We start from the raw sequence: 114647 nt of genomic DNA, 5'->3' as shown, positions 1-114647 counted from the left end.
GGGCAGGCGGCTCAGCGAGCGACGCTCACGCCGACGCTGCAGCACGCAGACGTTCCAGCGACCGTTCCAACCGCGACGCAAGAGTCTTCTCCGACGCCGCAGTCATCAGCGGATGCAGGATCGAATACCGCTCCGCCCGCGACAACCCGTCGAACGCAGCACGCAATGCGGGATCGGCCTCCAGCGCACGCACCAGCGCCGCGGGCGGCTCCGCCGACGCAGAACCCGCATACGCACGATCCCACCGCCCATCCGCCTGCGCCCGCTCGACCTCCGCCCGGCCACGCGCACGCATGCGCCCCTCGTCCTCCAGCCGCGCGATATGCCCGACATTGCGCGCCGACCACATCGACCGCGCCCGCCGCGGCGTGAACCGCTGCAGAAACGTGCGCTCATCCCGACCGCGCTTCGGCCCATCGATCCAGCCGCTGCACAACGCCTCGTCGAGCGCCTGATCGTAGCTCAACGTCGTCGGCGACGTCGTCCCCTTCTTCGCCAGCACCAACCAGACGCCCTCATCCTCGGTCTCATGCTCATCGAGCCACCGCCGCCAGGCCGCGGCATCCTCGAAGATCGCCTCGGCGCGTGCCGCCGACTCGGCCTCCGTCACTCGCCGGCCGCATCGATCGAGAACAGCCACGCGATCCCGAATCGATCGGTCAGCATGCCGAACGTCCCGCCCCACATCGCCGCATCCAGAGGCATCGTGACGGTGCCTCCATCGGCGAGCGCATCCCAACAGCGACGCAGAGCGGCATCGTCTTCAGCGGCACCGTTCAGGGCGAGCGAGACGCCCGCGGGCGCCGCGTAGTCCATCGACGACGGAGTGTCGGAAGCCATCAGCACGAGTCCATCGTCCGTGCGCAGATACGAATGCATGATCAGACCGTCGTCGGCCGGGTCGTGGGGCATCTGGGGGAAGTCACCGAATGTCAGCACATCGAGAGTGCCGCCGAGCACATCGCGGTAGAAGTTCATCGCCTCACGCGCGTTGCCCCGGAACGAGATGTATGCGTTGAGTGATCTCATCCCGCGAGTCTCGCGCGCCCCTCCGACATCGGCAAGAGCCTCACCGCCCGCGATGATCCTCCGGATGCAACCGCGGGCCACGCCGCGGCTCGTGCGCACCGCTCATGCGGATCAGCCGAATCACGCGCTGACGATGCCCGGCCCACGGCTCCAGCAGCCGCAGCATCCCGCCATCGTCCGTCCGCGCACCCGTCAGCGCGAAACCCACCTCGTGCGCGAGATGGTAATCGCCCACGCTCACGGCATCGGCATCGCCCAGCGCACGCGCCCGTGTCTCGGCCGCCGTCCACGCACCGATCCCGCGAATGCTCGTCAGCGCGGCATCCCGACCCGGTCCATCCGTCGCCGCGGCCACCGCCTTCACCAGAGACGAACCGCGTCGCGCCGCCTCCACGACCGCACGCGACTGCGGCGGCTCGACACCCGCGCGATGCCACGCCCACGACGGGATGCCGCGCCACCCGTCGACCGTCGGCGGAGCGAACATCGGCACCGGCGTGGGACCCGGCGCACGCTCGCCGCACCAGGTCAGCAACCGCCGCCACGCACCGAACGCCTGCAGGCCCGTCACCTTCTGCTCGAGGATCGCGCCGGCCAGCGCATCGAACACGCGATCGGTGCGACTCAGCCGCAGACCGGGATGGCGCCGATGCGCCTCCGCCACGAGCGGGTGCTTCGAGGCATCGAACCCCTCGAGCGCATCATCCGCCCCGCACAGCGCCGGAACCTGCGCGAGCGCCCACTCGCGCCCCGCGCCCCAGGCCCCGGCACGGATCACGCCGGGCGACACCTCGCGCAACGCGAGCGTCGCGACGCCGTCGGGCGTGCGGCTCGCACGCCAGATCACACCCGAGACGACCGCCAACGACGGATCGTGCGCGCCGCGCTGCTGGATGCCGACGGTGCGCAGCAGGTCGAGGGGATGCCGCGGCCGATACTCCGTCTCGAGAGGCCGACCCGGCGCGGGCCGAGGATCGCGACGCGTCGTGACCCCGGAAAGCATGCCACCACCCTAAGCGGTGACCACCGACATCCGCGCTCCCGCGCCGCTGCTCAGAAGCGGTCGGGCGAGGGCGTGCCGTGACCGTAGCGGATCACGACGTCGGCGTGCCGATCGAACCGGTAGCCGACACCACGCACGGTGCGCACGATGTCTTCGTAGCGACCGAGCTTGGAACGCAGACGACGCACGTGCACATCGATCGTGCGCTCGCCCGGGGCGTCCTTGTCGGACGAACCCTGCCACAGCGACGACACGAGCTCGCCGCGCTCGATGGTGCGGCCCTCGCGCAGCACGAGGTACTGCAGCAGCTCGAACTCCTTGAAGGTGAGCGCGGCCGACTCGCCGTCGATCACGACGCGCTTGCGCGAGATGTCGACCGTCACGCGACCCGCGTTCACGGTCTCTTCGGGGTCGGGCTCGCTCTTGGTGCGGGCGACGGCGCTCGGCTCCTGCAGCGCACGACGCACGACGTCGACGTCGCGACCGCCGGCCCCCAGCGGAGCGAGGGCGACCGTCGCGTAGGTCTCGGCGCCGGGCGCCACATCGGCGAGCGTGCGACGCAGCGCGTCGACGATCGCGCCGAGCGACACGCCGGACGCAGCGGCCTTGGCCTCGTCGAAGCCGACGTAGAGGGCGAAGCCGCGCGGCGTGGTGCCGGCGGGCACGTTGCGCTGCGGCGCAGCGGGAACGGCCGGTGCCTCGACGGGGCGGTCGGTGACCAGCCGCAGCGTCGGACGGGCGGTGGTGCTGGTGGAGGTGGTGGGACGGTCGAGAAGGGCGGTGTTCGACATGGGATGAGTCCTTGACTGCGAGGACCCGGTGGTCGGCGAATCGACCGGAACCGGGTACGGGTGTGTTGCGATCGCGGCCCGAGAGCGGGCCGGGTGCGAGGCATCCTTGCGCGGTGTGCGACGAGGTGCTCGGGGGCTTACAGCGCGACGACCTTCGAGGTGGAGAAGGCAGCGTGCGCGAGCCCGGCGGGGGTCACCGACTCAGCGGCACATTCGACAACACATGGCAGCGTGGCACGGCATCATCATGCCGTTGGTCCCGTTCGCCTCCCAGGCGGACAGAGATCGCACGTTGCTTGTCATGTGCCCGATTATGACTGATTGCTTCCCCATGCGTCAAATCGCACGGATGCCGTCGCAGAACCATGACGGAATGTGACAGATTGCTCAATCCGACGCTCCGCGACCGGATTCCAGACAGCGTGAGACGCGGTCCCGCAGCATTCCGCCCGGCGGGACCGCGCCTCAGATCGCGTGACTACTCGCTCTCCTCCACCTCCGACAGCTGCGCGATCTCGGTCGCCCGTGCCACGAGGTCCTTCTCGTCGAGAGCCCCGGGCGCCGCCGCGGCATCGGCACCGCGCGGCGCCTGGGCACTGACGCCTTCCGGCGCGAGCACGTGCTCGTCGGGCTTCTGCTCCGCGGCGAGACCACGCACGGCGGCGGCCCTCAGGTGAGGTCCTTCGATGTGCGGGATGCTGAGGTGCTCCACCGGCCCGGGGACGCGGTGCTCCACCGGCCCGGGACCGGGGTGTCGCTGCACCGGGCCCGCAGGGGTGTGCGGAAGGTGCACGTGCTCGAACGGGTTGACCCGCCAGATCGGCAGCCGGCGATCGTACTTCTTGCGCAGGGTGGCCACCGTGATGTGCGGCCAGCTGGGCGGCGCGAACTGCAGGTCGACCTGCTGGGTGTACTGCAGCTGCCAGAAGTCAGGGTGTCCCTTGAACCCCTTGACCTTCTCGATCCAGAACGTCGCGGTCACGGCGGTCGAATCGGCGTTGGGTCCGTTGGCCGTCCCGACGAGGAACGCGGTGTTGGCCGTCCCTCCGCCGACGACCGGCACCGGCTTGGTCGAGATCGTGATCTCGGTCGTCGACAGGATCGTCTGCCCGGCGATCGCATCGCGCAGCACCGAGTTCGGGTCGTCGACCATCGCCTGGGTGATCCCGACCAGCTGCGGCGCCGGCGACCGGAACGCCGTCGGCACGGCGAGATTCGACTCGGGGAAGGGGATCGGACTTCCGCCGATCGTCGGCGTGATGTTCGTCGGCGGGATCGTGGGCGGCCCGTTGAAGTGCCGCGAGGTGCCCTGCGCGAGGATCGTCGTGCCATGCGGGATCGATGCCATGCGCACGACGGTCGGCCCGACATCCGGGTCGCTCGTCGCCGGCACGACCGCCCAGATGCCCGGCTCCACGTGCAGACCGGCCGCCAGGTTGTGGTCCGAGATCTGCTGCATGTAGGTGATGCCGAACATGTTGATGTCGACCTGCAGCAGCCCCCGGTTGGGGATCGCACCGCTGATCTCGGTGAACTCCAGGGTCTCGTCGGTGAGGTTCAGCTCGAGGAAGCGGTCCTGCCCGGGCGTGTGGTTCGGCCGCCAGATGGTGTTGAACCCGGTGCCGGTCCAGGTGCCCGGCAGCAGCGCGAGCGGCCCGAGCGGATTTCGGATGGTGGGAAACGGAAAGTCGATGATCTTGCCCAGCGGCAGCGGCTGGAAGACCACATCGGTGGAAATAGGCATGAGGGGTGCCCCTTCTGAGCGGCTCGAGCACCGCTCGAGCGTGACAGCAGCGGAAGCACGCCCGCGAGCGGGCGCGTTCGAGTGAGCCCCGAGGTGACGTCCCTCCCCAGGGGACTCCGGCGGCACGATGCCGTGGACGACACGGCCAGTTCGGTGCCGTAGCGGCGGGCGCTCGGCCCGCATCAGCGATAACGACACTGTGGTACCACCGGATCGCGTCATGTGCAAGACGTATTTTTTCCGGTGTGACCTGCCTCAAAAATGGCCACGATGGTGATGTATCAGGATGTCGCGACACCGCCTCTTCCTCGTTGAAGTGCGCACTGACGGGGGCACGCACCGGGGATGAGAGGTCGTTCCGATGGACGACGGGGCTCACGCATACAGACGAGGCGATGGCGCACGCGTGCCGCAGCTCACGGTGCTCTGCCGTCGTCCGGACGGGAACGATCCGGGCCGCGCCATCGACATGATCGGCGGCGTCGATGAGTTCTCGCGCCCGTGGCATCTTCCGCTGGAGGATGCCGTCGCCTACGCCGACCGCTCGGCGGCCCGCTTCGTGCTGCCCGCACCGGCGGGACGCCGCGGTGCCGACCCCGTTCCGCTGGAGGTCGCCACCTCGGCGAACGGCACGCGATACCTGCGTGCCGATGCCGGCCACGGCGCGCGCCTGGGCGATGTGCCGCGCTGCACGCACACCGTGCTGCTGCCGCCGATCCTGGACGGCGGGGGCATCCTCGGCCGTGCCTGCGCCGAGGCGATCGCCGAGCTGCGGGAACGCGATCCGGGCGCCCTGCCGTCACGACTCCAGCCCGGCGAAGCGGGAGCCCCGCTGCGGGTCGCCGCCGCACGCGCCCGCGACATCGTGGGCATCGCCGCCGTGCAGGCGCTCGCCGACACGCGTTCGCCCGACGACGAACCTCCCTCGGCCGTCGTCTGGCAGGACGGAGCCGATGAGCTGCTCGTGCTGCTCGACTCGATCCAGGTGACGACCGGCGACGGCACCGTCACGGTCACGGTGGACGTGGCGTGCGACGAAGTGCCCGCCACGCGCACCGGCGGACGCAGCCGCATCACGGTCGACCTCGTCGTCGGCACGGCGTCGCGCCCCACCGGCATGCTGGCCGCCGCGCCCGCTCCGCAGGGCGACGCGCTCATCGTGCAGCGCTGGGGCGATCAGCTCATCGCCCTCGCGTGGCGCGCACTGCTGGACGCCGCCTCCGGTCTGGGCGCGGCATCCGGCAGCGATTCCGACGGGCGACCGCTCATCCCGGTCGCCCTCACCGCCGCGGCGACCGGGCTCACCGTCGCGCCGCAGGCCCGCTTCGACGCCGACCGGTCCCGGGTGACCGCCGCCGGCCCGCTCGCGCGAACCGGAGGCTGACATGAACCGGCAGACCACTCGGACGGAGACCCGTCATGAGCGATGCGAACGACCTCCTCGGTGACCTCGGCGATCTCGCCACCGCCCTCGGCGTCTTCGAGGGCGACTGGTTCTCCGCGCCCGACCGCTACCTGAAGACGATCCTCACCGACGGCGATCAGCGCACGGGGCTGCTCGCCTTCCTCGGCGATGTGATCGGCGACGAGCGCGTCCACACGGAGGGCACCCGCACGACCCTGCGGATCTTCGAGAAGCCGCCCGTCTCGGTCGCCCTGACCCTCGACGAGCAGGACGACGGCGGTGTCGACCTGGGCGTGGCCGCATCGGTGGACACCGACCCGGCCTCGGCCACCGGCGCGCACGTCGACGTGCACGTGCCCGTCATCGCGATCGGCGGCAGTACGCCCGGGATGCTGCCCGGAACCGCCCGCGGACCGATCTCCGCGACCGTGCAGCTGGACCTGCCGGCCGGCACCTCGACGGCGGGCGTGAGCCTGACCGGTGCCGCGCTCGCCGTGATGATCCCGACCGACGGTGCCGGCGCCCCCGACGTCTCGCTCACGCTCCGCGGGCTGCGGATGCCGGGCGCCGCGCAGGCCGCCGACCTCGTGCTGGACCCCGCCGACGCGTCGGGCATCGAGCACGCGCTTCTGCAGCTCGTGCTCTCGCTCGTTCAGGCGCAGGCCGCCGGGCTCGCCGCCGCCGACCCCGCCCGAGCACTGGCCGGCATGCTCGGCCTCATCCCGGGTGACGGCGTGCCCGACTTCCCGATCGCCGACCTGCTCGCGCACGGCCCGAGCGCGCTCGCGTCGTGGTGGGCGCAGGCGCTGCAGGGCACGGCCGGCACCGCGTGGTTCGGCCATCTCGCGACGCTGTTCGGCGCCGGCGCGCCGACGACCGTCGACGGCGCCGTGGGCGTCGACCTCGCTCTGACCACGGACCTCGCGCTGCGCGTCGCCGTACGCGTCGTGCCGGGAACGGGCGGGATGCCGCGGGTCACCCCCGAGCTGTCGCTGCGGTCGACCCCCGCGACCGCCCTCACGTTCGCGCTCGACGTCGCTCCGGTCTCGCTCGACCTCTCGTCGGGCACGGCCGTCGCGCTCCCGCAGCTGCGGGTCGCGGCATCCGTCGACACCACCGGTCTCGTCGACACGGATGTGCCGCTGCCCGGCGGCGGCACCGTGCACCTCAAGCTCGACGGACTGCGCACGGGCTTCGCCCTCGACGCCGACCGCCGACCGACGCTCGTGCTGTCGGCGCTGGGCGCGCAGGTCGGCTCGTCGACCTACGACGTGCTCGACCTCGCCGACGCCGACGCGCTCGCGTCGGTCGGCGCACACGCCGTCGAGGCGGTCGCGGGCTCGCTGCTGGGCGCGCTCGGCGCCGCCGGCGACCTCGTCGCGGCGCTGCTCGGACCCGTCGACGGCAGCGTCGACAACCCGCTCGCCGCCCGGCTGCTCACCGACCCGATCGGCGCGCTGCGCGACGGGCTGCAGGCACTGCTGGCGGCGGGCTCTGCCCGCGTCATCCCGTTCCTCACCTCGCTGCGCGACGCGATCGCCGCACCCGCCGTGCAGGCGACGGGTGTCACCGGCACCGGCACGGGCGCCGATCCGTACCTCGTGCCGCTCACCGACGGCGTGGACCTCGCCGTCACCGTCGACGGCACCCGCGTGCAGGCCGCGCTGGCCGCCCGGCGCACGCACGACCTGCCGGCCGCGACCGGCATGCGGCTCGCGCTCGACGCGCGGGCGGCGCTGCTGACCGCCGACCTGGACCCGCAGCATCCCGCCGCCTCGTTCTTCACCGCGCTCGCCGTGGCACTGCAGGCCGAGCCCACCGGCGCCGGCCCGCTGCACCTGACCGCGGGCGACGTGACGCTGCAGGCCGCGAGCGTCGGGGCGCGTGTGCTCTGGACGCCCGCCGGCGGCGCGCACGTCGACCCCTGGGTGCGCGAGCCCGCGCTCACTCTCGACGGAACGACCATCGACCTCGCCGCGCTCGCCGGCGCCGGAGTCCTGCCCGGCGCCGGCGACCTGCTGGCACCCGCCGTCGACGCCGCGCACGCGGTGTGGTCCGCCGCGCTCGCTCCCGCACTGCAGCAGCTTCTGGCTGCTGCCCTCGATCGTGCGACCGCGGCGCTGCCATCCGACGCCGTGACGGCGGTGCGCGCACTGCTCGGCTGGGACGGCGCAGCCACCGTGCGCACGCTGTCGCTGTCGGCGCTCGTCGACGACGCCCAGGCCGAGCTGCGCCGGTGGGCGAGCGTGACGATCGGCGTCGACCCCGTGCAGCGGACGGTGACGGATGCTGCGGCACTGACCGCGGCCGTCACGACCCTCGCCGACGCCCTGGGCATACCGCTGCCCGAGGCCGCGGGACTGCGCGACGCTCCGTTCGCGTGGGCGCTGCCGGGCGTGCAGCTGCTGGCGGCCGTCGCGGGCTCCGACGTCGCGCGGCTCGCGAGCCGCGTGACCGGGACGTTCGCGGGCTGGAGCCCGGGCGACCCGCTGCCCGGCCCCGCGGACGTGCTCGCCGGCGTCGCGGCCGACGCGGGCGTCGACCCGCTGCTGGCCGATGTGCTCGCCGGACGCAGCCCCGGCGTCGACATGATCGAGGGGCTGGTCGCGCGGTGGACCGACACCGACGGCGTGCTCACGGTGGCGGCCGCGGCGGTGCCCGCCGGCGTCGCCGTGCAGCGCGTCGCGCATCTCGTGCACGGCGCACCGCTGCACGGCGCCGACGTGCAGGCCGCGTTGACGGCGGCGCTGGGCGCCCTGCCCGCGAAGATCGTGCTGGTCGGCGTCACGGCACCCGGGGAGCCCGAGCTGCTGCCGTCCGCGGGCGACGCAGCGATCGCGACCGACATCGACCTGACCGCGGCGGGCGTGCCCGCGGCATCCTTCGACCTTCCCTCCGCCGCGGTGAACGGCGTCACCGTCATACGGCTGGGCGGCAAGGCCGCCTGCACCGAGGCGACGATGACCGGCACGCAGGGGCAGGTCGCGCGCCTGCAGCGCGTGCTCGCCGCCCTCGCGCCGGCGCCCGGCGTGCTCGTCGTCGCCGGGGGAGCGGCGGGCCGCATCGCCGCCGCCGCGGCCGCGGGCACCGCCGTCGACCGGGTCGTGACCGTCGGCGCGCCGTGGAGCCCGGTCTCGCTCGCCGACGTCGACTCCGGTCCGACCGCCGAGGGCGTGCGGATGCTGCGGGCGCTGGCGGGACTCATCGACACCGGCACGACACTGTCGGACGACGCGGCGCACGGCCGTGCGCTCGTCGACGCGCTGCTCGCGCGCGACGGGCGCGGCGACCCGCTCACCGAGCTGTCGGCCGACGGGCTCGGCGTGCCGGCCGGGGCCGTCACCGCCCTGGTCGGGCAGTTCACCGAGGCCGAGGTGCGCACCGCGATCACGGCGCTCGTGCGCGAGACGCTCACCGCCCGCACCGCGGCGCGGGCGGCATCCGCCGTCGCGGACGAGGCCGTGTCGGCGCTCGGACTGCGCGTGCCCCTGGAGTGGGGGAGCGCGCCCGGCGGGCTGCGGGCACGGCTGGAGACCGACCTCGACCTCGCAGCCCTCCCCGCCGTACTCACCGGCGACGCCGCGCCGCCGCGGCAGATCACGCTGCGCCTGCGGCTGTGGGGCGACGGCCGCTGGCTCGTCGGCGGCCCCGACCCCGCGCGCGCCGCGGGCCCGCGGCCGTTCGCGCTGCGTGCGCTGACCCTCGAGGCCACGGTGCCGCTGCCCGGATCGCAGACCGCGCCGCGCGGCCGGCTCGTGCTCACGGAGGCCGCGATCTACGGCGTCACCCGCACGCAGTGGGTCATCGACCTGTCGCAGACGGGCGCCCTGCTGCCCGAGGTGCGTGCGCTGCTGAGCGAGGTCGCGGCGGATCTGGCGGCACAGACGGATGCCGCCGCCGGCGCCGTGCGCGACCTGCTGAGTGCGCTCGGCCTCATCGACACCGGCGGCTTCGACGCCACGAGCCTCACGAACCTGCTCACCGACCCGCGTGCGGTGCTCACGACGGTGCTTGCGGATGCGACGCGTGCGACGAGCCTGGCCGCGGCCCTGCGCGCGGCCGCCGGCGACACCCGCCCCGACGCCGGCACCACCGTGCAGCTCGGACCGGTCACCGCCGACCTCGCCACACGGACGCTGCAGGTCTCGGCGGCCGGCGCCGGCCTGACGCTGTCGGGCACGCTCGGCGCCGACGGCGGCGACCTCGCGCTGACCGCCCGGATCGCCGCGGGCTGGGGCGTGACGGCGGGCCTGCACGTCGACCCCGGCGACCACGCGCTGTCGATCACGGCCGGGCTCGCGCCCGACGCCTACGGCGACCCGCTGCCGCTGTGGCCCGCGCCCGCCGACCTGCCCGCGCGGCTCGTCGCGCTCGCCGTCGACCTCGCGCGCGACACCGCCCTGCGCGTCGGCGCCGACGCGCTGCGCACGGCTCTGGCGGCCGCACCGACCGCCGCCGGTGTCGTCGACGCCGTGCTCGACGCCGCGCGGCTGCTCGCGCCGCCGGCCGCCGACGGCTCGCGCGCGCTCGTCTGGCCACGGCAGCTCATCGCCGACCCGCGGGGCTGGCTGGCGGCCGCGACCGGCGGCGTCGCGGCCGCCGTGCCCGCGCTGCTCGACGCCGTCGCCGCGGCGGCCGGGCTCGACGCCGTGCCGGGCACGCTCACCCTCGCGCCGGGGGTGCGGCTGGCGGCATCCGCCGCCTCCGGCACGCTGCACACGTCGCTGGCGGTCGATGCGAGCGCGTTCGGGGGCACCGTGCCCGCCGTGACCGTGGCGGTGCAGGCGGGCGTCGATCTTCCCGCGTCGGGAGCGCCCTCGCTGCATGCCGATCTCGCGATGGGGGTGGATGCCGGGGCCCTGGCCGTCACCGTCGGCACCGACGTCGGCGGGGCGGGCGTGGGCGCGGCGGTCGAGCTGCGCCCGGCGCACGCGGCCGTGATCCCGCTGTATCCGCACGGGTCGCTCTCCTCGGTCGGTGCGACCGCCGCCGCCGCGACCGTCGCGGCGCTGCCGCTGCTGCTGAACGCGCTGGCCGCGCACGACCCGGCGGGCTCGCCGGCGGGCGCGCTGGAGATCGCCGCGCGCGCCGTCTCGCGGGTCGGCACGGCGCTGGGCCTCGCCACCGGCACGCCCGCGGTCTTCTCGGCCGACGCGCTGTCGGCGTTCGCCGCCGCCCCCGCCGGCGCGCTGCAGGCCGCGGCATCCCATCTCGTCGGAACCGGCCTGCAGACCCTCGTGGAGGCCGTCGCCGGCCTCACCGACGGCCTCGCGGCGTTCCACGTGACGCAGGCGGCGGGGGCTCTGACGTTGACGATCGGCGCGGTGCCGCGCACCGCCGCGCTGACCTGGAACCCGGCCGGCGGTGTCGTCTCGGTCGCCGTCGGCATCGGCGACCTGCCCGGCATCGGCGCCGTGCACGCGTCGACGGCGGTCGGCACGACCGGGCTGCAGCAGCTCGACGTCACGGTGGGCCCGATCGAACTCGACCTCGGCGGCATCCCGGTGCGGCCGTTCGCACGCGCCGCGTGGCGGCCGGCGGGCGTGATCGTCGACGTCGGCCTGTCGACCGCGGGCGATACCCGGGTCCTCGCGCACGCGGCGATCCCCGGCGGCATCACCGTGACCGCCGAGTCGGGCGCGATCGACGCGGCGACCGCGCTGGATGCCGCGGGCCTGGCCCGCACCGCCGTGCAGCTGGTGTTCGAGCCCGCCGTCGACGTCGTGCTGCACCTGCCCGACGTGCAGACGCTGCTGTCCCGCACCGTGCCGGGCTCGGCCACGACCGTCGGCCAGCTGCTGGCGACGGCGGGACTGGTGACCGGCACCGGCCCGTATGCGCTCACCCCCGTGCTCGTCGACGCGCTCGCCGACCCCGCGAGCCTGCTCGGCCACCTGGCCGATCTCGTGAAGGCCGCGGCATCCGCCCTTCCCTCCGTCTCGGTCGCCGGACTCACCGTGTCGCTGGCGACCAGCCCCGCGCTCGGCATCACGATCGCGCCCGCCGGCGACGGGTTCACGCTGACGGGCGACGCCGACCTGCGCGTGCGCCTCGTCGCCGACGCCGACTGGATCGGCGGCACGCCGGCCGGCATCACGATCACGCTCGCCGACCTGTCGCACGGCGTGCAGTTCACCCCCGGCCTCGTCGTCGGCGGCGTCGGCGTGCACATCGACCGGCAGTCCGGCCCGCTGCTCGACGCCGGGCTGCGCATCACCGGGGTCACCCTGCTCGGCTACGCGGCGGTCACGCCCGCGGGCGTCGGCGGGGGCGCGAAGGTCTCGCTCGACGGCATCGGCCTCGATCTGGGCGGCGCCGGGGCGAACAGCGGCGGCAACCCGGTGGCGTCGGGCGTCATGCCCGCCGGCGGCGACGGCGAGAACGCCCCGAAGCCCGCGTTCAGCCCGGGGCTCGAACTCGTGAAGAAGCCGGCCTCGCCGCTGTCGGTGAAGGTCGTGGTGGGCACCGTGGCCGGCCCCTGGTGGCTGACCGTGCAGCGCGCGTTCGGCCCCATCTACCTCGAGCAGGTCGGCCTGGACGTGCGCAGCGGGCAGACCGGCATCGCATCGGTGAGCGTCATGGTCTCGGGCACCGTCTCGCTGTTCGGGTTCGCGGCATCCGTCGACGGCCTCTCCCTCACCTACACGACCGGCGGCAGCATCTTCGACCCGTCGCAGTGGAGCGCCGACGTGGACGGGTTCGCGATCAGCGCGAACACCGGCGGCCTGCAGCTGGCCGGCGGCCTGCGCAAGTTCGAGACGGACCACGGTGGCGGCACCGAGATCGAGTACCTCGGCATGCTCCTGGCGCGGTTCGGGCCGTACGGGCTGTCGGTCTACGGCGGATTCAGCCGCCCGCCCGGCGCCGACTACCTGTCGATGTTCCTCATCGGCGGCGTGAACGGCCCCATCGGCGGCGTGCCGGCGTTCTTCGTCACGGGCATCGGCGGCGGCTTCGGCGTGAACCGCGGGCTGGTCATCCCCTCGGACATGTCGAAATTCGCGTCGTTCCCGCTCATCCAGGCGCTCGACTCGGGGGCACTCGCCGACGACCCGTTCGGCCAGATCGCGGCGATGCGCGGGTACTTCCCGATCCAGCGCGGCACGTTCTGGTTCGCCGCCGGCCTCTCGTTCACGAGCTTCGTCCTCGTGCAGGGGATCGTCGTCGTGGCGATCGAGTTCGGCAACGGCTTCGAGCTGTCGATCCTGGGGCTCGCGCGCATGCAGCTGCCGAACGCGTCGCTCACGCTCGTGTCGATCGAGCTCGCCCTGGTCGCGCGCGTGTCGTCGAGCGAGGGCGTGATCCTCGTGCAGGCGCAGCTGACCGACAACTCGTGGCTCATCGACAAGTCGGTGCGGCTGACCGGCGGCTTCGCATTCGCCACCTGGTTCGCGGGGCCGAACAAGGGCCAGTTCGTGCTGACGGTGGGCGGATACCATCCCGACTTCCACCACGACGGCTACCCGGTCGTGCCGCGGCTCGGACTGGACTGGAAGATCGGCTCGATCATCGAGGTCGTCGGGCAGTCGTACTTCGCGCTGACCAGCGAGGCGCTCATGGCGGGCCTGAGGGTCGAGATCACCGCGCAGCTGGGACCGGCATGGGCCGACATCGTCTTCGGCGCCGATGCGCTCATCTACTTCGACCCGTTCTGGCTCGACGCCACGGTCTACGCCTCGATCGACGCCGGCATCACGATCGACGTGTGGATCGGCGAGATCACGATCTCGGTGCACATCGGCGCGCGCCTCCAGGTGACCGGACCCGAGTTCCACGCCGTCGCGACCCTCGAGATCGGACCGGCCAGCGTCACGTTCGAGATCGGCGACGAGGGCGCGCACCCCGCGCTGCTCTGGCCGCAGTTCGTCGCGAAGTACCTCGAAGAGGCCGCCCCCGGCGTCGGACGGGCGCTGACGGCGATGACCGGGGCCGGCACGATCCCGCCCGCCGGCGGCTCGGACGGCGCCGCCTCCGCCCCCGACGGGCAGCCCGACCGCCCGTTCCGCGTGGTCGTGGAGTTCGACGCCGTCATCACCTCGACGGTGCCGCTGTCGGCCGCCGACACCGCGGTCGACGGAGCGGCGCAGGTCCCGACCGCGAGCCGGCAGCTGGGCGTCCCCGCGATGCAGGTCCCGCAGGTCGCACCGAAGCTGACCTTCGGCATCTACGCCCGCACGGGCGACGGCAGTCCGAGCGGCCCCGACCTGGCCGGCGGCGACGGGGTGACCGGCCGATTCGACACCGGCGACTTCCCGGTCGGAGTGTGGTTCCTCGAGCACGACGCGACGGTGCCCAGCGGTGACCTGCTGCATGCCGCGAACCGGCTGCTGCTGAGCGTGCGCGGTTCGCTGCCCGACGTGACGCCGCCCGAGGTGAAGTACCACCAGGTGGAGGTGAACGCGCACCGGCGCGTGCTGCCGCTGCTGCCGTCCGTGAACCCCGGACAGCTCAGTGCCGTGCGGGCGGGCGCCGCGGCCACCGCGAACGCGGTGGCCCAGCTGCGCGCCGCACACCCGGGCGTGTCCGACACGCTGCTGGCCGCGAGCGTGCTGCACACCCGCGGCGGGCTGAACCCGCTCGCCGTCGACGACTGGATGGCGCGGCTCGCCGCCCCCGTGCGGCTGGGCTCGCTCGGCGAAGACCTCGGGGTGCTCGCGGATGCCGCCGCCGTCGTCCCGGCGGCGCCCGCGGCGCCGGCCGCCCCGGTCTTCCGGCCGCCGCGCGTGCGGGCGCTGCTGGCCGCGACGGCGGCGTCGCCGGCGGTCACCGGTGTCGCGGCATCCCCCACCGGAACCAGCGTCTCGGCCGCGACGATCGAGCGGGTGCTCGGCGCCGGCACGCGCCTCGCGAGCCGGCGCGCCGCGCTGCCGATCGGGTTCGCGCGCGTGGGCATGATCCCGCCGCGCGTGCATCCGCGCACGGTGGCCGATGTCGCCGCCACCCTCGACGGCATCGTCCCCGCACGTCTCGTCCGCCCGGCCGCGGTCGCGGCCACGCGGACGACCGTCGTCGCGGCGCCGCGCGCGGCATCCCCCTCCGGCGGCGGCGTGAGCGCGGGTGGACGGCTCTCGACCGCCGACGCCGCCGAGCGGGTGAGCGAGGCCACCGCACAGCTCGCCGGCGACGGACTGCTGCTCGACGAGGGCGCGGTGGCCGTGCTCGACCTGCCCGACGGGCGCACCGACACCCGGGCGAAGCGGCCGGTGCTGCGCGCGAGCGGACTCGGCGCCCGCGTCGTCGTGCTCGGCGGCGGGGGAGTGCTCTCCGACACCTGGCTGCGGTCGCGGACCGGGATGCCGCTGCCCGTCGACACCCGGGCGCTCGTGGTCGTCGCGCAGGGCGCGCCGGCGGCCGCCGAGGGTTTCCAGGTCGCGGGCGGCTGGCGCGACTCCGACCGGCTGCCCACCGCCGGCGGCGCGGCGCTCGTCGCGCCGGGCTGCGTGGTCGGCGTCACCGGGCGCCTCGCGACCCGCGCCGCCGACACCGCACTGGCCTGGTCGACGCCGTCGGTGCTGACCGGCGACACGCTGCCCACGACGACCCGGTTCTCGCCGGCGGGCGAGGGGCGCGAGCTGCTGGCCGTCGCGGTAGGCCTGACCGGAACCGGGCTCGACGGCGTCGCCGTGACGTTCGAGGGCGCCGACCCCGTCGGCGAGCCGGCCGTGACCACCGACGTCTCGGGCGCATCGGTGGCGATCGTCGCCCTGGCGCGCTCCGACCCCGCCGCGCCGTTGCTCGTGCACGCGGCCGCCGAGCGCGACCGCGACGTCACCGGCGTCACCGCAGTCACCGGACCGGCGGGACGCGCGAACGACGCGGCGGCCTGGCTCGCCGCGGCCGTCGCCGCAGAGGGCTTCGACGGCCTCGCCCAACCGGTCTCGGCCGCCGGCATCGGCCAGACCCGCATCCGCTGGAGCGCATCATGACGGAACCTCAGGTCGGCTACTTCCGGCTCTACCCGCACTTCAACCTCACGATGACGGCCGGCGAGTACGTCCTGGACGCCTCGATCGACATGACCGTGCCGACCGCGACGATGGAACCGCTGCACGCCGCCGTCGACGTCATCGCCCCGCGGTACCGGCTGCCGCCCGACCAGGTGCTCTCGACGTTCCCGCCGGCCGGTTCCCGCGGCTCGTACGGGGCGCGCCTGCCGCAGATCGTGATCCGGCGGCGCACCCTGCCGTGGGAGCGCAACCCCGGCCGTCGCGCGGGCGATCCCGATCCGGTGCCGTGGCTCGCGCTGGTGCTGATCAGCGCCGGCGAGGGCACCATCGTCACGAACAAGCCCGTCGCCGAGTGCATCACCCCCGGCGTGACGATCTCCGACCCGACCGTGACCGACGCGGCGATGGGCGACTACCTCGAGGTGCCGCGCTCGGTCGTGAAGAAGCTCTTCCCCACGGTCGACGAACTGGCCCTGCTCGCCCACGTCCGGCAGGTCAACCTCGACGACACCGAGCTGGCGATGGGCGACGACGACGGCTGGATGTCGGTGGTCGTCGGCAACCGTCTGCCGCTGGCGCAGACCGAGGCGGGCGGCGCCGGCGTCAGCTACACCGTCGCGCTGGTCAACCTCGAGGGGCAGCTGGGGATCCTCCCGAAGCCGAGCGATCACGACCCCGACGACGAGCTGAAGCTGTACGCGCCGCTGTTCGACATCGGCGCCTACGCGAGCGTGCTCACCGCGCAGCCGCTCAGTGCTGACGCGGCGGCGGCCGGCGCGGCGGCGGCCGCGGCATCCACGTCCCGCTCCGCCTCGTATGCGTCGGCGCTGGCGGGCACCGCCTGGGCGGCGGGGACGGCGAAGGATGCCGCCGCCACCGTGCGCGTGAAGGCCGACGAGCCCGTGCCCGACGCGCATCGCCAGCTGCTCGGGATCATCGACATCCCGTACGCGCTGCTGGAGCCCACCTACCGGTTCCCGGTGCTGACCAGCTGGTCGTTCACCTCGGAGGGCGACACGACGTTCGAGACGCTGGCCAACGAGGTCTCCTCGCGCCTGCTCGGGTACGTCGCGCACGGGCCGGAGCTGCCCGACGGCGGCGTCGACCCGTCGCCGCCGGCGCCGACGAACGCGGTCACCGAGCCGCCGTCGCGGCCGCTGCCGCTGGTGACCGCGACCGGGCACGTCGTCACGGCGTACCGCACGCGCATCGGCGAGGCGCTCGAGGCGTACTTCCGCGGTGCGCTCATGCCGACGCCGTCGGTGCGCGACGGCGACGACGTCGATCCCGCGCACCCGCCGCTCGCGCACGCGGCCGACCAGCTGCGCCGGGTCACCCCCGACGGCCTGCAGGACCTCACCTACGCCGCGGCGTTCGAGATCGGGCGCCTGCTGGCGCTCTCGCGTCCCGGCGTCGTCGCCCAGCTGAACCGCTGGCGGCGCGAGCGCTTCGCCGACGCGGCGCACGCGGCCGTCACCGGCGCGATCGGCGGCCGGTTAACCGGCACGCTGAAGGGGGTGTTCGACCTGCCCGACCCGCTGGCAGCGGTGGCGCTGCATCCGCCGACCGCGCCCGAGCCCGTGAGCGGGCGGCAGATGGTCCGGGGGCTGCTCAGCGTGATCGCCGACGCCGCCGGTGCGGTGGCCTCGCCCCGCCCGCCCGCTCCGGCCGGACACGCCGTCGACGACGTCCAGGTGCTCGCGCACGCGCGCGGCACCCGGCTGGCGGCCGGCCTCGCCCTGCCCGCGGGCGTCGATCTCGCCGCCGACCTGCAGACCGTGGCCGCGACGCTGCGGGCGGCACCGGTGACGACGGCCGCGGCATCCGGCGATCTGACTCTCGCCCGCGCCGCGCTCGAAGAGGCCGCCGCAGCGCTGGTGGATGCCGCATCCGCCCTCGACGCCGGCGACATCGCCGCGGCCGACATCATCCGGAGGCTGTCATGATCACGGGACTGAAGGCCGCCGCACAGCTGCAGGCGACGATCGCGGCGGTCGCCGCTCTGGTGGACCGCATGCCGGTGCAGGAGCCCACCGCCGACGCCCCCGACCCGCACCCCTTCCACACGCCGCGCGAGCTGCGCATGTGGCTTGCGCACCTGCGGCTGCTCGAGTCGGTGCCGTTCAGCCACCTCGTGGCCGATGCCGAGCTGTTGCCGCCCGAGAGCATCCGGTTCTTCCACCTCGACCGCGCCTGGACCGACGCCCTGGTCGAGGGCGCGCTGTCGGTCGGCACCGTCACCACCGGCGACCGCGCCACCCTCGCGGCGCTGTACCCCGTCGTGCGCGAGGAGATCGACGAGTCCGAGCGGCTCGTGCGACTGCCGGGCTGGACGGCCGGACAGGAGGCGCCCTCGGGACCGGCAGGCCCCGTGACCGGATTCGTGCTGCGATCGCGCATGGTCTCGGGCTGGCCCGCGATGAGCGTGCGCGGGTATGCGAGGGACAACCTCGCGCTCTCGCCGAAGCAGGACGACGACCTCGACGTCGACGCCGGCGGCGACGCCGCCATGGGCAAGCTGCAGATCCTCCGCATGGAACGCCTGGCCCCGGCCGTGCTGCTCGTGCTGTTCGACGGCGTGCCGGCGGTCGTGCATCTCGAAGAGCCGCGCGCCGGTGTGCAGTTCGGGTTCCATCAGGTCGGCGACACCAACCGCATGGAGGTGCACACGCGCAGCATCGAGGACGGCACGCGCGCCGTGAGCGCGACCGACACCGTGCCGGTGCCGTACCGTTCCGGGGTGCCCGGGGTCGTGCACGTGCACGAGCTCGCGCAGCGGCTCGTCGAGAAGCCGCACCGCGTGACCGAGCAGAACCCCACGGGACGGATGGATGCCGCGGTCTTCGCCGTCGAGCTGCTGCAGTTCCCCTTCCGCTCGGTGTACGGCGACCAGACGCTCACCCCCTCCGGGGGCGGCATCGACATCGGCGACCTGTTCCTGCCCACCGTCACGTTCGACTTCCTCGCCGATCGGTTCGAGCACGGGCCGGCCGCGTACACGTTCCCCCGGGAGGTGAACCCGTGATCTACAACGCGAAGGCGACCGGGGCGGCGATCGCCTCGGAGGCGTTCTCCGTCGTCAACCGGTTCGGAGCCGACATTGCCGCGCAGGTGGCGGACTGGTCCGACACGCTGCTGCGCGAGCCGCGCGTGTGCGTGCCGATCGACGTGCAGGCGCTCGCCGTGGCCGACGACGACCCCGCCGACGCCGGCGTGCCGCTGACCGGCCCGCTCTCGCCCGGATGCGACGCCGGGGCCGACGCCGCGATCGCCGACCGGCAGGCGTCGCTGACCGGCCCCGAGGCGTTCGCCGATCCGACGCCGCGGGATCCCGGCGCCCACCTGCACTGGGCGCTGCCCGATGCGCTGCTGACCGGGCACGTCACCGAGGGGTCCGCCGACCTCGGGCTGCCGGCACTGCCCGACCGATGGCTGGTCGTCCGCCTGCTCGTGCCTGCCGACGGCACCCTCGCGCACACCCGCGGCTGGATCGTGGATGCGCTCACCGGCGCCGCGTGGGACCTCGGGCAGACCGGCGGCGACGCCCCGGCGCGCACCCGCGCGGTCGACGCCTCCGAGCTCGACGGCACCGCCGGCGGCACCCTCACCTGGACCGCCGGCTACGACGCCGCACGCGGACGCTTCACATTCCACGACCCGCAGGACGACATCGCCGCCGACCCGACGCTCGGCGGGGCGCTGCCCGGGGGCATCGCCGGCGGGCGCGCCACCTACCTCGTCGTCGGCTGGTGGACGACACCGGCGCTCGATCCGCTCGACCGCGTGCACGGCACCAACGCGCTCTCCCGGCGGCTCGAAGAGCTGGGGTGGGCGCTCGAGCGCGGCAGCGCGGCGACCGCCGCGGGGACCGCGGAGGCGGCATCCACCCCTCCCTCTCCGGTGCGCCAGACCGCCGAGCGCTTCGCGGGCACCGTGCGCGACCGCGTCGACACCGTGAGCCTCGCGGCCGGTGTGCTGGGCGGGCGCGGACTGACCGAGGCGACCTACATCGAACCGGTGCGGCCGGTGCGGCCGCCGGCCAGCACGCTGCTGCACGGCTGCGTCACCGGCGTGCCGGTGCGGGTCGAGGGCATGGCCGGGCGCATCCGCGGCGGCGACCTGCGGCCCGACCCGTCGGCCGTGGGCGTGGCCCTCGGCGACGACCTGTACGACGCGATCGCCGCCCTGACCGCCCGGGTTCTCGCCGCGGACGGCACCGACGCCCAGCGTGAGGCCACCGAAGACCTCGTCGCCGCGTTCGTGCAGAGCGCGCTGCCCGATCTGCAGACGGCCGACGGGGCCGCCGAGATCGACGAGGGCGTGCACGCCGGCGGGTTCACCCGGGTGGCCTCGACGCGTCCGGGGATCGTCGACCGCCTCGTCGACGGCGGGGTGGCGGTGCCCGGTCCCGGGCGGCGCATCGGCAGCACCGGTCCCGACCGGGTGAAGACGACGCTGCCCGACCGCGCCGTGCTCGCGTTCGCGACGGGCGCGTCGCCGCTGCTGTTCGCGAAGGGGACGGCGATGGATGCCGCGGCCGCCGCGTCCGCGCGGGCGAGCACGCCGACGGCGGCCGGGTCAGCCGGGTCGGCCGGGTCGGCCGGGTCGGCCGGGTCGGCCGGGTCGGTCGGCAAGTACGCGGCCTTCGCCCACTTCGACCGCGCCCGGCTGTTCGCGGGAGCCGCGTCGTCGGTCGCCTCGGCCGCCGGCCGGGCCGCCGCGTCGGGCGGCACGAGCCGGCCCCGCCCGGCGGCGACGGCGAACGCGCAGGTGCGCGAGGTGACCCGACCCGACCCCGGCTACGCGTTCCCGAGCGATCCGTATGTGCTCGTGCGCGGCGGCGGACGGTCGTCGCGGTTCGGCGGCGACGGGCTGTGGCGGCCCGACGGCAGGCTCGACGTGCGGCATCCGTCGCAGCTCTGTCCCGACCTGCCGGGCGTGCTGCCCGGCGCCGCGGTCGTGGCGACGCTGCCCTCGGGCGCGATCCCGCCCGAGGCGACCGCATTGGCCCGCGAGGCTCTGCTCTTCTCCCCGCACGCCGCATCGTGGCTGGCGGACCGGGCGGCGGCGCGATCGAAGCAGGCCGGGTCGGGGCTCTCGCGCGCCGTGATCGCAGGCCGGATCACCGGCGAGCTTCTGCTGCGCTACGGGGCGAACGGCGCGTACCTGACCACCGAGGCCGTGCTGGCCGAGCAGGCCCCCGCGCCTGCGCCGTCGTCACTCGTCTCGCACGCGGTGCCGGCACCGCCGTTCTCGCGGGCCCGGCTGTTCGACGCGGCGACCGTCGAGGCCGCCGACGCGCTGCGGCTGCGCTCGCTGCTGCCGCTGCCACCGAGCCCGGTGGGGGTGACGGCCTGGGCCCAGCCGTGGAGCCCGGTGTGGCTGGAGTATCGCGTCGAGGTGTGCAGCGGACCGGTGGCCGACGGCACCGGGGCGCCGGGGGCGGTCACCACGCCCGGCGCCGTATCGGCGTGGGCGCTGGGGCTGGTCGATCTCGAACCCGCCGCGGAGCCCCCCGCCGACGTCGTGCGCACGGTCACCTCGCGCGTGCCGTTGACCACCGGCGTCGCCCGGGCGTTCGGCGGGGCCATCGACACCTATCTGAAGGCCGAGGCCGAGCGCGACGTGACGGCCGCCGACGATCCGCTGCAGGGGCGGCTGTCGACACTCGCCGGGTTCGCCGACACCGCCGACCTGGCCGGGGCGTCGCTCGACGGCATCCATCGTCGTCTCCTGGGACTGGCCGAGCGGACGCTCGTCGACGCGGACTCCGGCGGCACGCGCGTGCCCGAGACGCCCGTCGACGACCCGCTGCTGCTGACGGCGGGGCGGCTGCGCGTGGTCGGGCTGCGACTGCTCGACACGTTCGGGCGCGTGCTCGCCCTCGACCCGGCGCAGGCCCTGGTGCCGTCGCGGCTGGCGCTGGGCGAGGGCGAGCTGCTGCGCCGCCCGCGGTTCACGGCGCCCACGCGCGTCGCGCTGCGCTTCGTGGATGCCGCCGCGCAGGCGCCGGCGGGCGCCGTCGACGCGCGGGTCGACGAGCAGGAGCCCGCGAAGCAGGTGAGCCCGGTGTGCGGGTTCCTGCTGCCGGATCACGTCGACGAGTCGATCGAGGTGTTCGGACCCGACGCGACCCCGCTGGGCGAGCTGCTCGTCACGGGGGCGGTGGGCACGACCGGCGGCGGCGTCGTGTGGGAGCCGGCGCCCGGCCGTCCGGTGCCGCCCGATGCGGCGCCGAGCGTCGGGCTGCTCGACGACGAGGCGCAGCTAGGCGCGTTCGCGACCGGGATCGTGCGCGCCGACGCGTCCGCTCGGGACGGCGAGCGCGGCGCCGGGGGAGTGGGCGACCAGGAACACGGCGAGGGACCGACCGAGTCGGCCCTGAACGCGCTGCTGCGCTGCATCGACCAGACGCTGTGGATGGTCGACCCGACCGCCGCGGCGGGCTCGGCGCAGCTCGCGTCGATCGTCGGGCTGCCGATCGCGGTGGTGCGCGCCGTGCTGCAGGTCGACGTGTCGGACGACCTGGGCGATCTGACGATGGATGCCGCCACCGCCGCCGCCCGCATGGCCGCGTACGACGCACTGACGCAGGCGGGCGTGCGGGTGCGGCTGGGCGAGCTCACCCGCTCGGACGACGGGCTGCTGGCCTGGTTCGCCGACGACGACTACACGCGCGTGCACCTGGTCGACCGGACGATCGCCGAGGAGGCGCTGCCGTCGGGGCCCGGCCGCGGCGTGCTGTCGGGGTGGGGCGTCGACGTCACGGCGCTCCCGCCCGAGCCCGTGCGGCATCCCTACATCTCCGAAGACGCCGAGATCGTGGTGCGGCCGGGGGTGCCGCGCATGCTGACGCTGCTGATGACACCGGGTGCGGCCGTCTTCCACACGAGCGGCATCGTGCCGCGCGGGCGGGTGCAGCTGCAGCGCGCCTGGTTCACGCCCGCGGTCGACCGGCTCGTGCCGAGCGTGCGGGTGGGGCCGGTGCTCGTCGACCCGGGCGACGTGCGGCTGCCGCTGGTGGCGGCGCTCGGCGAGCACCAGAGCCTCACCGTGCGCGAGGGGCCGACCGCGTGGCGCAACGACGCGATCCTCGCGGCGACGCAGTCGGCGCTGCTGCCCGACCGGGCGACGGTGCTGCGGGAGGGGTGGATCCGGGTGACGCCCGGGGAGGACGACGACCGGCGCTGACGGGTGGCAGACTGTCCCCTCGTGAAGATACGCATCGTCGGCACGTCAGGGTCGGGCAAGTCGCGCCTGGCCGCGCGCGTCTCGACGGTGCTCGGCGTGCCGCGGTTGGAACTGGACGCCGTGTTCTGGGATGCCGAGTGGACCTTCCGCGACCTCGACGAGGCGCACCGGATCATCACGGAGTTCGTCGCGGCGCACCCGGAGGGCTGGGTGATGGACGGCAACTGGACCTCGCGCCTGGGCGATCTGCTCGACGGACCCGCCGGCCCCGACGTCACCGCCTGGATCGACCACTCGCGGCTGCGGACGCTCGGGCGGGTGGTGCGGCGCACCCTGCGGCGGGCGATTCTGCGCGAGGAACTGTGGCACGGCAACCGCGAGCGGCCGGGCACATGGCTCAAGCGCGATCCCGACGAGAACATCGTGCTGTGGTCGTGGACGCAGCATCCCGTCGCCCGCGCGCAGTACGTGCAGCGCATCGCCGACGGAGAGCCGATCGTGCGGCTGCGCGGGCAGCGCGACGTGGATGCCTGGATCCGCGCGCTGCGCGACGCCACCGCCCCGCAGCGGGGTTAGCCTTGCGGCGTGAGTGATTTCCGCTTCGCGAACGAGCCCGATGCGTCGCGCTACACGCTGCACCGCGGCGACGACCTGGTGAGCGTGCTCGACTACCGCGACGACGGACGCACGGTCGCCCTCACCCGCGCGTACACGGTGCCGCCGTTCCGCGGCAACGGCTACGCCGGCGAACTCGTCGACCGCGCGGTCGCCGACCTCGAGCAGCAGGGCGGGCGCGAGGTGCTCCCGGTGTGCTGGTACGTCGCCGACTGGTTCGCCGCGCACCCCGAGCACGGCGGCATCCTGCGTCAGCGCTCGGCGTCGTGAGCGTCTTCTGACGCGAAGGCGAGGATCCTCGTCGCGGCCTGCTCCGGATCGCGGATCATCGTCTCGTGGCCGTGACCGGGCACCTCTTCGCACCGGGCGCCGGGGATCGCCGCCGTCACCGTGCGCACCCAGGCCCGCGGGCACACCAGGTCGTCGGAGCCGCGCAGCACGAGCGTCGGGACGCCGATGCGCGGATAGACGTCTTCGGGGCGGTGCACGAGCATCGCGCGCATCTTGCGCCGCAGGTGCGGGCCGGCGCGCAGGTACTCGCGGCCGCCGCGCAGCACCACCAGCGGGCTTTCCACGGCGAGGTCCTGCGCGAGGTGCAGCAGCTGGCGGAGCGCGGTGCGGGCCGCGGAGTCGACGGTCGGGGCGACCAGCACGAGCCGCTCGACGAGCTCGGGATGTCGCACGGTGGTCTCGACGGCGACCTGAGTGCCCATCGAGTGTCCGATGAGCACGACGGGCGGCAGCGCCTGCGCCCGCAGGAACGCCGCGACGAGGTCGGCCGTGCGCTCCATCGTGAGCGTGCGTGCGGGCTCCGGCGCCTCGCCGTACCCGGGCTGATCGACCGCGATGACACGTCCGTGCGGGGCGAGCAGTTCAACCAGCCCGCGGAACACGCTGCGCCCCATGCCGATCCCGTGCACGAGCACGAACACGGGGGCGCCCGCGCCCTGCTGCTCGGCGACGAGCGAGGCTCCCGCGTACGTGAAGCGCGTCGGAGGCGGGCCGGATGACGCGGCCTGCGGTCCCCCGTCGAGTTCGTCCGCCATGCTCCGAGGATAGTTCGCGGCCGCACGAACCACCGGCGCCCGTCCGGCCGATGTCGCAGGCTCCGCCTACCGTGGAAGCATGCGGATCCTGCACACCTCCGACTGGCACATCGGGCGCACCTTCCACGGCAGCTCGACGCTCGCCGCGCTGCGCGGCGTGCTCGAGGCGCTGGTCGCCGAGGTGCGGGCGCGCGACGTCGACGTGGTCGTGGTCGCCGGTGATGTATTCGACTCCGCGACCCCCGCGGCCGACTGCTACACCGTGCTCACCGACACGCTCGCGGCCCTGCGCGACACCGGCGCCCGCGTGATCGTCACGAGCGGCAACCACGACTCGGCGGCGCGCCTGGGCTTCCAGGCGAAGCTGCTGCGTGACGGCATCCACGTCCTCACCGATCCCGCGGCGATCGCCGCCCCCGTCACGATCGCCGACGCCCACGGCCCCGTGCACTTCTACGGCATCCCCTACCTCGAGCCGGTGCTCGTGCGCCGGCTCTGGCCCGGCGTGCGCACGCAGGCGCAGGCGCTGTCGCACGCGATGGATCTCGTGCGGACGGATGCCGCGGTCCGCGGCGGCCGCTACGTCGCGGCCGCGCACTGCTTCGCCGCCGGCGTCGAGGCCACCCCGCATCTCGAGCGCGACATCCAGCAGGGCGGGCTCGACGTCGTGCCGCTGTCGGTGTTCGACGGGCCCGACTACATGGCGCTCGGGCACATCCACGGGCGTCAGGTGCTGTCCGAGCGGGTGCGCTACGCGGGCGCGCCGCTGCACTACAGCTTCGGTGAGCGCGACAAGCCCCGTGGTGCGTGGCTGGTGGAGATGGATGCCGCGGGCGCGGTCGAGACGGAGTGGATCGACCTGCCGGTGCCCCGGCGCCTCGTGCAGCTGACCGGTGCGCTCGACGAGCTGTTGACCGATGGGCGGTACACCGCCGACGAAGACGCCTGGGTCAGCGCCCGCTACACCGACACCGCGGCGCAGACCGACCCGATGCGGCGGCTGCAGCAGCGGTTCCCGTACTGCGCCGAGGTGCGCCACGATCCGGCGCAGCGCGCCGCCGCTGACACCCGCACGTTCACGGCGCGGGTCGCCGCGGCGGGCGCCGACGACGCGCGGCTCGTCGACGGGTTTCTCGCGCATGTGCGGGGCGGCGAGGGTGCGACCGACGACGAGAGTGAGCTCGTGCGCGAGATCATCGGCGAGCGCGCGGCGACGGAGGCCACGGCATGAAGCTGCACCGGCTCGAACTGGAGGGCTTCGGCCCCTTCCTGCAGCGTCAGACGATCGACTTCGACGCGTTCGACGACGACGGCATCTTCCTCATCGCCGGGCGCACCGGTGCGGGCAAGTCGAGCATCCTCGACGGCGTGAGTTTCGCCCTCTACGGCGGCGTGCCGCGCTACGACGGCGCCGCGAAGGGGCTGCGCAGCGACCACTGCCGCCCCGAGGACCGCAGCGAGGTCGCACTCGAGTTCACGGTCGCCGACCGGCGGTGGAAGGTGACCCGCTCGCCCGAGTACGAGCGTCCGAAGGCGCGGGGGACGGGCCTGACCAAGGAGGAGCACCGCGCCGTCGTCGAAGAGCTCGTCGACGGCGAATGGGTCGGCCGCGCCGCCAAGCCGCGCGAGGCGGCCGAGGTGCTCGGCGAGGTCCTCGGACTGAATCGCGAGCAGTTCCAGCAGGTGATCCTGCTCGCGCAGAACCGCTTCGCGCAGTTCCTGCTGGCGCCCGGCGGCGAGCGGCAGGCGCTGTTGCGCACGCTGTTCGGAACGCGCACGTACCAGGACTACGAGCGCGCCCTCGACGAGCGGCGCAAGGCGGCCGAGGCCGCGGTGGCAGACCGGGCGCGCGCGGTGGAGACCCTGGTGGCCGAGGCCGAACGGCTCGTGGCCGCGCACGATCTCGGCGGCGATGAGGCGGGGGCGTCCGCCGCCGTCGAGGTCACCGCGCCCGCGCTGGCCGATCGCCTCGCCGCCCTCGACCGTGCGCTCGAACGCGGCAGGTACCGCAGCGAGGTGCTCGAGGGCGCACGTGCCGAAGCGGTGACCGCACGCGACGCGGCCTTCGCCGCACACGAGAGCCTGAAGCAGCTGCATGAGAGCGCGCAGACGCGGGATGCCGCACGCGCCGCCCTGGCCGCGCTCGAGGCGCGGGCGGCCGAGGTCGACGCCGACCGTCGCACGCTCGAGGCCGCCCGGCGCGCCGAGGCGCTGCGGGCACCGCTCGAGGCGGCCGCGACCGCACAGGACCGCGCGGGCTCCGCGCACGGCGACGAGGCGCGTGCGCGCACCGCGTGGGAGAAGTCCGGGGGAGACCCCGCCGTCGATGCCGACACACTGACCGCGTTCGTCGACGAGCTGACCGGTCGGCTCGCGGTCTGGAGCGAGGCCGGCGCGCGTGAGAGCGCGCTGGAGGGTCTGCGCGCGCAGCACGAGGCGGCCGAACGCACCGTGGCCGACCTCGACGCGCAGCTGACGACGCTGGCGGCCCGCCGCGATGCGCTGCCCGCACGGCGCGCGGAGCTCGACGAGGCCCTGCGCGCGCACGAGGCGACGGCCGCCACCGTCGACGACGCGCGCTCGGCGCTGGCGGCTGCGACAGCGCGGCGGGATGCCGCGCGCGAGGTCGAACGGCTCGACGAGAGGCTGCGCGACGCCGAGAAGCAGAAGCTCGCCCGGCAGGAGGCCGCCACCGCCGCGGGCGCGGCCGCCGACGCGCTGCTGCGCCGCCGCGTCGAAGAACGGGCGGGCGAGCTGGCCGCGGGGCTGATCGAGGGCGCGCCCTGCCCGGTGTGCGGGTCGGCCGAGCATCCGCATCCGGCGCCGCGCGGCGATGCTCCGGTCACCGATGACGAGCTGTCCGCCGCCGACGCGCAGCGCGAGGCCGCGACCGCCCGCGCTCGCGAGGCGGGCGAGGCCCACGCGCAGGCGCTCGCTGCGCACGCCGATGCCCGCGCGCGGGCGGGCGGGCTCGAGATCGACGCCGCCCAGCGAGCGCACGACGAGGGCGCGCAGCGGCTCGCGACGGCCGAGGAAGCGGTCCGCGCCCGCGATGCACTCCGCGCCGAGCACGCGCAGCTCGAGGGCGGGTCGGCACGGCTCACGGCCGAGCTCGAGGGCGTGCGCGCACGCGTGGCCGCCGCTCAGGACGAGCGGGTCACCCTCTCCGAGCGGGTCGCGACGGTCGCCGCGGCCGTCGAACAGGCACGCGGCGACTTCGACTCCGTCGCGGCGCGCATCGCCGACGGCGAGCGACGGCGCGATGCGGCAGCCGCGCTCCGCGACGCGATCGCCGCGCGCGGTGCGGCCGACGACGCTGCGCGCGCGGCCGCGGACGACCGTGACCGGCGGGTCGCGGCATCCCGCTTCGATGACGCGGCCGCCGCCACGGTCGCCCTGCGGACCGACCTCGAGCGCACGCGCCTCGACGACGCCATCCGCGCCTTCGACGGCGAGCGCGAGGCGCAGCGCGTGCGACTCGTCGATCTTGAGATGCGTCTGGCGGGGGTCGACGATCCGCTGCCCGCGCTCGACGCCGGCGCGACCGCCCTCGCCGACGCACGCGAGGCCGCCGACGCCGACGCGCGCGCGGCGGCCGCGATGACCGCCGCGGTCGAATCGCTGTCCGGCCTGTCGGCCCGGGCGAGCACTGCGCACGCGCAGATCGCCGACCTCGAGGCGCACCGGCGGCTGGTGGCCGGTGTCGCCGACGCCGTGGCCGGGCGCAACGAACGCAAGATGGACCTGGAGACCTACGTGCTCGCCGCCGAGCTCGAGCAGATCGTCGCCGCGGCGAACCTGCGCCTCGACGCCATGTCGTCAGGCCGCTACCGGCTCGCGCACACCGACGCGCTGGCCGCGCGCAACGCCGCGAGCGGGCTCGGGCTCGAGATCGTCGACGCGTACACCGGCCAGGCGCGGCCCGCGCAATCGCTATCGGGCGGTGAGACGTTCCTCGCCTCGCTCGCGCTGGCCCTGGGCCTCGCCCAGGTGGTGACCGACCGGGCCGGCGGCATCCGCCTCGACACCCTCTTCATCGACGAGGGCTTCGGATCGCTCGACCCCGAGACGCTCGAGCTCGCCATGCGCACGCTCGACGAGCTGCGCGAGGGCGGTCGCACCGTCGGCGTCATCAGCCACGTCGAGGCGATGAAGGAGCAGATCCCGGCGCAGCTGGTCGTCGAGGCGGCCGCGCACGGGCCGAGCGCGGTGCGTCAGAGCGCGCTCGACCCGGCGTGACCCGCTACTGCTCGACGAGGTACTTCTGCGCCGACTCGAGGATGTCGCGCATGAAGCTCTCGGCCTGCTCCTGGCTGAACATGTCGCCGCTCGACGAGACCAACGTCTCGGCCTCGGTCGCGATGACATCGTCACCCAGCGAGTTGTACTCGTTCAGGAGGGTCGATCCGAGGAACACGAGCGTGTCATCGGAGTAGGCGGCGTCGATCGTGGCGTCGTCGACCGACGGCTCGATCTCCTTGAAGACCGCGCGGATCTTCGGGCGCACGTCGGCGAGGTAGGCGTCCTCGTCGTAGGTGCCGTCGGCCGGAGCCGCATTGTCATCGGTCGCGCTGTCGTCGGTCGTGCTGTCGTCGGCGGGCGCCGAGACCGCGCTCGACGGCGACGTGGCCGACTCGACCGCCGAGTTCACGGTGCCGATGAGCATCCACGCGATCGAGACGGTCAGTGCGAAGCCGAACACGATCCCGCCGACCACCGACACGACGAGTCCGGCGATGCCCAGGCCCTTGCCGCCCTGCTTGCGGCTGGCGAGGACCACGATCGACAGCACGAACGCCGCCGCCAGCAGCACGCCGCCGACGATCACGAAGATCAGGCCGATCGGGGCGAAGCCCACGCACGCGGCGATGAAGCCGACGACCGCGAGGATCAGCGCGACCAGCGCCAGCGTCTTCGGCCGGTTGTCGGGCTGCGGCGGCAGGCCGGGAACCGGCTGCCCGTAGCCGCTCGGCGGCACGGGCGCGTACGCGCCCGGCTGCCCCTGCGCGTAGGGCTGGGCGTACCCCTGCGGATACGCCGCCGGTGCGGGCGGGGGTGTCGTCGGTGCGGACGCGGGTGCGGGCGCGTCGGGTGCGGCAGGGGCCGGCGGTACCGGCGGAACGGCACCCGCCGGGGTGTTCGGATCGTGGGGAGTGGACACAGAAATCTCCAAGCATGTGGACAGGTGCCCTCACAGACTATCCGGCACCCACTAAACGCCAGGTCTCATGTCAGAAGATCGCGCGACACCGGCCGCACCAGAACGCGCCGCTGATCGCGCATCCAGCGCTGGCCCGTCCGGTGGAACTCCGGGCGTGTCGCGAACCGGTACCGGTACGAGACGACGCGCACCCACCGCGGCTCGGTCCCCGCGAACGGATCCGCCGCGAGCAGGCGCAGCACCGCGGCATCCGCCCGCAGCAGCGCCACCAGCAGCCGCTCGAACCACGGGTCCAGCGCACGCCCCAGCGGCAGGAACCACATCAGCCAGTCCAGCCGCAGATGGTACGGCGCGAACTGCCGTGGATTCCGGCGCAGCGGCCCGGGCTTGCCCTTGAACACGTACTCGGTCCAGGTCGCGGCATCCGGATCATGGTCCTGCGTGCCCTCGATGACGTATTCGATCCGGGTCTTGGTCACGGTGCCGAACGCGCCGTACGCGTTGGCCAGCTGCCAGCGGTTGAAGCTGGCGTTCATCAGCTGCCGGTGCGCCACGAGGTTGCGCGCCGGCCACCAGCTGAGCACGAGGTACAGCACGAAGACCGCGCCGGTCACGAGGAGCCAGTACAGCGGGATGCCGCCGGCCGACCCGCCGGGAGTGGGGATGCCGTAGCCCGAGAAGGCGAGCACGATCGTCGCCCAATTCAGCCAGGCGAAGTTGCCGCTGAGCACGAGCCACACCTGCGTCGCGATGACGATCGTCGCCGCCACCGCACCGACGAGCGCCGGCACCGGCGAGTCGACCCAGAGTCCGATCAGTGGTGCGAACAGGAACCACGGCACCACCAGTTGCGCGAAGTGGTTGCCGAGCACCTCGAGCCGGTGGAACCACGCGGGCAGCAGGTGCGCCTGACGGCTGAGAGGGCCCGGCATCGGCTGCGTTTCGTGGTGGTACATGAGCGCCGTGAGGTCGCGCCACTCGCGTCCGCCGCGGATCTTGATCATGCCGGCGCCGAACTCGAGCCGGAACACCAGCCACCAGAACAGGACGATGACCACGACCGGGGGAGCCTGATCGCGCGAGCCCAGGAACGCGGCGAGGAAGCCGGCCTCGAGCAGCAGCATCTCCCAGCCGAACCCGTAGAACGTCTGCCCGATCGAGACGATCGACATGTAGCCCAGCCACAGGGCGAGAAAGCACAGTGCCGGCACCCACGGCGGACCCAGCTGCGGGATGCCGCACACCAGCGCCGCACCGACGACCATGCCCGCCACGCACAGCGCGCGCAGGCGCCGGTCGGTGTAGCGCAGCCGGCGGAACAGGGTCGGCCGCAGCATCCCGGCCGTCCGCTTCGACCCGCGCGCCCAGCTCAGCAGCCGCGGTGCCGGCAGCAGCCCGCGCTCGCCGAGCAGCGCGGGGAACTGGTTGTACGACGAGAGGAACGCGATCACGAACAGCGCCGCGATGCCGCGCTGCAGCACCTCGCGGGCGAAACCGAAGTCGACGGCGGCGAAGGCGTCCACGTCAGGCTCCGAACAGGTCTCCGAGCTCGGCGGGCGCACCGGCGTCGCGCAGCGCCGTGCGGGCGGCGCGCCAGCCGGGCATCCCGTGCACGCCGGGACCGGGCGGCGTCGACGCCGAGCCCAGGTACACACCGCGCATCGGGGTGCGCCAGGGCGTGGTCGAGACGACCGGGCGGCGCACCGCCTGCACCATCGAGAACGCTCCGCCCAGGATGTCGCCGCCGATGTCGGCGGGGTTGTAGGCCTGCCGCTGCACGGCGGTCATCGCGTGCGACGCGAGGATGCGGTCGCGGAACCCGGGGGCGAACCGCTCGACCTGCCGGGTGACGGTCTCGGTCGCATCGAGCGTCGACCCGGGCGGCACATGGATGTACGCCCAGAGCACCTGGTGCCCGTGCGGCGCGCGGGTCGTGTCGAGCACGCTCGGCTGCACGGCCAGCACGTACGGCCGCTCGGCGACGCGACCGGCCGCCACCGCGTTCTCACCCGCCTCGATCTCGGCGCGCGTGCCGCCCAGGTGCACGGTGGGCGAGAGTGCCACATCGGGATTCGTCCAGGGGACGGGCCCGTCGAGCGCGAAGTCCACCTTCGCCGCCGCCGGGCCGTACCGATAGCGGCGCACGGCGCGGGCGTACCGTGCGGGCACGTCCGGCAGCGTCAGCGCGAGGCGCGGTGCGGTGTCCAGCAGCAGCAGGTCGCCGGCGGCGGGGTCGCCCCAGTCCAGCAGCGACAGATCGCCGACCCGATGGTCGAGGTCGACCGCGCCGCCGTGCGCGCGCAGATCGGCCACGAGCGCATCGGCGATCGCCTGCGCCCCGCCGCGCGGGTACGCCCAGCCGGTCGAGTGCGCATGGGCGAGCAGATAGAGGCCCGACGCGGTGGCCGCGAGCGACGGCAGGCGCGTGTTCGCGTGAGCGGCCACGCCGGTCAGCAGGGCCGCCGCCTCGTCGGTGCGGAAGGTGCGCAGCATCCATCGCCCCGCCGTCGTGCCCACCTCCAGCATCCGCAGCGCGAAGCGGGTGGTGGTGACGGGATGCCGCGGCAGCCGCAGCAGCTGGTCGCCGGTGAAGTCGACCACCGCCTCGAGGCGGCGGTTCAGGGGGCGCACCAGGTTGCGCCACGCGCGCCCGTCGGAGCCCAGTCCTTCCACGGTGCGCTCGAGGTCGCGCCATGCGACGGCCGCGCGTCCGTCGTCGAGCGGGTGGGCGAAGGAGACCTCGGGCACGATCCAGTCGATGCGGTCGAGCCCGAACGCGCGGAAGAAGGGCGAGCTCAGGGCCGCCGGATGCACGGCCGAGCACACGTCGTGGCGGTATCCCGGCAGCGTCAGCGGTGCGGTGCGCACGCCGCCGCCGGGCGACGACGCCGCCTCCACGACCCGCACGTCGTAGCCCGCACGCGCGAGCGAGACCGCGGCGGCCAGGCCGTTCGGCCCGCTGCCGACGATCGTCGCGCGTCGTGCCATGCGTCAAGTCTCGCACCCCGCTGGGAATCATGAAGGGGGTCGCGGTGTGCGCCACATGTGGACCGCGAACAGGGGATGATGGAGGCACAGTCTCACGATGGGGAGGGTGGTTGAGATGGAATCGACGAAGCTGGACGCTCCGGAGGGCATCACGGCACGCGTGGGGTGGGCACCGGGCACCGAGGCGCCCGACCGCATCCGTCAGCTGACCAAGACGATCCTCGCTGAGGAGCTCGAGATCGACGCCGCGTTCATCGACGTCTCGAAGGAGGAGCCGGCGCAGTTCGGGCATCACCGGCAGCCGATCGCGATGGTCGACGGCCGTGCCGTGCCGAAGATCATCCGCACGGCCAGCTTCCGCACCGCGACGGTCGTGGCCGTGCGTGATCCCGGGCTGCTGATCGGGCTCGACATCCGTGACCGCAAGCCCGACGAGGCGGCCCTGCACGAGATCCGCAGCCACTCGCACCTCTGGGGCGACGACAGCGCGTGGGACAGCGCGAAGCCCGAACAGCTCGTGTTCCACTGGTCACGCGTGCAGGCCGTGCGGCAGGCCGATCCGCGGGGGATCAGCGTGCGCCCCGAGCAGGTCAAGCTCGACCCGCCGTTCTCGCGTGCGTTCACGCCCGACCGTCGCGGCGACTACAAGCTCGTCGATCTGTCGCGCAACGGCTTCGTCATCACCCTCGCGTACGGAGTGCCCACCACGGAGTGAGGGGAATCACTCCACGAGCTCGGGCAGCGCCGCCGTCAACTCGGCGAGCCAGGCGCGCGCGTTGCCGTCCGACGGGGCGCGCCAGTCGCCGCGCGGCGACAGCGAGCCCGCCGGCGAGACCTTGGGCCCGTTGGGGATCGCGGTGCGCTTGAACTGCGCGAACCCGAAGAAGCGCTGCAGGAACACCTGCAGCCACTTCGCGATCGTCGGCAGGTCGTAGGCGTAGCGGTCTTCGGCGGGGAAGCCGGGCGGCCAGGCTCCGGCATCCTTCTCCTCCCACGCGTGCTGCGCGAGGAACGCGATCTTCGACGGGCGTGCGCCGTAGCGCATCGTGTGGAACAGCGCGAAGTCGTGCAGTGCGTAGGGGCCGATGCGGTCCTCGGTGGACTGCATCTTGCCGTCCTGCCCGGCCGGCACCAGCTCGGGGCTGATCTCGGTGTCGAGCACCGACTGCAGCACGTCGGCGGCCGCGGCATCCACCCACCCCTCGTCGGCACCCGTGGCGATGACCCAGCGGATGAGGTGCTGGATGAGCGTCTTGGGCACGCCGGCGTTCACGGCGTAGTGGCTCATCTGGTCGCCGACCCCGTACGTCGACCAGCCCAGGGCGATCTCGGAGAGGTCGCCGGTGCCCACGACGAACCCGCCGCGCTGGTTCGCCAGGCGGAACAGGTAGTCGGTGCGCAGGCCCGCCTGCACGTTCTCGAACGTGACGTCGTGCACGGGCTCGCCGCTGGCGAACGGGTGCCCCATCTTCGTGAGCAGCTCCATGGCGGCGGGGCGGATGTCGATGGTCTCGATCGACGCGCCGATCGCCTCGGCCAGGGCGATCGCATTGCTCTTCGTGTGCTCGCTGGTCGCGAACCCCGGCATCGTGAAGGTGAGGATGTCGCTGCGTGGCCGGCCCATGCGGTCCATGGCGCGGGCGATCACGAGCAGCGCGTGCGTCGAGTCCAGCCCGCCCGACACCCCCAGCACCGGCTTCGGGCCGCCGATCGAGCGCATGCGCTGGATGAGCCCCTCGACCTGGATGTTGAAGGCCTCGTAGCAGTCCTGCGCGAGGCGCTCGTCGTCGTCGGGCACGAACGGGAAGCGGTCGATGTGACGGAGCAGCCCGATGTCGTCGGCAGGCGGCTCGAGATAGACCTCGATGGTGAGGAACTCGCCGACACCGGCACTGATGCGGTTGTCGTCGAAGGTGCCCTGGCGAATGCGGTCCTGGCGCAGCCGGTCGAGGTCGACGTCGGCGACCGAGCGCCGCGGGCCCTCGGGGAAGCGCTCGGTCTGCGCGAGCAGCTCGCCGCCCTCGAAGATCATGGTCTGGCCGTCCCACGACACGTCGTTCGTCGACTCGCCCATGCCGGCGGCGGCATACGCGTACGCGGCCAGGCATCGCAGCGACTGCGAGCGGCACAGGGTCTTGCGGTCCTCGGCGCGGGCGATCGTGATCGGGCTGCCCGAGAGGTTGACGAGCACGGTGGCGCCGGCCAGCGCCGCCTGCGACGAGGGCGGCACCGGCACCCAGACGTCTTCGCACACCTCGGCGTGCAGCACGAGTCCGGGCACATCGCGCACGTCGAACAGCAGATCCGTGCCGAACGCGACGTCGCGCTCGCCGATGCGGATCGGCTCGCCCGACCACGGCTCGCCCGCGGCGAACCAGCGCCGCTCGTAGAACTCGCGGTAGGTGGGCAGGTGGCCCTTGGGCGCGACCCCGATGATCTGCCCGCGATGGATGACCACCGCGCAGTTGTAGAGGCGGTTGCGGTGGCGCAGCGGAGCGCCGACCACGAGGATCGGGAAGAGATCGGCGGATGCCGCGGCCAGGTGCTCGAGCGCGGCCTCGACGGCGTCGAGCACCGCGTCTTGCATGAGCAGGTCGTCGATGGAGTAGCCCGTCAGGCACAGCTCGGGAAAGACGGCGACCGCCGTCTTGTCGGCGTCGCACTCCCGCGCCGCGTCGAGCACGGCCTCGGCATTGGCCGCCGGATCGGCCAGGGCGATGGGGATCGTGCAGGCGGCGACGCGCGCGAACCCGTGCCGGTAGGCGCTGGCGAAGGGCAGGCTCATGCCCCCAGTCTGGCACCTGGCCGCCGCTGTCGGAGGCCGCCGATAGTGTCGAGGCGAAAGGGGAGCCATGCGATACATCGAGGGTGAGGGCCGCGTCGTCTGGAGCGCGAGCGACCTCAAGGCCGCCGCCGAATGCGAGTTCGCCTGGCTGCGCGCCATCGACGCGAAGGCCGGGCGGGTCGCACCGGTCGACGAGCCCGAAGACGCCACCCTCGCCCGTGCCGGCCGGCTGGGCACCGCGCACGAGCGGCGGGTGCTCGACCGGTATCGCGCCGAGTTCGGCGACGGTGTCGTCGAGATCCCCGAGACCCGGTCGACCGATGCCGATGCGCTGGCCGATGCCGTGGCCGCGACGCGCGCCGCGCTCGCCGACCCCGCAGCCCGCGTCGTGTACCAGGCCGCGTTCGCGACCGACGAGTTCGTGGGGTTCGCCGACTTCCTCGTGCGTGGTGTCGACGGCCGGTGGATCGTGCAGGACTCCAAGCTCGCCCGCCACGCGCGCGTCACGGCGCTCATGCAGCTGGCGGCATACGTCGATCAGCTCGACCTCCTCGATGTGCCGCGCGCGGGCGACGTCGACCTGCTGCTCGGCGACGGCACGACCAGCACGCACCGCGTCGACGACCTCATGCCGGTGTTCCGGCTGCGCCGCGAGCGGCTGCGCGCGCTCATCGCTGACCGGCGCCTCGACCGCGGCCGCGACGAGCCGCCCATCGCCTGGGGCGACGAGCGCGGCGAGCTCGGGGTCGTCGCGTGCGGGCGCTGTGCGACCTGTGAGCAGGAGGTCACCGTGCACCGCGACCTGCTGCTGGTGGCTGGAATGCGACCCGTGCAGCACGCGCGGCTGCGCACCGCCGGTGTGACCACGATCGACGCGCTGGCCGCGGCATCCACCCCTCCCGCGCGGATGAGCGCCGAGACCTTCGACAGCCTGCGCACCCAGGCGCGGCTGCAGCTGGCCAGCCCTGCCGGCACCCCGCTCGCCCCCGCCGAGACGACGGCCCCGCCCGTCCCCACCTACGAGGTCGTCTTCCCGAAGGCGCTGGGCGCGCTGCCGCGGCCCGATCAGGGCGACCTCTTCTTCGACTTCGAGGGCGATCCGCTCTACACCGAGGGGTCGGGCGCCGACTGGGGCATCGACTACCTGTTCGGCTTCGTCGACCTGCGCGAGCAGTACACAGCGCTGTGGGCGCACGACTTCGCGGCCGAGAAGGAGACGTTCGAGCGCTTCCTCGACATCGTGGCCGATGTGCGCCGGCGGCAGCCCGACATGCACATCTACCACTACGCACCGTACGAGCCCACACATCTGCTCGCGATGGCCGCGCGCTACGGCGTGCGTGAGACCGAGGTCGATACGCTGCTGCGCGACGGCGTGTTCGTCGACCTGTACCCGATCGTGCGGCGCGCGCTGCGGGTGGGGTCGCGCTCGTACTCGATCAAGAAGCTCGAGCCGCTGTACATGGGCGACGAGGTGCGCACCAGTGACGTGCAGCGCGGCGACGACTCCATCGTGAAGTACGTGCAGGCGCGGGCGCTGCGCGATGCGGGGGACGGTGCCGCGGCCCAGGCCGTCTTCGACGATCTCGCCGACTACAACCGGTACGACTGCGTGTCCACGCGCCGGCTGCGGGACTGGCTCGTCGAGCGTGCCCGCGAGGCGGGGCTGGTGCCCTCGCGCGACATCGAGTCGGCCGAGGTGGCGTATGAGTCGCGGCCGCAGGCCGAGGCGCTGCGGCGGCTGGCCGACGAAGCCGAGGCCGCGGTCGAGGCCGCGCCGCCGGGCGCCGGCGCGCCCGAGGCCGACGTCGAGGCGCTGCGCCTCGGGGCCGCGGCGATCGACTACTACCCGCGCGAGGCGAAGGCCTTCTGGGCCGCGCATTTCCTGCGGCTGCGCGAGCCGCTGTCGGTGTGGGACGAGACGCGCGACGTCGTGGTGGTCGACGCCGGCCGCAGCTCTCTCGTCGAGCAGTGGCATCCCGGCCCCCGCTCGATTCGCCGTCTCGTGCGGCTGCGCGGCGAGCTCGCCCCGGGCACGCGGCTCACCGAGGGTTCACGTCCGTTCGCGCTGTATGAGACGCCGGCGCCGTTCGCCGCGCGCACGATGCCGCGTTGGGTGCACGTCGCGCGCGAGGTCGAGGTGATCGAGGTGCTCGACGACGGCGCGATCGTCGCCGAGAGCGCGGTCGACGGCCAGACCTGGAGCGAGCTGCCGGTCGCCCTGACCCCCTCTGCGCCCCCGCGTGCCGGCAACCAGCAGACCGCGATCGAGGAGTGGGCCGACGCAGTGATCGCCGCCTCTCCGGTGCTGCCCGGTGACCCGGCCACCGACATCCTGCGCCGGCGCCCGCCGCGGCTGCGCGGCGGAGCAGCGGTGAACGGCCGCGCGGCCGATCCGGTCGCCGCCATCGCCGCGGCGGTGCGCGAGCTCGACGACAGCTACCTGGCCGTGCAGGGCCCTCCCGGCACCGGCAAGACGTACGTCGGCTCGCACGTGATCGCCCGGCTCGTGCGCGACCACGGCTTCGCCGTCGGGGTCGTCGCGCAGTCGCACGCGGTCGTCGAGCACATGTTGGATCGGGTGGTGGATGCCGGGGTTCCGGCCGTGCGCGTGGCCAAGGCCCGCCGCAGCGGCGACGACGGCGAGGTGTCGTTCACCGAGATCCCGAAGAACGGCGTGGCGTCGTTCGTGAAGGAGCACGAGGGCGAGGGGTATGTCGTCGGCGGCACGGCGTGGGACTTCAGCCATCCCGGCCGGGTGCCGCGCCGCTCGCTCGACCTGCTCGTCATCGACGAGGCCGGGCAGTTCTCGCTCGCCTCGACGATCGCGGTGGCCGCCTCTGCCCGCCAACTGCTGCTGCTCGGCGATCCGCAGCAGCTGCCGCAGGTGAGTCAGGGCACGCATCCCGAGCCGGTCGACGCGTCGGCTCTGGGGTGGGTGATGGACGGCGCGGCCGTCCTGCCACCCGAGTACGGATTTTTCCTCGACCAGACGTGGCGCATGCACCCCGCGGTGGCAGAGCCCGTCTCGCGGCTGTCGTACGACGGCGAGCTGGCCTCGCGCCCGCGCGCGGCGCTGCGCACGATCGACCGCGTCGAGCCGGGGCTGCACCCCGTGGCGGTGCGGCACCACGGCAATGCCACGCAGTCTGCGGAGGAGGCGGCCGAGGTCGTGCGCCTCGTGCGCGAGCTGCTCGGCCGCGCGTTCACCGACGTCGTCGACGATGAGCCGGTCGCATCGCGTCCGCTGACGACCGCCGACATCATCGTCGTGACGCCGTACAACGCCCAGCAGGTGATGGTCGAGCAGGCGCTCACCGACGCCGGGCTGGGCGCGGTGCGGGTGGGTACCGTCGACCGCTTCCAGGGGCAGGAGGCCGCGGTGTCCATCGTGTCGCTGGCGGCATCGAGCGGGCGCGATGCGCCGCGCGGGCTGGAGTTCCTGCTGCTGCAGAACCGGCTCAACGTGGCGATCTCGCGCGCCATGGTGGCGGCCTATCTGGTGTACGCGCCGGGGCTGCTCGACGATCTGCCGTGGACGCCCGACGGCGTCACGCGCCTCAGCGCCTTCGCGCGACTCGTGGGCGTGCGATAAGAGCTCCCGAGAGTCGGTCGCGGCGTGTCATCCGCCCGCGCGGCGGCGCGCCCGCCCCGTAGACTCGGGCGCATGAGCGAAGACCTGCCCCAGCAGTTCGAGATCGATCTGCCGCCCGAGATCATCCCCGGGAACTACGCCGACTTCGCCAATGTGTGGCACACGCCGACGGTCTTCGTCATGGACTTCGTCACGCTGGCCCAGCCGCCGCGCGAGGAGACCAACGAAGACACCGGCGAGCGGGTCGCGGTCGTTCCGGCGCGCGTGGTCAGCCGCATCCGGATCCCTCCCGAGCAGGTGTTCGAGCTCGCCAAGGCCCTCACCCAGCAGCTCGAGTACTGGGAGCAGGAGACGGGCAAGCGCTCGCCGGAGTGACGCGCTGTGATCCGAGCCGGCGTCAGACCGTGCCGTACAGGCGGTCGCCCGCGTCGCCCAGGCCCGGCACGATGTAGCCGCGCTCGTTGAGGCGTTCGTCGCGGGCGCCCAGCACGAGCGTCACGTCGCGGTCGCCGACCTGCTCGTCGATCTTCGCGATGCCCTCGGGCGTGCCCAGCAGGCAGATGGCGGTGATGTCCTGCGCGCCGCGCGCGAACAGGAACTCCATCGCGGCCCCGAGCGATCCGCCGGTGGCGAGCATCGGGTCGAGCACGAAGCATTGCCGGTCGCTCAGGTCTGTGGGCAGACGCTCGGCGTAGGTCGTGGGCTGCAGCGTCTCTTCGTCGCGCACCATGCCGAGGAAGCCGACCTCGGCGGTGGGCAGCAGCTTCACCATGCCCTCGAGCATGCCGAGACCCGCGCGCAGGATCGGCACGACGATCGGTCGCGGCTCGTCGATGCGCACCCCCATCGTGGTGGTGACCGGGGTCTGAATCTCCACGGGCGCGACGCGCACGTTGCGCGTGGCCTCGTAGGCCAAGAGGGTCACGAGCTCTTCGGTCAGTTGGCGGAAGACCGGCGACGGGGTGCGCTGATCGCGCAGCACCGTGAGCTTGTGGGTGATCAGAGGGTGGTCTGCGATGTGCACGCGCATTCCTCCAGGGTAGTCGCGCCGTACGCTGAGCATGTGACGTTCGCTCCTGCCATGGATCGCGCCCTCGCGCTGGCCGCCGCCGCGGCGGCCGCCGGCGACGTGCCGGTCGGAGCGGTGGTGATGGATGCCGCGGGCCGCATCGTCGGCGAGGGCCGCAACGAGCGCGAAGAAACGCACGATCCGACCGCGCACGCCGAGCTCGTCGCGCTGCGGCAGGCCGCGGCATCCCTCGGCTCGTGGAACCTCGAAGACCACACACTCGTGGTCACGCTCGAGCCGTGCCTCATGTGCGCCGGGGCGATCCTGCAGGCGCGTGTCGGCCGCGTCGTGTTCGGCGCGTGGGACGACAAGGCGGGCGCCGCCGGCTCGCTCTACGACGTGCTGCGCGACCGTCGGCTGCCGTACCGCGCCGAGGTCATCGGGGGAGTGCGTGAGGCCGAGGCGTCCGCGCTGCTGCGCGCGTTCTTCGACGCCCGCCGCTGACCGTCGCACGCCTGCACTCCACCGCCTCAACCGTTGAGAGTGCAGCGGGTGGACGAGGATGCGGGTGGTTCCCTACTCCTCGTCCACCAGCTGCACCCTCACCGTGGGAGAACACCTGCGCGCCGACGAGCGCGAAGGGGCGCGGCGCGCCGCGGCTCAGAGCGCGCGCAGCTGCGGCAGCAGCGAGCCCAGCAGCTCGAGGTGCTCGAGGTCGCGCTGGTCGGGCAGCTGGAAGTACACGCGCTCGGCACCGAGCGCCTGAAGGCGCGCGACCTTGGCGACGACCTCATCCGGCGTTCCCGCGATGACATCGTCTCCGCGCACCGCCGCGGCGTCACGGCCGATGGCCGCCGCCCGGCGCGACAGCTCGCTCTCCGAGACGCCCACGAGGGTCGGCAGCGCCACCGACAGCTTCAGCGACGCGGGGTCGCGATCCGCAGCCTCGCAGGCCGCGCGCACGCCGGCGAACTTCTCGGCGATCACGTCCTCGGGCTGGAAGCCGATGTTGAACTCCGTCGCGAACCGCGCCGCCAGCGCGGGCGTCCGCTTCACACCACCGCCGCCCACGATGACCGGCACGCGCTCCTGCACGGGCTTGGGCAGCGCCGGCGAATCGACGAGCTCGTAGTGCGCGCCCGCGAACGAATACGGCGCGGTGGCCGCCCACAGCCCGGTGATCAGCTCGAGCTGCTCTTCCAGCATCCCGAATCTCTTCGCCGGGAACGGGATGCCGTAGGCCTTGTGCTCCGCGTCGAACCACCCGGTCCCCAACCCCAGTTCGGCGCGCCCGCCGCTCATCGCGTCGACCTGCGCCACCTGGATCGCCAGCACGCCCGGCGTGCGGTACGTCACCGACGAGACGAGCGTGCCGAGCCGGATGCGCGAGGTCTGCACCGCGAGTCCCGCCAGCGTCGTCCACGCGTCGGTGGGGCCGGGCAGCGGGGACCCCGCGCCCATGCGCATGTAGTGGTCGCTGCGGAACCAGCCGTCGAAGCCGAGCTTCTCGGCCGTCTGCGCGTGGGTGCGCTGCTCGTCGTAGCTGAACCCCTGCTGGGGCTCGGTGAAGACGCAGAACTCCATCAGTCCTCCGATTTCAGGATGAAGGCCTCGGTCGACGGCGCGGGGTCGGCCGCCGGGCGGTACACGTCGGGCTCGAAGTAGATGACGCGCGCGATGGGCACCGCGGCGCGCACGCGCCCCTCGACGGCGTCGATGTCGGCCGCCACCGCGGTCAGCGGCTTGTCGGAGGCGAACGCGAGCTTTGCCGCCACCAGCAGCTCGTCGGGGCCGAGGTACAGCGTCTTGATGTGGATGAGGCGGTGGACCTCGGGGCCGTCCTCGATGGCGTTCACGATCGCGCGCAGATCGGAGGGGGCCGCGCCCTCGCCGACGAGCAAGCTCTTCGTCTCGACGCCCAGCGTGATCGCCACGAGGATCAGCAGCGTGCCGATCATGAGCGTGCCGATCGCGTCGAACACGGGGTTGCCGGTCAGCCACGACAGGCCGACGCCGAGCAGGGCGAACACAAGGCCGGTGAGGGCTGCGGTGTCTTCGAGCAGCACGACGGGCAGTTCGGGCGCCTTCGCATGCCGGATGAAGGCGAGCCACGACTCGCCCTTCTCCTTGTGCGGCTTCGACTCGCCGACCGCGGTGCGCAGCGACATGCCCTCGAGCACGATCGCGATCACCAGCACCAGCACCGCGATCCAGACGTGGTCGAGCTCGTGCGGGTGGGTGATCTTCTCGACGCCCTCGTAGATCGAGAACAGGCCGCCGACCGAGAACAGGATGATCGACACCACGAACGCGTAGACGTACCGCTCGCGCCCGTAGCCGAAGGGGTGCTCCTGGTCGGCCTTGCGCTTGGCCTGCCGTCCGCCCAGCAGCAGGAGCAGCTGGTTGCCGCTGTCGGCGAGGGAGTGGATGCCCTCGGCCAGCATCGATGCGGACCCCGAGAAGAACCACGCGACGAACTTCGCGATGGCGATGCCGATGTTCGCGAGGAATGCGGCGATGATCGCCTTCCCGCCGCCGGAGGAGCTCATGCCGGAAGTCTACGGAAACCGAACGGGATGCCGCGGGCCCGTGTCAGTCCTCGCTCTTGAGGATGATCGCCTCGGTCGGCGGCTGCGGGCCGGTCGTCGAGGCGATGTAGCCCATGACCTGCAGCAGTGCGCGGCGCACGATGCCGGGGCGCTCCAGGTGCGGCGCGTGGCCGACGCCCTCGATCGTCAACTCGGTGGCCCGACCCCCGGCATCCCGATACGCGTTCAGCACGTCGCGGGTCTGGCTCACCATCGGCTGCGGCGGGGCGATCTCCTCGCCCGGCCAGTCGGGGATGAGCCCGGCCTTGCCGAGCTGGTTCAGGTCGAAGAACGACGCGTCCGAGACGATGGCATCGGCGGTGCCGTGCACCCAGAGGATCGGGGGCTTGGTCGGGAGGTCGACGATCCCCGACACGTCGAAGTACTGCGGCGCCATGGTGTTCAGCACGCCGACGGCACCGGCGCCGAAGCCGGGCCAGTTCTCGCTGGCCACGCTGTCGCCGGGGTAGTTTCCGGCGGCGGTCGCCGTGGTCAGCATTGACTCGACCCAGGTGTCCTCGTGCCCGGTCACGTACCCGGCCGAGACGTACGAGGCACGGAACACGCTGCGCGGTGAGGTCGCGGCATCCGTCGTCGTGTCGCCGTCGCGCAGGCGCTGCACGAAATCGGAGTTCGCGCCGCCCCCGCCGCACCCGGCGTCGTCGTCGGTCAGGCGCGAGCCGTCGCGGCGCGTGCCGCCGAAGCCGTACGGCGAGACGGGCGCCTGCAGCGTGAGGCTGAGCACGGGGTGCTCGAGCGCGTACTGCATGACCACGCCGCCGCCCATCGACCAGCCGACGAGGTGCACGGCACCCAGGCCCAGCGCCTCGAGTGTCGCGTGCAGATCGTCGGAGAAATCACGCAGCCCGCGCGTCGCGTCGACGGGCTTGGTCTCGCTGCCGCCGAAGCCGCGCAGGTCGACCGCGATGGCCCGGATGTCGCCGGGCAGGTCTTCCATGATCTCCTGCCAGAACAGCGCCGACGAGACATTGCCGTGGACGAAGACGACCGTCTGCTCGGCGGGGGTCTTCACCTTGTCCGCCGTGCGCTCGAGGATGTTCACCGCCAGGCGCGGGGTCTCGATGATGCGTGCGGCGATGCCGTCGAACACGGTCATGGAATCGGCCTCCTCAGCGGTCCTGACTCGACTATAACCGCGCCCTGCGCACCCGAGGACGAGCGCCGTAGGATGAGCGGCATGCTTCCTCCCATCGCGATCCTCGGCGCCGGCTCCATGGGCGGCGCGATCCTGCACGGTCTCGCCGAATCGGGCCGGGCCCAGAGCCTCGTCGTGACCAACCGCACCGCCGCCAAGGCCGAGCCGCTCGCACAGCTGGCGGGCGTGCGCAGCATCGCCCTCGAGCAGCAGCCGGACGGGAACCGGGATGCCGCGGCCACCGCCGACGTGGTGATCGTCGGTGTGAAGCCGGCCATGGTCCCCGACCTGCTGCGCGAGATCGCACCCGCGCTGAAGCCCGGCGTCGTCGTCGTGAGCATCGCGGCCGGTGTCACGATCGCGACGTTCGAGCAGCTGCTGCCGGAGGGCACGGCGGTCATCCGCTCGATGCCGAACACCCCGTCGCTGGTCGGCAAGGGCGTCACCGGCGTGGCGGCCGGTAGGGCGGCCACCGCCGACGACGTCGCCGTGGTGCGGGCGCTGTTCGAGACCGTCGGCACCGTCATCGAGGTCCCCGAGGACAAGATCGACGCCCTCTCGACGATCTCCGGCTCGGGCCCGGCGTATGTGTTCCTGCTGATCGAGGAGCTCACCAAGGCCGCCGTCGGCAAGGGGTTCTCCGAGGCCGACGCCCGCACGATGGCCGAGCAGACCTTCGTCGGCGGGGCGGCGCTGCTGGCGGCATCCGGTGAGGATCCGGCGGAGCTGCGGCGTCGCGTGACGAGCCCGAAGGGCACCACCGAGCGGGCCGTCGCGGTGCTGCAGGAGGCGCGTCTCGACGAGGTGTTCGTGCGCGCCACCGACGCCGCCCTGGCCCGCGCACGGGAGATCGCCGAGGGGCGCTGACGCACCCCGCGGAAACCGCGCGTCGCACCGCATTGCACCCGGGGGTTTTCGGGCGTAGTGTCGCCGCTCGTGACAAGCGAGAATCGCGACGGCACTCCGGAGTCGCCGATCGTGAAACGCATCCTCATCGGCGACCCTCTGGCGTCCGAGAATGCGGATGAGCACCTGCTCCCCAAGCGCATGGCGCTGCCGATCTTCGCGTCGGACGCACTGAGCTCGGTGGCGTACGCGCCGCAGGAGATGCTGATGATCCTGCTGACCGGCGGACTCGCGTTCCTGGCATTCGCGCCGTGGGTCGCGGCAGCCGTCGTGCTGCTGCTCGTGGTGGTGGTGCTCTCGTACCGGCAGCTGATCCGCGCCTACCCCTCGGGCGGCGGCGACTACGAGGTGGCGCGCAAGAACCTGGGCGAGGTGCCCGGGGTGGTCGTGGCATCCGCCCTGCTCGTCGACTACGTGCTGACGGTCGCGGTGTCGACCGCCTCGGGCGTCGACAACATCATCTCCGCGATCCCGGCGCTCAACCGGTGGCGCGTGGAGCTGGCCGTCGTCTGCGTGCTGGGCATCGTCGTGATGAACCTGCGCGGCGTGCGCGAGGCCTCCCACGCGTTCGCGATCCCCACCTACGTGTTCATCGGCTCGGTCGCGGTCATGGTCGTCACCGGGCTCGTGCGCACGTTCCTCGGTGTCGCCCCGGTCGCCTCCAGCGCGCAGTACGCACTGCATGCGCAGAGCATCTCGCAGGCCGCGGTGCTGCTGCTCGTGCTGCGGGCGTTCTCCAGCGGCTGCTCGGCGCTGACGGGTGTCGAGGCGGTCTCGAACGGGGTGCAGGCGTTCCGCCGCCCGAAGATCGGCAACGCCCGCACGACCCTGGCGATGATGGGCGGCATCGCCGCGGCCATGTTCGCCGGCCTCGTGGCCCTCGCTCTCATCTCGCGCGTGCAGTACGCCGAGAACCCCTGCGACCTCGCCGGCTTCGACTGCCACGGCACGCCGCAGCCGAGCCTCATGGCGCAGCTGGCGGCCGCGACGTTCGGCATGAACTCGATCCCGTTCTTCGTCGTGCAGGCGGCCACCGCGTGCGTGCTGCTGCTGGCGGCCAACACGGCGTTCAACGGCTTCCCGCTGCTGGGGGCGGTGCTCGCCCGCGACGGCTACGCGCCCAAGGCACTGAACACCCGCGGCGACCGGCTCGTCTACTCCAACGGCATGATCGTGCTGGGGGTTGCGGCCACGATCGTGCTGGTCATCTACCGGGCGAACCTGTCGAACCTCATCCAGCTGTACATCATCGGCGTGTTCGTGTCGTTCTCGCTGGGGCAGATCGGCATGATCCGGCACTGGATCCGCGGGCTGCGCCGCATCCGCGCACTGCCGGACGAGGCGCGTGCCCAGGAGTCGGCGCGGCGCCAGGCGCGCAGCTTCCGCAAGGGGCTGGCGATCAACTCCGTCGGGGCCACCCTGACCGTCGCGGTGCTCGTGATCGTCACGATCACCAAGTTCACGCACGGCGCCTGGCTGGTGTTCCTGGCCATCCCGATCCTGGCGACGCTGATGATGGGCGTCTACCGCTACTACCGCGACGTCGAGCACGAGACCCGCATGGACGACACCGTGCACTTCGGGTCGGCGGGCGACATCGCGCTGGTGCTCGTGAACCGGCTGCAGAAACCGGTCGTCAAGGCCCTCGACTACGCGTTGGCCGCACGGCACGAGAAGACCCTGGCCGTGCATGTGGCGGTCACCAAGGAGGAGTCGAAGGCCCTGCAGAAGGCGTGGCAGGAACACGGGATGCCGGTCCCGCTGGTCACCATCGAGTCGCCGTTCCGCAGCTACGCGGGGCCCGTGATCGCCTTCATCAAGCAGTACCGCGAAGAGCACGGCTCGAGCGTGGTCACCGTGTACCTGCCGCAGTACATCGTCGGGCACTGGTGGGAGCGCGTCCTGCACAACCGGCGCGCACGGCGCATGGCCCAGCAGCTCATGCTCGTGCACGGGGTGACGATCACGCTGGTGCCGTGGCTGCTCGACTCGTCCGAGCTCATCTACGGGCGCCGATCGCGTCCGGTGCCGGGCCAGGCGCGCGCCGGCTTCCCGACCACGCCGCAGCTGCCGTACGACCACGAGCCGCGGCAGGGCAACCGGCCCTGAGCGGCGTGCGGTCCGCCTACGCCGGGCCGTACGCGTGCGTGGGCGCGAACTCGTAGATCACCCGCTGCTCGGCGGTCATGCGTGCGAGGAAGGCCTCGTCGTCGAGCTCGTCGCCGTACCAGTTCAGCGGACCTGTGGGCCGGCCCTGCATCACGCGGAACAGCGCGAGGTTCTGCTGCGGGGCGTCCGGGCCGTCCAGGATCGTCACCCTCGCTTCGATCGTGAGAAACGAGTACGCCTGATCGAACACGAACAGCGTGCAGCGCGGATCGCGTCGCAGCCGCTTCGTCCGCACGCGGTCGGCCGTGCCGCTGCTCCAGAGCCGGTCGCCCACGAGTGCGACCCCCACGCGCACCGCCTTCGGCATGCCGTCCCGTGCGATCGTGATCATCGCGGCGGCATGGTGATCCTGCAGATACGTCCGGTGCCTGTCCGTCAGCTCCATCGCTGCTTCCCTTCGACTGCTGAGAGTGAGAACTGCTGCGCGAGCGCGAGCGCGGCCGGTCGGTCGGCCTCGTCGGCGACGAACACGCGGCCGATGACCAGGGCCTGGCGGCCCGGCAGCACGACGGCGCCGCGTGCCGGCGCCGCGCCGCGCCGCACGACCTCGAAGTCGCCTCCGCTGTCTCCGGTCGTGCGCGTGCCGACGTAGGCGACGTTCGCGCCCGTGGTCGGGTCGGTGAACTGCAGGGCGTGATAGCGGCCCGGCATGGGCGGCACATGCAGCGTCAGCGGGCCGTGCCGCAGGTCGATCCAGCCGACGACGTACAGTACGTCGTCGGTGCCGGTGGCGATGAGACTGCCGGTGGATGCCGCGGCCGAGGTGTACGGCACGGCGGCGAGCGTGTTCACCGCGACGGGTCCGGAACCGAACCCGCGCCGCACGATGGCCCGCTGGAAGCCGCTCACGGTGATGCGCGGCCAGAACCAGATGAACAGCGGCGCGCCGACCGCCCACACGACGAGTGCGGCGACCGCGAGCACGCCGACGCCGCGACCGTCGGCGAGGCGCTGGATCACGACCCACGCGAAGATCACGAGCACGATCACGACGATCGGCACGGCGAACCGCAGGATGAGCCGGTTCACGGTCGCGCCTCCACGGGCGGTGGGGCATACCTGCCGTCGAGGATCGCCGCTCCCGGCAGGTACGCGCGCAGCATCAGCCGGTACCGACCGGTCGGCACGGCGAGCCAGTTCGCGGCGGCGCCGGCGGGTTCCTCGTGCGACAGCACGAGCTCTACCGAGCCGTCGGCACCTGTGGTGAACGGCGTGCGGTCGTCGACGCTGCCGTGCCCGGTGCTGCCGGTGGCGGCGTACCCGGTGGGGTCGGTCGCCGTCAGCGACCAGAAGGCGTCGGCCGGCGGCATCCCGCCCGCATCGAAACGCAGCGTGTACGCGCGGTCGCCGCGCAGGGTGCGGCCCGCGGCATCCCGTCCCGTCGTCCAGTACGCGGCCTCGTCGAAGCTGTTCACCACCGGCAGCGCCATCATGCAGGCGGCGCGGGTGAGGACGCCGTTGCCCGGCTGCCCGCAGCGGCGCAGCTCGCGCCATCCGTGCACGGTGCGGGTCAGTGCGCGGGCGCGCAGGCGCAGGAGCGCGATCGCCGTCAGGAACGCGAGCGTGGCGCCGATGATGACGCCCTGCACGATGCCCGACTGCGCGATCCATGTCGCACCCATGCTCGCAGGCTAGACCCGTCAGCGCTCCAGGGACGCGAACCGTTCGATGTCGGAGTTGGTGCCCGACACGATGATGAGGTCGTGGTTGGTGACCACGGTGTCGGCCTCGGCGTAGCGGAACGGCTTGCCGGGGCTCTTCACGCCCACGACGGTGACGTTGAACTTCGTGCGCACGCCCGACTGGTTCAGGCCGATGCCGCGGATGTACTTGGGCGGGTACATCTTGGCCAGCACGAAGTCGTCGTCGAAGCGGATGAAGTCGAGCATGCGGCCGCTGACCAGGTGCGCGACGCGCTCGCCGGCCTCGCGCTCGGGGTAGATGACATGGTTCGCGCCCACCCGCGCGAGGATCTTGCCGTGCGCCTGCGACACGGCCTTCGCCCAGATCTGCGGCACCTTCAGGTCGACGAGGTTCGCGGTGATCAGCACCGACGACTCGATGGACGACCCCGTGGCGACCACGGCCACCTGGAAGTCCTGCGCGCCGATCTGCTTGAGCGCGTCGAGATTGCGGGCATCGGCCTGCACCGCGTGTGTGACGCGTTCGGACCACTTCTGCACGAGCTCGAGGTTCTCGTCGATGGCGAGCACGTCGCGGTCGAGGCGGTCGAGCTCGCCGGCGCAGGCGGCGCCGAACCGGCCGAGGCCGATCACCAGGACGGGCGCATCGCCACGGATCTGCTCAACCAACGATCGGCCTTTCGACGGGAAGCGAGTACAGCTGCTTGCGGCTGGTCGCGGCGACGGCCGCGGCGAGAGTCACTGTACCAACGCGGCCGAAGAGCATGGTGGCCGCCAGCACGTACTTGCCCGGATCATCCAGCTGCGCGGTCAGCCCGGTCGACAGGCCGACGGTCGCGAACGCCGAGATGACGTCGAAAAGGACGTCGGCCACCGGCGCCCTGGTGAACTGTGCGATCGTCACCGTCGCCACCGCCACGAGCGTGGCGCCCCAGGCGACGACCGAGAGTGCGACGCGCTGCACGTCGCTGGGGATGCGGCGGCCGAACGCCTGCACGGAGGGGCGGCCCTTGGCCTCCGACCACACCGCCAGTGCCAGCACCGCGAGGGTCGTGACCTTGATTCCGCCGGCGGTCGATGCCGAGCCGCCGCCGACGAACATGAGCATCGAGCCGACGATGAGCGACGAGCCGTGCAGGCTGCTGACGTCGACGACGGAGAAACCGCCCGAGCGGGTCATCGCCGAGAGGAAGAAGGACTGATAGACGGTGTCCCACGCATTGCGGTCGCCGAACGTCTTCGGGTTGTCGAACTCGAGCAGGAGGAACACGAGGGCACCCGCGATGAACAGCAGGATGGTCGTGATGACGGTGAGCTTCGCGTGCAGCGACCAGCGGTGCACATGCCAGCGGTGCCGCCACAGCGTGTTGATCACCGGGAAGCCGATCGACCCGAGGAAGACGCCGGCCATCATCACGGTCAGGAAGAAGTAGTCGTGCTGGAACATCTCCAGCCCCTCGGGGTTCGGCGCGAAGCCCGTGTTCGTGAACGACATGGCCGCGTAGTACGGGGCCTCCCACAGGGCACGCAGCGGGCCGATGCCGCCGACCACGAGCGAGGGGTACATGAGCACCGCCAGGCCCGCCTCGATCACCAACGTCGACAGTGCCACGGTCGCGAGCAGCGAGCCGACCTCGCCGAGCCGGATGGTCTGGCCCTCGTTGACCGGCCCGCCGTGCACGCGCAGCGGGTTCGACTCGCTCGCGGCGATGAGCTTGGCGCGCAGGCCCAGCTTCTTCGAGATCACCAGGCCCAGGATCGATGCGAGGGTCAGCACGCCCAGGGCGCCGACGTTGACGCCGACGTAGATGACGACGTTGCCGAACGCCGACCAGTGCGTGGCCATGTCGACCGTCGACAGACCGGTCACGCACACCGTCGAGATCGCGGTGAACAGGGCGTCGACGAACGGGGTGTGGGCGCCCGAGCGCGTGGCGGCCGGGAGCATCAGCAGGACCGTGAAGATCGCGATGAGCACCATGTAGACGCCCACAGCGAACCGGGCGGGCGATGCCGTCGTGAAGTCACGCATCACATCCCACGTCTCCGCGCCCGCGCGGCGGAGCCTGCGCAGGAGCGGCCCGCGGGCTATGGGATCCGGATGCGTGGACACCTGTGTCATGGTACTCAGCCGGACGCCCGGCTAACCTAAGGGCATGGCGGACATCTTCGACGTGATCGCGGACGGCACCCGTCGCGACATCCTGCGCCTGCTGTTGGACCGCTCCGCCGCGGGGCACGACGGCACCAGCGTGTCGCAGATCGTCGCCGACCTGGGCGTGAGCCAGCCGACCGTGTCGAAGCACCTGAAGGTCCTCCGCGACGCCGACCTGGTCGCGGTCCGCGAAGAGGGCCAGCACCGCTACTACCGCCTGCAGGCGGCCCCGCTCGACGAGATCGACGCGTGGATCGTCCCGTTCCTCGACGAGGGCGACGCCGCCGAGCTCATCGCCCTCCCCGAGCCCGCGGCGCACGCCGCCGAGACCGTCGGACGGGTCGCGGCGTCGGCCAAGCACGCGTGGGACAGTGCGCTGAAGAAGCTGCCCGGACGGTGAACGGCGGCGACACCGCGCAGGGGGCCGTCATGCTCCTGTGCGACTATTCGCTGCGCTATCTCGGTGGTGCGCAGACGGCCTTCCTGCGGCAGGCGCGGGGGCTGGCCGAGCAGGGGTGGACCGTCGTCGTGGTCGCCCCCGACGCCGATGTGCTGGCCGGGGTGCCCGGGATCGTCCCCGTCGCGGTGCGGGTCGCGTTCACGGTGCCCGGCGTGGGACTGCCGGTCCTGGCATCCCGTCGCCGTCTGCGCGTCGAGCTGGCGCGCCTCGCCGCCGCGCACGACGTGCGGGCGCTCGTCGTCCATTCCGAGTTCACGCTCGCGGTCGCGGCGCTCGAGATCGGCGCAGCCCAGGCACGCCCGGTGCTGCAGACCGTGCACACCTTCTTCTGGCAGGCGTCATCGGCGCTGAACGCGCTCGTCCCGCTCGCGCTGTGGGAATACCACCACATCACCGGCCGCTGGCCGTCGCCGCGCTACACCGGCAGCACCCCCATCAACAACGCGCTGCGCACGATGACCCTGACCGTCGCCACGCGCGCCGACGCGGTGCTGTCGCCGTCGGCGCACCAGGCACGGGCGCTGCAGGCGGAGGGGGTGGATGCCGTGCACGAGCTCTCCAACATCGCCGAGCCCCTGCAGCCGGCGCCCGCCCGCGCCGACGGTCCGCTGGCCCTGGTGTGGGCGGCGCGCTTCGCGCCCGAGAAGCGCCTCGAGGTCGCGCTCGACGCGATCCGTCTGGTCACGGCGCACCGCGGGCCGGGGCGGGTGCACCTGCACGTGGCCGGCGGCACCCATGAGCCGCAGGCCGACGTCACCTTCCACGGCCGGGTGCCCGGCGATGAGGTGGGAGCGCTGGTCGCGGCATCCGACGCCGTCGTCATCTCATCGCTCGGGTTCGACAACCAGCCCATGATCGCGCTGGAGGCCTTCAGCAGGGGGCGTCCGGCCGTGGTCGTCGACCCGGTGCTCGCGGAGGAGTTCGGTGCGGCCGCGATCGGCACGGAGGGGACGGATGCCGCGGGCCTGGCCGCGTCGCTGGAGGGACTGCTCGACGACCGCGCCGGGCTCGAGCGGGCGGCGGCAGCGGCCGTCACCTACGCGCGCGACCGTCAGCCGGCACCGCACGCGCAGCAGCTGGAGCGGCTGATCGCCGTGGCTCGCGAGCGGATGCGGGAGCGAACACCACAGCTCGCTGCACGCCGTAGCTGACGACGAACAGCGTCGCCTCGGTGACGATCTTGGCCGCCAGCAGCGGCAGCCCCAGATCGGACAGCGCCGAGATCGTCCCGTAGTTCGCCGCCAGCAGCAGGAGCGCGAGCGAGAAGTAGCGCAGCGCCGCCGTGCGCAGGGGGATGTCGCGGCCGCGGTGGAAGACCATCGAGCGGTTGACGGCGAAGTTCACGCTCGAACTGAGCACGCGCGCGATGACCACGGAGACCAGCAGCGACCCGGTGAGCGCGTGCAGCACGAGCAGGGCCAGGGTGTCGATCGCGAAGGCCAGCAGCGCCGAGCCCGCGAACCGCACCACCGGCGCGTAGATGCGCAGCGAATCGCGCACCGGGCGGAAGTGGCTGGACGCGTTGCCGTCGGTGTAGATCGTCGCGATCGGCTGCTCGACGAGGGCGAAGCCGGCGGCCCCCGCCTGCAGCAGCATCCGGAACTCGTACTCGAAGCGATCGCCGGGCACGCCCATCAGCCACGGCAGGGACTCGGCGGGCAGCCCGCGCAGGCCGGTCTGCGTGTCGGCGATCGCCTGGCCTGCCGCCAGGCGGAAGGCGAGGCGGCTGACCGCGTTGCCGAAGCGGCTGCGCGCGGGGACGGAACCCGTGAACGCCCGCACGCCCAGGACGATGCGGCCCGCGCCGATGCGCGCGGCGACCCGCGCGATGTCGGCGAGCGTGTGCTGGCCGTCGGCGTCGGCGGTGACGACCCCCGCGTCGGGGAACGCCCGGGCGATGTGCGCGAAGCCGGTGCGCAGGGCGGCGCCCTTGCCCCGGTTGTGCGCGTGGGGGAGGACGACGGCGCCGGATGCCGCGGCACCGGCGAACACGTCGTGATACGCCGGCCCCGACCCGTCGTCGACGACGACCACCGGCATCCCGTGCAGTTCCCGCACCAGCGAGACGAGACGCTCGTCGGGCTCGTATGCGGGGATCAGGACGACGTTCATGCGGTCACCCGGCGATGTAGAAGATGTCACTGGTGGCGCGCTCGCCGCCGTTGGAGGGCTGATTGACGACCTCGCCGTCGAACCACATCTCGCTCGATCCGCCGCCGTCGAGGTTGTACGCGGTCTGGGCGCCCAGGCCCTCCATGATGCCCGCGAGCTCGTCCAGGCTCGCTCCCCGGCTGTAGCCCGAATCGCGGCCGTCCACGACGACGAAGACGAGGTGGTCGTCGTCGATGACGCCGACGGCCGTGCGCGGCTGGTCGCCCTGGATCGAGTGGTTGCCGAAGTTGGTGTCGACCTCGACGTCGTCGATGCCGTCCACCGTCTGCCCGTTCTCGACGATCGCGGGGCCGAAGCTCATGGTGTTCCAGACGCCGTCGGCGACGAGCGCGTCGGCGGTGGTCGCCGTCTCGTCGTACACCGTGACGGTGCCGTCCTTGTAGAACGCGAGCCCCTCACGCGCGCCCTCGTCGCGGAAGACGACGCCGTTGCGGATCTCGATGCCGTCGGAGCGGAAGCCGTAATAGTCGCCGTTGATGGCGAACACCGCGCCGTTGTCCTCGGCGATCTCGGAGACGCGGGCGGTGATGTTCTCGCCGAACTGGTTGTCGGCGAATGCGCTGCGCAGGGCCGTCGCGTCGGTGAGGGTCACATCGGCGACGTAGTAGGTGAGGGTGTCGTCGCCCGACCCGGTGGTGTGCTTCGTGATGGTCACGGAGGCGTCGTCGGAGGTGTAGGTCGAGCCCGTGACGGTGCCGGAGGTGTCGGTCGTGTCGGATGAGCCGGCGTCGGCGGACCCCTGTTCGGCCTGGTAGGCGGCGACATCGGAGATCTCCACGTGGGGGATGAGGAACCGATTCGCCGCCCACCAGGCACCCCCGCCGCCCACGAGGGTCAGAACGAGCGCGGCCGCGCCGATGAGCCGCTTCACCGTGCGGGACATCCGCCGGCGCACGACGGCGGTGGGGGTCGCCGGGTCGGTCGCTGTCTCATTCATGCCCTCAAGCAGACGGCATCGGCATCCATGGACGGCCAGAGCCCCGTCAGGACGCGCCCTGGCCGGACTATGGACTCGCTATGCGCGCATCCGTCACACCCGTCCCATGGGTTTACACAGCCCGCACGGACACCATAGAGTGTGCTCAGTGGTGTGGGGCCGCTGCGAGCGGGGACTGATCAGCCGATGCTGGGGAAGGTGGAACGTGGATATGGCCGAACTGCCTGATGTGCGTTTTCTGACGGTCGCCGAGGTCGCCGAGATCATGCGGGTCTCGAAGATGACCGTCTATCGCCTCGTGCACTCCGGCGAGCTGCCCGCCGTGCGCTTCGGGCGCAGCTATCGCGTACCCGAATCGGCCGTCTCAGAGGCCCTGCAACGTCCCATCGCCGACGTCGGCTAGACTAGGACGAGGCATTTTTCCATCTGCCCGTTCCCGGGCGCGGTGATTCCGCGTCCAGACCCCTGACGTTGTGAGGTTTCCCGTGGGTTCTGTCATCAAGAAGCGCCGCAAGCGCATGGCGAAGAAGAAGCACCGCAAGCTGCTTCGCAAGACTCGTCACCAGCGCCGCAACAAGAAGTAGCGGCTGAACACCGAGCGCCTGTCCTGCGGGACGGGCGCTTCGTGTACGCATCCGGCGTTCGCAGAGGAAAGTACGACATGAAGTCCATCACCGTTCAGCAGCTGCGCGAGACCGCGGGCCTCCCGCTCATCGACGTGCGCGAAGTGCACGAGTACGAGGCCGGGCACATCGCCGGCGCCGTGAACATCCCGTTCTCGACGTGGCGCGACCGGGTCGAAGAGTTCCCGAAGGAGCCCTTCCACGTGATCTGCGAGCTCGGCGGGCGCTCGGCGTCGGTCGCGCGCAAGCTCGACGCGCAGGGCTACGACGTCACCGACGTCGAGGGCGGCACCGCCGCCTGGGTCGAGCAGGGCTTCCCGGTCGAGCGCTGAGCCGGGCTGCGTCGCCGAGCCCCGGCATCCCGCCCGCCCTAGGATGAGTGTGTGACCACGCTCACCCTCATCGGCAAGCCCGACTGCCACCTCTGCGACGTCGCGCACGGCGTCGTCGACCACGTCCTGGCCGACCTGCCCGAACGCGCGGCCGCGCAGGTCGAGGTGGTCGAGGCATCCATCGCCGACGACCCCGCGCTCTACGAGCTGTGGTGGGAGAAGATCCCGGTCGTGCTCATCGACGGGCGGCTGCACGCGCACTGGCGCGTGGGCGCCGACCGGCTGCACGACGCGCTGCTCGACGCTGTGGCGGCGAAGCGATGACGCTGCGGCACGTGGTGAGCTGGAAGATGGCGGCGACGGATGCCGCGACCCGTGCCGATCACGCACGCGAGATCGCCGAGCGCCTGAACGCCCTCGTCGGCGTCGTGCCCACGATCGGCACGCTCACGGCGGGTCCGAACGTCGTCGACGGCAACTGGGATGTCGCGCTGGTCGCCGACTTCGCCGACAAGGCGGCGCTCGACGCCTACGCGGTGCACCCCGCGCACCAGGAGGTCGTGGCCTACGTGCGCAGCGTCGTCGCCGATCGCGTGGCGGTCGACTTCGAGCTGTAGCGGCTGCGTCTCGACGGCGCTATCTCGACGGCGCTATTTCTCCACCTCGACGACCGCGGCGTCGGGCGCGTTGGTCTTCACCGAGTCGATGCCGTTCAGGGCTCCCGCCTTGGAGGCGTACCCCTGACTGGTCGCGATGACCTGCCCGTTGGACGCCTTGAGGTTGAAGCGCCAGTCGCCGCCCTTGTCGGTCCACAGCTCGAACGTGCCCGCCATGTCTGCCTCCTCATCGAGACGGGGCCGCCCCGGTGGCGGCCCGCGAGCATCACGCTAGCGGGTCGGCCACCGGGGCGGAAGAGCCCGGTCGGGCGGAACTTACGGCGCGAGACGCGTCGGGCCGCGGAACAGGAACGTCACCTCGCGGATCGACGCCTCGCCCAGCAGCAGCATCAGCACGCGCGCCAGGCCCATGCCGAACCCGCCGTGCGGCGGCACGCCGTAGCGGAAGAAGTCGAGGTAGTGCTCGAGGCCCTCGAGCTTGAGGCCCTTCTCGAGCGCCTGCTTCTCGAGCACCTCGATGCGGTGCTCGCGCTGCGCGCCGGTCGTGATCTCCACGCCCTTGAACAGCAGGTCGTAGCTCTTGGTCAGCCCGGTGGCCTCGTCGACCATGTGGTAGAACGGGCGGATCCCGGCGTGGTAGTCGGTCACGAACACGAACTCGTGCCCGAACGTCTCGGCGACGTGCGCCGAGACCTGGCGCTCGCTCTCGGGGTCGAGGTCGCCGTCGGTGCGCGGGTTCTCGTAGCCGCGGGCCCTGACGATCTCGTGCGCCTCGGCCAGCGGGATGCGCGGGAACGGCAGCGTCGGCACGACCACGTCGATGTCGAACAGCTCCTTGATCTCGTCGCCGTGCTTGTCCTTGACGGCCTGGATGGCGGCGGCCAGCAGCTCTTCCTGCATGGTCGCGACGTCTTCGTGCGAGTCGATCCAGCTGATCTCGGCGTCGACGCTCGTGAACTCGGTGGCGTGCCGGCTCGTGAAGCTCGGGTCGGCGCGGTACACGTCGCCGATCTCGAAGACCTTGCCGAAGCCGGCGGCCTGCGCCATCTGCTTGAAGTGCTGCGGGCTCTGCGCGAGGTAGGCCGTCTTGTCTTCGAAGTAGTCGAGGCTGAACAGTTCGGCGTTCGACTCGGACGGGCTCGACATGAGCTTGGGGGAGTGGATCTCGATGTAGTCGCGGTCGATCCAGTACTGCCGCATGGCGTGCTCGAGCGTCGTCGAGATGCGGAAGATCAGGTTGTTGCGGCGCTGGCGCAGGTCGATGAAGCGCCAGTCCATGCGCTTGTCCATGCTCGAGTCGCTCGCGATGGGCGTCTCGGGCAGCGCGGCAGAGGCCACCTCGAGCGCGGTGAGCTTGACCTCGATGCCGCCGAGCTTGACGCGCTCGTCGTGCTTGAGGTCGCCGGTTACCGTCAGGAACGTGCCGTGCGCGAGGTTCGAGATGGTGTCGGTGAGGGCGAGGGCCGCGGCATCCTGGTCCGTCTTCTCGGGGTCGGGACGCGTCGCGGGATTCACGAGCTGCACGGCGCCGGTCTCATCGCGCAGGACGACGAACTGCACCTTCTTCTGATCGCGGACGGTCTCGACCCATCCCGACACGCGGACGGGGCCGTCTTCTCGGGCGGCGAGTTGGTTCACGAGGATGCGTTCAGTCACACCGTCAAGTCTACGGGGCGGGATGCCGCGGCTTCTGTGCGTGCGCTGCGCCGGCCCCCGGCATCCCACCGCCCCTCGTGGTCGAGCAGTCACTTTCTGCAAGCGAACCCGACGTGGGCCTGCCGAAACTGACTGCCGAACAAGCGGGGCGAAGCGCCCCCTCGGTTCAGCGGTCACCTTCTACGGGTCGCGGTGCGTATCGGTTGCAGAAATCGACTGCCGAACGGCGGGCGGCGAGCGGTACCGGATGGCGGGATGCCGCGCGCAGACTCCGACTCGCGCCTTACCCGTGCCGCTGTGCGATGTTCAGCACGGCGCCGCCGGGCGAGCGCACGAAGAAGCGCCGCACGCCCCAGGCCTCGGTCACCAGCGGATGCACGATCTCGTGCCCGGCGGCGCGCATCGCCGCGTAGACGGCGTCGACGTCGTCGACCTTGACGGTCGCGACCGAGTCCTCGGGCGCTGTCGCGTCGTGCGTCTGCACCTGCACGGCCGCTCCGGTCGACGGATCGATGAAGCGCGTCACCCAGTCATGTCCGAGGGGCTGCTCGGTCATGCCGAGCTCGCCGACGTAGAACCGCCGCGCGGCATCGAGGTCGGCGGCGTGCAGGTTCGCCATGATCTGGTCGACCGTCATGTCCGCGACGATACGCCGGGGAGTCGCACCCCGCACCCGCCCGCCTAAGCTGTGCGGGTGACCTTCGATGACGCAGCGATCCTGGCCGAGCTCGACGCCCTGCGCGCGGCCGACGCGCCCACCCACGGCGGGCGCGTGCTCTCCTATGTATACGACGCGGGGATGCCGCAGCTCGACGAACTCGCAGCGCAAGCCGCGCGTCGCATGCAGGCCGTGAACGGCCTCGACCCGACGACCTTCACCTCGGTCGCGGCCCTCGAGCGCGACGTGCTCGCGTTCGCCCTCGCGACGCTCGGCGGCGCGGCCGGCACCGTCACCAGCGGCGGCACCGAGTCGTGCCTGCTCGCGGTGAAGACCGCGCGCGACCTGTGGCGCGCGGGCGGCGGCAGCGGCATCGGGCGCATCGTCGCGCCGGTGACCGCGCACGCCGCGTTCCGCAAGGCGGCGGAGCTGTTCGACCTGCACTTCGACGGTGTGCCCGTCGACCCGACGACCGGCACGCTCGAGGCGTCGGCGCTGACCGATCGTCTCGGCGACGACGTCGCGCTCGTGGTCGTCTCGGCGCCGTCGTACCCGTTCGCCGCGATGGACCCGATCGCCGACGTCGCGGCCGCGTGCGCGGCATCCGGCATCTCCTGCCACGTCGACGCGTGCATCGGCGGGTGGATCCTGCCGTTCTGGCCCGACGAGCAGCCCGCGTGGGACCTGCGCGTGCCCGGCGTCACGAGCCTGTCGGCCGACCTGCACAAGTACGGCTACGCGCCCAAGGGGGTGAGCGTGCTGCTGCACGCCACGCGTGACCGGCAGCGCGCGCAGTACTTCGCGACCACCGACTGGCCGGGCTACCCAGTCGTGAACCCGACGCTGCTCGGCTCGAAGTCGGCGGGGCCGCTGGCGGCGGCCTGGGCGATCATCCGGGCCCTGGGTGCCGAGGGGTTCCGCGACCTCGCCGCCCGCACCGCCACGGCCACCCACGCACTGACCGCCGCGATCGGCGGCATCGAGGGGCTGCGGGTCGTCGGGGCGCCGGTCGGCCCGTTGCTGGCGGTCGCGACCGACGAGCAGGCCCCACCCGACCGCCGCGTCGACCCGCATCACTGGTCCGATGCGGCACGTGCGGCGGGGTGGATGCTGCAGCAGCAGCCGGGCCTTCTCCAGGGCGACGGCACCCGGCTGCCGCACACGACGCACCTGACGATCACACCGGTGACCGATCCCGCAGCCCTCGTGCCCGACCTGGTCGCCGCCGCCGACGCCGTGCGCGGCGTGCCGCCGGTCGACGCCGGGCAGGTCCGCCGGACGCTGCCCGCGCAGCTGCCGGCGACCCTCGACGCCGACACGGCAGGCGCGCTGCTGCAGGGCATGGGACTCGGCGGCGGGGGAGCGCTGCCGGCGCAGATGGCGCCGTTCCTCGCCCTCGTCGAGGCGCTGCCGCATCCGGTCGTCGAGCGACTGCTCGTCGAGCTGCTCGCACGCACGGTCGAACCGTGACCTCTCTCCCAGCGCCTTCTGAAGGATCTCGCCCGTAAACTGGAGGGCGTGCCCGCCGCCCGCCTTCATCTCGTGCGCCATGGGGAGGTCCACAACCCCCGTCGCGTGCTCTACGGGCGACTCCCGAATTTCCGGTTGAGCACCGCCGGCCGGCAGATGACGCGCCAGGCCGCGGAGTACGTGCAGGGCCTGAAGCGCCCCGTCGGATCGCTCGTCTGCTCGCCGCTGCAGCGCACGCGCGAGTCGGCGGAGCCGTTCACCGAGCTGTTCGGCATCGAGCCGGTCATCGACGAGCGCGTCATCGAGCCGACGAACGTGTTCGAGGGCAAGCGGATGTCGCGGGCCGTGGCCAATCCGATGAACTGGTGGCATCTGCGCCGCCCCTCGACCCCCAGCTGGGGCGAGCCCTACGCACAGGTCGTCGCGCGCATGGATGCCGCGATGAAGGATGCCTGGGATCGCACCGCATCGGGAGACGCCGTGATCGTCTCCCACCAGCTGCCGATCTGGATCACCCACCTCGCCATCGCGGGCCTTCCGCTGCGGCACGACCCGCGCAAGCGGCGGTGCGCGCTCTCGAGCGTCACGAGCTTCGAGCGCGACGGCGACAGGTGGGTCGAGGTCGGATATGCAGAGCCCGCGACCGTCGCCGGCTCCATCGATGTGGGGGCCGTGTGATGCGCCGAACGACGAAGGCCGCGGCATCCCTCGCCGCAGCCCTGATGCTGGCGGTGGGGCTGTCCGCCTGCAGCAACAGCAACGACGGACTCGCCCAGCAGTACCGCGACGGCGACAGCAAGGGCTACATCGCCGCCGACTTCGCCGTGCACGAGTACAAGACCGGCGACCAGCCGAAGGCCGTCACCTTCGACGGCACGCTCGACGACGGCACCAAGGTGTCGAACGAGACCTATGCCGGCAAGGTCACGGTCGTGAACTTCTGGTGGGCCGCCTGCGCGCCGTGCCGCGAAGAGGCCCCCGTGCTGAAGAAGGCGGATGCCGCGTTCGGCGACGACGTCGCCTTCCTGGGTGTGAACACCTACGACCAGGCGGCGACGGCTGAGAGCTTCGCCAAGGAGTTCGGCATCACCTACCCGAGCATCATCGACGTGCAGACCAAGTCGGTGACCACCGCCTTCGCCGGTGTCGTGCCACTGAGCGCGACCCCGTCGACCGTCATCCTCGACGCGGACGGCAGGCCCACGGCGCGCATCGTCGGGGCGATCCCCGACGCGTCGATCCTCGAGTCGCTGATCAAGACCGCCCTGGGCGCATCGTCGTGATGGACCTCGTCGCCGGGGGCGCCCTCTGGGTCGCGGTCCCGATCGCGATCCTGGCGGGCCTGGTGTCGTTCCTCTCGCCGTGCGTGCTCCCGCTCGTGCCCGGCTACCTCGGCTTCATCGGGGGAGCGGTGGCGCCCCGGTCGGCTCCCAGCGGCGACGCGCCTGCCCGCGGCCGCCTCGTGCTCGGCGTGCTGCTGTTCATCGCCGGGTTCACCGTCGTGTTCATGGCCGTCAACATCTTCAGCGGCACGGTGGGGCTCTTCTTCCTGCGCTACAAAGACGTGATCACGCGCGTCATGGGCGTGGTCATCATCCTGCTGGGGCTCGTGTTCATCGGGCTGTTCGGTTTCGCACAGCGCATCTTCCGTCCGCAGATCCGGGGCAACCTGGGCCTCGTCGGTGCGCCGCTTCTCGGCCTCGCGCTCGGCGTCGGCTGGGCGCCGTGCATCGGCCCGACCCTGGCCGTCATCATCAACATGTCGCTGGACGGGGCCTCCGCCTCGCGCGGCGCGGTGCTGGGCCTCGCGTACTCGCTGGGTCTCGGCATCCCGTTCCTGCTCATCGCACTCGGGTTCGGGTGGGCCACCCGCTCGGTCGCGTTCCTGCGCACGCACGTGCGCGCGGTCAACATCATCGGCGGCGCGCTGCTGATCGTCCTCGGTGTGCTCATGGTCACCGGGGTCTGGGGAGTTCTCATGTCCAATCTGCAGGGGGTGATCGCCGGTGTCACGCCCGCGCTCTGATTCCACCGCCGAGAGCATCGACCCGCTGCGGCCGGCCGACCACATCGACGGCTCGGGCGAGATCTCCTCGCCCCGCCTCGGCCCGGTCGGATGGCTGCGCTGGGGCTGGCGTCAGTTGACGAGCATGCGCAACGCGCTCGTCCTGCTGCTGCTGCTCGCGATCGCGGCGGTCCCCGGCTCGATCGTGCCGCAGCGCAGCGCCGACCCCAACGGTGTGACCGAGTACTTCACCGACCACCCGACGCTGGCGCCGGTGCTCGACAAGCTGCAGCTGTTCGACGTGTACTCGTCGGTCTGGTTCTCGGCGATCTACATCCTGCTGTTCATCTCGCTGATCGGCTGCGTGATCCCGCGCGTGAAGCACCACCTCAAGGCGCTGCGGGCGCTGCCGCCGCGCACGCCCGCGCGGCTGGGGCGTCTGGGCGATCACCGCGAGTCGCTGGTGGAGCTGGCTCCCGGAGTGGATGCCGCGGCCGCGGCATCCCGCGCCGTCGAGATCGCCGCGAAACAGCTGAAGTCCGCCGGATACCGGGTGGCGCGCTACGACGGGCACGGCTCGTACTCGGTCTCGGCCGAACGCGGCTACCTGCGTGAGACCGGCAACCTGCTGTTCCACATCGCGCTGCTGGGCGTGCTGCTGGCCGTGGGCATCGGCGGCGGGTTCGCGTACACCGGGCAGCGGGTCATCGTGCAGGACACGACGTTCGTCAACTCGGTGGGCACCGACTACTCGTCGTTCAACCCGGGACGCTTCGTCGACCCCGACTCGCTGACGCCGTACACGATGAAGCTCGACAAGTTCGACGTGACGTATCAGCCGGTCGGCAGCGGCTCGCAGGGGCAGGCCGGCGACTTCGTCGCGCACCTGACGACGCAGCTGCCGGGGCAGAAGGCCACCGACTCGAAGATCCGGGTGAACCACCCGCTGAACATCGCCGGCGACCGCGTGTACCTCATGGGCAACGGCTACGCGCCGACGATCACGGTCCGCAACGCCGATGGCAAGATCGTGTTCCACGACAGCATCGCCTTCCTTCCGCAGAACAACGAGCTGACCTCCCTGGGCATCATCAAGGTGCCCGACGGGCTCAAGGAGCAGCTGGGCATGCTCGCGTTCTTCTACCCCACGCAGGTCAAGAACGATCTGGGCGCGTACGCGTCGGGTTACCCGGCGCTGCTGAACCCGGTGCTGTCGATCAACGTGTACTCCGGCGACCTGGGCTTGAACAACGGTGTGCCGCGCTCGGTCTACGCACTCGACACCACGGGGATGACGCAGCTGACCGGCGGCAAGACCGGCACCGACTCCATCGAGCTGGCGCCCGGCGACACGGCCGACCTGCCGAACGGCCTCGGCACCATCTCGTTCGACAACGAGTCACCTGCTGGCGCCACCGACTATTCGCAGTCGGTCAAGCGGTTCGTGTCGCTGCAGATCCACCGCGATGTTGCCGGCCCCTGGGTGCTGAGCTTTGCGGTGCTCGCGGTGCTGAGCCTGCTGCTGGCACTGTTCGTGCCGCGCCGTCGCATGTGGGTCAAGGCGACCCCCGGCGACTCCGGCTCGGTGCTCACCCTCGAATACGCAGGCCTGGCCCGCGGCGAGGACCCCACCCTGGGCGGCGCGGTCGACGCGCTCGCCGCCAAGCACGGCGCGGCCTTCGAGGCCGACGCCCCGGCCGAGGACGCGCACCCGCGCGTAAACTGATCGCATGCCTTCGCTCGAGCAGATCTCTGTACTGCTGGTCTGGACCGCCGTCGCCATCTACGCGGTCGCGTTCATCTTCTACACGATCGACCTGGCGCGGCGCTCATCGCAGGCGCTGGATGCGAAGGATGCCGCGGTCCGAGAGCGCGAGCTCGTCGGGGCTGCGGCGGGGGGCGCCTCTGTGGCCCGCCCGGCCGGTGCCGCGAACCGCTCGATCGACTCGTCGCGCTCGCCGCTGGCGGTGCCGGCGGCGCAGCGTGTGCGCCCCGTGTTCGCACGCATCGGCACCTCGCTGACCTGGCTGGCGTTCCTGTTCCACGTCGGCGGCGACGTCACGCGCGGCATCGCGGCCGGCCGTGTGCCGTGGGCCAACATGTACGAGTTCGCGCTGACCGGCGTGATGCTCATGGTCGCGGTGTACCTCGGGGTGCTGTTCCGCTACGACCTGCGGTTCCTGGGCACGCTCATCACCGGCCTCGCGGTGATCCTGCTCGGCGGATCGGCGCTGTCGTTCTACGTCGTCGTCTCGCCGCTGGTCGACCCGCTGAAGTCGCCGTGGCTGGTCATCCACGTGTTCGTGGCATCCCTGGCCACCGCGTTCTTCGCGCTGACCTTCGGGCTCTCGCTGCTGCAGCTGATGCAGACCCGGCGCGAGCGCAAGCTGATCGCCGCGGGCGACAAGCCCGTCAAGACGTGGGGCTTCTTGAAGACGCTGCCCTCGTCGGAGGCGCTGGAGTCCCTCGCGTACCGCTTCGCGATCGTCGGGTTCATCTTCTGGACGTTCACGCTCATCGCCGGTTCCATCTGGGCCAACGACGCGTGGGGCCGGTTCTGGGGCTTCGACACCAAGGAAGTCTGGACGTTCATCATCTGGGTGCTTTATGCGGGATACATCCACGCGCGTGCGACGCGCGGCTGGCGCGGCACCCGGTCGGCGTGGCTGTCGATCATCGGCTTCGCCGCGGTGCTGTTCAACTTCGCGGTCGTCAACGTGTTCTTCAAGGGCCTGCACGCCTACAGCGGTCTGACCAACTAGGCGTCAGTCGCGGCGCCGACGGGCGCCGAGCCAGGCGGCGACGGCGCCGATCACGGCGATCGTGAGGCCGATCACCAGCGCATGCGGCGCGGGGCCCGAAGTGCAGGTGCTCACGGTCGGGCCATCGACGCAGTTGCCCGCGCGGAAGCCGAACGCGATCAGCAGACCGAGGGCTGTGAGCACGACCCCGACGATGATCGTGCCGGTGCGCGCTGCTGTGCGTGGTGCCATGGGCTGAGCGTACCCGTGGGCTCGGCCCGCGGCATCCATCCCGCTACAGCTCGATGCAGTCCTGAACGCAGCCGGCGCCCGCCGGGCCGGGCTCGACGGCCGGGCGGTGCAGGATCGCCCGGCTCGGGGCGATGCGCAGGGCCGCGGCATCCTGCCCGTCGGCGACGCCGTCGACGATCAGCGAGTATCCGGTCGCCTCGGCCGGCGGCCACACGAGCGAGACGTCGGCGTGAGCTGCGGCGTTGGTGCGGGCGCGGTCACTGGCCCCCGGCACGGTCACGACGTGATCGGCGAACTCCGGATGCACGACCGAAGTGTGCACGCGCTGGTGCGGGGTGATCGTGATCAGATACGCGAAGCCGTATGCGCCGGCGTGCTCGGCCACCGCATCGATGTCAACCGTGCCCATGGCCTCAGCATAGAGCCGCGCCGGGCCGGTCAGGCCGCCGCGGGAACCTCTCGCAGCAGCACCGCCGGTGTCGTCGAGCGCCGGCGCATCACCGCGAGGATCGTCGCACCGAACGCCAGCAGCGCCCAGATCACGAGCCCGGCGATGCCGGCGCCGAGACCCGACGCGCTCGTGAGCGCCGCCATGCCCGCGGTCATCCCGGGCGCGGTGGGCAGCCAGCTCGCTATGGCCACGAGCACGCCCGGCACGGTGGAGACCACCCCGGTCGCGACGGCGAACACTCCGATGAGGGCGCCGATCCAGCGCCCGGCGCCGCCGAACACGGCCACCAGCGCCTGGTTCACGGCCGCGAACGCGACACCCGCGATCACGCAGACGGCGGCGAAGAGCGACCAGGTTCCCCAGTCGTACGAGGCGGCGATCTGCACGACGCCTGCGACCAGCAGACCCTGTGCGGCGCCGATCACGGCAGCCGGGGCCAGCGAGCGCAGCGCGAGCAGCGCAGACGGACGACGGGATGTCAGAGCCCGGCGCGATACTGCCTGCAGCGCGATGAACGATCCGAGGCCGCCGAACCAGAGCGCCAGCATCGCCAGAAGGGGGATCGCCGATGTACCGAACATGTTGTCGCCCAGGCCCTTCGCCGCCACGGGGTCCGCGACGACCGACGCGAGCGAGGTGGCCTGCTCGTCGGTGAAGGACGGCAGGGCGTCGGACGCCTTGGCGAGCCCCGACGAGAGCGATCCGGCGCCGTCGGCGAGCTTGCCGACGCCCGTCGCGAGCGTGTCGGCGCCGGCGGCGGTCTGATCGGCGCCGTCGGCCCAGGTGTGCGCGCCGTCGGCCCACTGCGACGCGCCGTCGGCGGCCTGTGACGCGCCGGTTGCCAGCTGCGATGCGCCGGAAGACGCCTGCGAGGCCCCCGAAGCGAGCGAGGTCGCACCGTCGGCGAGCTTGTCGACGCCGGCCGAGGCGTCGGTCGCGCCCTTGGCGAGGCCGTCCATGCCGTCGGCGACCTGGGTCATGCCGTCGGAGAGCTGGCCGAGGCCGGTGCCCAGCTGCGAGAGCTGGCTGAGACCCTCGACGCCCTTCGCGATGGTGCCCGACTGGTCGATGACGTCGTTGACCTGGGGGAGTGCACCCTTCGCGGTGGCGGCGACCTGCTCGAGCGTCGCGCAGAGCTCTTCCGAGCCGCCCTGCGCCGCGCACTCGGCCACCAGCTGGTCGAGCTGGGTGACGGTGTCGTTCACGCCCGTCTTGATCTGCTCGCTGTTGGCGGCGAGCTGGTTGGTCGCGTCGACGACCTCCTGCGGGATCTCGGGGACCTGGGAGAGGCCGGATGCCGCCTGCGACAGGCCGTCCGAGAGCTTGCGGGTGCTGTCGGCGAGGGTTCCTGCGCCGGCGGCCCAGGTGTCCAGGCCGTCGGCGGCGTTCTGTGCGCCCGACGCCCACGACGATGCGCCGTCGGCCAAGGCTCCGACGCCCGACGCCACACCGCTCGCGCCGTCGCCGAGCTTGCCGACGCCCGAGGCGATGCCGTCGGCGCCGTCGGCCAGCGTCGAGGCGCCCGTGGAGAGCTTGCGGATGCCGTCGGCCAGACTCACCGTGCCGTCGGCGGTCTGCTTCGCACCGTCGGCGAGGTCAGAGGCTCCGTCCGCGGCATCGCCCAGCTGATCGCCGAGCGTCGTGAACGAGAGGAACACGTTCTCGAGCGTCGACGACGACAGGGTCTGCCCGAGCACGGTCGCGGCGGTCTGCGAGACCTGGGCGGTGATCGCGTCGTCGATGACCCGCGCATCGGGCGCGGTCGAGACGTGGATCGTCGCCTGCTTCGCCGACTCGTCGGCGCCCGACAGCTGCTGTCCGGAGGAGAGAGCCGCGGCCGAGAATCCCTTCGGGATCGTGACGACGGCCTGGTAGGTGCCGTCGGCCAGGCCCTCCTTGGCGTCCTCGGTGTTGGAGATGGTCCAGTCGAGGTTGCTGGCGGCGTCGTCCGAGCCCTTGACCAGCCCGGCGGTCAGCTGCCGACCGAGCGGCACCAGCTGTCCGTTGAGCGTGACCGGCTCGTCGTTGTTCACGATCGCGGCGCTCATCGATTCCAGGCGCTCGGTCGGGTTGTAGAGCGCGGCGACGAGGATGCCGCCGATCAGCACCGGCAGCAGCAGCACGCCGAGCACGGTCAGCCACGTGACGGGCTTGCGGGAGCGGGAGCGCTCGATGGGCAGAGTCATGCGATCACCTCGGGGAGTTCGGAGTTCGCCGTCTCGGCGGCGGTGGCGCGGCGCGGCGCGGCCGTGACGTCGACGACGTCGGCCGTGCGCCCGGCCTCGGAGAGAAGCGCGCTCACTGCGGCAGGGGACGCGGCGGTGGCGACGATGGTCAGGTCGGGAGTGACGGATGCCGCATCCCGCAGCTGAGCGGTGACCTGGTCGCGGGTGCCGGCCGAGGCCGCGGCATCCAGTCCGTCCACCACCAGCAGTCGCGTGCGACGCTTCAACGCCCCGCGGATCTCGGCCGCAGGGTCTGCGGCGCCGGTCAGCAGTGCGACGCCGACGTGCCCGCGCACCCAGGCCGCGCGCCCGGGCAGCAGGTGCCCGTTGACCTTGATGCGGCCGTCGGTGGGGGCGACGCGTCCGGCGATCGTCAGCGCGAGGGCGCGCGCGGCGCGGTGGTCGCGGCCGTGCAGCACAAGGGTGCCGCCCGGGTCGACGCGCAGCGACGCGTCGCGGTAGAGCGCGGTGCCGTCCGACGCCTCGAGCTCGAGGCTCTCGGCCACCACAGCGGCGCGCGTGTGCGGCTCGGGCCAGTCGGCCAGCGAGATCTCGCGCTCGACGGCCTCACCCTCGATGTCGAAGTGGGGCAGGCGCTTGCCGAGCCACTTCGGCATCCACCACGCCTTGTCGCCGAGCAGTGCCATCACGGCCGGCACGAGCGTCATGCGGATGAGGAACGCGTCGATCGCCACGCCCGAGGCCAGTCCCAGGGCGATCGGCTTGAGGTTCATGTCGCCCTCGGGCACGAACGCGGCGAACACCGCGAACATGATGACGGCGGCGGCGGTCACCACGCGCGCCGAGGCACTGTAGCCCGACCGCACCGCGTCCTGTGCCACCTGACGCGGGGTGCGCCCGTCGCCGCGGCGTCGGGCGTGCACGTAGTCCTCGCGCATTCGCGAGACGAGGAAGACCTCGTAGTCCATGGCGAGACCGAACAGCACGCCCATCAGCACGATGGGCATGAAGCTGATGATCGGCCCGACCTTCGTGACGTTGAGCAGATCGGCGCCGAACCCGTGCACGAACACGAGCGACACGATGCCGAACGCCGCACCCACCGACAGCAGGTAGCCGGCGGCGGCCTTCAGCGGCACCCAGATCGACCGGAACACGATCGCCAGGAGCACGAGCGACAGTCCGACCACGAAGATGCCGAACGGCAGCAGGGCGCCTCCGAGGCGGTCGGAGATGTCGATGGCCACGGCGGTGAACCCGGTGACCTTCATGTCGACGCCGTACTCGTCGAGGATGCGGTCGTGCTGCGCCCGCAGCTCACGCACGAGATCGGCGGTGGCCGGGTCGTCGGGCGCGGTGGTCGGGATGATCTGTACGATGCCGGTGTCGGCCGACGCGTTGGGGGTCGCCAGCGCGACCGACTCCACACCGGGCAGCTTCGCGATGTCGTCGCCGATGTCCTGCATGAGGGTGAGTGGGTCGTTGCTCTCGACGATCGTGCCGGTCATGATGAGCGGCCCGTTGAAGCCCGGGCCGAAGTGCTCGCTGACCAGGTCGTAGGTCTGGCGCGCCTGGCTCTCCTCCGGCAGCATGCCCGCGTTCGGGAGGGCGAGGGCGAGGGATGCCGCGGGCACCGTCAGGGCACCGAGCGAGGCGACGACGGCGACGGTGGTGACGACGGGATGCCGCGTCACCAGGCCGACCCAGCGGGTGGCGAAGCCCTTCTTGGGCGTGGTGCGCTTCTTCGGGGCCTTTCGCTTCCACCCCACGACGCGGCCCTTGGCGAAACCGAGGAACGCCGGCGTCAGGGTCAGTGCGACCGCGACGGCGATCGCGACGGCGACGGCCGCGGCGATGCCCATCGTGGTCAGGAACGGGATGTTCGCGAACGACAGGCCGATCAGCGCGATCAGCACGGTGACACCGGCGAACACGACCGCCGAACCCGCCGTCCCGGTCGCGCGCGAGGCGGACTCCTCGGGATCCATGCCGCCGCGTATCTGGTCCTGATGTCGGGAGATGATGAACAGCGCGTAGTCGATGCCGACCGCCAGCCCCAGCATGAGCGCGAGCAGGGGAGTGGTCGACGAGATCGACGAGAACGCCGTCGACACGTAGATCAGGGCCATCGACAGGCCGACGCCCAGCAGGGCGGTCAGCAGCGGCATCCCGGCCACCAGGAACGAGCGGAAGGTGACGATCAGCACCAGCAGGGCGATGACGAGCCCGACGGCCTCGGTGATCGAGATGGTCGGCAGCTCGGTCGAGTAGAGGTCGCCGCCGAGGTGCACGGTCGCACCCTTCGGCAGCTCCGCGCGCAGGTCGTCGATCACGCTCTCGAGGGACGCCTTCGTCGCATCGGAGATGTCGGTGACCTGGCCGTCGAACTGCATCTGGATGATCGCGGCGGTGTCGTCATCGGAGACGAGACCATCGATCTGGCCGGAGAAGGGGTTGCTCACGGCGAGCATGCCGTCGAGGTCTTCGAGCCGGCTGACGGTGCTCTTCACGTCGGCGGTGTAGGCGGCGTCATCCACCTTCTGTCCGTCGGCGGCCACGATGATCGCCTGCGCGCTCGTGCCCGACACCTGGGGGAACGTGCGGCTGAGCTGCTGGAGCCCCTCCTGCGACTCGGTTCCGGGGATCGAGAACGAGTTGTCGGTGCCCTGTGCGAACATCGCCACCCCGCCGCCGGCGAGGCTGAGCAGCAGCAGCCACGCGACGAGCACGCGCCACGGGTGGCGGAACGACCAGCGGCCGAGAGCGGCCAGGAGTGTGGACACGGAGCCTCCGAGAGCAGAGCGGGCGAAACCGATACGACGCTGTATCCAATACAGGAGTGTATCGGATACACTTGTGTATCGTAAACCAATGGGCCAGTCTGAAACCGGACGCCCGCTGTGAGTTCGAAAGGGACGCTGTGACCGATGCCGTGACGGGGACCCGTCGCCGTGAGAACACGAGGGCGAGACTTCTGGATGCCGCCTTCGACGTGTTCGCCGAGGTCGGCCTCGATGCGGCATCCGTCGAAGCCGTCTGCGATCGCGCCGGCTTCACTCGTGGGGCCTTCTACTCCAACTTCGCATCGAAGGACGAGCTGTTCCTCGAGCTCGCGCGCACCGTGTCGGAGCGCAAGCTCGAGGCGATCACCGATCGCGTGCGCCAGGTCACCGTCGACTCCTGCGACCGCGAGGGCCCTGGCGAGATCGTGCAGCAGCTCGTCGACGTGTCGCTGGACTCGCGTCAGGGCGTGCTGCTGATGAGCGAGATCCGCACCCGGGCGATGCGCGACGAGCAGACGGCCGTCTCGTACCGCGCCTGGATGGACGGCATGACCGCCCGCGTGACCGCGATCATCGAAGACCTGGTGTCGACCTACGGCATGACGCTGCGGATGCCTGCGGCCGAGTTCGCCCAGATCATGCTCGATCTGTGGGAGAGCACGGCCGTCAACGCCCTGACCGATCGGCTCAGCGATGACGAGACCGCGCAGCTGATGGGCCGGCGCACGCACGCGCTGGCCGCGGCCGTGGTCGAGGGGTTCCCCGCGGAGTAGTCCTCAGCCCGCGAGCACGGCGTGGCAGCGCTCGAGGCGCGCGAGCCACCAGGCGGTGCGGTCGGGGGATGCCGCGAGGTCGTCGAGCGCGGCGGGGTCGGGGCTGACGCGCCCGACCGGCAGGGCGCCGGCTGTCGGCCGCAGCGCCGGGGTTGCGACATCCCGCACGAACAGCGATGCGGTGCCCAGTCCGCAGTCGTGGTCGAGCTCAGGGAGCGCTGCGGCCAGGGCGGTGCCCATCGCCAGCCCGACCGAGGTGTCGAGGGCGCTGGAGACCACCGCGGGCAGCCCCGCCTCGGCGACGATCTCGAGCGCGCGGCGCACGCCGCCCAGTGGCTGCGCCTTGACGATGATGATGTCGGCGGCGCCGGCGCGGGCGACCGCCAGCGGGTCTTCGGCTTTGCGCACGCTCTCGTCGGCCGCGATCGGGATGTCCCACCGCACGATGCGCCGACGCAGCTCGGCGAGCTCGTCGACGCTCGCGCACGGCTGCTCGACGTACTCGAGGTCGGCGTCGGCCAGTGCGTGCACGGCGCGCTCGGCCTCGTCGACGTTCCAGCCGCCGTTGGCGTCGATGCGCACGCGGCCCTCGGGGCCCATCGCGGCGCGCACCGCGTGCACGCGCGCGACGTCGTCGGCGAGGGTCTGTCCGGTCTCGGCGACCTTCACCTTCGCGGTGCGGCAGCCGTCGTAGCGGGCCAGGACCGCCGGCACCTCCGCGGCCGGCACCGCCGGAACCGTGGCGTTCACCGGAACGCTGTCGCGCACGGGCGCGGGCTGCTCACGCCAGGCGAAGTCGACCGCGGCCGCGAGCCAGGCGGCGGCTTCGGCATCCCCGTACTCGACGAACGGCGAGAACTCGCTCCACCCTTCGGGGCCTTCGAACAGCAGCGCCTCGCGCTCGGTCACCCCGCGGAATCGGGTGGCCATCGGCAGGGCGACCACGCGCGCGCCCGCGAGCAGTTCATCGAGCTGAGGCATCCACATCCCTTCATCATCGTCCATGACAGCTCTGTTTCCGCGCCGCGAGGGCTGGCATGGCTCACAGACTTCGGAGGATCGCGCGAACGTCGGATCGAACCCACCGATCGGGTCCGAGTTTGGTGCGATCCTCCGAAGTCTGTGACGGGCGCTGCCGGCAGTTTGATGTGCACGGGACAAACTCATGTGAATTTGGCGCCGCGCGCTGGACAATAGTGTGTGTCACACAGTATCGTGTGAAGCGTGAGTGAGAACGAGGCACGGGACACGCACCTGCAAGAGCTGCGGCGGGGCACCGTCGTGCTCGCGTGCCTGCGCCTGCTCACAGAGCCCGGCTACGGCTACGGGCTGCTCGAAGAGCTCGGGCGCCGCGGCTTCGCCACCGACGCCAACACGCTCTACCCGCTGCTGCGACGCCTCGAGAAGCAGGGGTACCTGACCAGCGAGTGGAACACGGACGAATCCCGCCCGCGCAAGTTCTACCGCACGAGCCGCGCCGGCGACACGCTGGCCGCAGCGCTGACCGAAGACTTCCGCGCGATAGCCCGCGCGATCGCCGACCTCCCGGAGGAGGACTGAGATGGATGCCGAAACCCTGACCACCCGCTACGTCGACGCCGCGATGCGCACCGTGCCCGAGAAGCAGCGCGGCGATCTGGCCGAAGAGCTGACGGCATCCATCGCCGATCAGATCGAGGCGCGCACCGACGCCGGAGAGCCGGCCGACGCCGCAGAGCGCGCCGTGCTCACCGAGCTCGGCGACCCCGAGCGGCTCGCGGCCGGCTACACCGGGCGGCAGCTGCACCTCATCGGCCCGCGCTACTACCTGGACTGGTGGCGGCTGCTGAAGCTCCTGCTGTGGATCGTCATCCCGTGCGCGGGTGCCGCCGTCGCGCTCGGCAAGGTGCTCTCGGGCGCACCGGTGGGCGACGTCATCAGCACGGTCTGGGTCACGATGCTCACGGCCGCCCTGCACGTCGCGTTCTGGACGACGCTCGTGTTCGTGATCCTCGAGCGGACCGGGCACGAGACGATGGATGCCGCGCCCTGGACCCCCGACAAGCTGCCCGAGCCCAAGGAGACCGGGGCGCGCTTCAGCGACCTCATCACCTCGCTGGTCTGGCTGCTGATCCTCGCCGGTGCCATCGTGTGGGACCAGGTCTTCGGGCTCGTCTACCTCGGCGATCGCTGGATGCCGGCGCTGAATCCCGCACTGTGGCCCTGGGTGCTGGGCGTCTTCCTCCTCGTCATCGCGGTGGAGGCGGTCGTGGGCTTCTCGGTCTACGCACGCGGACGCTGGACGTACGCGCTGGCGGCGGTGCACGGCATCCTCGATCTCGTCACGGCGGCGCTCGCGGTGACGCTGATCGCGCAGAGCCGGCTGATCAACCCGGTGGTGATGTCGGCCATCACCGACGCGGTCGGCGCCGACGGTGCGGACGCGCCGCGGATCATCGCGATCCTCGTGGCCGCCGGCATCGTGATCGTCGCCGCGTGGGATGCGATCGACGCCTTCCGCAAGGCGCGTCGCTCTCGCACGCTCGCCTGATGCGCCCCGTAGGCTGAACCCGTGCTCCTCGACACCCCCGTGCGCCTCGGCGTGCAGCTGCGGCCCCAGCTCGTCCCCTACCCGGCGATCCGCGACGCGGTGCGCCGCCTCGAAGACGCCGGCGTCGACATCCTCTTCAACTGGGATCACTTCTTCCCGCTGTACGGCGACCCCGAGGGCACGCACTTCGAGGCGTGGACGATGCTCGGCGCCTGGGCCGAGCAGACCGAGCGCGTCGAGTTCGGCACCCTCGTCAACTGCAACGGGTACCGCAACCCCGATCTGCAGGCCGACATGGCCCGCACGCTCGACCACATCTCGGGCGGCCGGTTCATCTTCGGCACCGGCGCCGGCTGGTTCGAGCGCGACTACGACGAATACGGCTACGAGTTCGGCACCCCCGGCGCGCGCCTGGATGCGCTCGCCGAGGGCCTGCGCCGGGTCGAGGACCGCTGGGCGAAGCTGAACCCGGCGCCGGTCCGCGACATCCCGGTCATGATCGGCGGCAAGGGCGAGCAGAAGACCCTGCGCCTGGTCGCCCGGCACGCCGACATCTGGCACAGCTTCGTGCCCGCTGACGGCATCGCGCACAAGGTCGAGGTCATCGAACGGTGGGCCGAGCGCGAGCAGCGCGACGTGTCGGGCCTGATCGTGTCGAACGAACTGCACGAACGTGATGAGCAGAATGCCGCGGCCCTCTACGACGCGGGCGTGCGCCTGTTCACGCTCGCCCTGCAGGGCCCCGACTGGGACTACGACCTCGTCGGCCGCTGGCTGCGCTGGCGCGACGCCCGCAACGGCTGACGGCGGCTACGCGACCTTCTGCCCGCACATGCCGCAGACACCGCTCGGCGGCACCTCCATGAAGCAGTCCGGGCACACGGCGGCGACGCGCTCTTCGCGCTGCGGCGCACGCGGGGCGCGCTGTTCGCGGGGCGCGGCCGGTGCGCCGGGCACGCGCTTGCCGCGAGACCGCACCGGAGCGCTCGTCGTGGCCGCGACGACCGGGGCCGCCGGGGCCGCCGGCGTGTGCCGCACGCAGTAGAGCCTGACCGATCCGGCCGGGTCGTGCGGGTGACGGTGCTTGACAGCCCACAGCTCGGTGCGCGGCACCGCGTCGGAGGTCACGCCGCAGGTCACGCAGCGGGCGGGCTCGCCCGGCATCACCGTCTCGGCGATGATCGGGGTCTCCCAGGGGAGGGCCTCGCGCCAATCGGACGTTCTCGTGATCTTCATGCGCGTGCCTTCCCGGAGCCGGTTCGGGGGCCGAACTCCGGCATCCAGTCTCTCACGCCCGCGTAATCTGGTCCGGTGACCGTTTCCGAACTGTTCGACCCGGAGGAGTGGATGCCGGCCCCCGGCGCCGACGCCTACACCGACATCACCGCGCACCTGTCGAAGGACGGGCGCATCGCCCGCATCGCATTCGACCGGCCCGAGGTGCGCAACGCCTTCCGCCCGCACACCGTCGACGAGCTGTACCGCGCGCTCGACGACGCGCGACAGGACCCGCGCATCGGCGTCGTGCTGCTCACCGGCAACGGGCCGAGCCCGAAGGACGGCGGCTGGGCCTTCTGCTCGGGCGGCGATCAGCGCATCCGCGGGCGCGACGGCTACAAGTACTCCGACGACGAGACGGCGGTGCACGACACCGCCCGCGCGGGGCGCCTGCACATCCTCGAGGTGCAGCGGCTGATCCGGTTCATGCCCAAGGTCGTCATCGCCGTCGTGCCCGGCTGGGCCGCGGGCGGCGGACACTCGCTGCACGTCGTCTGCGACCTGACGATCGCCGGCCGCGAGCACGGCCGGTTCAAGCAGACCGACGCCGACGTCGGCTCGTTCGACGCCGGCTACGGCTCGGCGTACTTCGCCCGGCAGATCGGGCAGAAGTTCGCGCGCGAGGTGTTCTTCCTCGCCGAGGAGTACTCGGCCGACCGCGCGTACGAGATGGGCGCCGTCAACCGGGTCGTGCCGCACGCCGACCTCGAGCGCGAGGCGATCGCGATGGCCCGCACGATCCTCACCAAGTCGCCGACGGCGATCCGCATGCTGAAGTTCGCGTTCAACGCCGTCGACGACGGCCTGGTCGGCCAGCAGGTGTTCGCGGGCGAGGCCACGCGCCTGGCCTACGGCACCGACGAGGCCGTCGAGGGGCGCGACGCGTTCCTGCAGAAGCGCGACCCCGACTGGTCGCCCTACCCCTGGCACTTCTGAGATGAGACTCGAACCCGTCGAAGGCGACGCCGACGAGGTGCTGCCGCGCCTGCGCGCGGCACTCGACGGCGACGGCCCCGCACTCGGACTGGGAATGGTGGATGCCGCGGCCGCCGAGGTGCCCGACGGCACCGTCGCGGTCATCACGACGTCGGGATCGACCGGCATCCCGAAGTCGGTGGTGCTCAGCCGCGACGCGCTGCTGGCCAGCACCGATGCGACCGCCGCCCGGATCGGCGAGGGCGCGTGGCTGCTCACGCTGCCGGCGGGCTATGTCGCGGGTCTGCAGGTGTGCATCCGCTCGCTGCGCGCCGGTCACGACCCGGTCGTGCTCGAGGGGAGGTTCACCCCGGTCGGGTTCGCCGAGGCCACCCTCGCGCTGCCGCCCGTCGCGCGCTACACGTCGCTGGTGCCGGTGCAGCTGAGCCGTCTGCTCGACGCCGCCGAGACGGACGCGGCCGTCGCCACCGCGCTGCGCGCGTACGATGCGATCCTCGTCGGCGGGCAGGCGCTGCCGGCCGCGGTGCTCGAACGCGCGCGGGACGCCGGCGCGCGCATCGTGCGCACCTACGGATCGACCGAGACCTGCGGCGGGTGCGTGTACGACGGCGCGCCGCTGGATGGTGTCGAGCTCGCGATCGTCGACGGCGAGCTGCGCATCTCGGGTGCGACCCTGGCGGACGGCTATCTCGGCGACCCCGAGCTGACGGACAGAGTGTTCGTGACCGACGCGACCGAGACGCGCTGGTACCGGACGGGCGATGCCGGCATCATCGACGGCGGAATCCTGCGCATCCACGGCCGCATCGACAACGTGATCGTCTCGGGCGGGGTGAACATCTCCCTGGACCGCGTCGAACGGGTCGTCAGAGACGTCCCGGGACTGTCGGGTGCGGTGGTCGTCGGCGTTCCCGACGCGCAATGGGGCGAGGCATCCGTCATCGTCGTCGCCCGCGGCGAGGCGTTCCGGCGCAGCGAGTCGATGAAGCTCGACGAGGCGCGACGGGCGGTCGGCGCCACGCTCGGATCGCCCGCGCGGCCGGCGCGGTTGGTGCTCGTCGACGAGCTCGTGCTGCTGCCCAGCGGCAAGCCCGACCGCGAGGCGATCCGCCGCGCGGTGACCCCGCGGAGGGCCGCCCGGACAGATTGACCGGTCCGTCGCGGCTTGCGGATCAGATCGTCGGTTTGCGTGCGGGCCTGCGCAGGGCAGAATGGTCGGCACATCGCAGAGTGGCGACGCGTCAGCAGCGCACCCCTGGGATGACAACCCGGGAGGAGACACCGTTGCCCGAACAGGCTCCCGCGGCGGCAGCCGTCGCGCTCCAGCACGTGACGAAGGCATTCGATCAGATGCGCGCCGTGCAGGACATCGATCTCGAACTCGCCCCCGGCGAGTTCTTCGCACTGCTGGGGCCCTCGGGCTGCGGCAAGACCACGACGCTGCGCATGGTCGGCGGCTTCGAGCTGCCCACGCAGGGCCGCATCCTTCTGGACGGCGCCGACGTCACGATGCTGCCGCCGCACCGGCGTGATGTGAACACGGTCTTCCAGTCGTATGCGCTCTTCCCGCACATGACCGTCGCCGACAACGTCGCGTTCGGCCTGCGCCGCAAGGGCGTCGCCGCGGGCGAGGCACGCAAGCGGGCCGAGCGCATGCTGGGACTGGTCGGCCTCGATGGCTTCGCCAAGCGGCGCCCGCACCAGCTCTCGGGCGGTCAGCAGCAGCGCGTGGCGCTGGCGCGCGCCCTCGTCAACGAGCCCAAGGTGCTGCTGCTCGACGAGCCGATGGGGGCCCTCGACGCCAAGATCCGCAAGTCGATGCAGATCGAGCTCAAGCGCATCCAGCAGGAGGTGGGCATCACCTTCCTCTACGTCACGCACGACCAGAACGAGGCCATGTCGATGGCCGACCGGCTCGCGGTCATGAACGGCGGGCGCATCGAAGACATCGGCGCGCCGCAGCGGGTGTACGACAAGCCGCAGACCCAGTTCGTCGCCGAGTTCCTCGGCACCTGCAACATCCTGCCGGCGGAGATCGGGGATGCCGGAGACCTGCGCCTCCCCGACGGCACGGCCGTGCACACCAGCGACGACGATCGCGGACAGATCGTCGCCCGCGACGCGCGGATCGGCCTGCGCCCCGAGAAGCTCGTCGTCACGCGCGGCGATGGGGACGGCGCCGTCAACCGCGTGCGCGGCGTCGTGAAGACGGCGACCTACCTCGGCGCGAGCACCGAGTACGAGGTCGAGACCGGCTGGGGCGGCGTGCTGAAGGCCTTCGCCCAGAACCTCGACCCGTCGCAGCGCGCGCGTCCGGGTGAGGGCGTCACGGTGTCGTGGGACCCGAGCCACGCCTTCCTGCTGCCGTCGGTCGCCGAGAGCGCCGGCGCGGCCGCCCCCGTCACGCACACCGTGGGGACGGTGGCCCGATGACACCCACCGATCCGGCGCTGATGCGCGGACTGACGCAGGCGCGCCTGTCGCGGCGCACGCTCCTGCGGGGAGCGGTGACGGGCCTGGGCGCCATGGCGATGGCGGCGACCCTGGCCGGCTGCGGCATCAAGGGCTCGGATGCCGGCCAGGCCGCACGGAACATCGACTGGAAGGCGTTCTGGGCGTCGCAGAAGAAGACCGGGCACCTCGACTTCGCGAACTGGCCGCTGTACATCGACCAGGACAAGGGCAAGATCCCCTCGCTGGAGATGTTCACGAAGGCGACCGGCATCAAGGTCAACTATCAGGCCGTCATCCAGAACAACGCGCCCTTCTATGCGACCATCGCCCCGCAGCTGCGGGCGCAGCAGTCGATCGGCTACGACATCATCGTGATGACGAACGGCTGGGAGGTCACCGAGCTCATCAACAACGGCTTCGTCATGGAGCTCGACCATTCGCGCCTGCCGAACTTCGCGAAGTACGCGGCCGACAACGTGAAGAACCCGCCGTATGACCCGAACAACGCGCACTCGGTGGTGTGGCAGTCGGGCTTCACCGGCCTCGCGTACAACAAGAAGCTCGCACCGAAGAAGGTGACCAGCTTCCAGGACCTGCTCGACCCCGCCTTCGCCGGTCACGTCGGAATGATGAACGACAACACCGAACTGGGCGGGGCGGGGCTGCTGGCCACCGGCGTCAAACCCGTCGACTCGACCCCCGACGACTGGCGGCGCGCCGCCGAATGGCTGATCAAGGCGCGGTCGAACGTCTCGGGCTACTACGACCAGAGCTACATCGACAAGCTGCAGAACGGCGACACCTGGGTCTCGCAGGCCTGGTCGGGCGACATCTTCCAGGCGCAGGCCAACGGCGCCACCGACATCGAGTTCGTGGTCCCCGAAGAGGGGCAGGCCATCTGGCACGACAACATGATGATCCCGATGCAGGCGCAGCATCCCGTCGATGCCCTCGAGTGGATGAACTTCTACTACACGCCCGAGATCGCCGGGATCGTCGAGGACTGGGTGAACTACATCTGCCCGGTCCCCGACGCGAAGCAGTACATCGCCGACGAGCTCGAGGATCCCGACGTCTCGGACAGCCCGCTGGTCTTCCCGACGGCCGACATGGAGGCGCGCAGCAACGAGCTGTACGTGTTCAAGAACTACGACGAGTACGAACTCTGGAACTCCATCTTCAACCCGGTGATCCAATCATGACCGCTCTCGCTCCCACCGCCCCCGCGCCCACGTCGACGCCGCCGACGAACCTGCGCGCCCGTGTGCGCCGCAATCCCGCACCGTATCTGCTCGCGCTCGCCGGCGCCGCATGGCTGCTCGTGCTCTTCGTCATCCCGCTCATCTCGGGGCTGGCGGTGTCGCTGATGACCGGCAACCCGCAGGAGGGCTACACCTTCACCTGGAACTGGGGCGTGTACGGGCAGCTGTTCGGCCCGGGGGCGAGTACGCCCTACTGGCTGTTCCTCGGACGAGGGATCTTCTACGGCGTGATGGCCACCATCGTCACGATCCTCGTCGGCTACCCGATGGCGTACTTCATCGCGTTCCGCGCCCGCCCGGAGTGGAAGAACGCCCTCCTGCTGCTGGTGATGCTGAGCTTCCTCGTGTCGTTCATCATCCGCACCGACATGTGGGCGTTCCTGCTCAGCGACCAGGGCCCGGTCCTGACGGTGCTGCGCGGCATCCACCTCGTCGGCAAGGACTTCCACATCCTCGGCACCAACGCCGCCGTCATCGGCGGGCTCGCGTACAACGACCTCGCGTTCATGGTGCTGCCGATCTATGTGGCGCTCGAACGGATCGACCCGCGCCTCATCGAGGCGTCGGCCGACCTGTACGGCAAGAAGCCGGCGACGTTCTTCCACACCGTGCTGCCGCTGACCCGCTCGGGGATCTTCGCGGGCATCCTGCTCGTGTTCATCGACAGCGCGGGCGACCCGGTCAGCCCGTCGCTGCTGGGCGGCACCCACACGTACACGATCGGTCAGGCCATTCAGGACGCGTACCTGACCAACCAGCAGTACAACGTCGCGGCCGCGCTGTCGACGGTGCTGATGATCGTGCTCGGCGTCATCCTGTTCGCGTACGCCCGGATCGCGGGCACCGACAACATCGAGGACCTGGTATGAGCACCGCGACCTCCGCCCCCGCCGCCGTCGCGGCGCCCACCGCCCCGCCGAAGAAGCGCAAGGGGCCCTGGCTGCCGATCTTCTTCTGGGTGTTCCTGGTGATCACGCTGCTGCCGATCATCACGATGATCGTCTACAGCTTCAACGACACCCCGACCAGCCGCATCACGTTCCGCTGGCACGGCTTCACGACCTACTGGTATCAGAACCTCACGCAGGTGCAGGGCCTGCCCGAGGCGTTCCTGCTGTCGGTCGTGATCGCGCTGCTGTCGGCGATCATCTCGATCGCCCTGGGCGTGCCGCTGGCCATGGCGCTGGAGCGCTACAAGTTCTGGGGCAAGAGCGCCCTGTCGACGACCGTGTTCGCCGACATCGCGGCTCCCTCGATCGTCGTGGGCGCGGCATCCCTGTCGTTCTTCCTCTCCAGCAACATCACGCTCGGCTTCTGGACCGTGCTGCTCGTGCACGTCACGTTCTGCCTCGCCTATGTGGTCGTCGTGGTGCGGGCGCGGCTGTCGGGGTCGGGCATGGTGCTCGAGCAGGCCGCGGCCGACCTGGGAGCGACGCCGCTGGTCGCGTTCACGAAGGTGACGCTGCCGCTGCTGGTGCCCGGCATGATCGCCGCGGGTGCTCTGGCTCTCGCCATGTCGATCGACGACTACGTCATCACGAGCTTCGTCGCGGGCCCCGCCGTGACGTTCCCGCTGTTCGTGTACGGCGCGGCCAAGGTAGGCCTGCCGCCGCAGGTGCTGTGCTTCGGCACGATCATCTTCGTGATCGGCCTGCTCGTCATGCTGCTGAACAGCTGGATCACCCGCCGCGGCCAGCGCTGACGCATAGGCGAGTCATAACCTCAGCCGCCTAGAATCGACACTCGTGGCACCTTCTTCCCGCACGACGCAGAACCGCAAGCGCCGCCCCGGCGGAAACCCGGCGAAGCCGCCGGTGCGCAGCATCCCGCGCCCGACCCTCGGCGACTGGATCGGCGCCGCCCGCCTGCGCACGCTGCCGCTGGCGATCACTCCCGTGCTCATCGGCACGGGCGCGGCGCACGTGGTCGACATCCGGTTCCACTGGGTGCTCGCGCTCGGCTGCCTGCTGGTCGCGGTGCTGCTGCAGATCGGCGTGAACTTCTCGAACGACTACTCCGACGGCGTGCGCGGCACCGACGACCACCGCGTCGGCCCCGCGCGGCTCACGGCGTCGGGCCGCGTGTCGTCGCGCACCGTGCTCATCGTGGCGTTCGTGTTCTTCGGCCTGGCGGCACTGGTGGGGTTGGCCCTCGTCATCCGCACGCAGCAGTGGTGGATGCTGGCGGTCGGCGCCGTCTGCATCGTCGCCGCGTGGTTCTACACCGGTGGCAAGCGCCCCTACGGCTACAATGCCCTCGGCGAAGTGTTCGTGTTCGTCTTCTTCGGCCTGGTCGCCACGGTCGGCACGACGTGGATCCAGGTGCAGGCGGCTCCGCAGGAGGCCTGGTTCGGGGGAGTGGGAGCAGGGTTCCTCGCGGTCGCGGTGCTGCTGGCCAACAACCTGCGCGACATCGAGCAGGACAAGGCCGCCGGCAAGAAGACCCTGTCGGTGCTGATCGGCAAGCGCGGCACGCAGATCTTCTTCACCGTCTGCATCGTGCTGGCCTTCGCGGTGGCGGCGTTCCTGGCGCTGTTCTACACGATCGCGTGGCTGGTGATGATGGCGCTGCTGGGGGCGATCCCCGCGCTGCTCATCGTCTGGATGTACCGCGAGCCGCGCGAACTCGTGACCGCGCTGAGCGTGACCTCGCTCACGTCGGTCGCCTACGGGGCCCTGCTGATGTGGGCGTTCTTCGGCTGACCCGCGTCAGGCGTCGGGCTGCTCGGTGCTCGACTCGCGGGCCGCGTCGTTCGCGGCATCCTCGATCTCGGTGTCGTGCTGGGCTGCGGTCTGCGGCTTCTCGGCGCGCTGAGCGCGACGTTCGGCGAGGCCCTGCGACACGTCGTCGAGCGGGCGGCGCAGGAAGATGACCGACAGCGAGATGCCGATCAGCGCCGCGAAGAGGAGCGCGATCCAGTACATCTCGCGGAAGATCGGGAAGAGCATCATGATCCCCAGCGGCACCAGGAACGCCAGCAGACGCAGCACCGAATAGAGGACGGCAGACCGGATCTTCACGCCCACCAGTCTACGTGCGGACTCTGGGCGCAAGCCCGGCTCGTTCCCTGCTGCGCGGCTTAGGATGAGGGCATGGTCGTCCGCGTCCTCCTGATCCTCGCCCTGGCGGCGGTGATCTTCTGGGTGTTCAGCATCGTGGATGCCGCCGTGCAGCCCCCGGCGCGCCATCGCGGCGTGAGCAAGCCGGTGTGGGTCGTGCTGGTCATCGTGTTCCCGGTCGTCGGCGGAGTGCTGTGGTTCGCCGTCGGCCGGGTCTCCGCGCGCCAGTCGCGCGTGATCGCGCCCGACGACGACGCCGACTTCCTGCGCGGACTCGGTGGCTCGACGCCCTCTCGGCCCGCGGCTGCCGGCCCGTCGGCGGCCGACCGGCGCGCGCAGGCCGAGCAGGACGAGCGCATCCGCCAGCTCGAGCAGGAGCTCGCCCGCCTCGACGATGACGACGACCCCTCGCACGGCTCGCACCGTGCGCACTGAGCCGCCCGCGTCGCCCGCGTCCGACGCCGCCGTCGCCCTGCTCACGCGCCTGGTCGACGGCGGTCTGCGCCACATCGTGCTCAGCCCCGGCTCGCGCTCGCAGGCGCTCGCGCTGGTCGCAGCCTCGCTCGAACGCCGCGGCGAGATCAGCCTGCACGTGCGCATCGACGAGCGCGTGGCGGGCTTCACCGCGCTGGGCATCGGACGGGAATCCGGGATGCCGGCGGCCGTGGTCTGCACCTCGGGCACCGCGACCGCGAACCTGCTGCCGGCGGTGATGGAGGCCGACCATGCCGGCGTGCCGCTGCTGCTGCTGACCGCCGACCGGCCGGGTGAGCTGCGCGGCATCGGCGCCAACCAGACCACGCGCCAGACCGGCATGTTCGCCGCGCATGCGCGCGCGAGCATGGAGCTCGACACCCCGGCCGGCGCCGCAGGCGAGCTCAACGCCGTGCGCGCGGCGGCCGATGTGGCGGTGGATGCCGCGCTCGGCCGCGGCGCGGCGCTCGGGGCGCCGCGTGGTCCGGTGCACCTGAACCTGCCGTACCGCGAGCCGTTGTCCGGCCCGTTCGGCCTGCCCGAGGCCGCGACGATCGCCGAGACCGAGGAGTCCCGCCGAGACCGGGGCCGTCGCCCTGGGTCTCAGCAGGAATCCCTTGTTTCGGCGACAGCGGGTGCGGCGGCAGAGGGCGCGGCGACCACCCTCGCGCGCGGTCCCCGCACGCTCGTCGTGGCGGGCGCCGACGCGGGAGCTGCCGCCGAGCAGCTCGCCCACGAGGGCGGCTGGCCGCTGATCGCCGAGGTCGTCAGCGGCTCACGCTTCGGGCGCAACCTCGCGCACGGCTACCGCGCGCTGCTGCGCGACCCCGACCTGGGCGGTCGTGTCGAGCGCGTCGCCGTCTTCGGGCACCCCACGCTCTCGCGCGAGGTGACGGCGCTCCTGCAGCGCACCGATCTCGACGTGATCGCGGTCGACGGGCCGGGGGAGCGACTCAACCTCAACGCGCGCACCGCGACCGCGGCATCCCTCGCCGTCGAACCCGGCGAGACCGACCGCGACTGGCTCGGAGACTGGATGCGCGCCTCGCACGCGGCGCGGGTCGACGTCGATCCGCCCGCGCCCGACCTCGCCGGCATGGCGTCGGCCGTGCCCGCCGAGCACCTCGCCGCCATCGACGCCGAGGTTGCGGCGCTGCGCACCCCGCTCACCCGCGAGCTGCTCGTCGACGCCGTCTGGCGGGCGACGTGGCCGCACGACCGGCTCGTGTTCGGCTCGTCGCGACTGGTGCGGGTGGCCGACGGCATCGTTCCGGGCAAGAAGGTGCCCGTGCACGCGAACCGGGGCCTGGCGGGCATCGACGGGACGATCGCGACCGCCACCGGTGTGGCGCTGGCGAGCACCGACCCGGGCACCACGCGCGTGCTGCTCGGCGACCTCACGCTGCTGCACGATGTGGGTGCCCTTCTGCTGCCCGACGACGAGCCCGCCCCGCGGCTGCAGGTGATCGTCGGCAACGACGGCGGCGGCACGATCTTCGACGGCCTCGAGGTCGCGTCCAGCGCCGGCGACGACGCGATGCGGCGGGTGATGTACACGCCGCAGCAGGTCGATCTGGGCGCGCTCGCCGCAGCGTACGGCTGGGAGTTCCAACGGGTCACGACCCGCTCGGCGCTCGACCAGGCACTGAGCGCGGTGACCGCGCGTCCGGTGATCGTCGAAGTTCCTCTGGACCGGTGACCGCCGCCCCGACATGATGGGCATGTGACACCGAAAAGCCAGAAGCACTGGACCGGCGACGTCGGGGAGTTGCTGCGGGTCGGCAAGGGATTCCGGCTCGACCGCGTCGACGCGAACGACACCCCCGGGTACGGGCGCCGCAAGCGCGACTCGACCGACGACCTCGTCTCGGGCGCTGACGAGCTCAGCGAGCTGCAGGAGCGGCTGTTCGCGGCGTCGGATTCGTCGGATGCCGCAGTCCTCCTCGTGCTGCAGGCCATGGACACCGCGGGCAAGGGCGGCATCATCCGGCACGTCGTCGGCTCGGTCGACCCACAGGGCGTGCAGCTCGCGGCCTTCAAGAAGCCGACCGACGAGGAGCTCGCCCACGACTTCCTCTGGCGCATCCGCGCGCACGTTCCCGAGCCCGGCAAGATCGGCGTCTTCGACCGCTCGCACTACGAGGACGTGCTCATCGGCAAGGTGCGCGAGCTGGCTCCCGCCGACGAGATCGAGCGCCGCTACGGTGCGATCATCGACTTCGAGAAGGAGCTGACCGACGCCGGCGTCCGCATCGTCAAGGTCATGCTGCACATCTCGCCGAGCGAGCAGCGCGACCGGCTCGAAGAGCGGCTCGACCGCCCCGACAAGCAGTGGAAGTACCGGCCCGGAGACGTCGACGAGCGGATGCTGTGGCCGGCGTACATGGACGCCTACCAGACCGTCTTCGACCGCACCTCGACGCCGAACGCGCCCTGGTACGTCGTGCCGGCGAACCGCAAGTGGTATGCGCGCCTGGCCGTGCAGTCGCTGCTGCTGGGCGCACTGCTCGACATCGATCCGCGCTGGCCCGCACCCGACTACGACGTGGCGGCCGAGCGCGAGCGGCTGCTCGCCAGCTGATGGCGGCGGTGCGGATCGGCGACCGTCAGGTGTACGCGGAGGTCGCCGGTGCCGGCGAGCCCGTCCTGCTGCTGCACGGCGGCTTCGGCTCGATCGAGGCGGTGCGCACGCTGTTCGAGGCGCTGGCGCAGACCCACCGGGTGCACGCCTACGAACGGCCCGGGCACGGGCGCACGCCCGACGTGCCGGGGGAGTACGACTACCGCCGTGATGTCGACGACGCGCGCGCGTTCCTCGATGAGCAGGAGGTGGATGCCGCGCACCTCGTCGGCTACAGCGACGGCGGTGTGATCGCCCTGCTGCTCGCCCTCGCACACCCCGACCGGGTGCTCTCGGTGACGGCCATCGGCGCGAACCTGGACGCCACCGCCTTCGCCGACACGGTGCCCGACGGCATCCCGATCCTGCCTCCGCCCGAGCCGCGCGCCGACGATCCGGATCGCGAGAGGCAGTGGTATGCCCGGCTCTCGCCCGACGGCCCTGCACACGCCGACATCGTGCTGGCGAAGCTGCAGCGGCTGTGGGCGAAGGGGCCGGAGATCGCCCCGGCCGACCTCGAAGCGATCACCGCACCGACGCTGGTGGTCTCGGCCGATCGCGACACCATCCGGGTCGATCACAGCCTGCTGATCGCGGCATCCATCCCGCGTGCACAGCTGTGCATCGTGCCCGGGGCGACGCACGACCTGCTCGCCGAGCGCCCGGCGCTGATCGCGACCGTGGTCACCGACTTCCTGGCCGAGGCCCGCTCACGCGCGTGAGCGGCGCAGCAGCCACACGAAGTAGGGCGCTCCGATCAGGGCGATCGCGAGCCCCGCGGGGATCTGCGCCGGTGCTATCAGCGTGCGCCCGAGGGTGTCGGCGATGACCACGAGCAGCCCGCCCAGCAGCATCGCGACGGGGATGACGCGGCTGTGGCGTCCGCCGACCAGGGCTCGCGCGAGGTGCGGCGCCACGAGTCCGACGAAGCCGACCACGCCGACCGCGACGACGCTGAGCGCGGCCAGGACCGCGGCGACCGCGAGCAGCGACAGCCGCGTGCGCTCGAGCCGCATGCCCAGCAGACGCGGGGTGTCGTCGTCGACGGTGACGAGGTCGAGGTGGCGCCGCAGGCCGATCAGCAGGGGCGTCGCGAGCAACAGCCCCACGGCGACCGGAGCGACGTCTTCGAACGTGCGGCCGTAGGTCGTGCCCGACAGCCAGGTGAAGATGCGCGGGGTGTCCCACGGGTCGGCGCGCAGCAGCAGGAACGTCGTCAAGGCGCTCAGGCCGTAGCCGCAGCCGATGCCGATGAGCACGAACCGGTCCGGCAGCAGCCCGCCGCGCCAAGCCAGCGCGGCGATGAGCGCGAACGTGGCGAGTCCCGCGGCGACCGCGAACGTCACCAGCAGCGGGCGCCCGCCGCCCAGCAGCGTCACGACGATGACGGCGCCCAGGCCCGCACCGGCTGTGATCCCGAGGATGCCGGGCTCGGCGAGCGGATTGCGCACGGTCGACTGCACGACGCAGCCGGCAAGGGCCAGGGCGGCCCCGGCGAGCACGGCGGCGGCGACCCGCGGTGCGCGCTCGTCGAGGGCGTAGGCGACGAGGTCGGGCGCGGTGCCCTGCAGCCACACGACGATGTCGCCCGTGCGCAGCCACAGGGTGCCGGCGAGCAGTCCCGCGACCGCCGCGGCCGCCAGGAGCACGGCGGCGACGATCGCGATGACGATCGACCGGCGGCGCGAGTGCGCGCCGATGCGCACGTGCGGCGGCTGCCGCACACCGCCGGCGTCGCGCAGCCGCAGGGCGAGCACGACGATCAGCACGGCACCGAGGATCGCGGTGGGAACACCGGTGGGGATGGATGCCGCGCCCTCGGCGCCGAGCACGGCGCGCAGCCCCGCATCGGCCAGGAGCACGAGCAGGGCCCCGAGCAGGCCGGACGTCGGCAGCAGGAACACGTGCGCGCGCAGGGCGCGTACGCGGGCGGAGAGCAGGCGGGCGACGACCGGGGCGCCGAGGCCGACGAACGCGATGGGGCCGGCGAGGGTCACCGCGATGCCCGACAGCAGCACGGCGCACAGCACGGCGATGGTGCGCGTCGACCGCAGCGGGACGCCGAGGGATGCCGCGGTGTCGTCGCCGAGGCCGAGCACATCGAGGCGGCGGCTGAGCAGCATCCCGACCGTCGTCACCACGATGATGAACGGGATCGCCCGCATCGACGCGTCAATGTTCAGCTGCGCGAGCGACCCGCTGCCCCACGCGTAGAGCCCGGTCGTGTTCGTCTGGAAGAGGATGAGCAGCATCGAGCTCACGGCGTCGAGTGCCATCGCGATCGCGGTGCCGGCCAGGATGAGCCGGGTGGTCGAGGTGCCCGAGGCGGTGCCGGCGACGCCGAGGACGAGGGCGGCGGCGAGCAGTCCGCCGAGGAACGCGACCGCGCCCGATGCCCACAGCGGGACGGCGATGCCGAACGCCGCGACGACGACGAGCGCGAAGTACGACCCGGCCGTGACCGCGAGGGTATCGGGCGAGGCCAGGACGTTGCGGGTGATCGACTGCAGGAGCGCGCCGGCCACGCCCAGTGCGACGCCCACGCCGATGCCGGCCAGCAGCCGGGGCAGGCGCGAGCCGGTCAGGATGTCGGAGACGGGCACGCCGCCCACGCTCTCGCGGGCACCGCCGGCGAAGCGGACGAGATCCCACAGGCCGATCCCCGAGGTGCCCTGCGTGACGTGCCACATGCCGACGACGACGACCGCGGCGGCCAGCGCGAGGAGGACGCCGGCACCGCCCGCACCGCGGCCGAGGCCGAGGCGGGGCGGTGCCGTGCGAGCGGTCGTCTGGTCCACTCAGCCCTGGTTCGCTGCGCTGAGCGCGTCGACGTACGCGTCGATGGCCTGCTCGCACGAGCGCGGTCCGCCCGCGCCCCAGACGCCCGACGGGAACGCGTGCGCGCGGCCCTCCTTGACGGCGGGCAGCGAGGTGAAGATGGAGTTCTTCTTCAGCTCGGTCACATAGCTGTCGGGGGTGTCGTCGTCGGAGTAGAAGAGGTTCGCCGAGCCGACGGCGGTGAGACCCTCGATATCGGTCTGGGCGAGACCGTAGGCGGGGTCGACGCCGCCGTCGCCGTACGCGGAGTTGATCTCGTCGGTCCACGCGGCGGTCAGGCCCAGCTCTTCACCGAGTGCGGTGAACAGCGACCCCGTGCTGTACGGGCGGATGACGACGTTGCCGCCCTCGATCCATCCGTCGAAGAACAGGAAGTCGGTCGTGGCGAGCGTCGCGTCGGCGAGCTGCGCCTTCGCCTTCGCCAGGTGCGCGTCGAACTCGTCGAGCACCTGCGCGGCGCGATCGGTGCGGCCGGTGGCCGTGGCGATCATCGAGAAGACGTCCTTCATGTTGCCGATCGGGTCGGCGCCGTCGGCGCCGAGCGTGGCCAGCACCGGCACGTCGCGCTTCTCGAGCTGCTTCAGCGTGTCGTCGTCGGCGCTGAACGCCTCGACGATGATGAGGTCGGGCTTGGCCGCGTACAGGGCGTCGAGATCGGGCTCGCCGCGGGTGCCGATGTCGGTCACGCCCTCGGGCAGCGTCTCCGCCGTGTCGTAGACGGCGTAGCCGGCCGCATCGGAGACGGCGACCGGGGTGACGCACAGGGTCAGGGCGTCTTCGATCTGCTGCCACTCGAGCACGGCGACCCGCTTCGCGGGCGCGTCGAGCGTCACCGTGCGGCCGACGCCGTCGGTGAGGGTCACCGGCCCGGTGGCGGTGGTCGTGGTGTCGTCGGCGCAGCTCGCCGAGGTCGCGTCGGCGGCGGCGCTCGGCGTCGTGTCGGCGACCTGCGTCGTGCCGCACGCGGCAAGGCCGCCGGCGACGACGAGCAGTGCCGCCGCGACCGACGCGAGACGGAGGGGACGGATCATGAGGATTCCTCTCTGGTGGGGGAAGCCGAAGAGCGGGCGGAGTGCCGGCCCTGCGGATCGATGCGGATCCGTCCCGTCGCGGGGTCTGCGGTGACCTCGACGGGGATGTCGTAGACGGTGCTGATGTTCGCGGCCGTGAGAACGGCGAGCGGGGTCCCCGTGGCGTGGATGCCGCCCGCGTGCAGCAGCACGACGGTGTCGGCGATGCGCGCGGCGTGGTCGAGGTCGTGCAGCACGATGCCGACGGCGGCGCCGTGCACATCCGCGAGGTCGCGGACCAGATCGAGCGTCTCCATCTGGTAGCGCAGGTCGAGGTGGTTCGTCGGCTCGTCGAGCAGGACGACGCGGGTGTTCTGGGCGAGGCAGGCGGCCAGCCACACGCGCTGCATCTCGCCGCCGGAGAGCTCGCCGGCCGGGCGCTCGGCCATCGTGCGGATGCCCGTGACCTCCATGGCATCCGCGATGTGCCGGCGGTCCTCGGCGCTCAGCCCGGCGAATCCGCGGCGGTGCGGGTGCCGACCGAACGCGACGACGTCGCCGACCGACAGGCCCTGCGGGGCGGGCCGCGACTGCGCGAACAACGTCACCTCGCGCGCGAACTGCCGGCCGTTCAGCAGCGAGGCCGGGCGCGGCATCCCGCCCTCGTCACCCAGCAGGATCTCGCCGGCGCTGATCCGGTGCAGCCGGGCCAGCGAGCGCAGCAGCGTCGATTTGCCGCTGCCGTTGGGACCCACGAGGGCCGTGATGCGGCCGGGCTCCAGGGCGATCGACACGCCCTCGACGACGGTCTCCCGGCCGTACCGCAGGGTGAGGCTCTCGCCGCGCAGGGCGGCGGAGGGCGTGGAGGTCATGGCTGTTCCGAGGGGGAGAGGAGGGGATGCGGCGGCCCGTGCGCTCAGTACACCAGAGCCATAGGTAAGGGTTGCCTTGCCTTAGGTACGGTACTCGGCCGCCGAAACGTCGGCAATCCGGTCTGGCCGACAGTCAGTACGGGGAATCGGACACGTTGCCGGCGAAGACGCCCGGTGTGGTGCCCATGACGCGGCGGAATGCCGCGATGAACGTGCTGGGCTGCGCGTAGCCGAGCCGGTCGGAGGTCTCGCCGACATCGCATCCGGTCGACAGCAGGCGCAGCGCGTGGTGCACGCGCAGCGCCTGCCGCCACTGCACGAACGACAGACCGGTGGTGCGGCGGAAGACGCGGGTGACCGTGCGCTCGCTCAGGTCGACGACCCGAGCCCAGTCGTCGAGGGAGCGCGGGTCGCCGGGGTCCGCCACCAGCGCCCGGGCGATGGGGTCGATCCGCGCGTCGCCGGGCAGCCGCAGCGTGAACTGCTGCGCGGCGGGGCGCAGCACGTCGAAGACGACGGCCTCGGCACGCGCGCGGGCCCGGTCGTCGAGGTCGTCGCCCTCGAGATGCGCGAGCAGCGCCGCGAGCACCGCCGTCATCTCGATGATCGTCGGACCGTCGAAGGCGACCGGGGTGCGGTCGGGGGCGAACAGGGCATCGTGCAGCACGGCGTCGGCGGTCAGGCGCCCCGCGTGCACGACGCCGGCGGGCAGCCAGAGGCCGTGGCCCGGTGGCACCGTGAAGAGGAGGTCGTCGACGCGGGTGGTCATGGTGCCGCCCCGCACCCACACCAGCTCGTGCCGGTCGTGGGCATGCGGCATCCACTCGAGCGGGACGGGCGCGACATCCGATTCGGAGACGATCGCGAACGGCGCCGTCGTGGGCGGGTCACCGGCCAGCACGACGGTGCCGGGCTCGCGCGTCCACGCGCCCCGTCTGCCGTCGCCGCGCCCGCGCATCACCGCGTCAGGGGAGAAGCGGCCCGACCGAGACCATCACGCACAGGGCGAGGATGATCACCATCGACGCCCGGAACATCCGATGCGACCATGCGACGACGTCGCTCGCGCGCAGACCCGCGATCGCCAGCGCGATCCAGGCGAGACCGAGCAGGCCCATGACGATCGTGTACGTCCAGCCGACGTGGCCGAACAGCGGTAGCAGCATCGACGACGCCACGTACAGCACCGTGTAGACGAGGATCTCCCACGTCGTGCGGCGGTTGCCGCGCACCACGCTGATCACCGGTACGCCCGCGCGCGCGTACTCTTCGCGGCGGTAGATGGCGATGGAGTAGAACTCGGGCTCCTGCCAGAAGAACACCATGAGGAACACCGCGAGGCCGGCCATGTCGAAGCGGCCGGATGCCGCGAGGTACCCGCCGAGGATGGGGGCCGCGCCCGAGATCGAGCCCACGAGGGTGCCGTGCACAGACATGCGCTTGGAGAGGGCGCCGTAGAACCACACGTAGACGATGAAGCCGCCGACGCCCGTGGCCACGACGAGCCAGTTCGTCGTCGCGATCAGCAGCGCCACGCCCAGCACGCCCAGCACGATCGAGAAGACCGTGGCGGGGGTCTTGCCGACCGCTCCGGTGACCGTCGCACGGGTGCTCGTGCGCTGCATGAGGGTGTCGATGTCGCGGTCGAGCACGTTGTTGAGCACGCACGCCGAGGCGATGACCAGCGTGCTGCCGACGACGACCCCGACGAACACGCGCCAGTCGAACCCGAAGGCCGCGGCGGCGAGGAAGTACCCGGCGAACGTCGTGAGGACGTTGCCGTAGAGCACTCCCGGCTTGGTCAGGGAGTAATAACGGGTGATGGTGCTCAGAACGCCCGGGCGCACGGCCCGTGCCGCCAAGGCGGCGTCGCGTCCGAGGCGAGGCGACGTGCCGCTGTGGCTCATGGCTCCTCAATCGGCCTGGACTTTCAGCATCCATTCTACGGGACGCGCCGCACCGGCCGGCCCGCGCCCGGCGCTCAGGCCAGGGCGTCGACGATCGGGCGGAACTTGACCCGGGTCTCGAGCAGCTCGGCCTCGGGCTCGCTGCCCGCGACGATCCCGGCGCCGGCGTGGGCTGCGACCGGGATGACGCCGCCCACGGCCTCCGGCTCGAACTGCGCGCAGCGCAGGGCGATCGCCCACTCGCCGTCGCCCGCGTCGTCGACCCATCCCACCGGCCCGGCATAACGGCGCCGGTCGAACGGCTCGATGCGGCGGATCGCCTCGATCGCCGCCGCGGTCGGGGTGCCGGCGACCGCCGCCGTGGGATGCAGTGCCGAGACGAGGTCGAGCGAGGTCGAGCCGTCCGACAGGGTGCCGGCGATGTCGGTGGCCAGGTGCCACACGTTCGGCAGCTCGAGGGTGAACGGCGCGTCGTCGGCCGCCAACGTCGTCGTGTGCGGGGTCAACGCCTCGACGACGCTGTGCACGGCGTACGAGTGCTCGTCGAGGTTCTTGGCGCTGGCGGCGAGGGTGGCGCGGGCCGCGGCATCCTCTTCGGCATCCGCGCCGCGTGCGAACGTGCCGGCCAGCACGCGCGCCGTGACGCGGCCGCGGCGGGCGGTGACGAGCGTCTCGGGGCTCGCGCCGACCAGGCCGTCGACGGCGAACGTCCACGTGTCGGGGTAGCCGGCGGCCAGCTCGTGCGGCAGGCGGCGCAGGTCGGACCCCTCGGGGATCGTCCCGACGATGTCGCGGGCGAGCACGACCTTGCCGACCTCGCCGTCGGCGATGGCGTCGAGCCCCGCGCGGACGGCCGCCTCATACCCGTCGGGATCGAGGGCGCCGGGGCCCAGGGTGGCGGACCAGTACGGTCCGTAGGGGATCGGCGCGGTCGCGGCATCCTCTTCCTGATCGTCGTGGAGGTGGATGCCGGTGGCCCAGGTGCGCCCGTCGCGCCGGCCGATCACCAGCGCCGGGACGATGATCGAGCTCGACGCCGCCGAGCGCTCGTCGAAGGTGAGGGCGCCGAAGCCGATGAGGCCGGTGCCGGGCAGCTGCACCTCGTCGTCGATCTCGGCGTCGGCGCACAGATCGGTCCAGGCGCGGGCCAGAGCGGCGGTGCGCGGTTCGGGCGACGACGCGTCGACGTCCAGGCGCAGCACGACGCCGCGCCCCACCATGCCCTCGCCGCGGCGCAGCCAGACCAGCGGGGTCTTCGGGTCGGTGTATTCGAGAAGGTCGTCGACGGGGTCGATCTCGCGCGTGTGCACGCGCAAGCGGGCAGGGGCGGATCCGGTCACGGCGTCCAGCCTATTCCGCGTCGCGGGGCGCTCTTCCCGAGTAGCGTCGGACGGGTGACCATCGCGCAGCGCCCCGAGCCGGGCACCCGCATCGTGTTCCGCTGGCGCAAGTGGGACGGCTCGCCGCACTGGGAGCACGACGGCGTCTACCTCGGGTCGGACGAGTGGGGCGACTGGGTCGGCCAGCCGACGGGATGGCGCAGCCACCGGCCCGGCCGGCAGTTCACCGCCGAGTCGCCGAACGTGACGCTCATCACGTCAGACCCGACGTGGGCCGGCACCTTCTACGGCGGCATGCATCCGCGCCAGGTGCGCATCTACATCGACATCGCGTGGGACGTGGAATGGACCGGCAGTGAGCCCACCGCGATCGACATGGACCTCGACGTGGTCCGCTGCGACGACGAGCGCGGCATCTGGATCGACGACGAGGACGAGTGGGACGAGCACCGCGCCCTCTACGGCTACCCGGCCGACGTCCAGGCGATGCTGATCGCCAAGGCCGCCGAGCTGAAGGCCCAGGTCGCGGCCGAGACGGCGCCCTTCGACGACGCGACCGCGCAGCGCTGGCTCGACCGTCTGGCCGGGTGGCACCCAGGCGACGCGGCCTAGACTCGACGGGTGAGCACCGAGCCCAATCGCGCCGATCTCGGCAAGGACCCCGCACGCGTCAGCGGCATGTTCGACCAGGTCGCCGGCGGCTATGACCGCACGAACACCGTGCTCAGCCTCGGCAACGACAAGCTGTGGCGGGTGGCCACGACCCGCGCGGTCGCGCCGCGGCCCGGCCAGCGCATCCTCGACCTCGCCGCCGGAACGGGCGCCAGCTCGGTGAGTCTCGCGCGCAGCGGCGCCGAGGTGGTCGCGGCCGACTTCTCGCCCGGCATGATCGCCGAGGGCAGGCGCCGGCACGGCGGCATCCCGAATCTCACCTTCGAGCAGGCCGACGCGACCGCTCTGCCGTTCGACGACGACGCGTTCGACACCGTCACGATCTCGTTCGGCCTGCGCAACGTCGTCGAGCCCCGCAAGGCGCTCGCCGAGATGCGCCGGGTCACCAAGCCCGGCGGACGGATCATCATCTGCGAGTTCTCGCACCCGACCTCGAAGGCGTTCGCGGGCCTGTACGGCTTCTACAACAACCGCGTTCTGCCGGTGGCGGCCAAGGCCGTGAGCACGAACGCCGAAGCGTACGACTACCTCAACGAGTCGATCCGCGACTGGCCCGATCAGCCGACGCTGGCGAGCTGGATGCGGCAGGCCGGCTGGAGCGAGGTCGCCTGGCGCAACCTCACGTTCGGCATCGTGGCGCTGCATCGCGCCGTGAACCCCCGATGACGTCGGGGGAGTGCCGCGCGGGGCAGGTAGGCTGGAACGCGTGACTGGGCGTCCCTTCGTGCCGGGCTCGCGTGTGGCGAGCCGCCTCGGCCTCACGGAACGGGTCTTCGCCGGTGCGAAATCCCGCAGGCTGCTGCGCACCGTCGAAGACGGTCTGACGCGCGTCGAGGAGGATCTCGCTCGCGAGCTGCGCATGAGCGATCCGCTCGTCGACGCGACCAGCCGCTACCTCTACGAGGCCGGCGGCAAGCGCGTGCGGCCGATGCTCGTGCTGCTGACCTGCCAGCTCGGCGACGGGGTCAGCCCCGAGGTCGTGCAGGCGGCGACCGCGCTCGAGCTCACCCACCTCGGCTCGCTCTACCACGACGACGTCATGGACGATGCGGACGTGCGCCGCGGCGTGCCCGCCGCGCAGGCCGTGTGGGGCAACAACATCGCGATCCTCACCGGCGACCTGCTGTTCGCCCGGGCCAGCCAGATCATGGCGCGGCTCGGCGAGGGCGCGATCCGCCTGCAGGCCGACACCTTCGAGCGCCTCGTGCTCGGGCAGATGCACGAGACCATCGGCGCGCAGCCGGGCGACGACCCGGTGGGCTTCTACCTGCAGGTGCTCAAGGACAAGACCGGCTCGCTGATCGCCGCGGCCGCCCAGTCGGGCATCATCTTCGGCAACGCGCCCGTCGCGTACCGCCAGCCCATGTACGACTTCGGCGAGAAGGCGGGCGTCGCCTTCCAGCTGCTCGACGACGTCATCGACCTCAGCGCCGACCCGGGCGAGACGGGCAAGGTGCCGGGCACCGACCTGCGCGCGGGCGTGCCGACGATGCCGTACCTGCTGCTGGGGGAGCGGGAGGATGCCGGATCCACCGCCCTGCGAAAGCAGATCGACGATGGGGTCGCCGAGATCGCCGCGGGCGCCGACCCGTCGATCCTCGACGGCGCACTGGCCGCACTGCGCGACCACGAGGCGACCGCGCAGACCCGGCGCTTGGCGCACGACTGGTCGCGCGATGCGGTCGCCTCGCTCGACCCGATTCCCGACGGCCCGGTGCGCGACGGACTCGTGCGTTTCGCCGACGCCGTCGCCGATCGCAGCAGCTGACCGCCGCGGCATCGCCGCCGCGCGTCTGGGCTGCGCCGCGGCATCCGCTCTCGGAAAGGACCTCATGACCACGCTCCGTCTCGCCATCATCGGCGCGGGCCCCGCCGGCATCTACGCCGCCGACAACCTGCTGAAGGCCGAGCGCAAGTTCGACGTGTCGATCGACCTGTTCGACCGCCTGCCTGCCCCGTACGGGCTCGTCCGCTATGGCGTGGCTCCCGACCACCCGCGCATCAAGGGCATCATCACGGCGCTGCGCGACACGCTCGACCGCGGTGACATCCGCATCTTCGGCAACGTCGAGTTCGGCACCGACCTGACCCTCGACGACCTGCGCGCGCACTACAACGCCGTGATCTTCGCGACCGGCTCGCACCGCGACGCCCCGCTCGACATCCCCGGCATCGACGCCGGCGGCTCGTACGGCGCGGCCGACTTCGTCAGCTGGTACGACGGGCACCCCGACGTGCCGCGCGAGTGGCCGCTGGACGCCACCTCGGTCGCCGTCATCGGCAACGGCAACGTGGCGCTCGACGTCGCCCGCATGCTCGCCAAGCACGTCGAAGACCTGCTGCCCACCGAGATCCCGCAGAACGTGCACGACGGGCTGGCGGCGTCGCAGATCACCGACGTGCACGTGTTCGGACGCCGCGGCCCCACACAGGTGAAGTTCACGCCGCTCGAGCTGCGCGAGCTGGGCGAGCTGCGCGACGTCGACATGGTGCTGAACGACGAGGACTTCGACTACGACGAGGCGCAGAAGCAGGCCATCGCGACGAACAAGCAGGTGCTGGTCATCGACCGGATCCTGCAGTCGTGGCGCAAGCGCGCCGCCGAAGAAGGGCATGAGCCCGCCTCCCGGCGCCTGCACCTGCACTTCTTCGCCCGCCCGGTCGAGATGAAGGCGGATGCCGCGGGCCGCGTCACCGCGTTCGTCTACGAGCGCACGCGGCCCGACGGGCAGGGCGGCGTGGTCGGCACCGGCGAGCTGCGCGAGGTCGCGGTGCAGCAGCTGTACCGCGCGATCGGCTACTTCGGCAGCGCGCTGCCGGGCGTTCCGTTCGACAAGCGGCACGGGGTCATCCCGAACCGTGAGGGACGCGTGCTGCACAAGGACTCGAACGAGTACGTGCCCGGCGTCTACGCGACCGGATGGGTCAAGCGGGGACCGGTGGGCCTGATCGGCCACACCAAGTCGGACGCCATGGAGACCGTGCGCAACCTCATCAACGACCAGGCGTTCTGGTGGCACCCCGCACACCCCGAGGAGAGCGCCATCCCGGAGCTGCTCGCCTCTCGCGGCGTCGCCTGGACCGACCTCGAGGGCTGGCATCGCCTCGACGCGCACGAGATCGCGCTGGGCGAGCCGCACGAGCGCGCGCGCATCAAGGTGGTGCCCCGCGACGAGATGCTGCGCATCTCCCGCGGCGAATGACACCGCGCCGGCTCACGCCGTGGCTGCTGGCCACGCTCGGGTTCCTCGCCGCGGTCGGTCCGTTCGCGACCGACATGTACCTCGCGTCGTTCACCGAGATCGCGCGCGACCTGGGCGGCACCGCGGCGAGCGTGCAGCTGACGCTCACGGCGTTCCTGCTCGGCATCGGCGCCGGCCAGCTCGTGCTGGGGCCGGTCTCCGATCGGCGCGGGCGGCGCCCGGTGCTCGTCACCGCGCTCGCCGTGTTCGCCGCGTCGAGCATCGCGCTGGTGTTCTCGCCGTCGCTGCCGGTGTTCATCGCGCTGCGCCTCGTGCAGGGGTTCTCGGGCGCCGCGGGCATCGTCGTCTCGCGGGCGGTCGCGGTCGACCTGAGCACCGGTGACACGGCCGTGCGGGCGCTGAGCCTCATGGCGATGGTGGGGGGACTCGGACCGCTGCTCGCCCCGCCCATCGGCGGTGCGATCGCCGAGCTCGCGAACTGGCAGGTCGTGCTGGGCGTGCTGGCCGCGATCGCGGTCGTCATGCTCGTGCTCGCCGCGTTCGTGGTGCCCGAGTCGCTGCCGCCCGCGCAGCGTCACACGGGAGGTTTCGCCGCCCTCGCGGGGCGGTTCCGCGCGCTGCTGACCGACCGGGCGTTCGTGGGCGGCATGCTCGCGTTCGCGACCGGGTTCGGCGCGATGATGGCCTACATCGCGGCGTCGCCGTTCGTCGGGCAGGTCGTGCTGCGGATGAGCCCGTTCGCCTATGCGCTGGCCTTCGCCGCGGGGGCGATCGCGCTCGTGCTGTCGAACTCGCTCAACGCGCGCATCGCGCCCAAGGTGGGGCCGGGACGGATGCTGGTCATCGGTGTCGTGATGATCGCGGCATCCGCCCTCGCCCTCACCGTGCTGGCGAGCACGGCGACCCTGCAGATCGCGTCGTTCATCGTGTGCGCGTTCGTGCTCACCGGCGGCACCGGGTTCACGATGTCGAACGCGTCGGCGCTCGCCCTCGCGCGTGCCGACGAGGCCCGCGGATCCGGGGCCGCGCTGCTGGGCGCATCGCAGTTCCTGGTCGGAGCGGTGGTCTCGCCGCTCGTCGGGCTGTGGGGCGAGCACACGGCTGTGCCGATGGCCGTCATCGCGCTGGCGTTCGCCGTGCTGGCGCTGGCCGCCGCGGCGTGGACGGTCCGCACGCGCTGACCGCACCCTACGCTGGGGGCATGGACGACTGGCAGCCCGACCTCCTCGGCCCGCCGTTCGAGCAGCTGACGCTGCCCCTGGGCACCGATGAAGAGGGCCCCCTCGTGGCGACGCTGGTGCGCAGCATCCCGCGCCGCACCCTGCGCAGGCTGCCGCTGGCCGGCGTCGACGTGCTGTCGGTGCACGGCTGGTCGGACTACTTCTTCCAGCCGCAGGCGGCCCAGTTCTTCACCGCGCGCGGGGCGCGCTTCCACGCGCTCGACCTGCGCAAGTACGGGCGCAGCCTGCGACCGGGGCAGACTCCCGGTGACATCGGGCGGCTCGACGACTACGACGCCGACATCGAGGCCGCGCTGCAGGCGATGGGACAGGGGCAGGATGCCGCGACCTCGCGCCGTCTGGTGCTGCTGGGCCACTCCACGGGAGGGCTCGTGCTCTCGCTGTGGGCGGCGCGGCATCCCGGGCGGGCGGCGGCGCTCGTGCTGAACAGCCCGTGGCTCGAACTGCAGCTCGGCGCGATCGGGCGGGGCGCGGTCGCGCCGCTGGTCAACGCGCGGGCCCGCATCGACCCGCGCGGCTTGAACCCCGTCGTCGACTTCGGGTTCTACACGCGTGCGCAGCACGAGGTCGGCGCCCTCCCGGTGGCCGGGTATCGGGAGGACTGGCGCCCGGCGCGCGGCTTCCGCGTGCATGCCGGATGGCTGGCCGCCATCCTGGACGGGCACCGGCGCGTGCGTGCGGGCCTGGGCCTCGAGTGCCCCGTGCTGGTGCTGCTGTCGGCGCGGTCGACGCCACCGCTCACCTGGTCCGAGCAGATGACCCGTACAGACTCCGTGCTGGTCGTCGACGACATCGCGAAGGCAGCGACGCGTCTCGGGCGCCTGGTGACCATCGCGCGCATCGACGGGGCGATCCACGACGTCTTCCTGTCGGCGGTCGCGCCGCGCGCCGATGCATACGCGGCGCTGAGCCGCTGGCTTGTGTCCGAGCTTCACGACCGCTGAGCGAGATCTTCGAACATGCGCGGCGCGCTCGACACGGCGGCGCGACGTGATCTACCGTTGAAGCAGGTTGTCGCGGCACGTCGAGTCCCCAGCTCGACGTCGCGCCTGTTCCCCAGACGGGCTCGCCGCTCTCACACAACCAGCGTGGGTGCCGCGAGGCTCGGTTCCCCAATCGGCGACGACTCGCGGTACCCACGTACTCTCTGCCACACAAGCATGCTGATCGACGACGCCTAGCCGATCCGATGACTCCCCAGTCCGTCTCGGCGGCGCGGCGTCCAGTGGATGCTCGCCCCCAGTGCTTCAAGTGATCTCAAGGTATCGGGTCACCGTGATCGTGTCCACCGAATGGGGGACACGGCACGCTGTCTTCAGGGAATCCTGAGGTTGGGGCTCAGCGACAGATGTGTGTCAGCGGTAGTTGACGAACTGCAGATCGACGTCGAGGTCGGCGGCCTTGAGCAGGCGCTGCACCTCCTGCAGGTCGTCGCGGCTCTTCGACTGCACGCGCAGCTCGTCGCCCTGGATCTGGGCCTTCACCGAGCGCGGCCCCTCGTCGCGGATGAGCTTGGTGATCTTCTTCGCGCTCTCCTGCGCGATGCCGTCCTTCAGGCTCGAGGTGATGCGCACCTCTTTGCCGCCCTGGACGGGCTCGCCGATGTCGAGGCTCTTCAGCGAGATGCCGCGCTTGATGAGTTTCGACTCGAAGACGTCGAGCACGGCCTTCGCGCGCTCCTCGGTCGACGCCTTGATCAGGATCTGCTCGCCGCTCCACTCGATCGTGGCGCCGGTGCCCTTGAAGTCGTAGCGCTGTTCGACCTCTTTGCGGGCCTGGTTGAGGGCGTTGTCGGCCTCTTGATGATCGACCTTGGAGACGATGTCGAAGGATGAGTCAGCCATGCCGCGAGTCTATCCGGCCGTCATCGCGCCGCGCCGCGGCATCCTCTTCGCCCTCCATGCAACCGCTTCCATGAAGCGTTCAGACGACGCGGAAATGTCACGAGACGATATCGACGCAATCCCGAGATTGTGCGATCGAGACTTGTGGGTAACAATGTAAGCGCTTGCATCGCAGGCGTTCCGAGCGCGAGGGCTCACGCAGAGTCGCGCGCACAGATTCCAGAGAGGCACACACCGATGAGGGTGAACAAGAAGGGCGCCGTCGCCATCGCGGCGCTGATCGCCGGAAGCATGCTGGGTCTTGCCGGCTGCTCCGGCCAGGCAGCCAGCGAGCCGAAGAAGACCACATCCGGAACCCTGACCGTCTGGGTCGACGCCGACCGGGCGCGCGCGCTGAAGGACGTCGCGGCCGAGTTCCAGAAGGACAAGGGCATCAAGGTCGACCTGGTCGTCAAGGACTACGGAAAGATCCAGCAGGACTTCACCGCACAGGTCCCGACCGGCAAGGGCCCCGACCTCACGATCGGTGGTCACGACTGGACCGGCGGCTTCGTGCAGGACGGCGTCATCGCCCCGATCGAGCTGGGTGACAAGGCATCGCAGTTCGAGAAGGTCGCCGTGCAGGCGGTCACGTACGACGGCAAGACCTACGGTCTGCCCTACGCGATCGAGAACATCGCGATCCTGCGCAACACCAAGCTCGCCGACTCGACGCCCGCGACCTTCGACGAGATGATCGCCGAGGGTGAGAAGGCCGGCACCAAGTACCCGTTCCTGGTCGGTCAGGACGCCCAGGGCTCCGACCCGTACCACCTGTACCCGTTCCAGACCTCGTTCGGCAACTCGGTGTTCGCGCAGAACGCCGACGGCTCGTACGACGCCAGCAAGCTGACCATCGGCGACTCCTCGGGTGAGGCGTTCGCGAAGTGGCTGGGTTCGCAGGGCAACAAGGGCACCAAGGTGATCAACCTGAACCTGTCGCAGGACCTCGCCAAGGAGGCCTTCCTCGCGGGTGAGGCGCCCTACTTCCTCACCGGTCCGTGGAACGTCGCCGACGCCCAGGCCAAGGGCATCGACGTGGCCGTCGACCCGATCCCGTCGGCCGGTGGTGAGACGGCGGCGCCGTTCGCCGGTGTGCAGACGTTCTTCCTGAGCGCCAAGTCGAAGAACGCGCTGGCGGCGACCGACTTCCTCGTGAACTACATCGCCACCGAAGACGTGCAGACCGCGCTGTACAAGGCCGGCGGCCGTCCGCCGGCACTGAGCACGGCCTACCAGGCCGCGCAGTCCGACCCGATCATCGCCGGCTTCGGCAAGGTCGGCGAGAACGCCGTGCCGATGCCGTCGATCCCGCAGATGGGTTCGGTGTGGGACGACTGGGGCAAGACCGAGGCCGCCATCATCAAGGGTTCCGACCCCGTGTCGAGCTGGCAGAAGATGACCTCCAACATCGAGGCCAAGCTCAAGTAGTACCCCTGGGTGGGGCGGCATCGCGAGAGGTGCCGCCCCACCTCGTACCTCGCAGGCGGGAGCCTGCAGACAGGAGTCGACGATGACAGCTCCGATCCTCGAGCATGAGCCCGAGAAGGTGGAGGTGGATGCCGCGACCCGCCGCCGCCGCAAGCGCGCAGCGGCGATCGCCGAGGCCGCGTCCGCCGGGTGGAAGGTCTGGCTCGTCAAGATCGTGCTGCTCGGCGTGATCGACGCGCTGGTGATCTACGCGATGCTCGCGCTGCTCTCGCAGGGCAACTGGCTGGTGCCGGTGATCATCGGAGCGGTCACGCTGCTCGTCAACGTCGTCTACCTCAAGCCCGGCCTGCTACCGGCCAAGTACCTCACGCCGGGCCTCATCTTCCTGGTCGTGTTCCAGATCTTCGTGGTCGTCTACTCCGGCTACATCGCCTTCACCAACTACGGGTCCGGGCACAACTCCACGAAGGACGACGCGGTCTCCGCGCTCCTGCTGCAGTCGCAGACCCGCGTCGACGACTCGCCGACCTACCCGATCCGCGTGCTCGAGCGCGACGGGTCCTTCTATCTGCTGACCACCGACCCCGACACCGGCGCGTTCGAGGTGGGTGGCGACGACAAGCCGCTCGAGGCCGTCGACGGCGCCACCGCCGACGGTGCGCCCGGCTTCACGACGCTCGACTTCGGCGCGATCGTGCAGAACCAGGACGCCATCGGCGCCCTCTCCGTGCCGCTGACCGATGATCCGAACGACGGATTCCTGAAGACCACCGACGGCTCGAACGCGTACCTGTTCACGTCGACCCTGCACTGGGATCCCGACGCCGACACGATGACCGACACCAAGACCGGCGTCGTCTATCACGATGACGGGCGCGGCGCCTTCACCGCCGACGACGGCACGCAGCTGCTGCCCGGGTGGCAGGTGTGGGTCGGCTTCGACAACTTCGTGCGCGCGTTCACCGACTCGTCGATCCGGGGGCCGTTCTTCTCCGTGCTCATCTGGACGTTCGTGTTCGCCATCCTGTCCGTGGCGACCACCTTCGTTCTCGGGCTGTTCCTGGCCATCGTGTTCAACGACCCGCGGATGAAGAGCAAGAAGTTCTACCGGGTGATCATGATCCTGCCCTACGCCTTCCCCGGCTTCCTGTCGGCGCTGGTCTGGGCGGGCATGTACAACCAGGACTTCGGGTTCATCAACCAGGTGCTCTTCGGCGGGGCGTCGATACCGTGGCTGCAGGATCCGTGGCTGGCCAAGTTCGCGATCGTGCTGACGAACCTGTGGCTCGGCTACCCGTACATGTTCCTCGTCTGCACCGGCGCCATCCAGTCGATCCCCGAAGACATCCAGGAAGCCGGCCGTGTCGACGGCGCGAGCGTGTGGCAGATCTTCCGGCACATCAAGTTCCCGCTGCTGCTGGTGTCGGTCGCGCCGCTGCTGATCTCGTCGTTCGCGTTCAACTTCAACAACTTCAACCTGATCTACATGCTCACCGGCGGCGGCCCGCGCATGGCCGATGCGAGCATCAACGTCGGACAGACCGACATCCTGATCTCGATGGTCTACAAGGTCGCCTTCGTGGGCGCCGATCGCGACTACGGCCTGGCGAGTGCGTTCTCGATCATCATCTTCGTGCTGGTCGCCCTCATCTCGTACCTGAGCTTCCGCCAGACCAAGACGCTCGAGGAGCTGAACTGACATGGCCACCGACACCTCGACGCTGACCGCGGCCGCACCCGCGGCATCCCGCTCCGGCAAGCCCGCCCCCGAGCCCCGGCGTCCCTTCCCGCGCTGGTTCCGCGAGACCGGCTGGCGCCACATCATCGGCATCGTCATGCTCGTGTTCGCGGCGTTCCCGCTCGTGTACGTGCTGTCGGCGTCGCTGAACCCCGGTGGGACGCTGCTGACGGCGAACGGCCTGTTCAGCACCATCGACATCGGCAGCTACATCGCGCTGTTCCAGGACCCGACGCGCCCCTACGGCGCCTGGTTCCTCAACACGATCGTCATCGGGCTGTGCACCGCGGTCGGTACCGTGATCCTCTGTGCGCTGGCGGCATATGCGTTCTCGCGCATGCGCTTCACCGGGCGTCGCTTCGGCCTGCTGACCCTGTTGCTGGTGCAGATGTTCCCGCAGCTCCTCGCGTTCGTCGCGATCTTCCTGCTCATGTCGGCGATCGGCGACATCTTCCCGGTGCTGGGGCTGAACTCGCAGATCGGCCTGATCATGGTGTACCTGGGCGGCGCGCTCGGCGTGAACACCTTCCTCATGTACGGGTTCTTCAACACCGTGCCCGCCTCCATCGACGAGGCCGCGAAGATCGACGGCGCCGGTCACGCGCGCATCTTCTTCACGATCATCCTGCGCCTGGTCGCGCCGATCCTCGCGGTGATCGGGCTCCTGAGCTTCATCGGCACCACGAGCGATTTCGTCATCGCGTCGGTGATCCTCGTCGATCCCGAGAAGCAGACGCTGGCCGTGGGCCTGTACCAGTTCGTCTCGCAGGAGACCGCGCGAAACTGGAGCGTGTTCGCCGCGGGCGCGGTGCTGGCGGCGATCCTGCCGATGGCGCTGTTCCTCTCGCTGCAGAAGTACATCGTCGGGGGTCTCACCGCCGGCAGCGTCAAATAAGCGTCGTCCTCGAGGAGTCCCATGCTCACGCCGCACCACGACGGCTCGCCCCTGCACGTCTCGACTCAGGACGCCGCGCTCGGCGACGAGGTGATCGTGCGCCTGCGCGTGCCCCGGGGCACCCGGGCCGTCGCCCGAGCGTTCGTGAGGTCGAATCCCGACCATGAGCCGGTGTGGGTCGAGGCGTCCCGCGACGGCGAAGCCCACGGATGGGAGTGGTGGTCGGCGCGCATCACGGTCGCCAACCCGCGGCACGGCTACCGCTGGGCGCTCGTGCACGACGACGGTACGTCGTCATCGCTGAGCCAGGGCGGACACACCGCGCTCGAGGCGCTCGACGGGGTCGACTTCGCGCTCGTCGCCGGCAACACACCGCCGGAGTGGCTGGCCGACACCGTGCTGTACCAGGTGTTCCCGGACCGGTTCGCGCGCTCGGCGGCGGCCGATGACCGTGAGCTGCCCGACTGGGCGATCCCGGCCGAGTGGGGCGACCCGGTCGACCCCGAGCAGCCGGGTCGCGGGCATCAGGTGTACGGCGGCGATCTCGACGGCATCGTCGAGCATCTCGACCACATCCAGGGCCTGGGCGCGACGCTCGTCTATCACACGCCGATCTTCCCGGGCCGGTCGAACCATCGCTACGACGCGTCGCGGTTCGACGCGGTCGACCCGCTGCTGGGCGGCGACGAGGCGTATCTGCGTCTGATCGAGGCGGTGCACGCGCGCGGCCTGCGCATCATGGGCGACCTCACGAGCAACCACTCCGGCGATGCGCACGAGTGGTTCGTCGCCGCGCATGGTCATCCGGGTGCCCCCGAGAGCGCCTTCTACTACTTCCGCAACGCCGAGCAGACTGAGTACGAGTCGTGGCTGGGCGTGCCGAGCCTGCCCAAGTTCAACTGGAACTCGCCCGAGCTGCGCCGCCGGTTCATCGAGGGCGGCGACTCGATCGTGGCGAAGTGGCTGGATGCCCCGTATCGCACCGACGGCTGGCGCATCGATGTGGCCAACATGACCGGGCGGCTGGGCGCCGAAGACCTCAACAGCGAGGTGCGTGGCATCCTGCGCCGCACCATGGTCGAGGTGAACCCCGACACGCTGCTGCTCGGCGAGTCGACGAACGACGCCGCCAGCGACCTGCAGGGCGATGCCTGGCACGGGGCCATGACCTACCCGGCGTTCACGCGCGGTGTATGGGCGTGGCTGGCGGGACCGAACGAGGACGCGTGGTTCTTCGGCATCCCGACCGGGCTGCCCGTCTACACGGCGCGGCAGTTCGTCGATCAGCTGCAGCGGTTCACGTCGCAGATCCCGTGGCGCGTGCGGCTGGGATGCATGCAGCCGCTCGACACGCACGACACGGCACGGTTCGCGACGTACGCGGCCGAGGACACGGTGCCGCTGGCCGTCGGGCTGTCGATGACGCTGCCGGGGCTGCCCGTCGTGTTCGCGGGCGATGAGTTCGGACTGGTCGGCGTCGACGGCGAGCAGAGTCGCACACCGATCCCGTGGGACCGCGTCGACGAGCCCGAGATCGCCGAGCGAATCGGGCTGTACCGCGACCTCATCGGCCTGCGACGCCGGTACACCGCGCTGCAGACCGGCGGGCTGCGCTGGCTGCACGTCGACGACGACACGATCGTGTTCGTGCGCGAGGGCGCCGACGACGCCGTGCTCGTGCTCGCCTCGCGCGGGCGGGTCGACGTGGCGCTTCCGGCACCGCTGGTGATCGGCGGCATCGGCGCCGAGAAGGTGTTCGGCGAGGCGACGCTCGGGGTGGCCGAAGACGGCTCGGCGGTGCTGACCGCCGAAGGGCCGGTGTTCGCCGCCTGGCTGCTGCCCGGCGTGGTCGCGCCGCCGGCGACGGCCTAAGCCTTTCTAGACTGACGGGATGGATCAGGATGCCGCACCCGTCGTCGTGATCGGCGACGCCCTCATCGACGAGCTGCGCGACGGACGCTCGGTCACCGAGCTCGTCGGCGGCGCCGCGCTGAACGTCGCCGTCGGGCTCGTGCGGCTGGGCGTGCCCGCGACGCTGATCGCGATGGTGGGCGATGACGAGGCCGGCGAGCACATCCGCGCGTACCTGCACGACTACGGCGTGGGGCTGCTGGCCACGCCCGGCCCGCGCGGATCGTCGCGGGCCGTGTCGACGCGCACCGCCGGCGAGCCCGTGTACGAGTTCAACGACGCCGCACAGCACCGCCGGGTGTCGTTCGGTGCCGCCGAGCGGGAGGCGATCGTCGCGGCGCCGTTCACGGTCGTCAGCTGCTTCCCGTTCGACGACGCCGAGCAGACCGCGGCGCTCGCCGAGGCGGTGGGGGAGCGGCCGCTGGCCATCGACCCCAACCCGCGATCGGGCATGCTCCACGACCGGGCGGAGTTCGTGCGCGGCTTCGCGTCGCTCGTGCCGCGCTGCGCGCTCGTGAAGGTGGGCGACGACGACGCGCGGCTGCTGTACGCGAGCGATCTTGACGTCGTGCGGCGTCAGCTCGTCGAGGCCGGCGCCGATGCCGTGGTGGCCACGGCCGGCGCCGAGGGCGCCTCGCTCGAGGCGGCGGGCGTCGAGGTGACGGCGCCGGTGGTGTCGCTGCCGGGACCGGTCGTCGACACGATGGGGGCGGGGGATGCCGTGCTTTCCTCGCTCGTCGCGTCGATGATCCGGGATGCCCCGGCCGACGCCGTCGCATGGGAGGAAGCGCTCGTGCAGGCCATGCGTGTGGCTGCGGCCACCGTGCGTTTTCAGGGGGCGCTGCTGCGGCATCCCGACGCCGTCGCCATGGATCTGGACCGCCTCGGCACGTGACGATCCGCCCGGTTCGCAGCATCCCTCCGGACCGGGTAATATTGTTTCTCGCGCCTCTGGTCGACTGGAAAAGCCGGGCGGGTGCGCACTTGGCAGGTTACCCAAGCGGCCAAAGGGATCTGACTGTAAATCAGCCGTCTTCGACTTCGGGGGTTCGAATCCCTCACCTGCCACCACATGTCCAAGGGCTCCGCATCAGCGGGGCCCTTGAACTCTTTCGGGCCGGACCCGGGCCTCAAACGGTCTGTCCGCCGTCGCTCGTCAGCGTGCGCACCGTTGCGGGGCGGAAGCCGTGGTCGATGCCCCAGAGCACCGCATTCGCGCGGTTGGTGACGCCGATGCGCCGATAACAGGTGCGGATGTGCGTCTTGACCGAGTTGACGGACAGATACATGCGCTCGGCGACCTCGTCGTTGGACAGGCCCTGGGTGATGAGCGCGAGGACCTCGCTCTCGCGCAGCGTCAGTCCCTCCTCGCGGCCCGGCCAGTCGTTCCCGATCGGTGAGGTGAGACGGTGCGAGTGCGTGGCCTCCGGCTGCCGTCCGGCATGAACCGCGATCAGCGCCTCAACGAGCTTCGCTGCGGGCAGCTCCTTGGAGAGATACGCACTCGCACCGTTGTCGAGCGAAGCCTCGATCAGTTCGTGGTCGAGGTTCCAGGTGTACACGGCCACGAGTCTCACGTGGCCGTCGCGAACCAGGCGACGGATGTCGGCCTGGTTGCCGGGCAGGGCGGCGAAGGTGTCGTAGAGGGCGATGTCGACGCGCTCCACCGGGCGCGCGTTGACGTCCAGCTCGACCACGCGCACGAGATCGCTGTAGGAGCGGAGCATCGCGGCCACACCCTCGACGACGACTTGGTAGTCGTTGACGACGGCGACCCGGATCTGTTCGGTGCCCGTCACTGCGCGAGCCGCTCGCGACGCCGTCGCAGCTCCGCCGTGAGCATGCGTTCGCGCGACCTCAATCGCAGGCAGTCCTCGCGCTCGCGATCCTGCTCGACTCTCTCGAGTTCGACCAGCAGCTCGCGGATCGTCGCCGTCTCCAGACCGAACGGGGACTGCCGGTGCTCATCCATGAGGGCCTGCCTCTCGTCACGAGACTCCGGCGGGCCCACAAGGCGGACAGCAGGACGGGCCCGCCGGACGGCATCCGCACCAGGCGGACACCTGTTCATCTCTGGCGATCAGCATGACACCTCGCGGACTCGCCGGGGTCGGAAGACCGGGTTTTCACCCCGAAGGGTGAGTGTCACCCACTCCCGGTCACCCCGCGAAGTACTCCGCACGGTCGAGGTCTTCGAGTAGGCCCGGGCCCTGCGGCATCCACCCCAGCACGTCACGCGTGATGGTGCTGGAGGCCGGTCCGTCGCCGGTCGCGTAGCCGGTGTAGAGGCCGAAATGCCGACGCGCCTCGCGCGCCGAGAGGCTGACCGTGGGCACGCCGAGGCGATGTCCGATGACCTCGGCGATGTCGCGTGCGGGCACGCCCTCTTCGGCGACCGCGTGATAGCGGGAGCCGGCGACGGCCCGCTCCGCGGCGAGCCGGAAGACTCGTGCCGCGTCGACGTTGTGCACGGCGGGCAGCCGGTTGGCGCCGTCGCCGAGGTAGGCCGAGCGGCCGTTCTTGCGCGCCAGCGCGATGAACCGCGGCATGGTGAAGTGGTCGCCGTCGCCGTGCACGACCGGCAGGCGCACGATCGACGCGTTCACGCCGTCGCCCGCGAGCCGCATGATCGTGCGCTCGACGTTGCGCCCGGCGGGGCCCGCCTTCGGCGACGCCGCGTCCGTCTCGACGAAGAGCGGCCCCGTCGCGATCACCGGCGCGAAGCCGCCCGCGGCGATCAGCGGCCGGTCGGTGCCGGCGAAGACCGCGCCGACGGCACGCAGCGCGCGCCGTTCGACACGGCTGCGCAGCGGAAACAGCAGCGCCTTCCCGTTGTCGAAGGCGGTGTGTATGACCGCATCGGCGCGGGCCGCGGCATCCCGGATCGTCTCCGTGTCGGCAAGATCGCCCGCGACCGGCTCGGCACCGGCCGCGTGCAGCCTGTCGGCCGACGACGCGGACCGCGCGAGGGCGGTGACGGTGTGGCCGGCGGCGAGCAGATCGCGCACGACGGCGGCACCGATGAACCCGGTCCCACCGGTGACGAAGACGCGCATGGACGTTCCCCACTCCTTTGATGATCGAATTGAACGAGCTTAGTCGTGCCGGTTCTCCACCGATCCGCGGCATCCCCTCTCATCTTGTCGGCCGCCCGTGTCAGGATGGGACCACGGATGTGCCCCGTCGACGAGAGGACTCTCATGACCATGCCGCAGGTGACACCTCCTGAAGCGGAGACGGCGAACGCGAAGCTGCTGCGCGTCGCGATCTGGGTGGCGATCGGCGCGCTCATCGCGGCCGCCGTCGTATGCGTGATCATGGTGCTGCTCGGGTCGGCCAACGGAATCGTGTGGCGCGCCTTCCTGACGATCCTGCTCATGGTGGCGTTCTCGGGCGTCGCGCTGCTCGACACCCATCTCGCTCCGCGCCGGCCGGTCTGGTTCGCGCTGACGAGCATGGTCGTGTGGGTCGTGACGCTGCTGATCGGCGCGGTCATGATCTGGCTGCCGTTCCGTGAGTTCGGCGGCTACGAGTTCGGCGGGGGAGCGGGCCGGTTCCTCTCCTTCCTGCTCATCGTGCTGATCCTGCAGCTGGGCGTGCTGCACGTGCGCCTGTATGTGAAGGCGTGGGATCGCCACCGCACCACGTTCACGAGCATCGTCGCGTGGGTGACGATCGTGCTGGTCGCCCTGCTGGCACTCGCCCTCGTCTTCCCGCTCATGCTGAGCGAGTGGGTGCATTTCTACGACATCTACTGGCGCCTGACCGTGGCGATCGCGATCCTGGCCGCGGTGGGCACCGCGCTCGTGCCGCTCGTCAATGCTCTGTTCGCGCCGCATCGGGCCGCTGCGCGCCCTGCCGGGGTTCCGCAGGGCTGGCCCACCTACGCCGACGGTGTCACCCCGCTGCCCGTTCTGCCCGACGGGCAGCCCGACTGGAACGCGTATTACACCGGCTACCCGACGCAGGTCTATCCGGCGGTGGATGCTGCGCCCGCCGCACCCGCGCCGGCGCCGGTGCCCGCGCAGGCGTGGCCTGCACCCGAGCCGGCGCCCGCCGTCGCACCCGAGCCGCAGGCCCGGCCGTACGTCGACCCGTATGCGACGCCGGCCGAGCCGGACTGGCCCGCGCCCGCCGCGCAGCCCCCGGCCGCGCAGCCCCCCGCCGCACCGGGATACGGCGACTACCCGCCGCCGCCTCCGTTGCCCGGCCAGCGATGATCGCCGGCGCGATCAGACGTACCGTGGAGGCATGACCGCCTCGCCGACCCCCGCCGACCTCGAGAAGCTCGCCATCGACATCGCCCGCGAGGCGGGCGCACTGGCGCGGCGTCGCCGCGAGGAGGGCGTGCACATCGCCGCCACGAAGTCGGCGCTCGCCGACATCGTCACGGAGGCGGATCGCGAGGTCGAGGCGCTCATCCGCGGGCGTCTCGCGCACGAGCGGCCCGACGACGGGTTCTTCGGCGAGGAGTCCGGAGCCGAACCGGGCACCTCGCGCGTCACCTGGGTCGTCGATCCGATCGACGGAACCGTGAACTACGCCTACGGCATCCCCTCGTACGCCGTCAGCGTCGCGGCGGTCGAGGGCGAACCCGATCCGACGCGCTGGCGCGCACTCGCGGGTGCCGTGTACGCGCCGGCGCTCGGCGAGCTGTTCCATGCCTCGCTCGGAGGGGGAGCCTGGCTGCGCGCCGGCGACGCCGAGCCGCGCAGGCTCGCCGTGGCGGCGCACGCCCCCGATGCCGGCGCGCTGCTGGCGACGGGTTTCGGCTACGACCCCGCCACGCACGCCGGCGACCTCGCCCGTGTCGAGCGCGTCATGCCGCTCGCGCGCGACATCCGGCGCATCGGCTCGGCGGCGCTCGACCTCAGCTATGTCGCGGCGGGCCGGCTCGACGGCTATTTCGAACGGGGCCTGAACCCCTGGGATCACGCCGCCGGCGCCCTCATTGTCGAAGAGGCAGGAGGGCGCGTGGGAGGTCTCCCGGGCGGCCGACCGGGCACGGCGCTCACGATCGCCGCCGGCGCCGAGCTGTTCGGCAGGCTCGACGAAGCCATCGACGGCCGCTGACGATATATCAGGGCGCGTGCATGGCATTTTCAGTTTCGTCGGGGTAGTGTTTACCCATTCGTTATCTTCGCGTCCCCCGAACGGCGGAGATGATTACAGTTCGACGCCCGTCTGTTGCCCCCAGCGACCTGACCCGAGAGATCGCCTCCCCCTTGTCTTCTGACGCCCCTATGGCTGAGCCCGCGCGCACGCGACGCTCCGCCCGTACCGCCACGACGCCTGAGCAGACGTCGGCGGATGCGCAGATCAGCAGAGCTGAACTGCGCCGTCGGTCGACCGGACCGGTGGAGCGTCCCGCGATCATCTGGGGACAGGCGAAGGATGCTGCGGCTCCGGTCGCTGCACCTGCTCCCGCCACTGCGCCGGCTGCTTCCGTTGAGCCCGAACCCGAGCCCATGCCTGTGGTGGAGGCGCCCGCATCGACGTCGACGCCGCTCACCCGACGCGCGCGCCGTCTGGCCACCGGACAGACTCCCATCATCCCGGCTGCTCCGGTCGACAAGACATCGGCTCCGCTCGAGCCCGTGTCGACGGCGTCGATCTCTCTGCCGTCGACGGCATCCTTCTCTCTCTCGACGCCGAAGCCGGCGACGGCGCCCACGCCCCAGCCTGAGCCCACGCCCGAGCCTCAGCCGGTCCCCGAGCCCGCGGCATCCGCTCCCGCTCCCGAGCCGGAGCCCGCGGCATCCACTTCTCACTCCACCGTCGACGAGTTCGAGGCCGCCGCCCGGCTGTTCTCCTTCACGGGTGAGACGCCTGTGCAGCGCGACGAGCAGGAACTCACCGCCGAGCGCGTCGTCGAGGACGAGCCCGCGCAGCCGGCGCCCGCAGCGAAGAAGAAGCACAAGGCTCCGCGCAAGCGGGCCACGACGCGTGTCTCTCTCAAGCGGATGGCGACGACCTCGGCGACGCTCGGCGCGATCGTCGCGGTGGGCCTGCTCGCCGTCGGCACCACGACTCCCGCGGAGGCGGTCGCGGCCGTCGACCAGCAGCTCACCGGCGTCGCCGCCAACCAGCAGGCCGGGGACGTCATGGCTTCCGGCGACGACGAGATCCAGGCGTACGTCGCTCCCGGCGACAGCCAGCCGGTTGCGGACCAGCTCGACCGGAGCAACAGCTACGGCACGGCGACGCTCGTCGAGATGGCGGGGACGACCGGCATCTCGAACGCGTCCAGCGCGGTGTTCACCAATAACCCGCTGTGCGCCGTGCAGTGGCCGTTCGCGGTGGGCGTGTCGATCTCGTACGGGTTCGGTCAGCGTCCGGGCGAGTTCCACGAGGGCGTCGACTTCACGCCCGGCAACGGAGCACACGTGCAGGCGATCGCCGACGGCACCGTCCGCGTGGCTCAGGAGGGCTACCAGGGCTACGGCGTCGCGGTCATCATCGACCATGTCATCGACGGACAGCACGTCGCCAGCCTCTACGGCCACATGCAGTACGGGTCGCTCCAGGTGCACGCCGGTGAGAAGGTAAAGGTCGGCCAGTACATCGGCCGCACCGGAAACACCGGCTACTCGTTCGGCGCGCACACGCACGTCGAGATCCGTCAGAACGGCGTGACGCCGATCGACCCGCTGCCGTGGCTGCGGGCGCACAACAAGTGCTGACGGTATCGCGTCATCAAGGCGCCGCTCGGTTCGGTATTCGCGCGCGGCTCTGATATTCTTTTCTGGTTGCCCACAGTGTGGGAAACGCCCCGATAGCTCAGTGGCAGAGCACTTCCATGGTAAGGAAGGGGTCGTCAGTTCAATCCTGACTCGGGGCTCGCATGCATCACGATCTCGGTCGCGGTGCCTCGCGGCAGGGTAGCTCAGTTGGTGAGAGCGCACGACTCATAATCGTGAGGTCGCGGGTTCAAGCCCCGCTCCTGCTACAGAAGAAAAGCGCCTCCTCTCGAGGGGGCGCTTTTCGTGTGCCGTGCGGCTTACTCCGTCGCGCTGAGGGCGATGGTGCCGATGCCGAGCGCGGCGAGGATGCTCGCCGACACCCGCTCGAACGTCTTCGCGACGCGCGGCCGCTTCAGCCACGCGACCGCGCGGGCCGCGACCAGGGCGACGACCGCGAGGTAGACGCCGCCCACGACGGCATCCACCGCTCCCAGCAGCATCGTGTTGCCGAGCGCGCCGGCCCCGCGGGGGATGAACTGCGGCGCGATCGCCAGGAAGAAGAGCCCGACCTTCGGGTTGAGCATGGTCGACAGCATCCCCGCCACGAAGCCGGACGGCAGGCTCGTGCGCCGTGCCCCGGTCTCGAACGACGACCCGTGGCGGCGGCTCGCGATCAGCGCGGTGACGCCGAGATAGATGAGGTACAGGCCGCCGACGATCTTGAGGATGCGGTACGCCTCGGCCGATTGCTGCAGCAGTGCGGCCAGCCCGAGCGCGACGGCGAGGGCCCAGACCATCGAGCCGAGTGCGGACCCGGCGGATGCCGCGAGCCCCGCACCCTGGCGGGCGAGGCTGAAGCGCAGCACGAGGAAGGTGTCGGGTCCGGGCGTCAGTGCGAGCACGACGCACAGGCCCGCGAACGCCAGGATCGCAGTCGGTGTCATGAACATAGCGTAGAGGTGTCGGGGGCTCGCAGTAATCTCCATGTCAGAGCAGATTTCGCGGCGTGACGTGCGGAGTGATCGAGTGGATGCCGCAACCTCGGCAGGCTCGTATTCATTCCCTATTCAAGATGAGAGAAGTCTCTCGTAAGAATCGTAGATATATGCTAATCTTGATGTATGGACGAAGAGGCGGTGTTCCCGGGGGAGCCGGTCGAGCGTGTCGATGACCTCTTTGTGCTGCGCACGATGTTCGCGTCGGCGGAGGCTGACCAGTATGAGGCGAATCGGGCGGCGGCGCGGCGTGCGGAGCAGCTGGCCGACATCCTCGAGTTCGCCGCGTCCAACCCTGACCTGTATGTGGAGCGGCCGATGAAGGCCGGCGCAGCGGGGTCTCCCGAAGAGTGGGCGCAGCGGTGCGCGGCGA

The 114647-nt window shown here is 71.7% G+C and carries 100 protein-coding genes and 3 tRNA genes; 61 read left to right on the top strand and 42 right to left on the bottom strand.

The window, feature by feature from the left end; all coding sequences use genetic code 11:
* Window positions 1–25: 25 nt before the first annotated feature.
* From ABMQ42_RS16310 to ABMQ42_RS16290, 5 genes are all read right to left on the bottom strand, one after another.
* Complete coding sequence (locus ABMQ42_RS16310; protein WP_502884747.1) at window positions 26–640, bottom strand: YdeI/OmpD-associated family protein; 615 nt, start codon at window positions 638–640, stop codon at window positions 26–28.
* On the bottom strand, window positions 607–1029 hold the full coding sequence (locus ABMQ42_RS16305) for a VOC family protein (protein ID WP_349724057.1): 423 nt from the start codon (window positions 1027–1029) through the stop codon (window positions 607–609). The genes ABMQ42_RS16310 and ABMQ42_RS16305 overlap by 34 nt, the downstream gene beginning before the upstream one ends.
* Before the next feature lie 40 nt (window positions 1030–1069).
* Complete coding sequence (locus ABMQ42_RS16300; protein WP_349724056.1) at window positions 1070–2032, bottom strand: DNA-3-methyladenine glycosylase family protein; 963 nt, start codon at window positions 2030–2032, stop codon at window positions 1070–1072.
* A gap of 50 nt (window positions 2033–2082) precedes the next feature.
* Complete coding sequence (locus tag ABMQ42_RS16295; protein WP_349724055.1) at window positions 2083–2823, bottom strand: winged helix-turn-helix domain-containing protein; 741 nt, start codon at window positions 2821–2823, stop codon at window positions 2083–2085.
* Window positions 2824–3301: 478 nt separating this feature from the next.
* Window positions 3302–4567, bottom strand: coding sequence for a heme-binding protein (locus tag ABMQ42_RS16290; protein ID WP_349724054.1), 1266 nt, complete (start codon window positions 4565–4567; stop codon window positions 3302–3304).
* A 406-nt stretch (window positions 4568–4973) separates the two neighbouring features.
* On the opposite strand from ABMQ42_RS16290, the gene ABMQ42_RS16285 reads away from it, so the two are divergent.
* Genes ABMQ42_RS16285 through ABMQ42_RS16255 form a run of 7 tightly spaced genes read left to right on the top strand, consistent with a single transcriptional unit; the run spans window position 4974 to window position 23995 of the window.
* On the top strand, window positions 4974–5951 hold the full coding sequence (locus tag ABMQ42_RS16285; RefSeq protein WP_349724053.1) for a hypothetical protein: 978 nt from the start codon (window positions 4974–4976) through the stop codon (window positions 5949–5951).
* 35 nt (window positions 5952–5986) lie between these two features.
* Window positions 5987–15898, top strand: coding sequence for a DUF6603 domain-containing protein (locus ABMQ42_RS16280; protein ID WP_349724052.1), 9912 nt, complete (start codon window positions 5987–5989; stop codon window positions 15896–15898).
* Window positions 15895–17865, top strand: a complete 1971-nt coding sequence (locus ABMQ42_RS16275; protein ID WP_349724051.1) for a hypothetical protein — start codon at window positions 15895–15897, stop codon at window positions 17863–17865. The genes ABMQ42_RS16280 and ABMQ42_RS16275 overlap by 4 nt, the downstream gene beginning before the upstream one ends.
* The gene (locus ABMQ42_RS16270) at window positions 17862–18944 is read left to right on the top strand and encodes a hypothetical protein (RefSeq protein ID WP_349724050.1); all 1083 of its coding nucleotides are present in this window, start codon (window positions 17862–17864) and stop codon (window positions 18942–18944) included. Before ABMQ42_RS16275 ends, ABMQ42_RS16270 begins: the two co-directional genes overlap by 4 nt.
* Window positions 18941–23110, top strand: a complete 4170-nt coding sequence (locus ABMQ42_RS16265; protein WP_349724049.1) for a hypothetical protein — start codon at window positions 18941–18943, stop codon at window positions 23108–23110. Before ABMQ42_RS16270 ends, ABMQ42_RS16265 begins: the two co-directional genes overlap by 4 nt.
* Before the next feature lie 21 nt (window positions 23111–23131).
* Window positions 23132–23686, top strand: a complete 555-nt coding sequence (locus tag ABMQ42_RS16260) for a P-loop NTPase family protein (protein ID WP_349724048.1) — start codon at window positions 23132–23134, stop codon at window positions 23684–23686.
* A 9-nt stretch (window positions 23687–23695) separates the two neighbouring features.
* Window positions 23696–23995, top strand: a complete 300-nt coding sequence (locus ABMQ42_RS16255) for a GNAT family N-acetyltransferase (RefSeq protein ID WP_349724047.1) — start codon at window positions 23696–23698, stop codon at window positions 23993–23995.
* Here ABMQ42_RS16255 and ABMQ42_RS16250 read toward each other — a convergent pair.
* Window positions 23977–24771 (bottom strand): alpha/beta fold hydrolase, encoded by a 795-nt coding sequence (locus ABMQ42_RS16250; protein WP_349724046.1) that lies wholly within the window; start codon window positions 24769–24771, stop codon window positions 23977–23979. The two genes, ABMQ42_RS16255 and ABMQ42_RS16250, sit on opposite strands and share 19 nt — an antisense overlap.
* A gap of 79 nt (window positions 24772–24850) precedes the next feature.
* Between ABMQ42_RS16250 and ABMQ42_RS16245 the strand changes: the two genes are divergently transcribed.
* Both ABMQ42_RS16245 and ABMQ42_RS16240 read left to right on the top strand, forming a co-directional pair.
* Window positions 24851–26002 (top strand): exonuclease SbcCD subunit D, encoded by a 1152-nt coding sequence (locus ABMQ42_RS16245; RefSeq protein ID WP_349724045.1) that lies wholly within the window; start codon window positions 24851–24853, stop codon window positions 26000–26002.
* A complete protein-coding gene (locus ABMQ42_RS16240) occupies window positions 25999–29010 on the top strand; it encodes an AAA family ATPase (protein WP_349724044.1) in 3012 nt (1003 codons plus the stop codon). The genes ABMQ42_RS16245 and ABMQ42_RS16240 overlap by 4 nt, the downstream gene beginning before the upstream one ends.
* Before the next feature lie 4 nt (window positions 29011–29014).
* Here ABMQ42_RS16240 and ABMQ42_RS16235 read toward each other — a convergent pair whose 3' ends face one another.
* From ABMQ42_RS16235 to ABMQ42_RS16225, 3 genes are all read right to left on the bottom strand, one after another.
* Window positions 29015–29932, bottom strand: a complete 918-nt coding sequence (locus ABMQ42_RS16235; protein ID WP_349724043.1) for a DUF4190 domain-containing protein — start codon at window positions 29930–29932, stop codon at window positions 29015–29017.
* 65 nt (window positions 29933–29997) lie between these two features.
* Window positions 29998–31455: a lipase maturation factor family protein gene (locus ABMQ42_RS16230; RefSeq protein WP_349724042.1), complete on the bottom strand. Its 1458-nt coding sequence runs from the start codon at window positions 31453–31455 to the stop codon at window positions 29998–30000.
* Between the two features lies 1 nt (window position 31456).
* Complete coding sequence (locus ABMQ42_RS16225) at window positions 31457–32920, bottom strand: phytoene desaturase family protein (protein ID WP_349724041.1); 1464 nt, start codon at window positions 32918–32920, stop codon at window positions 31457–31459.
* A gap of 115 nt (window positions 32921–33035) precedes the next feature.
* On the opposite strand from ABMQ42_RS16225, the gene ABMQ42_RS16220 reads away from it, so the two are divergent.
* Window positions 33036–33635, top strand: coding sequence for a hypothetical protein (locus ABMQ42_RS16220; protein ID WP_349724040.1), 600 nt, complete (start codon window positions 33036–33038; stop codon window positions 33633–33635).
* A gap of 6 nt (window positions 33636–33641) precedes the next feature.
* Here the strand turns inward: ABMQ42_RS16220 and ABMQ42_RS16215 are convergent, their stop codons facing one another.
* Window positions 33642–35705: an NAD(+) synthase gene (locus ABMQ42_RS16215; RefSeq protein WP_349724039.1), complete on the bottom strand. Its 2064-nt coding sequence runs from the start codon at window positions 35703–35705 to the stop codon at window positions 33642–33644.
* A gap of 67 nt (window positions 35706–35772) precedes the next feature.
* On the opposite strand from ABMQ42_RS16215, the gene ABMQ42_RS16210 reads away from it, so the two are divergent.
* Window positions 35773–39300, top strand: a complete 3528-nt coding sequence (locus ABMQ42_RS16210; protein WP_349724038.1) for a TM0106 family RecB-like putative nuclease — start codon at window positions 35773–35775, stop codon at window positions 39298–39300.
* Window positions 39301–39372: 72 nt separating this feature from the next.
* Window positions 39373–39675 (top strand): DUF3467 domain-containing protein, encoded by a 303-nt coding sequence (locus ABMQ42_RS16205; RefSeq protein ID WP_349724037.1) that lies wholly within the window; start codon window positions 39373–39375, stop codon window positions 39673–39675.
* Window positions 39676–39697: 22 nt separating this feature from the next.
* Here ABMQ42_RS16205 and upp read toward each other — a convergent pair whose 3' ends face one another.
* Window positions 39698–40330: a uracil phosphoribosyltransferase gene (gene upp, locus ABMQ42_RS16200; protein WP_349724036.1), complete on the bottom strand. Its 633-nt coding sequence runs from the start codon at window positions 40328–40330 to the stop codon at window positions 39698–39700.
* 51 nt (window positions 40331–40381) lie between these two features.
* Between upp and tadA the strand changes: the two genes are divergently transcribed.
* Window positions 40382–40813, top strand: coding sequence for a tRNA adenosine(34) deaminase TadA (tadA, locus tag ABMQ42_RS16195; protein WP_349724228.1), 432 nt, complete (start codon window positions 40382–40384; stop codon window positions 40811–40813).
* A 156-nt stretch (window positions 40814–40969) separates the two neighbouring features.
* Here the strand turns inward: tadA and ABMQ42_RS16190 are convergent, their stop codons facing one another.
* From ABMQ42_RS16190 to ABMQ42_RS16180, 3 genes are read right to left on the bottom strand one after another with little or no spacing between them, the layout of a single operon-like run.
* Window positions 40970–41893: a TIGR03560 family F420-dependent LLM class oxidoreductase gene (locus ABMQ42_RS16190; protein ID WP_349724035.1), complete on the bottom strand. Its 924-nt coding sequence runs from the start codon at window positions 41891–41893 to the stop codon at window positions 40970–40972.
* A complete protein-coding gene (locus ABMQ42_RS16185; protein ID WP_349724034.1) occupies window positions 41893–42858 on the bottom strand; it encodes a cation diffusion facilitator family transporter in 966 nt (321 codons plus the stop codon). Before ABMQ42_RS16185 ends, ABMQ42_RS16190 begins: the two co-directional genes overlap by 1 nt.
* A gap of 43 nt (window positions 42859–42901) precedes the next feature.
* The gene (locus ABMQ42_RS16180) at window positions 42902–44014 is read right to left on the bottom strand and encodes an alpha/beta fold hydrolase (protein ID WP_349724033.1); all 1113 of its coding nucleotides are present in this window, start codon (window positions 44012–44014) and stop codon (window positions 42902–42904) included.
* 72 nt (window positions 44015–44086) lie between these two features.
* Here ABMQ42_RS16180 and proC point away from each other — a divergent pair, with 72 nt between their 5' ends.
* Window positions 44087–44920, top strand: coding sequence for a pyrroline-5-carboxylate reductase (gene proC, locus ABMQ42_RS16175; RefSeq protein ID WP_349724032.1), 834 nt, complete (start codon window positions 44087–44089; stop codon window positions 44918–44920).
* 57 nt (window positions 44921–44977) lie between these two features.
* Window positions 44978–47068: an APC family permease gene (locus tag ABMQ42_RS16170; protein WP_349724031.1), complete on the top strand. Its 2091-nt coding sequence runs from the start codon at window positions 44978–44980 to the stop codon at window positions 47066–47068.
* Window positions 47069–47084: 16 nt separating this feature from the next.
* Here ABMQ42_RS16170 and ABMQ42_RS16165 read toward each other — a convergent pair whose 3' ends face one another.
* The 5 genes from ABMQ42_RS16165 to ABMQ42_RS16145 are packed head-to-tail and all read right to left on the bottom strand — an operon-like array spanning window position 47085 to window position 50803.
* A complete protein-coding gene (locus ABMQ42_RS16165) occupies window positions 47085–47513 on the bottom strand; it encodes a pyridoxamine 5'-phosphate oxidase family protein (RefSeq protein ID WP_349724030.1) in 429 nt (142 codons plus the stop codon).
* Window positions 47504–48157 (bottom strand): DUF1254 domain-containing protein, encoded by a 654-nt coding sequence (locus ABMQ42_RS16160; protein WP_349724029.1) that lies wholly within the window; start codon window positions 48155–48157, stop codon window positions 47504–47506. The genes ABMQ42_RS16165 and ABMQ42_RS16160 overlap by 10 nt, the downstream gene beginning before the upstream one ends.
* On the bottom strand, window positions 48154–48750 hold the full coding sequence (locus tag ABMQ42_RS16155) for a DUF1214 domain-containing protein (RefSeq protein WP_349724028.1): 597 nt from the start codon (window positions 48748–48750) through the stop codon (window positions 48154–48156). The genes ABMQ42_RS16160 and ABMQ42_RS16155 overlap by 4 nt, the downstream gene beginning before the upstream one ends.
* An 18-nt stretch (window positions 48751–48768) precedes the next feature.
* Window positions 48769–49440, bottom strand: coding sequence for a potassium channel family protein (locus tag ABMQ42_RS16150; protein ID WP_349724027.1), 672 nt, complete (start codon window positions 49438–49440; stop codon window positions 48769–48771).
* Window positions 49433–50803 carry a TrkH family potassium uptake protein gene (locus ABMQ42_RS16145; RefSeq protein WP_349724026.1) on the bottom strand — a complete coding sequence of 457 codons (1371 nt, stop codon included), beginning with the start codon at window positions 50801–50803 and terminating at the stop codon, window positions 49433–49435. Before ABMQ42_RS16145 ends, ABMQ42_RS16150 begins: the two co-directional genes overlap by 8 nt.
* 124 nt (window positions 50804–50927) lie before the next feature.
* Between ABMQ42_RS16145 and ABMQ42_RS16140 the strand changes: the two genes are divergently transcribed.
* Window positions 50928–51326, top strand: a complete 399-nt coding sequence (locus ABMQ42_RS16140; RefSeq protein WP_349724025.1) for an ArsR/SmtB family transcription factor — start codon at window positions 50928–50930, stop codon at window positions 51324–51326.
* A complete protein-coding gene (locus tag ABMQ42_RS16135; RefSeq protein ID WP_349724024.1) occupies window positions 51323–52537 on the top strand; it encodes a glycosyltransferase family 4 protein in 1215 nt (404 codons plus the stop codon). Before ABMQ42_RS16140 ends, ABMQ42_RS16135 begins: the two co-directional genes overlap by 4 nt.
* Here the strand turns inward: ABMQ42_RS16135 and ABMQ42_RS16130 are convergent.
* Both ABMQ42_RS16130 and ABMQ42_RS16125 read right to left on the bottom strand, forming a co-directional pair.
* Window positions 52419–53498: a GtrA family protein gene (locus ABMQ42_RS16130; RefSeq protein WP_349724023.1), complete on the bottom strand. Its 1080-nt coding sequence runs from the start codon at window positions 53496–53498 to the stop codon at window positions 52419–52421. The two genes, ABMQ42_RS16135 and ABMQ42_RS16130, sit on opposite strands and share 119 nt — an antisense overlap.
* A 4-nt stretch (window positions 53499–53502) precedes the next feature.
* Window positions 53503–54495 carry a phosphodiester glycosidase family protein gene (locus tag ABMQ42_RS16125; protein WP_349724022.1) on the bottom strand — a complete coding sequence of 331 codons (993 nt, stop codon included), beginning with the start codon at window positions 54493–54495 and terminating at the stop codon, window positions 53503–53505.
* 211 nt (window positions 54496–54706) lie between these two features.
* Between ABMQ42_RS16125 and ABMQ42_RS16120 the strand changes: the two genes are divergently transcribed.
* The 5 genes from ABMQ42_RS16120 (at window position 54707) to ABMQ42_RS16100 (ending at window position 56067) form a co-directional block, all read left to right on the top strand.
* The gene (locus ABMQ42_RS16120) at window positions 54707–54898 is read left to right on the top strand and encodes a helix-turn-helix domain-containing protein (RefSeq protein WP_275278948.1); all 192 of its coding nucleotides are present in this window, start codon (window positions 54707–54709) and stop codon (window positions 54896–54898) included.
* 82 nt (window positions 54899–54980) lie between these two features.
* The gene (locus ABMQ42_RS16115) at window positions 54981–55079 is read left to right on the top strand and encodes a 30S ribosomal protein bS22 (protein WP_003792170.1); all 99 of its coding nucleotides are present in this window, start codon (window positions 54981–54983) and stop codon (window positions 55077–55079) included.
* Between the two features lie 77 nt (window positions 55080–55156).
* Entirely contained in the window at window positions 55157–55450 is a 294-nt protein-coding gene (locus ABMQ42_RS16110; RefSeq protein WP_349724021.1) for a rhodanese-like domain-containing protein, read from the top strand.
* Between the two features lie 51 nt (window positions 55451–55501).
* A complete protein-coding gene (locus ABMQ42_RS16105; protein ID WP_349724020.1) occupies window positions 55502–55774 on the top strand; it encodes a glutaredoxin family protein in 273 nt (90 codons plus the stop codon).
* Window positions 55771–56067 carry a Dabb family protein gene (locus ABMQ42_RS16100; RefSeq protein ID WP_349724019.1) on the top strand — a complete coding sequence of 99 codons (297 nt, stop codon included), beginning with the start codon at window positions 55771–55773 and terminating at the stop codon, window positions 56065–56067. The genes ABMQ42_RS16105 and ABMQ42_RS16100 overlap by 4 nt, the downstream gene beginning before the upstream one ends.
* 33 nt (window positions 56068–56100) lie before the next feature.
* Here ABMQ42_RS16100 and ABMQ42_RS16095 read toward each other — a convergent pair whose 3' ends face one another.
* From ABMQ42_RS16095 to ABMQ42_RS16085, 3 genes are all read right to left on the bottom strand, one after another.
* Complete coding sequence (locus ABMQ42_RS16095; RefSeq protein WP_349724018.1) at window positions 56101–56283, bottom strand: YegP family protein; 183 nt, start codon at window positions 56281–56283, stop codon at window positions 56101–56103.
* 99 nt (window positions 56284–56382) lie between these two features.
* The gene (gene aspS, locus ABMQ42_RS16090; protein ID WP_349724017.1) at window positions 56383–57723 is read right to left on the bottom strand and encodes an aspartate--tRNA(Asn) ligase; all 1341 of its coding nucleotides are present in this window, start codon (window positions 57721–57723) and stop codon (window positions 56383–56385) included.
* A 283-nt stretch (window positions 57724–58006) separates the two neighbouring features.
* Window positions 58007–58360: a VOC family protein gene (locus ABMQ42_RS16085; RefSeq protein WP_349724016.1), complete on the bottom strand. Its 354-nt coding sequence runs from the start codon at window positions 58358–58360 to the stop codon at window positions 58007–58009.
* 57 nt (window positions 58361–58417) lie between these two features.
* Between ABMQ42_RS16085 and ABMQ42_RS16080 the strand changes: the two genes are divergently transcribed.
* The 6 genes from ABMQ42_RS16080 to ccsB are packed head-to-tail and all read left to right on the top strand — an operon-like array spanning window position 58418 to window position 64618.
* A complete protein-coding gene (locus ABMQ42_RS16080; RefSeq protein ID WP_349724015.1) occupies window positions 58418–59851 on the top strand; it encodes a pyridoxal phosphate-dependent decarboxylase family protein in 1434 nt (477 codons plus the stop codon).
* 48 nt (window positions 59852–59899) lie between these two features.
* Entirely contained in the window at window positions 59900–60529 is a 630-nt protein-coding gene (locus ABMQ42_RS16075; protein WP_349724014.1) for a histidine phosphatase family protein, read from the top strand.
* The gene (locus ABMQ42_RS16070) at window positions 60529–61134 is read left to right on the top strand and encodes a TlpA family protein disulfide reductase (protein ID WP_349724013.1); all 606 of its coding nucleotides are present in this window, start codon (window positions 60529–60531) and stop codon (window positions 61132–61134) included. Before ABMQ42_RS16075 ends, ABMQ42_RS16070 begins: the two co-directional genes overlap by 1 nt.
* Window positions 61134–61877, top strand: coding sequence for a cytochrome c biogenesis CcdA family protein (locus tag ABMQ42_RS16065; protein WP_349724012.1), 744 nt, complete (start codon window positions 61134–61136; stop codon window positions 61875–61877). The genes ABMQ42_RS16070 and ABMQ42_RS16065 overlap by 1 nt, the downstream gene beginning before the upstream one ends.
* Window positions 61858–63582, top strand: a complete 1725-nt coding sequence (gene resB, locus ABMQ42_RS16060) for a cytochrome c biogenesis protein ResB (protein WP_349724011.1) — start codon at window positions 61858–61860, stop codon at window positions 63580–63582. Before ABMQ42_RS16065 ends, resB begins: the two co-directional genes overlap by 20 nt.
* 4 nt (window positions 63583–63586) lie before the next feature.
* Window positions 63587–64618 carry a c-type cytochrome biogenesis protein CcsB gene (ccsB, locus tag ABMQ42_RS16055; protein ID WP_349724010.1) on the top strand — a complete coding sequence of 344 codons (1032 nt, stop codon included), beginning with the start codon at window positions 63587–63589 and terminating at the stop codon, window positions 64616–64618.
* Between the two features lie 3 nt (window positions 64619–64621).
* Here the strand turns inward: ccsB and ABMQ42_RS16050 are convergent, their stop codons facing one another.
* From ABMQ42_RS16050 to ABMQ42_RS16035, 4 genes are read right to left on the bottom strand one after another with little or no spacing between them, the layout of a single operon-like run.
* Complete coding sequence (locus ABMQ42_RS16050; protein WP_349724009.1) at window positions 64622–64849, bottom strand: hypothetical protein; 228 nt, start codon at window positions 64847–64849, stop codon at window positions 64622–64624.
* A 43-nt stretch (window positions 64850–64892) separates the two neighbouring features.
* Window positions 64893–65258: a hypothetical protein gene (locus tag ABMQ42_RS16045; RefSeq protein WP_349724008.1), complete on the bottom strand. Its 366-nt coding sequence runs from the start codon at window positions 65256–65258 to the stop codon at window positions 64893–64895.
* Between the two features lie 29 nt (window positions 65259–65287).
* On the bottom strand, window positions 65288–67486 hold the full coding sequence (locus ABMQ42_RS16040) for a YhgE/Pip domain-containing protein (RefSeq protein WP_349724007.1): 2199 nt from the start codon (window positions 67484–67486) through the stop codon (window positions 65288–65290).
* Window positions 67483–70269: an efflux RND transporter permease subunit gene (locus tag ABMQ42_RS16035; RefSeq protein ID WP_349724006.1), complete on the bottom strand. Its 2787-nt coding sequence runs from the start codon at window positions 70267–70269 to the stop codon at window positions 67483–67485. Before ABMQ42_RS16035 ends, ABMQ42_RS16040 begins: the two co-directional genes overlap by 4 nt.
* A gap of 137 nt (window positions 70270–70406) precedes the next feature.
* Here ABMQ42_RS16035 and ABMQ42_RS16030 point away from each other — a divergent pair, with 137 nt between their 5' ends.
* Window positions 70407–71042: a TetR/AcrR family transcriptional regulator gene (locus ABMQ42_RS16030; protein ID WP_349724005.1), complete on the top strand. Its 636-nt coding sequence runs from the start codon at window positions 70407–70409 to the stop codon at window positions 71040–71042.
* A gap of 3 nt (window positions 71043–71045) precedes the next feature.
* Here ABMQ42_RS16030 and ABMQ42_RS16025 read toward each other — a convergent pair whose 3' ends face one another.
* Window positions 71046–72029, bottom strand: coding sequence for an o-succinylbenzoate synthase (locus tag ABMQ42_RS16025; protein ID WP_349724227.1), 984 nt, complete (start codon window positions 72027–72029; stop codon window positions 71046–71048).
* A 237-nt stretch (window positions 72030–72266) separates the two neighbouring features.
* On the opposite strand from ABMQ42_RS16025, the gene ABMQ42_RS16020 reads away from it, so the two are divergent.
* From ABMQ42_RS16020 to ABMQ42_RS16010, 3 genes are read left to right on the top strand one after another with little or no spacing between them, the layout of a single operon-like run.
* A complete protein-coding gene (locus ABMQ42_RS16020; protein WP_349724004.1) occupies window positions 72267–72602 on the top strand; it encodes a PadR family transcriptional regulator in 336 nt (111 codons plus the stop codon).
* Window position 72603: 1 nt separating this feature from the next.
* The gene (locus ABMQ42_RS16015; RefSeq protein ID WP_349724003.1) at window positions 72604–73572 is read left to right on the top strand and encodes a permease prefix domain 1-containing protein; all 969 of its coding nucleotides are present in this window, start codon (window positions 72604–72606) and stop codon (window positions 73570–73572) included.
* Between the two features lie 21 nt (window positions 73573–73593).
* On the top strand, window positions 73594–74376 hold the full coding sequence (locus ABMQ42_RS16010; RefSeq protein ID WP_349724002.1) for an LLM class F420-dependent oxidoreductase: 783 nt from the start codon (window positions 73594–73596) through the stop codon (window positions 74374–74376).
* A gap of 6 nt (window positions 74377–74382) precedes the next feature.
* Here the strand turns inward: ABMQ42_RS16010 and ABMQ42_RS16005 are convergent, their stop codons facing one another.
* Complete coding sequence (locus ABMQ42_RS16005; RefSeq protein WP_349724001.1) at window positions 74383–74808, bottom strand: glucose-6-phosphate dehydrogenase; 426 nt, start codon at window positions 74806–74808, stop codon at window positions 74383–74385.
* Between the two features lie 111 nt (window positions 74809–74919).
* Between ABMQ42_RS16005 and ABMQ42_RS16000 the strand changes: the two genes are divergently transcribed.
* From ABMQ42_RS16000 to ABMQ42_RS15970, 7 genes are all read left to right on the top strand, one after another.
* Window positions 74920–75786 carry a 1,4-dihydroxy-2-naphthoyl-CoA synthase gene (locus ABMQ42_RS16000; RefSeq protein ID WP_502884758.1) on the top strand — a complete coding sequence of 289 codons (867 nt, stop codon included), beginning with the start codon at window positions 74920–74922 and terminating at the stop codon, window positions 75784–75786.
* A gap of 1 nt (window position 75787) precedes the next feature.
* Window positions 75788–76936, top strand: a complete 1149-nt coding sequence (locus ABMQ42_RS15995; RefSeq protein ID WP_349723999.1) for an AMP-binding protein — start codon at window positions 75788–75790, stop codon at window positions 76934–76936.
* A 134-nt stretch (window positions 76937–77070) separates the two neighbouring features.
* The gene (locus tag ABMQ42_RS15990; protein WP_349723998.1) at window positions 77071–78219 is read left to right on the top strand and encodes an ABC transporter ATP-binding protein; all 1149 of its coding nucleotides are present in this window, start codon (window positions 77071–77073) and stop codon (window positions 78217–78219) included.
* The gene (locus ABMQ42_RS15985) at window positions 78216–79442 is read left to right on the top strand and encodes an ABC transporter substrate-binding protein (RefSeq protein WP_349723997.1); all 1227 of its coding nucleotides are present in this window, start codon (window positions 78216–78218) and stop codon (window positions 79440–79442) included. The genes ABMQ42_RS15990 and ABMQ42_RS15985 overlap by 4 nt, the downstream gene beginning before the upstream one ends.
* Window positions 79439–80371 (top strand): ABC transporter permease, encoded by a 933-nt coding sequence (locus tag ABMQ42_RS15980; protein ID WP_349723996.1) that lies wholly within the window; start codon window positions 79439–79441, stop codon window positions 80369–80371. The genes ABMQ42_RS15985 and ABMQ42_RS15980 overlap by 4 nt, the downstream gene beginning before the upstream one ends.
* The gene (locus ABMQ42_RS15975) at window positions 80368–81204 is read left to right on the top strand and encodes an ABC transporter permease (RefSeq protein ID WP_349723995.1); all 837 of its coding nucleotides are present in this window, start codon (window positions 80368–80370) and stop codon (window positions 81202–81204) included. Before ABMQ42_RS15980 ends, ABMQ42_RS15975 begins: the two co-directional genes overlap by 4 nt.
* 43 nt (window positions 81205–81247) lie before the next feature.
* Complete coding sequence (locus ABMQ42_RS15970) at window positions 81248–82204, top strand: 1,4-dihydroxy-2-naphthoate polyprenyltransferase (protein ID WP_349723994.1); 957 nt, start codon at window positions 81248–81250, stop codon at window positions 82202–82204.
* Window positions 82205–82210: 6 nt separating this feature from the next.
* Here ABMQ42_RS15970 and ABMQ42_RS15965 read toward each other — a convergent pair whose 3' ends face one another.
* Complete coding sequence (locus ABMQ42_RS15965; protein WP_349723993.1) at window positions 82211–82522, bottom strand: DUF4229 domain-containing protein; 312 nt, start codon at window positions 82520–82522, stop codon at window positions 82211–82213.
* Between the two features lie 72 nt (window positions 82523–82594).
* Here ABMQ42_RS15965 and ABMQ42_RS15960 point away from each other — a divergent pair, with 72 nt between their 5' ends.
* From ABMQ42_RS15960 to ABMQ42_RS15945, 4 genes are read left to right on the top strand one after another with little or no spacing between them, the layout of a single operon-like run.
* Window positions 82595–82996: a PLDc N-terminal domain-containing protein gene (locus ABMQ42_RS15960; protein ID WP_349723992.1), complete on the top strand. Its 402-nt coding sequence runs from the start codon at window positions 82595–82597 to the stop codon at window positions 82994–82996.
* Window positions 82956–84734, top strand: a complete 1779-nt coding sequence (gene menD / locus ABMQ42_RS15955; protein WP_349723991.1) for a 2-succinyl-5-enolpyruvyl-6-hydroxy-3-cyclohexene-1-carboxylic-acid synthase — start codon at window positions 82956–82958, stop codon at window positions 84732–84734. Before ABMQ42_RS15960 ends, menD begins: the two co-directional genes overlap by 41 nt.
* A 24-nt stretch (window positions 84735–84758) precedes the next feature.
* Window positions 84759–85616, top strand: coding sequence for a PPK2 family polyphosphate kinase (locus tag ABMQ42_RS15950; RefSeq protein ID WP_349723990.1), 858 nt, complete (start codon window positions 84759–84761; stop codon window positions 85614–85616).
* Window positions 85616–86377, top strand: a complete 762-nt coding sequence (locus ABMQ42_RS15945) for an alpha/beta fold hydrolase (protein WP_349723989.1) — start codon at window positions 85616–85618, stop codon at window positions 86375–86377. The genes ABMQ42_RS15950 and ABMQ42_RS15945 overlap by 1 nt, the downstream gene beginning before the upstream one ends.
* Here ABMQ42_RS15945 and ABMQ42_RS15940 read toward each other — a convergent pair.
* The 6 genes from ABMQ42_RS15940 to ABMQ42_RS15915 form a co-directional block, all read right to left on the bottom strand.
* Window positions 86366–88453 carry an iron ABC transporter permease gene (locus ABMQ42_RS15940; protein ID WP_349723988.1) on the bottom strand — a complete coding sequence of 696 codons (2088 nt, stop codon included), beginning with the start codon at window positions 88451–88453 and terminating at the stop codon, window positions 86366–86368. The genes ABMQ42_RS15945 and ABMQ42_RS15940 overlap by 12 nt on opposite strands.
* Window positions 88454–89524, bottom strand: a complete 1071-nt coding sequence (locus tag ABMQ42_RS15935) for an iron-siderophore ABC transporter substrate-binding protein (protein WP_349723987.1) — start codon at window positions 89522–89524, stop codon at window positions 88454–88456.
* On the bottom strand, window positions 89521–90375 hold the full coding sequence (locus ABMQ42_RS15930) for an ABC transporter ATP-binding protein (RefSeq protein WP_349723986.1): 855 nt from the start codon (window positions 90373–90375) through the stop codon (window positions 89521–89523). Before ABMQ42_RS15930 ends, ABMQ42_RS15935 begins: the two co-directional genes overlap by 4 nt.
* 133 nt (window positions 90376–90508) lie before the next feature.
* Complete coding sequence (locus ABMQ42_RS15925; protein WP_349724226.1) at window positions 90509–91333, bottom strand: helix-turn-helix domain-containing protein; 825 nt, start codon at window positions 91331–91333, stop codon at window positions 90509–90511.
* 7 nt (window positions 91334–91340) lie between these two features.
* Entirely contained in the window at window positions 91341–92282 is a 942-nt protein-coding gene (cyoE, locus tag ABMQ42_RS15920) for a heme o synthase (protein WP_349723985.1), read from the bottom strand.
* A 74-nt stretch (window positions 92283–92356) separates the two neighbouring features.
* Complete coding sequence (locus tag ABMQ42_RS15915) at window positions 92357–93622, bottom strand: isochorismate synthase (RefSeq protein WP_349723984.1); 1266 nt, start codon at window positions 93620–93622, stop codon at window positions 92357–92359.
* Window positions 93623–93676: 54 nt separating this feature from the next.
* Between ABMQ42_RS15915 and ABMQ42_RS15910 the strand changes: the two genes are divergently transcribed.
* From ABMQ42_RS15910 to ABMQ42_RS15885, 6 genes are all read left to right on the top strand, one after another.
* Window positions 93677–94234, top strand: a complete 558-nt coding sequence (locus tag ABMQ42_RS15910; RefSeq protein ID WP_349723983.1) for a DUF402 domain-containing protein — start codon at window positions 93677–93679, stop codon at window positions 94232–94234.
* Window positions 94235–94300: 66 nt separating this feature from the next.
* On the top strand, window positions 94301–94960 hold the full coding sequence (locus tag ABMQ42_RS15905) for a class I SAM-dependent methyltransferase (RefSeq protein ID WP_502884757.1): 660 nt from the start codon (window positions 94301–94303) through the stop codon (window positions 94958–94960).
* Window positions 94961–95000: 40 nt separating this feature from the next.
* Window positions 95001–96062, top strand: coding sequence for a polyprenyl synthetase family protein (locus ABMQ42_RS15900; RefSeq protein ID WP_349723981.1), 1062 nt, complete (start codon window positions 95001–95003; stop codon window positions 96060–96062).
* Window positions 96063–96126: 64 nt separating this feature from the next.
* Complete coding sequence (locus ABMQ42_RS15895; protein WP_349723980.1) at window positions 96127–97497, top strand: FAD-dependent oxidoreductase; 1371 nt, start codon at window positions 96127–96129, stop codon at window positions 97495–97497.
* Window positions 97494–98678, top strand: a complete 1185-nt coding sequence (locus ABMQ42_RS15890) for a multidrug effflux MFS transporter (RefSeq protein ID WP_349723979.1) — start codon at window positions 97494–97496, stop codon at window positions 98676–98678. Before ABMQ42_RS15895 ends, ABMQ42_RS15890 begins: the two co-directional genes overlap by 4 nt.
* A 20-nt stretch (window positions 98679–98698) precedes the next feature.
* A complete protein-coding gene (locus tag ABMQ42_RS15885) occupies window positions 98699–99682 on the top strand; it encodes an alpha/beta hydrolase (protein ID WP_349723978.1) in 984 nt (327 codons plus the stop codon).
* 411 nt (window positions 99683–100093) lie between these two features.
* Here the strand turns inward: ABMQ42_RS15885 and ABMQ42_RS15880 are convergent, their stop codons facing one another.
* Window positions 100094–100582: a YajQ family cyclic di-GMP-binding protein gene (locus ABMQ42_RS15880; protein ID WP_349723977.1), complete on the bottom strand. Its 489-nt coding sequence runs from the start codon at window positions 100580–100582 to the stop codon at window positions 100094–100096.
* A gap of 237 nt (window positions 100583–100819) precedes the next feature.
* Between ABMQ42_RS15880 and ABMQ42_RS15875 the strand changes: the two genes are divergently transcribed.
* The 6 genes from ABMQ42_RS15875 to ABMQ42_RS15850 all read left to right on the top strand — a co-directional run bounded on the left by ABMQ42_RS15875 (window position 100820) and on the right by ABMQ42_RS15850 (window position 107667).
* Window positions 100820–102052 carry a sugar ABC transporter substrate-binding protein gene (locus tag ABMQ42_RS15875; RefSeq protein ID WP_349723976.1) on the top strand — a complete coding sequence of 411 codons (1233 nt, stop codon included), beginning with the start codon at window positions 100820–100822 and terminating at the stop codon, window positions 102050–102052.
* 82 nt (window positions 102053–102134) lie between these two features.
* Window positions 102135–103751 (top strand): ABC transporter permease subunit, encoded by a 1617-nt coding sequence (locus tag ABMQ42_RS15870; protein WP_349723975.1) that lies wholly within the window; start codon window positions 102135–102137, stop codon window positions 103749–103751.
* A gap of 1 nt (window position 103752) precedes the next feature.
* The gene (locus tag ABMQ42_RS15865; protein ID WP_349723974.1) at window positions 103753–104685 is read left to right on the top strand and encodes a sugar ABC transporter permease; all 933 of its coding nucleotides are present in this window, start codon (window positions 103753–103755) and stop codon (window positions 104683–104685) included.
* A 21-nt stretch (window positions 104686–104706) separates the two neighbouring features.
* A complete protein-coding gene (locus tag ABMQ42_RS15860; protein ID WP_349723973.1) occupies window positions 104707–106557 on the top strand; it encodes a glycoside hydrolase family 13 protein in 1851 nt (616 codons plus the stop codon).
* A gap of 19 nt (window positions 106558–106576) precedes the next feature.
* Window positions 106577–107491, top strand: coding sequence for a PfkB family carbohydrate kinase (locus ABMQ42_RS15855; protein ID WP_349723972.1), 915 nt, complete (start codon window positions 106577–106579; stop codon window positions 107489–107491).
* A gap of 91 nt (window positions 107492–107582) precedes the next feature.
* Window positions 107583–107667: transfer RNA gene (locus ABMQ42_RS15850), tRNA-Tyr, on the top strand.
* Between the two features lie 59 nt (window positions 107668–107726).
* On the opposite strand, the gene ABMQ42_RS15845 is transcribed toward ABMQ42_RS15850, so the two are convergent.
* The 3 genes from ABMQ42_RS15845 to ABMQ42_RS15835 all read right to left on the bottom strand — a co-directional run bounded on the left by ABMQ42_RS15845 (window position 107727) and on the right by ABMQ42_RS15835 (window position 109652).
* The gene (locus ABMQ42_RS15845; RefSeq protein ID WP_349723971.1) at window positions 107727–108395 is read right to left on the bottom strand and encodes a helix-turn-helix transcriptional regulator; all 669 of its coding nucleotides are present in this window, start codon (window positions 108393–108395) and stop codon (window positions 107727–107729) included.
* Complete coding sequence (locus tag ABMQ42_RS15840; protein ID WP_349723970.1) at window positions 108392–108568, bottom strand: hypothetical protein; 177 nt, start codon at window positions 108566–108568, stop codon at window positions 108392–108394. The genes ABMQ42_RS15845 and ABMQ42_RS15840 overlap by 4 nt, the downstream gene beginning before the upstream one ends.
* A gap of 187 nt (window positions 108569–108755) precedes the next feature.
* On the bottom strand, window positions 108756–109652 hold the full coding sequence (locus tag ABMQ42_RS15835; RefSeq protein WP_349723969.1) for an SDR family oxidoreductase: 897 nt from the start codon (window positions 109650–109652) through the stop codon (window positions 108756–108758).
* A 150-nt stretch (window positions 109653–109802) separates the two neighbouring features.
* Here ABMQ42_RS15835 and ABMQ42_RS15830 point away from each other — a divergent pair, with 150 nt between their 5' ends.
* The 5 genes from ABMQ42_RS15830 (at window position 109803) to ABMQ42_RS15810 (ending at window position 113545) form a co-directional block, all read left to right on the top strand.
* Window positions 109803–110816, top strand: a complete 1014-nt coding sequence (locus tag ABMQ42_RS15830; protein ID WP_502884741.1) for a hypothetical protein — start codon at window positions 109803–109805, stop codon at window positions 110814–110816.
* 31 nt (window positions 110817–110847) lie between these two features.
* The gene (locus ABMQ42_RS15825) at window positions 110848–111669 is read left to right on the top strand and encodes an inositol monophosphatase family protein (protein WP_349723967.1); all 822 of its coding nucleotides are present in this window, start codon (window positions 110848–110850) and stop codon (window positions 111667–111669) included.
* Window positions 111670–111839: 170 nt separating this feature from the next.
* On the top strand, window positions 111840–113279 hold the full coding sequence (locus ABMQ42_RS15820; protein ID WP_349723966.1) for a M23 family metallopeptidase: 1440 nt from the start codon (window positions 111840–111842) through the stop codon (window positions 113277–113279).
* An 86-nt stretch (window positions 113280–113365) separates the two neighbouring features.
* Window positions 113366–113437, top strand: a tRNA-Thr gene (locus ABMQ42_RS15815).
* A gap of 34 nt (window positions 113438–113471) precedes the next feature.
* Window positions 113472–113545, top strand: a tRNA-Met gene (locus ABMQ42_RS15810).
* Window positions 113546–113596: 51 nt separating this feature from the next.
* On the opposite strand, the gene ABMQ42_RS15805 is transcribed toward ABMQ42_RS15810, so the two are convergent.
* Window positions 113597–114223, bottom strand: coding sequence for a LysE family translocator (locus ABMQ42_RS15805; protein WP_349723965.1), 627 nt, complete (start codon window positions 114221–114223; stop codon window positions 113597–113599).
* A 177-nt stretch (window positions 114224–114400) separates the two neighbouring features.
* Between ABMQ42_RS15805 and ABMQ42_RS15800 the strand changes: the two genes are divergently transcribed.
* Window positions 114401–114647: hypothetical protein (locus ABMQ42_RS15800; protein ID WP_349723964.1), on the top strand; the 247-nt coding region annotated here is incomplete at its 3' end.

The organism is Microbacterium sp. KR10-403, from assembly GCF_040196215.1.
Taxonomy (GTDB): domain Bacteria; phylum Actinomycetota; class Actinomycetes; order Actinomycetales; family Microbacteriaceae; genus Microbacterium.
Note: the sequence above shows the minus strand (reverse complement) of the source record. Positions and strands in the feature narration are given on the sequence as shown.

Bases quoted from the DNA above. Each gene is read 5' to 3' on its own strand.
- ABMQ42_RS16305 (WP_349724057.1), bottom strand. From the start codon at position 1,029: ATGAGATCACTCAACGCATACATCTCGTTCCGGGGCAACGCGCGTGAG.
- ABMQ42_RS16300 (WP_349724056.1), bottom strand. From the start codon at position 2,032: ATGCTTTCCGGGGTCACGACGCGTCGCGATCCTCGGCCCGCGCCGGGT.
- ABMQ42_RS16295 (WP_349724055.1), bottom strand. From the start codon at position 2,823: ATGTCGAACACCGCCCTTCTCGACCGTCCCACCACCTCCACCAGCACC.
- ABMQ42_RS16290 (WP_349724054.1), bottom strand. From the start codon at position 4,567: ATGCCTATTTCCACCGATGTGGTCTTCCAGCCGCTGCCGCTGGGCAAG.
- ABMQ42_RS16280 (WP_349724052.1), top strand. From the start codon at position 5,987: ATGAGCGATGCGAACGACCTCCTCGGTGACCTCGGCGATCTCGCCACC.
- ABMQ42_RS16275 (WP_349724051.1), top strand. From the start codon at position 15,895: ATGACGGAACCTCAGGTCGGCTACTTCCGGCTCTACCCGCACTTCAAC.
- ABMQ42_RS16270 (WP_349724050.1), top strand. From the start codon at position 17,862: ATGATCACGGGACTGAAGGCCGCCGCACAGCTGCAGGCGACGATCGCG.
- ABMQ42_RS16250 (WP_349724046.1), bottom strand. From the start codon at position 24,771: ATGGCGGACGAACTCGACGGGGGACCGCAGGCCGCGTCATCCGGCCCG.
- ABMQ42_RS16245 (WP_349724045.1), top strand. From the start codon at position 24,851: ATGCGGATCCTGCACACCTCCGACTGGCACATCGGGCGCACCTTCCAC.
- ABMQ42_RS16240 (WP_349724044.1), top strand. From the start codon at position 25,999: ATGAAGCTGCACCGGCTCGAACTGGAGGGCTTCGGCCCCTTCCTGCAG.
- ABMQ42_RS16225 (WP_349724041.1), bottom strand. From the start codon at position 32,920: ATGGCACGACGCGCGACGATCGTCGGCAGCGGGCCGAACGGCCTGGCC.
- ABMQ42_RS16220 (WP_349724040.1), top strand. From the start codon at position 33,036: ATGGAATCGACGAAGCTGGACGCTCCGGAGGGCATCACGGCACGCGTG.
- ABMQ42_RS16215 (WP_349724039.1), bottom strand. From the start codon at position 35,705: ATGAGCCTGCCCTTCGCCAGCGCCTACCGGCACGGGTTCGCGCGCGTC.
- ABMQ42_RS16210 (WP_349724038.1), top strand. From the start codon at position 35,773: ATGCGATACATCGAGGGTGAGGGCCGCGTCGTCTGGAGCGCGAGCGAC.
- ABMQ42_RS16205 (WP_349724037.1), top strand. From the start codon at position 39,373: ATGAGCGAAGACCTGCCCCAGCAGTTCGAGATCGATCTGCCGCCCGAG.
- upp (WP_349724036.1), bottom strand. From the start codon at position 40,330: ATGCGCGTGCACATCGCAGACCACCCTCTGATCACCCACAAGCTCACG.
- tadA (WP_349724228.1), top strand. From the start codon at position 40,382: ATGGATCGCGCCCTCGCGCTGGCCGCCGCCGCGGCGGCCGCCGGCGAC.
- ABMQ42_RS16190 (WP_349724035.1), bottom strand. From the start codon at position 41,893: ATGGAGTTCTGCGTCTTCACCGAGCCCCAGCAGGGGTTCAGCTACGAC.
- ABMQ42_RS16185 (WP_349724034.1), bottom strand. From the start codon at position 42,858: ATGAGCTCCTCCGGCGGCGGGAAGGCGATCATCGCCGCATTCCTCGCG.
- ABMQ42_RS16180 (WP_349724033.1), bottom strand. From the start codon at position 44,014: ATGACCGTGTTCGACGGCATCGCCGCACGCATCATCGAGACCCCGCGC.
- proC (WP_349724032.1), top strand. From the start codon at position 44,087: ATGAGCGGCATGCTTCCTCCCATCGCGATCCTCGGCGCCGGCTCCATG.
- ABMQ42_RS16165 (WP_349724030.1), bottom strand. From the start codon at position 47,513: ATGGAGCTGACGGACAGGCACCGGACGTATCTGCAGGATCACCATGCC.
- ABMQ42_RS16155 (WP_349724028.1), bottom strand. From the start codon at position 48,750: ATGGGTGCGACATGGATCGCGCAGTCGGGCATCGTGCAGGGCGTCATC.
- ABMQ42_RS16145 (WP_349724026.1), bottom strand. From the start codon at position 50,803: ATGCGTGACTTCACGACGGCATCGCCCGCCCGGTTCGCTGTGGGCGTC.
- ABMQ42_RS16140 (WP_349724025.1), top strand. From the start codon at position 50,928: ATGGCGGACATCTTCGACGTGATCGCGGACGGCACCCGTCGCGACATC.
- ABMQ42_RS16130 (WP_349724023.1), bottom strand. From the start codon at position 53,498: ATGAACGTCGTCCTGATCCCCGCATACGAGCCCGACGAGCGTCTCGTC.
- ABMQ42_RS16125 (WP_349724022.1), bottom strand. From the start codon at position 54,495: ATGAATGAGACAGCGACCGACCCGGCGACCCCCACCGCCGTCGTGCGC.
- ABMQ42_RS16120 (WP_275278948.1), top strand. From the start codon at position 54,707: ATGGCCGAACTGCCTGATGTGCGTTTTCTGACGGTCGCCGAGGTCGCC.
- ABMQ42_RS16110 (WP_349724021.1), top strand. From the start codon at position 55,157: ATGAAGTCCATCACCGTTCAGCAGCTGCGCGAGACCGCGGGCCTCCCG.
- ABMQ42_RS16100 (WP_349724019.1), top strand. From the start codon at position 55,771: ATGACGCTGCGGCACGTGGTGAGCTGGAAGATGGCGGCGACGGATGCC.
- ABMQ42_RS16095 (WP_349724018.1), bottom strand. From the start codon at position 56,283: ATGGCGGGCACGTTCGAGCTGTGGACCGACAAGGGCGGCGACTGGCGC.
- ABMQ42_RS16085 (WP_349724016.1), bottom strand. From the start codon at position 58,360: ATGACGGTCGACCAGATCATGGCGAACCTGCACGCCGCCGACCTCGAT.
- ABMQ42_RS16070 (WP_349724013.1), top strand. From the start codon at position 60,529: ATGCGCCGAACGACGAAGGCCGCGGCATCCCTCGCCGCAGCCCTGATG.
- ABMQ42_RS16065 (WP_349724012.1), top strand. From the start codon at position 61,134: ATGGACCTCGTCGCCGGGGGCGCCCTCTGGGTCGCGGTCCCGATCGCG.
- ccsB (WP_349724010.1), top strand. From the start codon at position 63,587: ATGCCTTCGCTCGAGCAGATCTCTGTACTGCTGGTCTGGACCGCCGTC.
- ABMQ42_RS16050 (WP_349724009.1), bottom strand. From the start codon at position 64,849: ATGGCACCACGCACAGCAGCGCGCACCGGCACGATCATCGTCGGGGTC.
- ABMQ42_RS16045 (WP_349724008.1), bottom strand. From the start codon at position 65,258: ATGGGCACGGTTGACATCGATGCGGTGGCCGAGCACGCCGGCGCATAC.
- ABMQ42_RS16040 (WP_349724007.1), bottom strand. From the start codon at position 67,486: ATGACTCTGCCCATCGAGCGCTCCCGCTCCCGCAAGCCCGTCACGTGG.
- ABMQ42_RS16025 (WP_349724227.1), bottom strand. From the start codon at position 72,029: ATGTGGATGCCTCAGCTCGATGAACTGCTCGCGGGCGCGCGCGTGGTC.
- ABMQ42_RS16015 (WP_349724003.1), top strand. From the start codon at position 72,604: ATGGATGCCGAAACCCTGACCACCCGCTACGTCGACGCCGCGATGCGC.
- ABMQ42_RS16005 (WP_349724001.1), bottom strand. From the start codon at position 74,808: ATGAAGATCACGAGAACGTCCGATTGGCGCGAGGCCCTCCCCTGGGAG.
- ABMQ42_RS16000 (WP_502884758.1), top strand. From the start codon at position 74,920: ATGCCGGCCCCCGGCGCCGACGCCTACACCGACATCACCGCGCACCTG.
- ABMQ42_RS15995 (WP_349723999.1), top strand. From the start codon at position 75,788: ATGAGACTCGAACCCGTCGAAGGCGACGCCGACGAGGTGCTGCCGCGC.
- ABMQ42_RS15985 (WP_349723997.1), top strand. From the start codon at position 78,216: ATGACACCCACCGATCCGGCGCTGATGCGCGGACTGACGCAGGCGCGC.
- ABMQ42_RS15980 (WP_349723996.1), top strand. From the start codon at position 79,439: ATGACCGCTCTCGCTCCCACCGCCCCCGCGCCCACGTCGACGCCGCCG.
- ABMQ42_RS15975 (WP_349723995.1), top strand. From the start codon at position 80,368: ATGAGCACCGCGACCTCCGCCCCCGCCGCCGTCGCGGCGCCCACCGCC.
- ABMQ42_RS15960 (WP_349723992.1), top strand. From the start codon at position 82,595: ATGGTCGTCCGCGTCCTCCTGATCCTCGCCCTGGCGGCGGTGATCTTC.
- menD (WP_349723991.1), top strand. From the start codon at position 82,956: ATGACGACGACCCCTCGCACGGCTCGCACCGTGCGCACTGAGCCGCCC.
- ABMQ42_RS15945 (WP_349723989.1), top strand. From the start codon at position 85,616: ATGGCGGCGGTGCGGATCGGCGACCGTCAGGTGTACGCGGAGGTCGCC.
- ABMQ42_RS15935 (WP_349723987.1), bottom strand. From the start codon at position 89,524: ATGATCCGTCCCCTCCGTCTCGCGTCGGTCGCGGCGGCACTGCTCGTC.
- ABMQ42_RS15930 (WP_349723986.1), bottom strand. From the start codon at position 90,375: ATGACCTCCACGCCCTCCGCCGCCCTGCGCGGCGAGAGCCTCACCCTG.
- ABMQ42_RS15925 (WP_349724226.1), bottom strand. From the start codon at position 91,333: ATGCGCGGGCGCGGCGACGGCAGACGGGGCGCGTGGACGCGCGAGCCC.
- cyoE (WP_349723985.1), bottom strand. From the start codon at position 92,282: ATGAGCCACAGCGGCACGTCGCCTCGCCTCGGACGCGACGCCGCCTTG.
- ABMQ42_RS15905 (WP_502884757.1), top strand. From the start codon at position 94,301: ATGTTCGACCAGGTCGCCGGCGGCTATGACCGCACGAACACCGTGCTC.
- ABMQ42_RS15895 (WP_349723980.1), top strand. From the start codon at position 96,127: ATGACCACGCTCCGTCTCGCCATCATCGGCGCGGGCCCCGCCGGCATC.
- ABMQ42_RS15890 (WP_349723979.1), top strand. From the start codon at position 97,494: ATGACACCGCGCCGGCTCACGCCGTGGCTGCTGGCCACGCTCGGGTTC.
- ABMQ42_RS15885 (WP_349723978.1), top strand. From the start codon at position 98,699: ATGGACGACTGGCAGCCCGACCTCCTCGGCCCGCCGTTCGAGCAGCTG.
- ABMQ42_RS15880 (WP_349723977.1), bottom strand. From the start codon at position 100,582: ATGGCTGACTCATCCTTCGACATCGTCTCCAAGGTCGATCATCAAGAG.
- ABMQ42_RS15875 (WP_349723976.1), top strand. From the start codon at position 100,820: ATGAGGGTGAACAAGAAGGGCGCCGTCGCCATCGCGGCGCTGATCGCC.
- ABMQ42_RS15870 (WP_349723975.1), top strand. From the start codon at position 102,135: ATGACAGCTCCGATCCTCGAGCATGAGCCCGAGAAGGTGGAGGTGGAT.
- ABMQ42_RS15865 (WP_349723974.1), top strand. From the start codon at position 103,753: ATGGCCACCGACACCTCGACGCTGACCGCGGCCGCACCCGCGGCATCC.
- ABMQ42_RS15860 (WP_349723973.1), top strand. From the start codon at position 104,707: ATGCTCACGCCGCACCACGACGGCTCGCCCCTGCACGTCTCGACTCAG.
- ABMQ42_RS15855 (WP_349723972.1), top strand. From the start codon at position 106,577: ATGGATCAGGATGCCGCACCCGTCGTCGTGATCGGCGACGCCCTCATC.
- ABMQ42_RS15840 (WP_349723970.1), bottom strand. From the start codon at position 108,568: ATGGATGAGCACCGGCAGTCCCCGTTCGGTCTGGAGACGGCGACGATC.
- ABMQ42_RS15835 (WP_349723969.1), bottom strand. From the start codon at position 109,652: ATGCGCGTCTTCGTCACCGGTGGGACCGGGTTCATCGGTGCCGCCGTC.
- ABMQ42_RS15830 (WP_502884741.1), top strand. From the start codon at position 109,803: ATGCCGCAGGTGACACCTCCTGAAGCGGAGACGGCGAACGCGAAGCTG.
- ABMQ42_RS15825 (WP_349723967.1), top strand. From the start codon at position 110,848: ATGACCGCCTCGCCGACCCCCGCCGACCTCGAGAAGCTCGCCATCGAC.
- ABMQ42_RS15820 (WP_349723966.1), top strand. From the start codon at position 111,840: ATGGCTGAGCCCGCGCGCACGCGACGCTCCGCCCGTACCGCCACGACG.
- ABMQ42_RS15805 (WP_349723965.1), bottom strand. From the start codon at position 114,223: ATGACACCGACTGCGATCCTGGCGTTCGCGGGCCTGTGCGTCGTGCTC.